Source organism: Kytococcus schroeteri, assembly GCF_042433515.1.
Taxonomy (GTDB): Bacteria; Actinomycetota; Actinomycetes; order Actinomycetales; family Dermatophilaceae; genus Kytococcus; species Kytococcus schroeteri.
This window is the reverse complement of record NZ_JBHLVH010000014.1, coordinates 1-111,449: the sequence shown is the minus strand read 5'-3', so window position 1 is coordinate 111,449 and position 111,449 is coordinate 1. Positions and strand designations below refer to the sequence as shown.

The following is a 111,449-nucleotide window of genomic DNA, read 5'->3' as shown; positions in this document are numbered from 1 at the left end:
GCGGTGTGGTTGGTGAGCACCTGGCGGGCGCCGTGGTCGAACTGGAAGCCGGTCTGCGGGGCGTCGCCCTGCACCGCCAGCAGCTCGACCTCCGGGCCGGTGGGGGTGCTCAGCGGCAGCAGCAGCGGCGATGCCGTGAGCGCACCGGCCGCCGCGAGCGACCCGGCCGCATGCCCCCATCGCGCCCGGGCCGCGGCGAGCACGGCGACGGCCAGCACTCCCCCGGTGGCGGCCACCCAGGCGGAGAGCCCCGCGGCGGTGAGGTACTGCGCCACCGGCAGCGTGGGGGCGTGGGACTGAGAGAAGGCCAGTCGGGCCCAGCTGAAGCCGCCCCACGGCTGGGATCCGCGCAGCCACTCCTGGGAGACCCACAGCGCGGCGGTGAGCACGGGCAGGGCCACGGCCTCGGCGGCCGGCCGCAGCCGGGAGGTCCACCGCTGGGTGGCGGCCAGGGCCCACCCCATCGGCACGAGGTAGACGGCTTGGAAGACCGCGAGGGCGAGCCACGCCTCGACGCCGAGGTAGACGCCGGACCACGGCAGGAGCGGCACGAAGGTGCACAGGCCGGCCAGCAGGCCCAGCAGGGCGCCGGTGCGCAGCCGGGCACCGCGGGTGGCCAGGGTGAGGAGCGCGACCCCCGGGGCGGCGGCCCACCAGAGGTCGGCGTCGGGGTGCGCGAGGTACACGAGCGTGCCGCCCACGGCGGCGGCGAGCACGCGTTGGAGGAGGGCGACCACGCCGGGAGTGTAGGCGCGACGCTGGCTGCGTCGCCCCTCGCCCCCGGTACGTCGCCGGCTGACCGTGCGGTGACCGAGAGGACCACGCCGTTGGGGCCGCGGTCGGGCCGGCTGGGTGCCGACACGTCCACGTTTTCTACTGAGCGTGGTCCTCCCGGTCACCGGGCGCCCCGTGGGGAGCCATCGGTGATGCGCAGAAACTACCTGCTGGCTGGCGCGAGTCAATCCGGCCCTGACCTGCGCAAACGGACGTTTTCGCAGGTCAGGGGCGGGTGCCTCGCGGGTGAACTACATCGTGGGGATTCCGCTGGACTGCGCCAGGTGGCCGTCCACCACGGTGAGCAGGGCCTGCGGCGTGGAGGAGTCCGCCACCCAGTCGTCGAGATCCCGGGCCACGGTGGGCACGCGGGTGTCCCAGAGCACCAGGTCGTCCTCGCCGCCGCGGCGCAGGGTGCCCCCGGCCCGCCCGGCGGCGTGCCACCCGGCCTGCGTGTGCAGGGCCAGGGCACGCGGCGCGGTGAGCAGGCCGCCGGGGTTCTGCGGGCGCACGCACGAGCGCAGGGCGCCCCACGGGTCCCAGGGGGTCACCGGGGAGTCCGACCCGAAGCACACCGGCGCGCCGAGCTCGTCCAGGCGGCGCCACGGGTTGGTCTCCTGCCAGCGGCGGCCCAACCGAGTGGCGTAGAGATCGTCCCCGCCGCCCCACAGGCCCTCGAACATCGGCTGCATGGAGCAGGTGACCCCGAGGCGCGCGAAGGTGCGCATGGCCTGGGGGGAGGGCAGCTCCACGTGCTCGATGCGGTGGTGCGCGGCGCGCACGGCGGCGTCGCCCAGCTGCCGGGCGGCCTCCTCGAGGGCCTCGGCCGCCACCTGCACCGCCGCGTCGCCGATGGCGTGGAACCCGCCCTGCACCCCGGCCCGCGTGCAGGCCACCAGGTGCGTGGCGGCCTCCTCGACGGTGAGGTACAGGTCGCCGGTGGTGTCCGGGGCGTCGCTGTACGGCTCGAGCAGGCCGGCGTTGCGGGCGCCGAAGCTGCCGTCCAGGTAGAGGTCGCCGCCCAGCCCGATGACGCCGAGGGCCTGCCGCAGGTGGGAGGCGCGCACCGGGTCGTCGACCCACTCCCCCCAGTAGGCGTCCGTGCGTACCGTGCCGGCTCCCCCGGCGTCGACCACGTCGCGCACGTCGTCGGGGCTGGTGAGATTGGGCGCGCCCATCTCGTGCACCGTGCCCACCCCGGCGCGGGCCGCGGCATCGAGGGCGAAGGCGATGTTGCGGCGGCGGGCGTCCGGGCCCACGCTCGCCGCCCAGGCGGCCACCACCGCGTCCTGGGCGGCCCGGGTGGCGGTGCCCACGCCGTCCCACCCGTCCTTGCTGGCCACCTGGGCCACGGCCGCCAGGGAGGAGGACACCGTGGCGGCGTGCATGTCCACACGCGGGGCGTAGACCACCCCGCCGCCGGAGGCGCGGTCGAGCTCCGCGGAGGTCATGGCCCGGTTCTCCGCCCAGTGGGTCTCGTCCCAGGAGTGGGCGAACACCGGAGTGCCGGGGCGCTGGCGGGCGGCCTCGGCGATGCGGTCCAGGGCCTCGCCGACGCTCCGGGTGCCCGCCAGGTCCACCCCGCCGAGCACCTCACCGGTGGCCGAGACGTGCGCGTGGGCGTCCACGAACGCCGGCGTGACCAGGCGCCCCTCACCGGCCAGGACGTGGGCGTCGCGCAGCCCGGAGGTGTCCGGCGCCCGGTCGGCCGGACCCAGCCAGGCCACGCGGCCGGCCTCCAGCACCACGGTCTGCCCCGGCACCGGCAGGGTGTCGGGATTCCACAGCGTGACCTGCTCCAGGACGATCGTCTCCATGGCGCCAGTGTGGGCCAGCAGGCCCCGGCGCGCGCCGCGACCCACCCGGCTTGGCAGGATCGGGGCATGAGGATCCCCACCACGCCCGCCACGCTCGCCCTCGACGCCGCCGGCGTCCCGTGGACCGGCCACGCCTTCGGCCACGAGGACGACGTGGAGGGCTACGGGCAGGAGGCTGCCGAGGCCCTCGGGATCCCCGAGGAGCGCATCTTCAAGACGCTCGTGGTGGACTCCGGGGCCAAGGGCCGCCACGAGCTGGCCGTCGCCGTGGTGGCCGTGGCCGACCGCCTGGACACCAAGGCCGTGGCGCGTGAGCTGGGGGTGAAGCGCTGCTCGATGGCGGACGTGGCCGCCGCCGAGCGCGCCACCGGCTACGTGGTGGGCGGCATCTCCCCCTTCGGGCAGAAGACACGCCTTCCGATGCTCGTGGACCAGCGCATCACCGACCACGGGACCGTGTTCGTCAGCGGAGGGCGCCGCGGCTTCGACGTGGAACTCTCCCCCGACGCGCTGCTCACCGCCACCGGTGCACGGCTGGCCGACGTGCGGCAGGCCTGAGGCGCCTCACTCCCCCAGGTGGGCGAAGGCCGTGCGGTTCTCCCACGGCGTGGTGAGCACCATCGTGGTGGTGGTGGAGCACCGTGCGGTGGAACGGATCTCGGCGATGAGCTCCTCCAGCACGCTGGGCCGGCTGACGCGCACCAGCAGCACGTAACTGGCCGACCCGGCCACCGACCAGCACGCCTCGATCTCCGTGAGGTGGTGCAGGCGCTCGGGCACGTCGTCCGGGGCGCCGGGGTCGAAGGGCGTCAGCGAGAGCAGCGCCGTGATCGGCAGACCCGCCGCCTCGGGGTCCACCACCGCCCCGTAGCGGCGGATGACCCCGTTGTCCTCCAGCCGGCGCACGCGCTGGTGGGCCGCGGAGGTGGACAGGTGCACCCGCTGCGCCAGCTCGGTGTAGCTCATGCGGCCGTCCTGCGAGAGGTGGCTGACGATGGAGCGGTCGGTGGCGTCGAGTTCCTGGGGCACGGGGCCAGCGTAGGCGGCCGGCGTCCGCGCCACGCCGCCTACGCTGAGGGTGTGACCGACGCACCACTGATGCTCATCGACGCCGCCAGCCTGTACTACCGGGCCTTCCACGGGGTGCCCGACCGTCGCCGCGACCCGGCCGCCCCGCCCACCAACGCCGTGCGGGGTCTGGTGGACATGACCGCCTCCCTCGTGGCGCACCGCTCCCCCGGCGGCCTGGTGATGTGCTGGGACGACGACTGGCGGCCGGCCTTCCGCGTGGAGGCCATCCCCTCCTACAAGGAGCACCGCCTGGCGCCCGGCGACACCACGGGCACCACCGAGGACACGCCGCCGGACCTCGTGCCGCAGGTGCCCGTCATCGTGGACCTGCTGGCCGCCCTCGGCATCGCCCGGGTGGGGGCGCCGGGGTACGAGGCCGACGACGTCATCGGCACGCTGGTGGAGCGCACCGCCGGGCGCCGCCCCGTGGAGGTGGTGACCGGCGACCGCGACCTCTTCCAGCTCGTGGACGACGCGGCCGGGGTGCGCGTGCTCTACACCGCGCGCGGCGGGGTGCGCGACGCCGACGAGGTGGACGAGTCCTGGCTGGTGCAGAAGTACGGACTGGCCAGCGGGCGCGCCTACGCGGAGATGGCGGTGCTGCGCGGCGACCCCTCGGACGGACTGCCCGGCGTCAAGGGCATCGGCGAGAAGACGGCCGTGCAGCTGCTGGACACCTTCGGGTCGCTCGCCGGCATCACCGAGGCGCTCGACCGCGGCGACGACCGCCTCAAGGGGGCCCGCCGGGCGCGGCTCGAGGAGGGGCGCGACTACCTCGCCGCAGCGCCCCGGGTGGTCGACGTGGCGCGCGACGCCCCGCTGGAGGTCACCGACGAGGCGCTGGCCCTGCCCCGGGAGGTGGCCGACCCCGCGGCGCTCGCCGACCTCGTGGAGCGCTACGACCTGGGCGGGCCCGTCGGGCGCCTGCTGGACGCGCTGGGCCTGCCGCCGCTGGCCTGACCGCGGCGACCCCGCACCGGGGAGGGGCGCAGGGCCGACCCAGCCCGGCTCAGTCCACGCGGTCGGCGGCCACCACGCCGCGCAGCACCTGCTGCATGGCCTTGCGGGCCGTGCCCTGCACCGAGGCGTGGGGAGAGGCCAGCTCCACCTGGCCCAGCAGGTCCACCACCTGCTTGGCGCGGCGCACGAAGTCCCCGGCCGAGAGGTCCGAGTCGCGCAGCACCGTCTCCAGGCGCACCCCGGTGGCCCACCGGTGCACCATCCACGCGATGCCGGCGTCCGGCTGGTCGGTGGTGGGCAGGTGGTGCTCGGCCTCCGCGTCCTCGATGCGGGACCACAGGTCCACCATGCGGTCGTAGGCCTTCTCCACGCGCGGGGTGGGCATCGACGGGGTGATGGAGACCTCCCCGCGGCGCGGCTCGTGCACCACGATCGACACCGCCGCGGCCAGCTCGGCGGCGTCGAGGCCCTGCCACAGCCCGCGCTGCAGGATCTCGGCCACGAGCAGGTCCTTCTCGGTGTACGTCCGCTGCAGGACGCGCCCGGCCTCGGTCACCTCCTGCCCGTCCTCCGAGAGGTAGCCCCACTCGGTGAGCAGCGCGCAGAGGCGGTCGAAGGTGCGGCTCACGGTGTGGGTGCGTCGGGCCACCTTGCGGCGCAGGCCGGCGGTCTCCCGCTCCAGGGTGTGCAGGCGCGTGGCCCAGCGGGCGTGCTCCTCCCGGTCCGGGCAGGCATGGCAGGGGTGGCGCCTCAGCGCGGCCCGCAACTCGTCGATGCGGTCGACCCCCGAGGCGCCCCGTGCACCGGTCGAACCCTCACCCTGCACCTCAGGGTGGGCGGCGGATCCCTCCTCCCGGGCGGTCAGGGGCGGGTCGGCGTCGGGCACCTTGGCCCGCATCGTGGCGGCCAGGTCCTTGCGGTCCTTGGGCTTGCGCGGGTTGAACCGTTGCGGAAGCTGCACGCGCCCCTGCACCACCGGCGGCTCGTCGAGGTCGGCGGCCACCACGGTGCGCAGCCGTCCGGCATCGGTCACCAGGGCCACGTCGTCGTGCTGCTTGCGCACCCCGTGCGTCCCGGTGATGACCACCGCGCGCCCGGCCCGGCGCCCCGAGCCGATACGGATGACGTCACCGGGCACCAGCTCGCCCAGGGCGATCTCCACCTGCGCCCGCCGGGCCGCCCCGCGCTGCTTGGCCGCGTCCTTCTCCGCCTGCGTGAGCTCCTGGCGCAGCGCGGCGTACTCCGAGAAGTCGCCCAGGTGGCACTCCATGGCCTCCCGGTAGCCCTCCATGGCCTCGGTGTTGCGCTCCACGGACCGGGAGTGCCCCGCCATCGCGCGGTCGGCCTGGAACTGGGCGAACGACTCCTCCAGCAGCGTGCGGGCGTCCTGCCGCCCCAGCCGGTCCACGAGGTTGACGGCCATGTTGGGCGAGGGTCGGAAGCTCGAGCGCAGCGGGAAGGTGCGGGTGGAGGCCAGACCGGCCACGTGCGTGGGGTCCACCCGCGGGCCGGCCAGCACCACGGCGTGCCCCTCCACGTCGATGCCGCGGCGCCCCGCCCGGCCCGTCAGTTGGGTGTACTCGGCCGGGGTGAGGTCGGCGTGCGTCTCGCCGTTGAACTTCACCAGCTTCTCGATGACGGTGGTCCGCGCCGGCATGTTGACGCCCAGGGCCAGGGTCTCGGTGGCGAACACACACTGGATGCGCCCGGCGGCGAACAGCTCCTCCACGATCTCGCGGAAGAGCGGCAGCATGCCGGCGTGGTGGGCGGCGTAGCCGTTGGTGAGGCCTTCCACGAAGTCGTGGTAACCCAGCACGCCGAGGTCCTCGGGGGCCACCGAGAGCACGCGCGCCTCCACCTCGTCGTGGATCGCCTCGCCCTCCTCGTCGCTGATGAGGCGGGTGCCGGCCGAGAGCAGCTGGCGCACCGCGGCGTCGCACCCGGCCCGGCTGAAGATGAACACGATGGCCGGCAGCAGGCCGTCCTCGTCCAACGCGCGCACCACCTGCGCCCGCGAAGGGGTGCCGGTGCGCCGGGCGCCGGCCGGCCCGCCCCGGCGGCCGTCGCGCCCGCCGCGGGGCCCACCACGCCGTCCCCGCCCCCGGCGGCCGCTGGGGGCCCCGGCGTCCTCGCGGTGCCAGCCGCCCCGGTCGGCCCCGGCGGTCCGCAGCCGTGCGAGCAGCTCGGGGTTCACCGCCCGCGCCGTGCCGCGCCGGGCGCCCACCCCTCCCTCGGGGAACAGGTCGTAGAGGTCGTCACCCACCATCATGTGCTGCCACAGCGGCACCGGGCGCACCTCGGAGACCACCACCTCTGTGTCGCCACGCACCTGCCGCAGCCAGGCGCCGAACTCCTCGGCGTTGCTCACCGTGGCCGAGAGACTGATGACCTGCACGTCCTGGGGCAGGTGCAGGATCACCTCCTCCCACACCACGCCGCGCATGCGGTCGGCCAGGTAGTGCACCTCGTCCATGACCACGAAGCCCAGGCCGTGCAGGGTGGTGGAGTCGGCGTAGAGCATGTTGCGCAGCACCTCGGTGGTCATGACCACCACGGGCGCGTTGCCGTTGATGCTGGAGTCGCCGGTGAGCAGCCCGACGTTGGCGTCCCCGTACTCCTGCGCCAGGTCGTGGAACTTCTGGTTGCTCAGCGCCTTGATGGGGGTGGTGTAGAAGCACTTGCGCCCGGTGGCCAGGGCCAGGTCCACGGCGAACTCCCCCACCACCGTCTTGCCCGCGCCGGTCGGGGCCGCCACGAGCGCGCCGTGCCCGTCCTCGACGGCCTCGCAAGCGGTCACCTGGAAGGCGTCCAACTCGAACGGCTGCCGCATGAGGAAGTCCTGCAGGTGCGGGTGGCGGGCGCGCCGCTGGGCGGCGGCGAAACGATCCGAGGGACTGGACATGCGTCCACCCTAGGTGGAGCCACCGACAGCCCCACGGTGACCGCCCGGGCACGCGAACGGCCCGCCCCGGAAGGGACGGGCCGACGTGGGACCGGGCGGCGCGGCTCAGAGCGCCGAGGCGGTGTCCGGGTCGAGGTCCAGGTACTCCGGACGGTCGCGCTTGCGCATCTTGTCGCGCAGGATCGCGATGCCGCAGGCGATGACGTACATGAGCATCATCGGGATGGTGAGCGCCACCATCGAGGTGGGCTCCGGTGCCGCCAGGGCCGCGAACACGAGCACACCGATCGTGGCCCAGCGCCAGCCCCGGAGCATGACCCGGCCGCTCAGCAGGCCGGCGTGGTTGACGGCCACCATGATGACCGGCAGCAGGAAGGCCATGCCGAACCAGAGGATGAAGTTGCCGACGAAGGCGAAGTACGGCTCGGCCGCCGTGAGGTTGGTGCCGCCCTCCGGCATGAAGGCCCCGATGAGCGCCTTCACGGCCGACGGCAGGGCCCACAGGGCCAGGGCGCAGCCGAGCAGGAACATCGGCACCGCCGCGAGGAAGTACCCGAAGGCGATCATCTTCTCCCGGCGGTACAGGCCAGGGAGGATGAACGCCCAGAACTGCCACAGCCAGATCGGGCTGGCGATGATGACGCCCACGACCGCCGAGATCTTGGCCTTGATGGTGAACGGCTGGGTCACGCCACCGGCGCCGAAGTTGACCGAGAAGTCGTCCTTGCCGCGTTCCTTGGCCACCTCCACGATGGGGCGCATCAGGAACTCGGCGATGGCCTCGTAGTAGTACCACCCCACGCACATCCCGACGAACACCGCAACCGCGGCGATGAGCATGCGGTTGCGGAGTTCCTTGAAGTGCTCCACGAGGGCCATGCGGCCCTCCGGGTTCGGAGCCTTCCTCGAGAAGGGGTTGCGGGCCACGCGCGTCAGTTCAGGCGGGTGCCGTCGGACGGCTTGTTGGCCTCGGCCGAACGGGTCGGGTCGGCCAGACGGGAGTCCGGACGGGCGGCGTCGTAGTCGGCGGCGTGGGCCTCGGGGGTCCACTTCTCCTCACGCACCGTGGTCTCGGTGACGCGGGTGCCGTCGGGGCGGGCCTCGGCGCGCACCTCGGTGGCCTTTCCGTCGACCGTCTCGTCCTTGCCGTCCTTCTTCATCTCGCCCACCTCGGACTTCAGCACGCGGGCCGAGCGCCCCAGGTTGCGGGCCATGTCCGGCAGCTTGGCCGAGGCGAAGACGAGCACGATGACGATGACGAGGATCAGCAGCGTCCACCAGTTGTCGAACAGCCTTGCGCCCATGGTCTCTCCTAGATCGTTTCGGGTGATGTCACTCTACGGTAGCCGTGCGAGTACCCGACAAGCGCGCCGCGGCCGCCTCGGCCCCGTGGCGCACCTCACCCGCGAGCGCCTCGGGTGCCACCACGCGCACCGCTCCCCCGGTGGTCCAGACCAGCCTGCGCACCCAGGCGGGGTCCGCCACCCGCACGAGCACCCGGCGGCGGTCGGCGGGCGGGTCCGGCAGCGGCCCCGGCACACCCGCCCGGTCCACGGGTCCGGCGTCCGCGAGGTCGGTGGCCCCGTAGTACTCGGCCACCCAGTCGACCTCCGGGCTCAGGTCCAGCACCACCGCCAGGTCGTCGGGCGAGCCGCCGTACGCACCGCCCTCCAGGTCCTTGGGGCGGGCCTGAGGCGGCGGGGTGCCGTCGGCGTCGAGCACCTCGGCCTCGGCGATGCGGTCGAGCCGGAAGAGCCGCACGTCCAGCGCGGTGCGGCACCAGGCCTCCAGGTAGGTCTGGCCGTCCACGGCCACCACCCGCATCGGGTCCACCTCGCGGGTGGTGGCCTCGTCGCGACCGGCGGCCACGTGCACCAGGCGCACCAGCCGGTGGTCCTGCACCGCCCGGCGCAGGCGTGCGGCCAACTCGTCGTCGTGCGCGCCGGGGGTCTCGTGCACCACCGTGCCCTCCACCAGGGCGCGCAGCGGTCCCGCCGCCTCGGCGATGCGGTCGGCCAGCGCGGTGGCGCGCTGCCGGTCCGTCTCGCCCAGCCCCGGCGCCCCGGCCAGGGCCCGCAGGCCGGCCACGAGCGTGACGGCCTCGTCCGGTCCCAGCCGCAGCGGGCGGGAGATGGTGTCGGCGTTGCGCAGGAACACGTGCCCGCCGGCCCACTCGGCCTCGATGAGGTCGTCGGGCATGCGGCCCGGCAGGCCGCACATGAAGACGAGCTGCAGGTCGCGCTCGAGCGACGCGGGGGTGACGCCGAAGGCGCGGGCGGCCTCCTCGATCGCGACGCCCTGGCGCTGCAGCAGCCAGGGCACCATGGCCAGCAGGCGCTCCAGGCGCGCGGTCGCGGACTCGGCGGCCATCAGCCCTCCTCGCTCGTGGGTGCGGACACCTGGCGCAGCCGGTCGACCACCTGGGTGCGCAGGTCCTCCGGCTCCACCCAGAGCAGGTCCGGCCCCAGCTCGGCCAGCTGTCCCACGATGCGGGAGCGGTCGGCCGCGCCGAGGACCAGGACGTCACCCTCGGGGCCCGGGGACACCTCGTCGGCCCAGCGACGCAGGCCCCAGCCACGCCCGGGCGTCACCGTCACCCGGGCGCCGACGGTGTCGGTGGCCCCGCGGGTGGCCGCGGCGATCATGGCCGAGGGGTCGTGGTCGGCGGGCACCTGCACGGCGCCGGCCGGCCCGGTGGCGCGCACCGGCCCGAGGATGCGCGAGAGCCGGAAGACGCGCGGGGCGTCGCGGTCGGCGTCGAAGCCCGTCACGTACCAGCGGCCCCGGCGCAGCAGCAGCGCCCACGGCTGCACGTGCCGCCGCGAGACCGGCGCCCCGCTGCGGCGGTAGTCGAAGGTCACCGCACGTCGCGAGCCGATGGCGTCGCGCAGGCCCGCGAAGGCGGCCTCCGGGGTGCGGATGACCGGCTGCACCCCGAGCACCGCGGCCCCGGGTTCCTCGGCCTCGTCGGCGTCCGGGTCCAGCGCGCTCACCTTGTGCAGCGCCCGCTGGGCGGCCGCCGAGAGCGAGGCCTGGCCCCACACCCGCGCGGCCACGCCCAGCAGCGTCAGCTCCTCGGCGGTGAAGACCAGCTCGGGCAGGGCGTACTCGTCGGGGTCGACGCGGTAGCCCTCCTCGTCGTCGAAGCCGGGGTCCACCGGGGCAGTGGTCACGGGCACGCCCAGGGCGCGCAGGTCGTTCTTGTCCCGCTCGAAGGTGCGGTCGAACGCCTCGGCGCTGCCCTCCTGGTACTCCGGCATGATCCGCCGGATCTCCGCCTTGGTGAGCGGCCGCCGGGTGTGCAGGAGCGCGAGCAGAAGGTTGAGCAGCCGCTCGGTCTTCAGGTTGGGGTCGTGCCCGCGCCCGGCAGCGGCCATCAGCGCTCGGCCACCGCCACGAGGTCCACCACGAAGATGAGGGTCTCACCGGGGGCGATGACGCCACCGGCACCGGCGTCGCCGTAGGCCATGTGCGGCGGGATGACGAGCTTGCGGCGGCCGCCCACACGCATGCCCTGCATGCCCTCGTCCCAGCCGGCGATGACCTGGCCGACGCCCAGCTGGAACTGCAGCGGGGTGCCGCGGTCCCACGAGGCGTCGAACTGCTCGCCGGTGGAGAAGGCCACGCCCACGTAGTGCGCGGCGATGACGTCGCCGGCGCCGGCCTGCGCGCCGTCGCCCTCCCAGAGGTCCTCGACCACCAGCTCGGTGGGGGCCTCGCCCTCGGGGAAGTCGATCTCGGGCTTGGTGGGCTGGTCGCTCATGGTGCCTCCGGGGGTGCGGCGGGAAGGGCGCACGAAAGGGCCCTCACACGGTCGGTGTGAGGGCCCAGTGTGCCTGATGGGCGGGGGCTCAGGCAGCCCCAGGTGTCACTTGCCGGACTGGTCGCCGCCCTGCTGTCCGGAGGACTGGGTGTCGAGGATGTCGACCACGAACACCAGGGTGTCGTCGCCCTTGATGCCGCCGGCGGGCATGCCCTTCTTGCCGTAGCCGTCCTTCGGCGGCACGACCAGCTCCACGCGGGAACCGACCTTCTTGCCCACGAAGACCTCGTCCCAGGCCGGGATGACCTGGCCGACGCCGATCGGGAAGGCCGCCGGCTCGCCACGGTCGTGCGAGGAGTCGAACTTCTCGCCCTCCTTGCCCTTGGCCCACTTCACACCGGTGTAGTGCACGGTGATGGTGTCGCCCTTCTTCACGGTGTCGCCCTCGCCCTCGATGAGGGTGGCCTGCTTGAGCTTCTTGGGGGCCTCGGCGTCGGGGATGGTGATCTTGGCCGGCTTGTCGGTGAACACCTCGGCCTTGGGCAGGTCGGCCGGGGCCTCCTTCTCGGTGCCCTGGGCCTCCTTGAGCGGCTTGGAGCCGTCCTTGATCTTCATGAGGTAGACCACGGTGTCGCCGGGCTCCAGGCCCAGCTGCGGGGCGCCCTGCTTGCCGAAGGCCTTCTCGCCGGGGATGGCCACCGCCACGGTGGAGCCGACCTTCTGGCCCTCCATGGCCTTGCGCAGCTCCTCGATGGTCTGCTCGTCGTTCATCTTCAGCGGCACGGTCTGCTGGCCGAACGCGTTCTGCAGCTCCTTGCCGGAGGTGCCGTTGTAGAGGGCGTACTCGAGCATGGCGGTGTGGTCGGAGGTGAGCTCCTCGCCGTCGCCCTCCTCGACGACTCGGGTCTGGGTGTCCGAGACGGTGAACGGCTTGTCGCCGAAGGTCAGCGACGGCTTGTCGCCACCCTTGGCCTCGAGGTCGTCCAGCTTGCCGGCCTTCTTGGGGTCCGGCTTCTTGCCGTCGGCGTCCTTCTGCTGCTTGGCGTCCTTGCCGCCCTTGCCGTCGGCGTCCTTGCCGCCCTTGCCGGAGGCGGACGGGTCGGCCGGGGACTCGCTGGCACCCGCAGACGAGGCGGCGTCCGAGGAGGCCCCCTCGCTGGAGCCGTCGGAGGAGCCCTCCGACGGCGAGGCCTCGTCGCTCGGCGCGCCGGACTCGGCCGGGGCGCTCGAGGAGCTGCTCGGGGAGTCCGAGGAGTCCCCCTTCGACTCGTCGTTGCCGCAGGCGGTCAGGCTCAGGGCTGCGGTGGACACCAGGGCGATCAGGCGGACGGACGTGCGCTTCACAGGTGGATCCTCATCGGTTGACGGTGGTTTCGCCGCATCGTAGACGCGCCTGCCTGAGCACTGGCTGGGAATCCGCCGTGGTTTTGGTCAGGATCCCGCCGGCCGGGGCAGGGCGACGGAGGCGCAGCCCCCCGGCCCCGTACGGTGGCGCCATGTCCTCCACCCCGCGCCCTGACCGTGCCCCCCGCTCCGCCCGTGCCCTGGCCCGCCGCGTGCCGCTGTGGGCCGCCGCCCTCCTCGATGCCGGGTCGATCGCCCTGTTCGCCGGGCTGGGCCGGCGCAGCCACGAGACGGGCCACGTGCTCACCGGCGTGCCGGAGACCGCCTGGCCGTTCTGGGCCGGGGCGGCCCTGGGCTGGGTGGCCACCGCCGCGGTGCGCCGCCGCGTGCCGGACACGCTGGCCGATGGGGGCGTCGTGCTCGTGGCCACCGTCCTGGTGGGCATGGCCCTGCGCCAGCTCACCGGTCAGGGCACGGCCTGGTCCTTCGTGCTGGTGACCACCCTCGTGCTCGGCGTGCTGCTGCTCGGCTGGCGCGCCGTGGCCGCGCTGCTCGCCCGACGCGGCTGAGGCGGGCCGAGAGCGCCCTCCGGGGCGCCTCAGGCGTCGTCGCCGAGGCGGGTGCTGCCCAGGCGCTCGTGGTGCTCCTGGTCGCGGCGCACGCGGCGCAGCTTCTTGGGGCTGATCCAGCGCTCCCCCAGGTTCTCCCCGGTCCAGTCCTCGGCGTCGAATCGCTCGGTCCAGCCGCCGGCCGAGACGTCGGCGTCCGCTCCGGCCTTGGCAGGGCGCTTGGCCAGCTCCGGGGCGTCGGTGGCCGGGGCCAGGCGCCGCATCGAGATGAGGAAGCCGGTGTGGCCGTGCATGCGGTGCTCCGGGCGGACGGCCAGGCCCTCCAGGTGCCAGCCGCGCACCATCGACTCCCAGGCGCGGGGCTCGGTGAAGCCGCCGTGGTCGCGTGCGGCCTCGGCCACGCGGGAGAGCTGGGTGGCCGTGGCCACGTAGCAGATGAGCACGCCGCCGGGCGCCAGCGCGTCGGCCACCGCCGCCAGGCAGTCCCAGGGGGCCAGCATGTCGAGGACCACGCGGTCCACGCTGCCGGGCTCCAGGGTGCGGGGCAGCTCCTCGGCGAGGTCGCCCAGGTGGATGCTCCACGCCGGGTGGTCACCGCCGAGGAAGGCCCGGGCGTTGGAGCGCGCGATCTCGGCGAACTCCTTGCGCAGCTCGAAGGAGTGCAGGCGGCCGGTCTCCCCCACCGCCCGCAGCAGGCTCATGCTCAGCGCGCCGGAACCGACGCCGGCCTCCACCACCACGGCGCCGGGGAAGATGTCGGCCATGCCCACGATCTGGGCGGAGTCCTTGGGGTAGACCACGGCGGCGCCGCGCGGCATCGACATGACGTGGTCGCTCAGCAGCGGGCGCAGGGCCTGCCACTGCGCGCCCGTGGAGTGTGTGGCCACACTGCCGTCGGGCGCGCCGATGAGGTCGTCGTGGGCGATGTGGCCACGCGTGTTGTGGAAGCGCTTGCCGGGCTCCAGCACGATGGTGTGCATGCGGCCCTTGGGGTCGGTCAGCTGCACCCGCTCCCCCACGCGGAAGGGGCCGCGGCGGCCCTGCTCACCGGTCCACCCGGCATCGGGGGTGGGCTGGGCGGGGGACGGCTGGGGGGAGGTCATGGGCGCCGATTCTAGGTGCACCCCGGGGGCCGGGCTCCCGTCAGCCGCGGGCGTTGGCGCGCATGCCGGCCTCCATGGAGGCATGGTCGGCCAGGCCCACGATGCGCGGCGGAGTGGGCCGGCCGTCGGGGTCGAGCGGGCCGGGCTCGCGGATGGCGGCCACCTGCAGGCGGCGGGAGGTCACCGCCTCGAGCAGGCGGGTGATGTCCTCCTGCGGGGCGGCGTCCACCGTCCAGTCGCCGGGCACGGTGCGGGCCACGGCGGACAGGGGCGTGGAGTCACGCAGCTCGGCGGGCACCTGGGCCAGGGCGGAGGGGTCCACCAGCCCCACGGCGCGGTGCTCGGCATCGGTGGTGACGACGCCCACCGGCACCGGGAAGCCGCGCACTCCCAGCAGCGCCGAGACCGGCGCGTCCTGCGGCAGCCCCACCGCGGGCCGCATGACCGACCCGGTGGAGTGGCGGCCCAGCTCCTGGCGGGCCGCCCCGGCCTGGATGGAGCGCGTGGCCCCGGCCCACAGCACCCACGCGATGAGGCCGCCCCACATGACGGTCACGAGGCTGCGGCCCTGGACCACCATGAGCGCGACGAAGGCGATGACCACCAACGCGATGAGGCGCCCGGTCCAGCCGGCGGCCACCAGGCCCGTCGGGCGGCTGCCGGTGGCCTTCCAGACCAGCGAGTCCACCACGTGCCCGCCGTCCAGCGGCATGCCCGGCAGCAGGTTGAACAGGCCCACCAGGCCGTTCACCCACAGGGCGCTGGCCACCACCATGTGGGGCACGCCGTCGGGCACCACGAACAGGGCCGCGGCCGCGAGCGCCGCGAGCACCAGGTTGGCCAGCGGGCCGGCCACGGCGACGATCGCGTTGCTGCCCGGGGAGGTGTTGTCGGACTGGTGCGCGGTGTGCCCGCCGATGAGGTCGAGCTGCACGCGGGTTACCGTGTAGCCGCGCCACTGGGCGGCCAGCACGTGGCCCACCTCGTGGACGAAGACGCTGAAGACCAGCATCGCGGCGTAGGCCAGGCCCAGGCCGTAGGCGGTCACCGGGCCGAGGGCGTCGGTGAGCTGGCTGCCGTTGAGCACCACCACCAGGACCACGAGCAGCGGCCAGGTGGTCCCCAGGTACACCGGCACGCCGCGCACGCTGCCGATGCGCCATCCGGAGGGCTGGGCCATGGGGACTCCTACGGGTCGTGGGGGCGGCCACCATCGGGCCGGCTGCGGGCGCCCAGCCTACGGGCGGGGCGGCCGGTCGTCCGGGCGGGTGGGTCGCTGGCGGAGGGGATGTCGGTGGCGGCACCTATTGTGGCGCCCATGGTGACCGCAGCCCTCTCCCCCAGCCGCGCCGGCGACTTCATGCAGTGCCCGCTGCTCTACCGGTTCCGGGTGGTGGACCGGCTGCCCGAGCCGCCTTCGGCCGTGGCGGTCCGGGGCACCTTCGTGCACGCGGTGCTCGAGGACGTGTTCGACCTGCCCGCGCACCGGCGCCGCCCGGACGACGCGGTGGGGCTCATGGAGGCCGCCTGGGAGCGGGTGGTGGCCGAGCGCCCCGAGGCCGTGGAGGTGGTCGGCGAGGGGGCCGAGGCGACGCCGGACGAGATGGCCACGTGGATGGCCGAGGCCGAGGCGCTGGTGCGGCGGTGGTTCACCCTCGAGGACCCGAGCGTGCTCGAGCCGGCCGAGCGTGAGCTCTACGTGGAGGTGCCCGTGGAGCGCGAGGGCGAGCAGGGGCAGTTGACCCTGCGCGGGTACGTCGACCGGCTCGACGTGGCCCCGGCCGACGGGGCGCTGCGGGTGGTGGACTACAAGACCGGTCGTGCCCCCTCGGAGCTGTTCCAGGCCAAGGCGCTGTTCCAGATGAAGTTCTACGCGCTGGCCATCTGGCGGCTGCGCGGGAGGGTGCCGGCCCTGCTGCAGCTGGTGTACCTCAAGGACGGCACCATCCTGCGCCACCAGCCCACCGAGGCCGAGCTGGTGGCCACCGAGCGCAAGCTGCTGGCGCTGTACGACGCCATCGAGCGGGCCGCGGCCACCGGGGACTGGCGCCCCAACCGGTCGCGGCTGTGCGACTGGTGCAGCTTCCAGTCCATCTGCCCGGCGTGGGGTGGCACTCCCCCGCCGCTGCCCACCGACGCCGCGGACCGGGCCACCGACGAGGCCGTGAGCGGGGCCGCCTCGCTCAGTGGGTGAAGCGCTCCCACAGGGAGCTGAGGGTCTCCCCCTCGAGGGTGGTGACGGTGACCGTGTTGGGGGTCTCGGGCAGGTCGACCATGAGCGGGATGGCCACCAGGTGCGTGCCGGCGTCCGAGGCCGAGCCGACGCCGGAGGGCGAGTCCTCCAGGGCCAGGCAGGCGGCCGGGTCCACGCCGAGGCGCTCCGCGGCGGTGAGGTAGGGCTCTGGGTGGGGCTTGCCGTGCGTCACGGCGTCGCCGGTGACCACGGTGTCGAAGGTACCGGCCGGCAGGGCGTCGGTGAACGCCTCGGCCAGGGAGGTCCACGACATCGTCACCAGGGCGGTGGGCACGCGCCGCTCGACGCACTCGGCGAGCAGCTCACGGGACCCCGGGCGCCAGGGCATGTGCTGGCGGACGCCGGCGGTCACCTCGGCGAGCAGGCGGTGGATGATCTCGTCGCGCGGCAGGTCCACCGGGGTGCGCTCCAGGATGATCTCGGCCGACACCTCCAACGGGTTGCCCACCATGGCCAGGGCGTCCTCGTGGGTCCACGTGCCGCCGAAGGACTCCACCAGTGCGGTCTCGGCAGCCATCCACAGCGGCTCGGAGTCGATGAGGGTGCCGTCCATGTCGAACAGGACGGCGGCCGGCAGGTCCGGGCGGACGGTGGCTGTGGCGGGTGCGGCCTCGCGGTCGGAGGCGGCGGGCTGGGGGGCGTCGGGCTGGGACACGGTCGAAGTGGGCACGGCGGGATCGGTCACCCGGCCAGTCTCCCAGCCGCGTCCGGCCACGCCCGGACGCCCCTGGCCGGGACGTCCCGGGCACGACTGCGTGGTCGCTTCGTCGCGGTGGCCCCCGTGGGAGGGGTGTCCTATCGGCTGATAGGTCGACCGTTTCCCAGTCACCTGCCCGCGATTCGGTCGACCTATCGCGCGATAGGACACCCTTCCGGGCACACCCTTCCGGGCACACCCTTCCGGGCACACCCTTCCGGGGCACGGTGCGCCAGGCGGGCGGGGGCAGCGGTGCCGTTCGCCGGGCACCTGGGCGGAACGGCGCGGACCCGCGGCACGGGCCCAGCGCGACGGGGGCTCGGGGTTCAGGCACGGGAGAGGTGGCGCGGCACGGGACAGGTGTTGCTGGCACGGGACAGTGCGCGTGCGGGGAGCACGCTTCCCGTGCGCGGTGGGGTTTCGCGTGCGGCCCGGCGTGCCCCGGGCCGGGTCTCCCGCCGGCAGCCCCTCCCATGGCCGGGGCCGCCGCGGCGGCCACCTACCCTGTGCCAATGCTCAACGAGGACCCCGCCCCGCTGCGCGACCCGGTCGTGGTCGCCGCCTTCGAGGGGTGGAACGACGCCGGGGAGGCGGCCACCGCGGCCATCGCCCACCTCATCGAGGTGTGGGGCGCCGAGGAGGTGGCGGCCTTCGACCCCGAGGACTACTACGACTACCAGGTGCACCGCCCACGCATCGTGCGCCGGGGCGGCCGCCGTCAGGTGGAGTGGCCCACCACCAGCTTCCACGTCGCGCAGCCGCCCGGGCTCGACCGCGACGTCCTGCTCGTGCAGGGCCTGGAGCCCTCGATGCGGTGGCGCGCGTTCACCGAGGAGCTGCTCGGTTGGGTGGCCGAGGCCGGCGCCACCGAGTTCGTGACCCTCGGCGCGCTGCTGGCCGACGTGCCCCACACCCGTCCGCTGCCGGTCAGCACCACCACCAGCTCCCTGGCACTCCAGCGCCGGCTCGACGTGCAGCCCGCCGACTACGAGGGCCCCACCGGCATCGTGGGCGTGCTCAACCAGGAGGCCGAGGACGCCGGCCTGGACGCCGTGAGCCTCTGGGTGTCCGTGCCGCACTACGCCGGCGGCGTGCCCTCGCCCCGAGCCACCTGGGGACTGCTCACCGCGCTCGAGGAGGTGCTCGACACCGTCATCGACACCGCGGACCTGGAGGAGCTCTCCCGCGCGTGGACCCGCGGCGTGGAGGAGCTCACGCGCCAGGACGAGAACGTCGCTGAGTACGTGGAGGCGCTCGAGGAGGCCGTGGACGAGCTCACCTCGCCGCAGGCCTCCGGCGACGCGCTGGCCAAGGAGTTCGAGCAGTACCTCAAGCGCCGCGAGGGCGACGGCGGGAGCACCCCGCCGGTCTGAGCCGACCGGGCCTCAGCGCAGGTCGATGCCGAGCAGGGCATCCACCGCCACGAGCAGCGCCGGGCCCTCGGCGAGCGCCCCGGTGCGCGCCTGCTCCGAGCCGTTCAGCACGTGGTCGGCCCAGCGGTCCACCACGGCCAGTGCCCCGGGGGTGTCGAGGTCGTCGGCCACGCGAGCGGCCACGTCGCGGGCCACCGCGTCCCCGCCGGCTTCGCCCGCCACCTGGTCCCCCGCACCACCGCCGGCGGCCACGCGCTCGGTCGCGGCACGCCATCGGGCCAGACGGGTGCGGGCCTGCTCCAGGTGGCCGTCCGTCCAGTCCCACGCGGTGCGGAAGTGCTGGCTGAGCAGCGCCAGGCGGATGGCCGCCGGGTCCTCCCCCGCCGCCCGCAGCCGCGAGACGAGCACCAGGTTGCCCTTGGACTTGCTCATCTTCTCGCCGTCCAGGCCCACCATCGCCTGGTGCACGTAGTGCTGCGCGAACGCCTCCCCGGTGAGGGCGCGGCTCTGCGCGGCGCTCATTTCGTGGTGCGGGAAGACCAGGTCGTCGCCGCCGGCCTGCACCAGGAAGGGCGTGCCCAGGTGGTCGCGGGCGATGGTGGTGCACTCGATGTGCCAGCCCGGCCGCCCGTCGCCCAGCGTGCCTCCCTCCCAGTGCGGCTCGCCCTCCCGGTGGGCGCGCCACAGCAGCGGGTCGAGGGCGTCCTTCTTGCCGGCGCGCTCCGGGTCACCGCCGCGCTCGGCGAAGACCGCCAGCATCTCCTCGCGCGACCACCCGGAGACCTCCCCGAAGGCCGGCGTGCTCGCCAGCTCCAGGTACACGTCCGATGCGGTGCCCGGCGCGTCGTCGGCCGGCAGCCGGTAGGCGTGGCCGGAGTCCAGCATCGACTCCACGGCGGCCACGTCCGAGGGGATCCCCTCCACGGCGCCCACGTAGGCGTCCGGCGCGATGATGCGCAGCGCCTCCATGTCGTCGCGGAACAGCTGGATCTCGCGCTGCGCCAGGTCCTCCCAGTGCACGCCGTCGCGCTCGGCGCGCTCCAGCAGCGGCTCGTCCACGTCGGTGACGTTCTGCACGAAGCGCACCGGGTGCCCGGCGGCCCGCAGCGCGCGGTGCAGGGTGTCCACCGTGAGGTAGGTGGCCGCGTGGCCCATGTGCGTGGCGTCGTACGGCGTGATGCCGCAGACGTACAGGCCGGCCTCGCCCTGCGGGGTCAGCTCCTCCTGCCGCCCGGTGGCCGTGTCGTGCACCCGCAGCGGCGGGGCGGTCAGCGGCAGGGCGGGCACGGTGGGCGAGGTCCAGGATTCCACCCGCACAGGGTAGGCCGTGGCGGGCGTGACGCAGGTGACCGGCCGAGGGGCCCGTCGGCGGGCGGTGCCGCTGCCAGAATGCGCCCCATGATCGTGGACAAGGCGGTGTACGCCGACGGGCGGCGGTACGAGTGCCAGGACGTGGCCGAGGGACTGGCCCGGGCCCAGCAGGCCGACGGGAACGCCTTCCTGTGGGTGGGCCTCTACGAGCCGTCGGCCGAGCAGGTGCAGCACTTCGCGCGCCTGCTGGACCTGCACCCCCTCGTGGTGGAGGACATCGCCACCGGCCGCCAGCGCCCCAAGCTCGACGTCATGGACGACTCCGCGATGCTGGTGTTCCGCACCCTGGCCTACTTCGAGGAGAACAGCGACGTCGAGACCGGCGAGGTGCTCATGGTGTGGGGACCGCACTGGGTGCTCACGGTGCGCCACGGCAAGCACACCCGCCTCACCGGCGTGCGGGCCCGGCTGGAGCGCTCCCCCGAGCTCATGGCCCACGGGCCGGCCTCGGCGGTGTTCGTGGTGGCCGACCACATCGTGGACACCTACACACGGGTGGACCTGGAGCTCAACGACGACCTCGCGCGGGTCGAGCAGGCCACCTTCGGCGGGGAGCAGGACGTGGACGTCACCGAGATCTACCGGCTCAAGCGGGAGATCCTGGAGGCCCGCAGCGCCGTGCACCCGCTGGTGGACCCGGTGCGGCGCCTCGTGCACTCCTCACGCCTGGTGCCCGAGGAGCTGCAGCCCTACCTCAGCGACGTGCAGGACCACCTGCTGCGCGCCGACGACCACGTGCTGGGCTACGACCAGTCCCTCACCGACATCCTCCAGGCGCACCTGTCGATGGTGTCGGTCAAGCAGGGCGAGGACACGCGCAAGATCTCGGCCTGGGCCGCGTTGGCGGCCGTCCCCACCATCGTGGGCGCGGTGTACGGCATGAACTTCGACCACATGCCCGAGCTGCACTGGGTGTGGGGCTACCCGGTGGCGATGCTGCTCACCGTGGTGATCGTGGTGCTGCTGTACCTGCGCTTCCGGCGCTCCGGCTGGCTCTGAGCTCAGCCGCGGACGTCGTCGTCCTCCACCTCGGAGTCGTCGTCGTAGTCGTAGGAGTCCTGGTCGCCGTCGTACTCGTCGTCGTACCGACCGGCGAGGGGACCGTCCTCCTCGTCGTCGTCGAAGTCGTCGTCCTCGAGGTCGTCCTCGTCATCGTCGGAGTACACCTCGAAGGGCGTCACCTCGCCGTGGGCCTCCAGCAGGGCGTCGTCGTAGTCCTCGAAGGCGTCCGCGAGGTCGTTGTAGGCGGCGATCACCCGGGGGTCCTCCTCCCCGGTGCGGGAGGAGCAGGCCTCGAGGTGCCGCTCCAGGGCGGTGACGAGGGTGGTCAGGGCGCTGCGCGGGTCGGTGGCCATGGGGCCACCGTAGCGCGGGAGGCGGGGCGGCGTCAGGAGAATTGCCCGTGCACACTGTGGCGATGCAGCCCAGCCAGCCGCCCCGCCGTCAGCCGACCCGCGCCGTCGCCGCCCACCACCGGGCCCGTGCGGCCGCCGTGTGGGAGTACCGGGTCGTCCAGGCTCCTCGGGAGCTGTCGCGGGCGGACCTGAGGCAGCTGCTCACCGAGCTGGCCGAGTACGAGGGCTGGAACGTGCACACCGTGCGCCTCTACGAGGGCGGGCGACGGAAGGTCCGCCTGCGTCGCAAGGTGATCCGCCAGCGGCGCCCGCAGACGCTGCTGGGCCCGCCCGCCTGAGGCGGCTCCCCTCATCGAGCCCGCGCCCGAGGGACCGGCGTCGAGCGGGCCTGGCGCAGATGTCCGGTTCCGGTCCAGAGGTACGCCTCATGGCCCGTACCTCTGGACCGCAGGCGGACATCTGGGGCCACGGGGCGGGACGGCTCAGGACTCGAGCACGAAGCGGTGCAGCACCCGGGCGCCGAACTCCAGCGCGCTGACCGGCACCCGCTCGTCGACGCCGTGGAACATCGGCGCGAACTCCAGGTCGGCCGGCAGCTGCAGCGGGGCGAAGCCGTAGCCGGTGATGCCCAGCTCGGCCAGGTGCTTGTTGTCCGTGCCGCCGGAGAGGCAGTACGGCAGCACCCGGCAGCCGGGGTCCTCGGCCTCGAGCACGCTGCGCATGACGTCCACCAGCGGGGCGTCGAAGGGGGCCTCCAGCGCGGGCCCCAGGTGGTGCACGGAGACCTCCACGTGCTCCCCGGCCAGCTCGGCGATCGTGTCGAGCACGTGCTGCTGCTGCCCCGGCAGGAAGCGGCAGTCCAGCCCGGCGGTCACGGTCTGCGGCACCACGTTGTGCTTGTACCCGCCGTTCACCATCGTCGGGTTGCTCGTGTTGCGCAGGGTGCCGGCCACGAACTGCGAGGCGCCACCGGTCTGCGCCACCACCTGCTCCAGGGAGGGCGCGTCGTCCACCGACCAGTCGATGCCGGCCTGCTCCCCCACCCCCTCGAGCAGCACCCGCACCGACTCGATGGTCTCGGCCGGCCAGTCGTGGGCGTGGATGGCCGCGAGCGCCGCCCCCATCCGGGCCACGGCGTTCTCGGCGGTGGGGACCGACCCGTGCCCGGCGCGGCCACGGGCGGTCAGCGTGAGCCAGGCGATCCCCTTCTCGGCGGTCTGCACCAGGTAGGTGCGCTGCGCTTCGGCGCCGTCGGCCACCTCCTGGCCGGGCACGGTGATGGAGTACCCGCCCACCTCGCTCACGGCCTCGGTGCAGCCGGCGAACAGCTCGGGGTGGTGCTGCACCAGGTGGCCGGCGCCCTTCACGCCGCCGGCCTCCTCGTCGGCGAAGAAGGCCACCACCAGGTCACGGGCGGGGCGCTGGCCGGTGCGGGCCATGTAGCGCACCACGGCCAGGATCATGGCATCCATGTCCTTCATGTCCACCGCGCCGCGGCCCCACACCATGCCGTCGCGCAGCTCGGCGCCGAAGGGGTCCACGGACCAGTCCTCGGCACGGGCAGGCACCACGTCGAGGTGGCCGTGCAGCACCAGGCCCGGTCGGGAGGAGTCGGTGCCCTCCAGCCGCACCACCACGCTGGTGCGGCCCGGGTCGGACTCGAACACCTGCGGCTCCAGGCCCACCTCGCGCAGCCTGGCCACCACGTAGTCGGCGGCCTCGCGCTCGCCGGGGCCGGAGCCGTCGCCGAAGTTGCTGGAGTCGATGCGGATCAGCTCGCGGCAGAGGTCGGTCACCTCGTCGGTGGGCAGCGGCACGCCCGCCGGGGTGCCGGCGGTGGGGTCGGTGGCCCTGCCGGAGGTGCGGTCCGCGGCGGTCGGGTTCACGGCATCGGAGGACATGGCCTCCACGCTACGGGCCCCGCACCTCGCCGGGAGGTGCGGGGCCCGTGGGCGCGACGGGGTCGGCTCAGGCGCCGGTGGTGCCCCGGCTGGCCAGGTCCGCGTCGATGCGCAGCAGGCCCGGGCCGTCGTCGCCCACGCGCTCCAGGGCGGAGAGCACCTCGCCGACCGTGGCCTCCTCCTCCACCTGCTCGGCGACGAACTCGTTGAGCAGCGGGCGGGAGTCCAGGTCGCCGGCGGCCTCAGTGGCCACGTAGAGCTCGCGGATGGCGGCCGACACCTTCTCCTCGTGGGCGAGCGCGGCGCGGAAGGCCTCCAGCGGGGTGGGGTTGGTGAGCGGCTGCTGGGCCGGCACCTCGCCGATGACGGGGCGCCCGCCGCGGTCGAGCACGTGGTCGATGAAGCGCTGGGCGTGCAGCACCTCCTCGTCGGCCTGCCGGGTGAACCACGCGGCCGTGCCCGGCAGGCTCTGGGCGGCCATCTCGATGGCGAGCTGCCGGTAGGTCAGCGCGGCCCGGAACTCCAGGGTGATCTGCTTCTCGAAGGCGGGCACGAGGCTCTCGGGGATCTTCATGGCGCCGAGCGTAGGTGCGTGCGACCTTCCCGGCACCCTCGCTGAGGCTTGCCTGTGCCCCCGGCGAGGAGTGCCCGGTATGAACGCTGTGGGTCCCGCACCCGGAGACGGGGGCAGGGCCCGCGGGGTGGCCGTCTGGTCAGGTCACGATCCAGACGTCCTGGGGGCTGCCGCAGGCCTCGGGCAGTTCGAACTGGGTCACCTCGTGAGCCTCGTCGGTGGGGAATCCGGCTCCGCCGACGGTCACCTCGGAGTCGAGGGCGAACGCGTCGTCGGGAGTCTTCACGGTGCCGTCCTCCACGGAGCTTCCCCCAGGCAGGACGGCCACGTGGTCGGTCCCCTCCACGGTGACGTGGAGGCACCCCTCGCGGTCGGTGAACGTGCCCGTGTATCCGCGGTCCGAGTGACTCCACGGGGTCGACCAGGTGCCGAACGTCGGGCCGTCCCCCGACGGGGTGCACCCCGCCGTGAGGACTCCGATGCCCAGGGCCAGCGCGGCTTTGAAGACGGTGCGGTGGGTGGTGTTCATGGTCAGCTCCCGGAGAGAGTCGCTCCGTCATGGGAACTGGTACTCCCGCAGTGTGCCGTGCCGGTGATGGCCACCCGGCCGCTGCGTGCGGCCGTGAGACCTGCCGTGCAGAAGGTGCCTCGCCAGGTGCCGCCCGATCCGAACTCCGGGCCGCTGGTGGCGGACGAGGTGGTCACCTGCACGTGCTTGACGCCCGCAGGAAGCGTGATGCCCTCGAGAAGGTGCTGCGCGGTCGCCGCCCGCGCACCGGCATCGGCCGTGGAGGCTGCATCGAACCCGCCCAGCACGATGGTGACGGTCTCCGCGCCCGGGCTGACCTCGGTCGACACGTCGTGGCGTCCCTCGATGAGCGTGGCTGCCTGCTCCACCACCTCGTGCTCGATCTGTGCGCGACGTTCGGCGCTCGGGCGGTCGGAGGCCACCACGTACCTGGCCTGGTTCCCCGCGGCACGGCGCGCCTCGCTCAGGATCGACCGGTGGACCTCGATGAGCGTGGCCCGGGAGTCGGGTCCGTCCCAGACCGCGTCGACGAAGCCGTCTGGATGGGCGCTGGACAAGTCACTGACGACCTGGGCGAAGGTGCCTTGACCGTCGGCGTAGGAGGTGACGTCCTGGGTGGAGCGCCCCATCTGCTGTGCGGTGGTGCTGGCGTCCGCTTCCGACGGAGACCGCTCCGATACGGACGCCGTGGACGTGAGGGTTCCGGCGAGGACCCCTGCGACCGCGAGGCCGAATCGTGACTACACGGCATTCCCCTTCCCCGAGGCGATGGTACCGCTGTGTGTGGTGCATTGAAGATAGCCCCGTCCGGATGACAGGGGAAGGATGCGTGACGATTGTGTTGCGGCAATCCGATTCTGTGAGGCGGGTGAGAGAATCCCGGAGGAAACCTTCGGTGGACATGGCGCCCACGCGACGGGCCCCGCACCTCGGCGTGAGGTGCGGGGCCCCTGCGGTGCGCCAGCCTGTCAGCTCACCCGGAAGGGCATCGTGATGCCCTGGAAGGCCGCGATCTTGCCCGTCCACCCGTTCTTGTGGTGTCCGCGGTGCAGGATGCGGTACTCCCCTGCCGTGACGTCGGCGGGCACGTCCCACTCGATGGTGGCCGTGGAGTACCCGAGCGCACCGTTGGTGCGCTTCCAGCGGTAGCGGGTGTCGAAGTCGGTGTCCACGCGCTCGGTCACCCAGCCGGCGGCCGTGCGGCGCTGCACCTCCAGGAAGGTGCCTCCCAGCAGCAGGCCGTTCTTGGGGTGGCCGGTGACGAACACCGCCGAGACCGTGGCACCGCGCGCGGTGTCCTTCGGCTCGGTGATGACGCCGCCGTACGGCTTGCCGGAGTGGGGGCTGTCGAACACCACGTCGGTCTGGAAGTCCGCCATGCCGGCCGGGTTGGACACCGGGGCGGCCCCGGCATCGACGGTGGCGCCGGTCTTGAGCGCAGTGGCCAGGCGCGAGGTCTCCTGCTGGTAGGCGCACAGCGTCCAGCGGCCGAAGAGCGTGGAACCACCCTCGTACTCCTGGGTGTCGTACTCCTGCGGGGTGGTGACGTACTGGGAGTAGCCGTTGGTGTAGCCCTGCACCACCACGTCGTCCAGGCGCGCGCCCACGGCCTCGGCCACCTGCTGACGCAGGCGCAGGCCGGCCACAATGGTGACCTCGGCCGGGATGCCCACGATCCACAGCTGGCCGATGCGAGCCACGGTGACGGCCAGGCGCGAGGGGGCGGCATCGGCCAGGCCCACCGGCACCAGCCCCACCTTGGGGTACTGCACGTCGGCCACCCAGTCCGGGGTCTCCCCCGGCACCTTCACCGGCCAGTGCACGCCCTCCTTGAAGATGTCCGGGCCCGGGCCGTCCTCGGTGGACCCGGCCAGCATCGACTCGCCGAGCACGGCCGGCGCGGTGCGGGCGGGCTTGCCCTCCGGGGTGAAGCGGGCGTCGATGCGTACCGCATCCATGTCCACGTACCGGGTGCGGGCACCGACCGGGCCGGTGACGACCTCGGTGGCCCCCTCCCAGGCGCGGTGGGCGGCATCGCGCTGGCGGGCGCCGATGATGCGCATGTTCTCGAACTCGTCGTCGGTGGGGCCGGTGCCCGGCTTGAGCGCCAGGTTGGGCGTCATGTCCCCGGAGTTGGACTGCGCGAAGGCCGCGACGAACCGGGGGCGCGGGTCCAGCGGGTCCTGCCCGAGCAGCTCCCGCTCCCACGACCACGCGGCATAGCCCTTGTTGTCCCCGGAGACCAGCGTGTTGGTGTTGGTCAGCGAGGTGCCGTGGGTGGGGTACCAGTTGAGCATGCCGATGTCACGGGTCCCCTGCCGGAAGCGCAGCACCAGCACGGTCGGGTCGATGCCGCCGGGGAAGTGCGCGCGGTCGGCGGCCGGGTTGGCCTCGAACGCCGTCAGGGAGCGGTTGCGGGAGGCGTCGTGCAGCTCGGTGCGCCCGATGTGGATGCTCCCGGCGGCCAGCGAGGCCTGGGCGCGCTCCACGGCGGTGACGATGCCCTCGACCAGCGCCTCGAAGGCCTGCTCCTGGAACCCGTAGGTGGCCAGGTTGTAGATGACGTCGTGCGTGCAGCCGCCGACGCTGGCGTGGGTGTGCGTGCAGGTGACCATGAGGTTCTGCACGTCCCACGTGCCGGGGTGTCGGGCGGCCAGGCGCCGGACGACCTCGCGGTGGGCGGCCACGGAGATCACCCCGTGGTCCACCACCACCCAGCCCAGGCGGCCGCCGGCGGAGTCCACCACCACGAAGGCACGGGCCATCAGGCGCATGTGCAGCCCGGTGGCCTGCTGCTCCAGCGAGGAGTAGCCCATCATCCCGTTCTCGGCCACGGGGCCGGTGACGTCGGCGATGCCGGCGCCCACCTTGTAGGCGCCGTCGGCGCTCGGGGTCGCGGCCGAGGCGGCGGTCGGCGCGGTGCCACCGGCCGCCAGGCCCACGGCGGTGGCGGCGCCGGCGCCCGCCAGGACGGCGCGGCGGGAGGGCTGGGAGGACTGCTGATGCGGTGCTGACATCACTGGCTCCTGTGGGTGGGCCGCCTGCGTCGGCGGCGGTGAGGGGTACGCGGCACAGGGTGACACGGATTTCACCGATGGTGGGTCAAGAATTGCCCAAGATCCCGGGCATGTGACGATGGGCGCATGACCTCCCCCGAGCTGCTCGCGCGGCGGGCGCTCGCGGACCACACGGCCGCCTCGCACGCTGCCGCCGAGCGCGTCATCGCCCACTACTCCACCTCGTTCGGTGCCGCCTCGCGGCTGCTCGGGCACCCTGTGCGGCAGCGCGTGCGGTCCCTGTACGCACTGGTGCGCATGGCCGACGAGGTGGTGGACGGCGCCGCGGCCGGGGCGGGCCTGGGCGTGGATGCGGTGGCCGACGCCCTCGACGAGCACGAGCACCGCACCCTGCGGGCCCTGGGGTGCGGGTACTCCACCGACCCGGTGGTGCACGCCTTCGCCGACGCGGCGCGGGCCACCGGCATCGGGGCCGACCTGGTGCGCCCCTTCTACGCCTCGATGCGGGCGGACCTGCACGTGGCCGCGCACGACGACGCCTCGCTGGCGCAGTACGTGCACGGCTCGGCCGAGGTGGTGGGGCTCATGTGCGTGCGGATCTTCACCACCGACGCCGCGCCCGCCCCGGTGGCGCCGGCGTCGCACCTGGACGAGGGCGCGCGGCGGCTGGGCGCGGCCTTCCAGCAGGTGAACTTCCTGCGCGACCTGGCCGAGGACACCGACGGGCGGGGGCGCACCTACCTGCCGGGGGCCGGGGCCGTGTTCACCGATGCCGACCGGGACGCCGCCGTGGCACGGGTGCGGGCGGACCTCGCGGCGGCCGAGGCCGTCATCGGCGGTCTGCCGGGCTCCAGCCGGGCGGCCGTGCGCGCCTGCCACGACCTGTACGCCGCGCTCACCGACCGCATCGCGGCCACGCCGGCGGCCGAGCTGCGCCGGCGGCGGGTGCGCGTGCCCGATGCGGTGAAGGCCGGCATCGTGGCGCGGGCCGCCCTGCGCGAGCGGGTGCGGCGATGAGCGGGCGGCGCGCGGTCGTCATCGGCGCCGGGGCGGCCGGGCTGGCCACCGCCGGACTGCTGGCCCGCGACGGGTACGAGGTCACCGTGCTGGAGCGCCGCGCCGTGACCGGCGGCCGCGCCGGCTCGTGGGAGGCCACCACCCCGGCGGGCACCTGGCGCTTCGACACCGGCCCGTCCTGGTACCTCATGCCCGAGGTGTTCGAGCACTTCTTCGCGCTCATGGGCACCTCGGTGGCCGACCGGGTGCCGCTGGTGGACCTGGACCCGGCCTACCGGGTGTTCGGCCAGGGCCACGCGGCGGCGCTGGAGGTACGCACCGGGCGCGCGGAGGCCGAGGCGCTGTTCGAGGCGGTGGAGCCCGGCGCGGGCGCCGCGCTGGGGCGCTACCTGGACTCAGCGCGGAGCAGCTACGAGCTGGCGCTGGCGCACTTCCTCTACACGACCTTCCGGCGGGTGCCGCTGGCCACGGTGCGGGCCGTGCTGCCCCGGCTGGGCGTGCTGGCGCGGCTGCTGGGCGAGTCTCTGCACCGGCGGGTCGCGCGGACGGTGCACGACACCCGGCTGCGGCAGGTGCTGGGCTACCCGGCGGTCTTCCTGGCGGCCACGCCACGCACGGCGCCGAGCCTGTACCACCTCATGAGCCACATGGACCTGGCCGACGGTGTCCGCTACCCGATGGGGGGCTTCGCCGCGCTGGTGCGGGCCGTCGAGGACGTGGCGGTGGAGGCCGGCGCGCGGATCCGCACCGGCTGCGAGGTGGTGGAGGTGACCACCGACGAGGCGGGGGCCGGGCGGTCGCGCCGCGGGCCGCTCCCCCGCACGGGCTCCCGGGCCCGTGCCACGGGAGTGCGCCTGGCCTCCGGCGAGGTGGTGCCGGCCGACGTGGTGGTGAGCTGCGCCGACCTGCACCACACGGAGACCGCGCTGCTGCCGCCGCACCTGCGCACGGTGGACCACGCGGCCTGGGCGCGGCGCACCTCCGGGCCGGGGGCGGTGCTCGCGCTGCTGGGCGTCCGCGGGCGGCTGCCGCAGCTGGCTCACCACAACCTGTTCTTCACCGCCGACTGGGACGCCAACTTCGCGGCCATGTTCGGCCCCGACGCGCAGACCTGTCCCGCGGTCCCCCGCCCGGCCAGTGCGTACGTGTGCATGCCCTCGGCCACCGACCCCTCCGTGGCGCCGGCGGGGCACGAGAACCTCTTCGTGCTGGTGCCCGTCTCCCCCGATGCTGCGGACGGCACCTCGGTGGGGCGCGGCGCCATCGGGCCGGACGGGGCGCGCGGCCCCGGTGACGAGGCCGTCGAGCAGGCGGTGGACGACGCCATCGCGCAGGTGGCCGAGTGGGCCGGCATCGACGACCTGGCCCAGCGGGTGGTGGTGCGCCGCACCATCGGACCCGGGGACTTCGCGGACGAGTACAACGCCTGGCGGGGCAACGCGCTGGGCCCTGCGCACACGCTGTGGCAGTCGGCCTTCCTGCGCGGCCCGGTGACCAGCCGCCACGTGGACGGGTTGCTCTACGCCGGGGCCACCACCGCGCCGGGCGTGGGGCTGCCCATGTGCCTCATCAGCGCGCAGAACGTGGTCAAGGCGCTGCGGGGCGACCACTCCGCGGGGCCCATGGACCCCGCCACCTGGGTGGGCGCCAGCGGGCGTGTGGCGGCTGGCCGCGCCACCGGGGGCGGTGCCTGATGCCGGGGCTGTACCTGGCGGCCATCGCCGTCTCTGAGCTGGGGATGCTCCTCATCGACCGCCGGTGGCGGCTGTACCTCTGGGCCGATGCGCGGCGCGCGCTGCGGGTGCAGGTGGTGGGCGTGGGCATGTTCCTGGTCTGGGACGCGGTGTGCATCGCCCTGGGCATCTTCATGCGTGGGCCGGGGCCGTGGCAGACCGGGCTGCTGCTGGCGCCGGAGTTGCCCGTGGAGGAGCTGGCCTTCCTGTGGTTCCTGTGCCACTTCTCGATGGTGGTGTTCACCGGCATCGAGCGGGTGCTGGCCGCGCGGGGCGAGCGTGCAGGGCGGCAGGTGCACCGGTGACCTACCTGTGGGTGAACCTGGCAGTGCTCGCCGTCGTCGGCCTGGTGGCGTGGTGGGCGCTGCGCGGCGTGGCCGGGCCGGTGCGGCGCCGCGGTGTGCTGGCCGCGGGCCTGGCGATGGCGGTGAGCCTGGTGTTCACGGCGGTGTTCGACTCGCTCATCATCGCTGCGGGCATCGTGGGCTACGACCGGGCGCACCTGGTGGGGTGGTTCGTGGGGCGTGCGCCGGTGGAGGACTTCGCGTACGCGGTGGCCGCGCTGGTGCTCCTGCCGGCGTTGTGGCTGGCGTGGCGGCGGGGAGGTGAGCGGTGAGCCTGCTGCGGACGCTGTTCTGGACCGCGCGGCCCGTCTCGTGGGTGAACACGGCCTATCCCTTTGGCGCGGCGTACCTGCTGGCCGGTGGCTCGTGGAGCGACTGGGTGTTCTGGGTGGGCGTGCTGTTCTTCGCGGTGCCCTACAACCTGGCCATGTACGGCATCAACGACGTGTTCGACCACGCCTCGGACCTGCTCAACCCGCGCAAGGGCGGCGTGGAGGGCGCGCTGGCCGATACGGCGCACCACCGGGCCATCCTGGCCGCCTCGGTGCTGGGGTGCGTGCCGTTCGTGGTGGCGCTGCTGGCCGCGGGGACGGTGGCCTCCGGGGTGGCGCTGGCGGTGACGATGTTCGCGGTGGTGGCGTACTCGTGGGCCGGGCTGCGGTTCAAGGAGGTGCCCTTCCTGGACTCGGCCACCTCGGCCACGCACTTCGTGGGGCCCGCGGTGGTGGGCGCGCTGGTGCCGGGCGGGCCCGTGCCGGGCGTGGGCTGGGCGGTGCTGGCGGCGTTCTTCGCGTGGTCCATGGCCAGCCACGCCTTCGGCGCGGTGCAGGACGTGACCGCCGACCGGGCGGCCGGCATCGGGTCCATCGCCACGGTGCTCGGCGCGCGGGCGACGGTGCGCGTCTCGACGGGGCTGTACGTGCTGGCCGCCGGGCTGATGCTGGCCGCTCCACTCCCCTACACGCTGCTGGCCGTGGTGCCCCTGGCCTACGTGGCCAACGTGGCGCCGTTCCGGAACCTGCCCGACCCACGGTGCGAGGAGGCGCACCGCGGGTGGGCGAGGTTCCTGTGGCTCAACTACCTGGCCGGCTTCGTGGTGACGATGGTGCTGCTGGCCGGCACAGTGGGGTCCGGCTGACCGGTCAGCCGCACGCGGGCGTCTCAGGGGTGCCTCCCCCGGAGTTCCCGGACGTTGTGCTGTCGCGCTGGGGCTTGACCGTGCGGGGCATGGGGGCAGGGCTTCCAAGGATGTCCGGGTGGACCTTGAACTGCTTTCGCGGGTCGTAGTACGTGTCGTAGTCGGGCCCCTTGGGAAGCGGGGTCCGGTCGCGCTCGGGGTTCTGGGGACGGGCCATGGCTGTTTCCTTGCTGAGCAGCGGGATGGGCTGGGATTGGTCAGGTGAGTGGGGCGGATGTGTACTGCTGCTGGAGGTCATCGCGCAACTTCTGGGGTGATTCTCCGGTGAGTTCCAGAATCCGGTTCACCGTCAGACGGAGGACGACGTAGAGGTTGAGGATGGTAGTGAACGGCCCGCGGGCCTCCAGGCCCTCGCGATACCGGTGGACGTGCCCCGCTTGCCAGGCCTCCAGCGTCTCCAACCCCTCTGCGAGCGAGGCCAGGTCCAGGGCCTCGTGGTCGTTTCCCTGTTCGGCCATCGCCACCACTTCGTGGAGGCTGGCATGGTGGTGGGCCACCACCGTCGGCAGCGCCAGCGGGTTGTCTGGGGACATCCACAGAGTTTCGTCAGGCAACCACGCCGGGGCGCACGTGCCTTGTCCGCCGCCGGCGAGCACGGCGTTCACCACCGCCTGACCCAGGTGGAGGTCAGCTGCCGTCACCAGGCTGCTCATGGCCATCACCGCGACGTCTGCGCCGTGCCGTTGCATGAGTGCCTCCAGTGCCTGACCGCCGAGCGTGACTCGGGGGTCCTCGCCGAGAAGGAGCGGGACGAGCTCGCCGGCCACGGCGATGATGGTCTCCGGAGTCATGCCTGCCCCCTCCGGTTCGGGGCCGTTCGCGCGTTCCACCGATTCCTCACTGGGCTGTTCGGGGAGGAACACCTCTGCCGCCGGCGTTGCGGTGATCTCCTCCACTCGGTCGGCGCAGAGGCGGAAGACCAGGTACACGTGATCGAGGCTCTTCTCGAAACCGGCCCCGCCGACGTGGAAGAGGAAGTCCTCGGAGTCCCTGCGATCACAGGCGTCCACGAGCTCCAGCCCCGTGTGCAGGCACGACGCGGACTCCCGGAGGCCTTCGTCGTGGTCCTCCCGACCTGTGCGAGCCAGGGCCCACAGCCCCTCCCGGTGCAGCTGGGTGAGCTCCGTGGCGGTGGGGGTCCGGTCCTGTTCGAGCAGCGGTGATCGGGGCAGCCAGTTCGCCATCGGGGGCACCGGCACGCCTGTGCGCTCCAGAAGGGCACGGAGAACACGGCCGAGCGTCTCCTCGGCGTACTGCGTCAGCAGGCACATGGCCAGGAGCACCCGCGTGGTGCCGTGGTCGCGTACCAGTGCGTCGATGCCGGTGCGGTCCATCCACTGCTTGCTGGCCCTGCCGACCACCAGAGGGAGAAGCTCTCGTGCGAGCGCAACGACCTCCTCCTCGTCCACGTCGGAGGGCTGTTCCCTCTCCAACCTGCTGCGGTGGACCACCAGGAGGTACTGCAGGTGGGCGCGTGCGTCCTCGTCGTCGCAGCCACGCTCGGACGCGGACGTGTTGATGATGGCCCTGAGGATGTGCACCAGGGACGCCACGGTGCGGTCGAACCCATGGTGCGTGACCACTCGCGCGACCACGTCGACGTCTCCGGTGCGCCACGCCTCGATGAGCCCCAGGCCTGGCGCAAGGCCGTCGAGGAAGACTTCGTCCCCCACCTGCGGGTTCGTCTGGCACATGGCCACCACGTCCTGCAGGTAGTTCAGGTAGGCCTCGGCCACGTCCTTCGTCTGGCGGGTCGCGTCCTGCGCTCGCTCTTGGTCCCGATCGAGCCACGCCGGGGGAACGTAGTCCACGTTCCGCTCGGGCATCTGGAGCACAACATCGGCCAGCTGGTTCAGGGCCACCTGCACCAGGTTCATGGCTGTCTTCAGGAGCACTCCCTCACCGTGCTCCGCCAAGAATGGCGTCACGTCCGCGGTCTCGGACGGTTCGTTGAGCAGGGCGTACAGCTCCAGGGCCCACTGGATCTCCTCCAGCGGGATCCCCTCGGGTTCGGGGTTCACACGGTTCACGGGGTTCCCTCCCTTGCTGTGGTCGTGTGCCTCCACCTCTACCGGTGACTCCCGACAACCTCCGGCGACGTGACGGTCCCCACCCATGCCGGGACGCCCCACAGAATGAACATGGCGACCACGACCGAGCCCAGGTAGGCCACGAAGAATCCAACCAGCGGCCCAGTGGTCCACGTGAACACCTGGCTCACGGTGTGCATCACGCGGGAGGTTGCGTTGGTGCGACCGCTGCACCACCGCGTGACCATGCGCCGTCGCGCACTGTCGCGCCCTGGTTTGCCGGCACGCACCAGATCCCACCAGAGAGCCAGCGAATGCCAGAGCAGAGAGGACACCACAGCGACTTCCATGACAAATTTCATGTGCTCCGCCACGGCCCGGGTGGGATCAGGCGCCTGCATCCGCAGGGTCATGTCCACCCCCACAGCGGCCGCGAACACCATAATCAGCGCCGCTCGCAAGGAGCGGAACAAGCCGACGAGACGGACGAGCGACGCGGACCGAGGTGAGGGCGCCGGTGGCAGGTACAGGCCGAGCGTGACCAAGCAGGCGTATGCCAGGGCGGGGGCGCCGACGACGAGAATGGACACAGGTGACACGAGTCCTCCTTGACTGGGGGTCCCACCTGTACACCTGACCACCGACACACTGGCCGAACGATCCACGGCCCTCGTCGGGCGGGCCGGTCCACGCCGGCTGTCGGTGCCGGGACATACTGTGGCGGCCTCGAACCTCGTAGAAGGAGCGCCCGGTGAGCCCGAACGTGACCCCGATGCATGAGAACCAGACGGAGTGGGTGGAGGACCCGGCCGCTGCCGTCCGTGAGGCCCTGCAGAAGGTACTCCCCGCCGCGGTGACCGAGGCGGGGCTCGATGTAGAGGCCCTGCGGGCCCTGATGGGGGACGACGGAGGTACCGAGGGGACTGAGCGTTTCGGTCTGTCGTGGCCCGGGAAGGGGGCTGCCCGGAGGTTGGCGCATGTCCCGTCGACCAAGACGCTGGTCCCCTTGGTGGAGGAGTCCAAGGACTGGGAGGACACGAAGAACCTGGTCATCGAGGGCGACAACCTCGAGGTGATGAAGACCATGTTGAAGTCGTACGCGGGCAAGGTCGGCCTCATCACCATTGACCCGCCGTACAACACGGCCCGGGACTTCGTCTACGACGACGACTTCACCCTCTCCAAGGACGAGTACGACGAGGCCACGGGAAGGGTCTCGGAGGCCGGGGTCAAGTTGCGCAGCGTCTCCAACTACGAGGGGCGCCGCCACTCGGCCTGGCTCTCGATGATGTACCCCCGGTTGGTTCTCGCGCGCACACTCCTTGCCGAGAACGGCAGCATCTGGATCACGCTGGACCACACGGAGAACGCCCACTGCCGCATGATCTGTGACGAGATCTTCGGGGAGGAGAACTTCGTCGGGGAGATGTCCTGGCAGAAGACCTACTCGCCGCGGAACGACGCGCAGGGTGTCTCGTCGGTGGTGGACATGGTCATCGTCTATCGGAAGTCGCCGGAGTTTCGCCTCAACCGCCTGCCGCGCACGGAGGAAATGGACGCGCGGTATTCGAGCAGGGATGGGGACTCGGTGCCGTGGAAGGCCGGAGACGCTACGGCGGGAAAGGCTGGGACCAACCAGCCCATGGTTTACGGCATCCAGCACCCGATGACCGGGGAAATCCTCTACCCGAACCAGGGGGCTTGTTGGCGGGTGAGCCCGAATACGGTGTTCGAAGTGCTGAACGAGTGGGCCCCGTACCGTCGCGAAGTGCTCGATGACGCGGCGCGGCGCGCAAAGATTTGCGGTGTGGCGCCAGAGGAGGTCAAAGCGCAGGTTCCGGCGTTCGTCTTGGACGTCTCACTGGAGGAGGCTCGCAAGAGAGCAGCTGCCCGGCGCGAGAAGGGGAACTGGCCTGCTCTGTTTTTCACGAAGGGTGGTGCAGGCGGCTTGGCGCGCAAGCAGCATCTTGACCCCTCCGCGGGGCTCGTGGTGACCGATCTCTGGGAGCACGAGGACGCCGGCCACACCGATGGTGCCAAGAGGTCGTTGAATGCCCTGTTCCCAGAAGGACAGCCGTTCGACACGCCCAAGCCCGTCAAGCTCATTCAGCGCATCGTGCAGGTCGCCACGCAGCCTGACTCGCTGGTGTTGGACTTCTTCGCCGGGTCGGGCACGGCGGCCGAGGCCGTCATGGCCCAGAACAAGCAGGACGGCGGTTCGCGGCGCTTCGTGTTGGTGCAACTGGATGAGGCCACCCAGAGTGAGGAGTTCGCTTCTATCGTGGACGTCACGCGGGAACGCGTGCGGCGTGCCGGTCGTCGTCTGGTGGAGACGGCTGAGCCTGATTCCAGCGGTGACACTGAGGGGGGCATCGATGTACAGACAGCTCCCGCTGACGATGTTGACACGAGGCCGCTGGACGTGGGCTTCCGCGCCTACCGGCTGGAGGACTCCGCCATCCGTCCCTGGACTGGCGACTGGGAGGACCTCAAGGACCAGCTGCGTGCCGCAGCCGACAACCTGGACGCCGGGCGTTCGGAGGAGGACCTGCTCACCGAGATGACCTTGCGTCTGGGGCTGGATCTGACCACGGTGGTCGAGAGCCGCGAGATGAGCGGACGGACGGTGTACTCGCTCGGTGAAGGGGCCATGTACCTCTGCCTCGCCGGAGATGTGGACCGCGCTGCCGGCCAGGAGATTGCAACCGGCATCATCGCATGGAGGACCGAGCAGGGGAGCGCCGAAACCCAGGTGATCTTCCGGGACAACGCGTTCAGGGACGACAGTGCCAAGCTCAACACCGCTGAGGCCCTCGTGCAGGGCGGGTTCCCGTCCATGACCACCGTCTGAGGCAGCCATGAAGTTCACTTTCAAGGACTCGCTTCCCCACCAGCAGGCTGCCATCGACAGCGTGGTGGAGATCTTCGCAGGACAGTCGTTGGGGCAGGGCGCGTTCACCGTGCTCAAGCAATCTCCGGCAGATCTGGTCCCCCTGTCCGACGACGCCTTCAGCGCCGTGACCGGTGCCGAAGGCGTCAGCAACGAGTGTCAGTTGGACCTTCCTGAGCTGCTCCGCAACACCAACCGAGTACAGGCGGCCAACGCCCTCCCCCAGAGCCATGACGTCAGCAGCCGGTCGTTCACGGTCGAGATGGAAACCGGGACGGGCAAGACGTACGTGTACCTGCGTTCAGCATTGGAGCTCAATAGACGTCACGGGTTCACCAAGTTCGTCATCGTGGTTCCGTCTGTCGCGATTCGCGAGGGCGTCATGAAATCTCTCGAGATGCTGCGCGACCACTTCACGCGTCTATACGACGGTGTCGTGTTCGATGCCTTCGCCTACGACTCCTCTCGGATGGGACGCATCAGGACCTTCGCCGTGGCCAGCACCGTGCAGTTCATGGTGGTGACGGTGGGAGCCATCAACAAGGACAGCAACCTGCTCTATCGGCGTGTCGAGTCCCTGGGATACGAGAGCCCTGCCGACTTCATCCGTGCGACCCGGCCGGTGGTGATCGTGGACGAGCCGCAGTCGGTCTACGGCGATTCCGGGCAGGCCAGGGGGGCGCAGAAGGGGCAGGGGCGCAGGGCGGTCGAGGGGCTGGGGGCACTGGCCACCTTCAACTTTTCCGCCACTCCGCCCCGGGGTGACGGTTCTCATCTCATCCACCGTCTGGATGCAGTGGATGCCTACCAGCAGCAGTTGGTCAAGCAGATCGAGGTGGCCGCGCTCCGGGAGACGGGGAGCGGGGCGAACGGCTACGTTCGAGTTGTCTCGGTGAGGGCGACACGAAGGTCTTTGACAGCCCGCTTGGAACTGGATCTCATCCGTGCCGACGGAAGCCTGAGTCGCGTCACCAAGACCGTGCGGGACGGTGACGACCTGCGGGACGTCACCGGCAATGAGATCTACGCCGGAACACTCGTGACGGGGATCGATGCGTCTGAAGGATCTGCTGGCGTCGAACTCAGCACGCACGCCGGACCCATTGCCGAGGGGCAGGCGATCGGCGAGGACCTCAAGGACGACGCGCGGGCGCGGCTGATGATCCGTAAGACCATCCGCGAGCACCTGGAGAAGGAATCCCTCTTCCTGCGCGAGGGGCGTCAGATCAAGGTGCTCTCGCTGTTCTTCATCGATGAGGTGGCCAAATACCGCGCCTACGGGGAGGGCGGTGAGGTCCGGCGAGGCGCCTACCAGAAGATGTTCGAGGAGGAGTACTCCGCCCTCGTCGGTGAGCCTCGATACGCGGACCTCCGTGCTGCGCTGGGGGCCAACGACGCCTCGGCTGCTCACGAGGGGTACTTTTCGGTGGACCGCGCGGGTCGGTCCGTGGACACCACCGAGCGCAACGCGGATGGGCGGGAATATGCCCAAGCAGCCTACGAACTCATCATGCGTGAGAAGGAGCGTCTCACGTCGCCCGACGAACCTTTGCGGTTCATCTTCTCGCACTCCGCTCTGCGCGAAGGGTGGGACAACCCCAACGTCTTCCAGATCTGCTCCCTGCGGAGCATCGGGACCGTTCAGAAGAGGCGCCAGATCCTGGGGCGCGGACTCCGGTTGGCCGTCGACAGCGACGGCGAGCGGACGTCTGGACACCAGATCAACCGCCTGACGGTGATTGCCGACGAGAGCTACCAGGCCTTCGCCGACGGTCTCCAGCGAGAGCTCTCCGAGGATCTGGGGATCGTGTTCGGCCGAATCGAGCGTGGAACGTTCATGCACCTCAGGGTGCGCCGGGAGAGCGAGTCCGGTGAGCCGACCGTGGAGCCGCTCGGCGCAGAAGCATCCGCGGAGCTGTGGGAAGCCCTTCATGCAACGGGATACGTGGATGGCGAGGGCGGCGTGACGGAACGTCTGCGAGAGGATCTGCAGGCTGAAACCGTGGACCTCCCGGAGCAGTTTGAGGATGTGCGGGCCCAGGTCCTGCCTCTGCTGCGGAAGATCGCTGGCCGGCTCGAGGTGAAGGCTGCGGATCACCGCATCGAGATCGGGCGGCCGGAGCCTGGCTTGGTGGACTCCGAACCGTTCCGCGCCTTGTGGGATCGCATCAGTGGCCGGACCGTCTATCGAGTGGATGTGGACAGCGAGGAGTTGGTCGCTGCGTGTGTGGAGAAGGTGCGTGAGGTCCGGACGCTCCCCCGCCAGTTCAGTTGGGACACCGCACGGATTGATCAGGACCGCGGCGGCGTGGAGGCGAATCTCACGCGGCAGGGTGACCGACAGGAGATGCTGCCGCCCGGGCCCCTGCCGGACATCCTCACCGAACTCCAGGGACGCACGGGCCTCACCCGGCGGACGCTTGCGAAGGTCCTCTTGGAGGCCGACTCGCTGGACCAGTTCCGACGCAACCCCATGGACTACGTGGTGGAAGTTGCACAGGTCATCAACACCACCAAGGAAGCGGCCCTCATGTCGGGCATCGTCTACGACCTGCTCGAAGGGGACCCCTACCCGCGGCAGCGGCTCATGGATGAAGAACTCGTGGGCCACCTGCACGGGAACGTGGTGATGGACGATGACAATGCGGGGCCGTTGACGCTCGCCAAGTCCATCTGGCCCCACGCGGTCGTGGACTCTGGCGTCGAGGAGAACTTCGTCAAGGCTCTGGAGGTTGCTGACGAAGTCAAGGTCTACGCCAAGTTGCCAGCATGGTTCACGATCCCGACGCCCCTGGGTTCGTACAACCCGGACTGGGCCGTGGTCGTCGACGAGGGTGGCCGGGAGCGGTTGTTCTTCGTGGTGGAGACGAAGGGCGTGGACGACGTGCGCAAGCTTCCTCCGGTTCAGCGCGCCAAGGTGGAGGCGGCCGAGCGGCACTTCCGGGTCGTGAACACCACGTGGGACGGCAATTCCCCCGTGACATACCTCAAGGCTGTCTCTGACATGAAGCACTTCGAGCGGCAGTGGGGAACGTTGCCCGCTGCTGGCTCGCGGTCACCGCGGTAGCAGCGAGCGGGCAACGTGGCGTGATCGGGATCTCCAGGTTCACGCCTGCTGGGCGGCCATCAGCGCAGCCGTGAGGTCCTGCCGGGTCTGCGCGGGCGTCCACCCGGTCACGTCCATGGTGCGCACCGTGGCCACCTGGAACAGCAGGTGCAGCACGAAGAAGCTGCCTTCCACGTCGCGGGTGCCCAGGTTCTCCAGGAAGCCTGCTCCGTCGCCCTCGTGCCACAGGGTCATGAGCTGCAGGCCCTCGGCCAGTGCGTCACCGAAGGCCGTGTCCTCCTCCTCGCCCGACGCCCGGGCCTCCTCGGACATCCTGTGCAGGTCCGCACGGTGATGTTTAGCCAGCAGCTCGGCGTCCAGCGGCTCACCGGGGCGGAACAGTTCGTCCGGGGCGGGCAGCCAGCCCGGCAGTCGCATGCCGGCCTCGCCGGAGCTCGCCATCATGTGCAGCGATGCCGCGCCCACCTGCGTCTCGGCCTCGGAGACCACGAGGGCCATGGCCATGAGCACGACACCGGGGCCGTGGTCGTCTATGAGGTCGCCCACGCCGTTGGTGTCGACGGAGTCCTGGGCATCGTCCGTGAGCAGCGCCGGTACCAACTCGACGGCCACTGCCTCCACGGCGTGGAAGAACTGCTCCCACGTGGCGGGCGTGCCCTCCTCGGGCGTCGGCTGGGTCGGGTCGGTGTTCATGGTGCGTCCTTCCTGAGAGGTTCGGGGTGTGACTCCACTGGTACCGGCGTCCTCCGACAACATCGGGTTCCCGGTGGTCTGCTCGTGGTGCTCGGCCTCGGCCACAGCCCGGGTGAGCGCACGGGTCTCCATCGCCTGCGCCATGGGCCGCAGGTAGGTCAGCGTCACGAAGGCACACGGCGAGATGGCGTTCATGACGTCGCCGGTGTTCCACGCCACCAGCGGCCCCGCCACGAACCAGATCCAGCGCATGCTCCATGCCCAGTGGACGAGAGGCAGCACGCTGGTGGCCCGTGCCACCGGCCACAGGACCAGCCTCTCGGTGAGCGACCACGGAACGCGCAACGCCGCCCAGACCGGACCGCCCAGCGGGCCCGGGGTGGCGGTGAGGGAGAGACGCACCAGGTGCACCGCCTCGGCCCTGGGCAGCACGCGCTCGTCCAGCACGCACCAGGGCAACACGACCGTTCGGCGCCCCCACCGGTGGATCACCGGGCTCTCCTGGCCGATGCGGACCACAGCATGTCCCGGGGGTGCTCCGGCGGCGGCCAGCAGCTGGTGGGCACCAGCCGCCTCGGTGGGGTGCACACCACGGGTCCCGGTGAGTTCCAGGGCTGCCAAGGGTCCCTCACCCCTGCCGAGCGCGGCGAGGAGCACCCAGAGGCCCCAGCCCGCCATCAAGGCGATGACCGCTGCCCACGGGAGCAGCCCGATGACCACCGAGGTGATGGCGAACCCTCCCAGCGTGGACGGCACGAGGCCGAGTGCGTGCCAGGTGCGGGCACTCATGCTTGGCCTCCCCGGGTGGGGGCGTTCCGGACGCTGCTGTGCATGACGTGCTCCTTGTCAGGGGGGGGCGCTGGTGTGTCCAGTCGTATGCCCACCCTCCGACAACCTCCGCAGTGCGGGGCCGGCGGAGCTCAGCCCCCTGTGGACTTCCAGCGGCTCACGCCACTCGTCCACAGCCCCACCGGCACCCACCCCCGCAGTGGCGCCCTCGATCTCACCCGCGGCGCTTCTCTGTGCCCGCGGCGGGACTCAGGCGCGGCCGTCCACCACCTCGTCCACGTGCTGCTTGGCCTCGGCCAGACCCGCACCGGTCTGCTCCCGGTGCAGCTTGATGGCCGCGATCTGGCGGCCCGACAGGGCCAGCTGGCGCACCTCGTCCGACACCGCCGGCTCCGGCGCCACGAAGCGCAGGTCGGCCCCGGTGGCACGGGCCAACTCCGCCACCTGCGCCTCGAGGGTGGCCACCCTGCGCCGCAGGCGGACCACCTCCCGTTCGGTGTCCACGCCGCCGGTGAGGCCGAGGAAGTTCGCGATGCCCATGCCGTCAGCCTTTCACGTCGCAGGGCCCGGTCGATGGGGTGCCGCCGGCGCGTACGGTGAACACGGCCCCAGCCCATCCCCCCCCCGAGAGGAACCCCGTGCCCCACACGCCTGACCCCGAGCCCACCACTCCCCCGGCCGACTGGCACCCCAGCATCCGCGTGACCGCCATGCCGGCCGACGCCAACCCGTACGGAGACATCTTCGGTGGCTGGCTCATGTCGCAGATGGACCTGGCGGCCGGGTCCCTGGCCTCCCTGCGGGCCAAGGGCCGTGCCGCCACCGTGGCGGTGGACAGCATGTCCTTCGTCCGGCCGGTGACCGTGGGCGCCGAGGTGACGGTCTACACGCACCTGGAGCACGAGGGCCGCACCTCGATGAAGGTCGCCGTGCAGGCATGGGCTCGCGACCGCCATTCTGAGGCCGAGGAGCTCATCACCTGCGGGCTGTTCACCTTCGTGGCCACCGACGACAACGGCCGCCCGCGCCCCCTGCCGCAGGTCGGCTGAGGCCTCAGACCGCCGGGCGCCGCCACAGCGTGAGGTGCGCGCCCGGGGCCGCCGGGTCGTCGAGCTCCCGCTCGGCCACCATCCCGCGCGCCTCCAGGCTGCCCGCCAGGTCGGGCCGCGCGTGCCCCGGGCGGTGCTCGTAGTGGTCGTGGTCCTCGTACAGCAGGTGCCCGTCGGCATCGAGCCAGCGGTAGGTGAACACCCCGTATCCGCTGCCGTCCGGCGCGGTCTCCACGTGCCCGCCGTGCTCGATGGTGTGCTCCCCCAGCCGCGTGCTGCCGCGGTAGTCCTGCACCGCTGCGGCGTCCTCCTCGGCCTCCCCCAGCGACGACTCTGTGAGCAGCGCCCCGCCGGGCACCAGCGCCCCCACCAGGGCGTTCAGCGTGGCCTCCCAGTGGTCCGGCTCCACCATGCCCAGGGCCCAGAACGCGGTCACCAGGTCCACGAAACCGGTGCGCGTGAGCTCGTGCGCCGCCACGGGGTGGACCGTCACCTGCCGCTGCAGGTCCCCCTCCTCGGCGATGCGGGTGAGCAGTGCGATGCGCATGCTCCGCGACGGCTCCACGGCGTGGACCGGCACCCCCGGCCAGGTGCGCGCCATCGCCAGGGTGGGGGTGCCGCTGCCGGCACCCACGTCGAGCACGCCCACCCGCGGCGGGGAGATGTGTGGCAGCAGGCTCTCGACGCGGTGGCGCACCTGGGCGCCGTGGTTGAGCTCGTAGAACTGGGCGCCGACGGCGATGGCGTCGTACGGGTCGGTGTGTCGCATGCGCATCCCCTCGATGTGCGAACGGTTCTCACCCAAGGGTAGGCGAGGCGCCTGCGGTGCTCAGGTGAGCAGAGCGTTGAGCCGCGGGTCGCGGGCCTGCAGCACGAACCAGGGGCTGAAGGCGAACGGTGTTGCACGGAGTGCGGCCACGGCATCGGTCCAGGGCGCCCACGCGGTCTCGGCCACCTCGTCGGGGTTGGGTGAGGGCAGCGTGGCCGGGTCCACCAGCAGGTCGGCCACGTAGACCGGGCACACCTCGTGCTCCACCACCCCGCCGGCATCGACCGCCCGGTAGCGGAAGTCGGGCAGGGCGGGCACCGGCGCGCCCACCGCATCGGCCGGGATGGTGAGCTCCTGGGCCAGGCGGCGGCGGATGGCGCCCTCGTCGGACTCCCCCGGCGCCGGGTGGCCGCAGCAGGTGTTGGTCCACACCCCCGGCCAGGCCACCTTGCCCAGTGCGCGGCGGGTGAGCAGCACGCGGCCGTCGGGCGTGCGCAGGTGCACGGAGAACGCGCGGTGCAGGGGTGTGGCGTCGGTGTGCACCTCGGCCTTGTCCGCGGTGCCGATGACGGAGCCGTCCTCGGCCAGCAGCTCCACCAGCTCGGGGGTCTCGGTCTGCGCGCGCCCGGTCATGGCGCGACCCTAGTCGGCTTGGTCAGGAGCCGGGTGACGGTCGGGCTGTTCGTGTGAGGCTGCCGGGTTGGCGAGGCCTGGCTGTGGGTGGGAGGCGCCCCGAGACCACGCCCCCCCGCCGCCTCGCCGAGCCCCGAGACAGCCCACGGTGGGCAACCGGTTGACCTGGGGACTGTTGCAGGGTCGACCGGTTGCCCACGGTCGCCAGGGGTGTGGCCGCGCGCACCAGGCGCGTCAACGCCCCCCACCACCCCGCGCTGGCCGGCGTCCTCGGCGCTCGTCCGCGGTCTGGAATCGCCGGCCCTGGCATGCGACGAGGGCCGCACCCCTGCTGGGATGCGGCCCTCGATTCTGTGTCCGGAGGGGGACTTGAACCCCCACGCCCTTTACGGGCACTAGCACCTCAAGCTAGCGCGTCTGCCATTCCGCCACCCGGACGAGTGGTGCCACCCACCTCGGTGGGCAACGACAGAGAACTTTAGCACGCGGTTGCCGGTGCTCCGCGCCACTGGGTCGATCATGTGCGCCGGTCCAGAGGGCGACCGTGCCCGCGGCGCGCCACACGTCCCCGACCTGCTGCGCGTAGTCCACGAAGGCGAGCGCCAGGACCACCGAGCTGGCCAGCAGGAGAAGGCCCGCGGCGACGGCCCCTCAGATGTTGTACGGCGACCGAGGACTCACTGGCCGCCCCGGTCGCCCCGGTCGCCGCGGGTTGACGAGGACGGGCATGTGCCCCATGCGCGTGGAGCTGCGGGGCGCCAGGAGGGTGGCCTCGTGGGACTCCCCGTGGAACACGTACCGGCCGGTGACGCGGTGCTTCTCGGTGTCGTCGCTGTCGGCCGCCTCCTCGGCGACCACCCGCGCCATCACCTGGTCCGTGGCGCGCGCCCGCCTGAGGGGCTGCTGCAGGCTACCCCTGCGTACACGCCGCTCAGGAGCACGCCCATCACGCCGTAGGCCGTCAGTTCTCTGGTGTCCATCCCCGGTGTCCCTCCTCGTGCTGCTGGTTGGTCGTGGTCGGCGGGTCAGGCCGTGGCCCAGATGGCGATGCCGGCGAGCGCCCAGACCACGCCACCTGCCAGCAGCACCAGGCCGGCAACGCGCACGACGGCGTGGCGTCGCGGACCGAAGGCCCAGGACCAGCCGGCGCCTGCCAGCGCCGGCCCCGTCGCCATCATCACGACTCCCCCGAAGATGCCGGCCACCAAGGGTGCCGTCGACTCGATGCCGCGCTCGGCGGCCATGGCCCACGCACCACCGAGGAACACCGCCGCACCCGCCGTGAGCCAGAGAAGCGACCTGGCCAGGCCTGCAGGCGTGGGTGGCCGGTGCTCCCCGGCCTCGACGGGGGGCCGGCGCCCTGCGGGGTCAACCCTCAGCAGCACGGGCTGCCCCGCGGAGACCACCCGCACCATGTGCACCCGGGCACTGTGGGGGCGCCCGTCCAGCTCCCACCCCACGAGCGGGTCGGAGGTGCTCCTGCCGTCGGGGTTCCACGCCGGTGGCTCGATGACGCGGCCCAGCACCTCGGCGCGCCGCGAGCGGCGGGGAGTCAGCGTGGCCGTGCTGGCGTTCCAGAGGGTCATGGCCGGGCCGACCATCGCGACGAAGCCGGCCCACATCGCGAGCCACGGCCAGTCCGGGGGCCCTGCTCGTCCGGGTCGGCTGGAGGCGGCGGAGCGGTGGGGGCGCGAGAGGGGGACTCCTGCACCGCCGCCACCAGCAGGGCGACGGAGGCGGCCAGGACCACCAGGCCCAGGATCGTTCGTCCCCGGGCGTCGGGGCGGAGCGAGGGATGGGTCGACCCCTGCCAGTCGGAGGCGCCCCAGATGACCTGGGCGGCGCCGTAAATCATGCCCACCAAGAAGCCTGTGAAGCACAGTGTGAAGAGGCGATCGGATGGAGGTGTGAGAACCCACTGCACGGCCAGGAGCCCCAGCCCCGCCGCGATGAGGAGGAGCACGCGAGCCACGAGGTGGAGAAGTCGCGGGGGCGTGAGGCCGTGGGCGCGGCTCGCGAACTGCGGTGGAGTGGGCCAGTCCGCGTACACCACCAGATCGGTCCACTCCTGCGGGTCCGACGGGAAGGAGGTGGTCTCGAACCGGTGGACGCGGCCGGCGGCCGGGTACTCCAGCACCAGGGGCTGGTAGACCACCTTGTCCCCCTCGTGATCAGCCCGGTACGTGGGTGACTGCACCACCCTTGCCTCGACCCGCAGGCGGGGGATGCGCGCCTCGGTCACGTGCCCGGGCCAGGCCCGCAGGGTGCCGATAGCCAGGAGCACCAGGAGGACTCCGACCAGACCTGCCAGGAAGAGTGCCGGATTGATGGTCGACTCCATGCCGACAAGGTTGGCAGCAGGCTGACGGGGAGCCCTCCTCCCCCGGGGTGATACCCCTTGCGGGTGACGCATCACCTACATCTCCTAGGCTGGCCCCATGGCCACCTCCTCGCTCCCCGTCCTGTACCTCTCCCATGGCGCTCCCCCGCTGGCCGACGACCCCACGTGGACCCGCGAGCTGGCCGACTGGTCGTCCCGCATTGAGCGCCCGCGCAGCATCCTCATGGTGAGCGCGCACTGGGAGAACGACCCGGTGACCGTCTCCTCCACCACCGGGGCGCCCCTGACCTACGACTTCTGGGGATTCCCGCAGAAGTACTACGACGTCAACTACGACGCCCCCGCCGCGCCCGAGCTGGCGCAGTCCGTGGCCCGCGCCCTGGCCGAGGCGGGCCCGGTGCACCAGGACCAGGCCCGCGGCCTGGACCACGGCGCCTACGTGCCCCTGGTGGAGATGTACCCCGAGGCCGACGTGCCCGTGCTGCAGGTCTCGATGCCGACCCTCGACCCCCGCGAGCTGTTCACCATGGGCCAGCGCCTGGCGCCCCTGCGGCAGGAGGGCACGCTCATCGTGGGGTCCGGGTTCACCACCCACAACCTGCGCTGGTTCAACCCCGCCGCCGGGACCGACGGCACCCCGCCGAGTGCGTCGGCGGAGTTCGACCAGTGGGCCGCCGAGACCGTGGCCGCCGGCGACGTGGACGCGCTCATCGACTGGGAGGCCAAGGCCCCGGCAGCGCTCCAGGCGCACCCGCGCAGCGAGCACTGGGCCCCGCTGTTCGTGGCCCTGGGGGCGGCTTCGGCCACCTCCACACCGCGGGGCGAGACCGCTGTGGACGGGTTCTGGTACGGCCTGAGCAAGCGCTCCTGGACCTTCGCCTGAGCGCGGGCCCGATGCGGTGACGCGCCGACCGCCCGGGCCTCACCAGGCGGGCGGGTCGGCCGGGCGCAGGTCTGGGTCGTCGTGGGCGAAGGTGCGCACCGGCCCCGGCTCGGTACGCGGCCCCTCGAAGCGCACCGTCACCCGCCCCAGACCGCTGCCCCACACCCACCCGGCGCCGTGCTCGGCGTGCACCACGTCGGAGCCCGTCGGCCACGCGGTGCGCCCCAACCGGGCGTCGTGCGCGTCCTCCGGCTCGGGCGCGGGGGCCTGCTCCACCACGTCCGAGGTGTGGCTCTCCCCCGCCGTCCCCGCCGGTTCGTGCACCTCGAGCGCCAGTTCGCCCTGGCTGTGCTCCACGAACCCGGAGACGCCCACCCCCAGCAGGCGCACCCCCTCGCCCAGGCCCACCGAGCCCACGAGGCGCACCACCGCATCGCCGATGGTGGTCGCGTCGTCGGTGCCGTGGCGCAGCGTCACCGAGCGCAGGTGGGTGGAGAAGTCGTGCTGCCGCAGCTTGAGCGAGACCGTGCGGCCGAACAGCCCGGCCTTGCGCAGCCGCCCCGAGACGCGCTCGGCCAGCAGGCGCAGCTCGGCCTCCACGGCGCGCACGTCGGTGAGGTCGGTGGCGAAGGTCTCCTCGGCCGAGACACTCTTGGCCTCCCGGTGGGTCACCACTTCGCGGTGGTCGACGCCGCGGGCCAGGGCGTGCAGGCCGTGCCCCCAGGACTCGCCGAGGATGGACACCAGGTCGGCCAGCGAGACGCGCCGCAGGTCCTGCACGGTGGCCACCCCGAAGGTCCGCAACCGGTCCCCCGTCGCCGGGCCCACGCCGGGCAGGGCGCGCACGGGCAGCCCGGCCAGGAAGGCCTCCTCCTCGCCGGGCCAGATGACGCGAAACCCGTCCGGCTTGGCGGCCTCGGAGGCCATCTTGGCCATCATCTTGGAGCTGCCGATGCCCACCGACGCCGTGAGCCCGCCGGTGGCCCCCGCGATGGCGGAGCGCAGCTCGCGCGCCACGGCCTCGGCGTCCTGCCGCGACCAGGTCTCCACCGGGTGCGGCGCGTCCCCTGCGGCCAGGTCGGCGTACGCCTCGTCGATGCTCACCTGCTCCACCACCGGCGCCAGGGCGCGCAGGGCGTCCATGGCCGCGCGGCTGCTGGCCCGGTAGGCCTCGCGCCGCCCGCTGAGGAAGGCCGTTCCCCCGGGCGACAGCGCGCGGGCCTGCCAGCCCGGCATCGCCGACCGGATGCCGTACACACGCGCCTCGTAGCTGGCCGTGGCCACCACGCCGCGCCGTCCGGTGCCACCCACCACCACCGGACGCCCCCGCAGGGAGGGCTTGTCGCGTTGCTCCACCGCCGCGAAGAAGGCGTCGAGGTCCACGTGCAGGACCGAGGCGGTGGGGCGCATGCGCACACCGTAGGTGACCGGCGGGTCCCCCTCCGGCAGACGCATTCCACCGTGGCAGAATCCACGCCGTGGTCCAGCAGAGCGCCACGACTGTTCAGCATGTCTGGAGGCTCTGATGCACCACCACCAGGACGAGACCCCGCGCGGGGCGACGCCGGGATCACCCACCCACGGCGACGCGGAGTCCGTGCGCCGCCGGCTGACCGCCGCCCGTGACCTCCCCGAGGCCGCCCGCCAGGCCGAGCTGGCCGAGGTGGTGGCCGACCACCTGCCCTTCGCCCGCCGTCTTGGCCGCCGTCACGCCCCCACGCCCGCGTGGGTGGACGACTGCGAGCAGGTGGCCTGCATGGGGCTGGTGCTGGCCGTCCAGCGCTGGGACCCCTCCCACGGCACCACCCTCTCGACCTTCGCCGTGCCCACCATCGTGGGTGAGCTGCGCCGCTACCTGCGCGACAGCACGTGGTGGGTCCGCCCGCCGCGGGCCGTCCAGGAGTTGGCCCTGCAGGTCCGGGCCACCGAGGACGAGCTGCGCCAGCAGGTGGGCGGGGAGCCCCCTACGGAGCAGGTGGCGCAGCGGCTCGGCGTGGACGAGGCGCAGGTGCGCGAGGCCCGACGGGCCCTGGCCGGGCGCTCCCCCGAGGGGCCCGACGACCAGGCCGAGCCGCGGTGGGTCACCGCCGCCCCGGCCGGCCACGTGGACGAGTGGCTCTCCCTGCAGCCCCACCTGCAGGCCCTGGACCCGCTGGACCGGACGGTGCTGCTGCGCCGCTACCTGGAGGACGAGACGCAGGGCCGCATCGCCGCGTCGATGGGGATCTCCCAGGCCCAGGTGAGCCGGCGGCTGCAGCGGGCCCTGACCACCCTGCGTGCCCAGGTGCAGCAGCAGCGCGGGCAGGACACCGCCTGAGCCGGCGGCGCCGTCCCCGCCGGCGGGATCAGCGCTTCGGCAGGCGGGGCAGCCCGCGGGGACGTCCCTGCGCCCGCCGGGCGGCGGCCTGCTCGGCCTTCTCCACCCGGCGGCGCCGGCGCTCGGCCACGTCGCGGGCGTCCAGGGCGTCGGCCTCCTCGAGGGTGGGCGCCGTGCCTCCGGAGCGGGCCGGCTCCCAGCGGCGCAGGTGCTCCGGCATCGGGCCGTACTCGCCCTGCACCGCGCGCAGGAGCTCGTCCATGACGTCGCGGAGGTGCTCGGTCGTCTGCAGCGGGTCGGCGTCCGGGGCCACGTGGATCGGCTCCCCCACCGCGATGGTCACCGGCGTGCCGGTGCGCCCCAGGTGACGCGGCAGGCCCTTGGTGGCCAGCACGTGCGAGCCCCAGTTCACCATCGGGACGACCGGCACCCCCGCCTCGGCGGCCATGCGCACCGCGCCGGTCTTGAAGCCCTTGAGTTCGAAGCTGCGGCTGATGGTGGCCTCCGGGAAGACGCCCACCAGCTCGCCGCGGCGCAGGGCGTCCACGCCGTGACGCAGGGCCGACCCGCCGGCGTCGCGGTCCACCTGGATGTGCCGCATGGAGCGCAGCATCGGGCCCAGCACCGGCTGGTCGAAGAGCTCCTTCTTGGCCATGAAGCGCACCTGGCGGCGGCGGTGGCGCACGGCCAGGCCGACGAAGACGTAGTCCAGGTAGCTGATGTGGTTGCACGCGATGACCGCACCGCCGGTGGCCGGTACGTTGTCCTGCCCCTCCACGCGGATGCGCAGGCCCTGCAGGGCGAACAGCGAGTAGGCCGGGGGCAGCAGCAGGTTGTAGAGCGTGCTCATGGGGCGCAGCCTACGTCCGGGGCGGGCCGAGCCGCCCACGTACCGTGGCCCCATGACCAGCCCCTGGGACCCCACCGGCGAGCTGCCCCGCCGCACCGCCGTGCGCTACGTGACCCCGCTGCGCGAGGGCGGCTCGATGCCGGGCGTGGTGGAGGCCGACGACCTGGGCACCTACGTCATGAAGTTCCGCTCCGCCGGACAGGGCGTCAAGGTGTTGGTGGCCGAGGTGGTGGTGGGCGAGCTGGCCCGCGCGCTGGACCTGCCCGTGCCGGAGATGGTGGCCTTGGAGCTGCCCGAGGCCCTCAGCCGCTACGAGCCCGACGAGGAGGTGCAGGACCTGCTGCGCGCCAGCATCGGGCTCAACCTGGGCACCGACTTCCTGCCCGGGGCGCACGGGTACGACGGCTCCGTGCCCCCGGCCCCCGAGGTGGCCGCGCGTCTGCTGTGGCTGGACGCGTTCACCGCCAACGTGGACCGCACCTGGAGCAATCCCAACCTGGTGGTGTGGCACGGGGTGCCGTGGCTCATCGACCACGGGGCGGCGCTGTACTTCCACCACGCCTGGCCGGGCACGGCCGCCGAGCACGCCCCGGACCCCGCGCGCTCCGCCCGGCAGCCCTTCGACGCCTCGCAGCACGTGACGGCCGCGGTGGTGCCCGCCGAGCCCGGCACCATGGCGCGGGTGCACGCCGAGCTTGCACCCCGCATCGGGCAGGCGGTGCGCGAGGCCGTGGCCGCGGTGCCCGGCGAGTGGCTGGAGACCACCGGGGGCCTGCCCACGGCCGATGCGGTGCGCGACGCCTACGTGGACTTCCTCACCGCACGTCTCGCGGGGGCCGAGCACTGGCTGCCGGGCGACGACGCGCTGGCCGCCGCGCGCGCCGGGGCCGAGGCCGGGCGCGCGGAGGCGCAGCGGACGCTCAAGATGCAGGCCCGCCGCGCGGTGGTGCGCCAGGGCGAGGAGCCCCGGTGAGCGGGACGGCGGCCGGGCCCACCGTCATCGGGACGGCCGGTGGCGGCACGCGCGAGCTGCGGCGCCCCACCCGGGTGGAGGGCGCGCCGACCTGGCACGAGTACCAGTACGCGGTCATCCGGTGCGTTCCACGACCGGAGCGCGAGGAGTTCGTGAACGTCGGTGTGGTGGTGCACTCGCGCTCGGCGGCGGTGCTCGACGTGGCCGTGCGGATCGATGCGGCGCGCCTGCAGGCGCTGTGGCCGGACCTGGACGTGGCCGCCGTGGAGCGCTTCTGCGTGACCATGGACCGCGTGGCCCGCAGCGAGCCCGTGCCCGGGGGACCGCCCGCCGACGTCCTGCACACGCTGGCCATGCGCTTCGGGTGGCTCGTGGCGCCGCGGTCCACGGTGGTGCAGACCTCGCCGGTGCACTCGGGGGTGTCCCGCGACCCGGGCCGCGAGACCGCGCGGCTGCTGGAGCGCTACGTGGCCTGACGCCCGCGCCGGCCCGCACCCGCATTGGCCGGCTGCGCCCCTCCCTGCAAAGGTCCGGCTGCGGTCCAGAGGTACGGCGCACGGGGCGTACCTGTGGACCACAGCCGGGCTTCTGCGGACGAGTGCCTCGAGGCGGACGGCTGGGCACGGCACCGGCACCGTGGGCCGGCCTGGCCGGGACCTCAGTCGCGGGGCTGGGTGGCGTAGAGGGCCAGGGCGCTCGCGGCGGCCACGTTGAGGGAGTCCACTCCCCCGGCCATCGGGATGCGCACGGCCAGGTCCGCGGCGGCCACGGTGCGATCGGCCAGCCCGTCGCCCTCGGTGCCCAGCACCAGCGCCAGCCTCGCCGGCAGGTCGGCCTCCAGCTGCCGCATGGTGAGCGCGTCCTCGCGCAGGGCCAGGGCGGCCACGGTGAACCCGGCCTCCTGCAGCTCGGCCATGCCGCCGGGCCACGGGTCGATGCGGGTCCACGGCACCTGGAAGACCGTCCCCATCGAGACGCGGACGCTGCGACGGTAGAGCGGGTCGGCGCAGCGGGGGGTGACGAGCACGGCATCGGCGCCCAGGGCCGCGACGGAGCGGAAGATGGCGCCCACGTTGGTGTGGTCCACCACGTCCTCCACCACCACCACGCGGCGCGCCCCGGCCACCACCTCGGACACCGGGGGCAGCTCCGGGCGGTGCATGGCCGCCAGCGCGCCACGGTGCAGGTGGAAGCCCGTCATCGCCTCGGCCACCGGGGGCTCGGCCACGTAGACCGGGGCGCCGGTGGCCTCCACCTCGGCCACGAGGTCGGCCAGGTCGGTGACCCAGCGCGGGGTGAGCAGCAGGGAGCGTGGGCGGTGGCCGGCGGCCAGCGCGCGGCGGATGACCTTGTCGGACTCGGCCATGTAGAGCCCCCGCTCGGGTTCCAGCTTGCGGCGCAGGTTCACGTCGGTGAGGCCGAAGTAGTCCTCGACGCGCGGGTCACGGGGATCGGTGAGCGGGATGGGCATGGGGCACATTCTCCGGCACCGGCACCGGCACCGGTGCGGAAGCGCCCCTCGACGGCGACAGCGCGGTGACAGGTCGCCCGGGTGAGACTTGCCGCGCCCGGCGGCCGTCGGTGCGCCCCACCGACGTCCTGCCCCGGAGGCCCCATGAAGAAGTCCCCTGCCCTCGTCGCCCTGTGCCTGGTGAGCGCCCTGGGGCTGTCCGCCTGCGGCTCCGACGGCGACGAGGGCGCGACGGACCTGCCCGCGGCCCCGCCGAAGGTCTCCACGACCACGTCCGCCGGCGGGACGACGCCGGCCAGCGGGGCGAGCACGGACGGCCAGGAGTCGCCGGGGACGTCCGCCGGCACGCCCACCTCCCCGACGGCCGATGCGGAGCCGGCGGAGCCCACCGGGGCCTCACCGTCGACGTCGGCCCCGAGCCCCTCCGCGAGCGCGACGCCCACGCAGGGCGCGACGGAGGCTGCCCCCACGGAGTCGGCTGACTCCACCCCTGCCAGGTCGACCACCCCGTCCGCGAGCACGCCCTCGACGACCACGCAGCGCGAGTCCGCGAGCCCGACGCCGAGCACGACGGCCTCGCGCCAGCCCACGACGGACACCGAGTGCGCCGACACCACCGTCGCGCGCGAGGTCGCGCTGCACGGGGACGTCCTCGACGGCATGGAGCCCCAGAGCGTCTACGGCGACGCCTTCGACCCCTGCGCCGACCTCTCGGCCATCGTCGTGTCGACCACGGGAGCGATGACGGGTTCGCACCAGGTGCTCCTGTTCCACCGCGGCGAGTACCTGGGGACCTCCTTCGCGACTCCGACCTACTACCAGCCCGGCGTGCACCTGGAGGACGACCGGACCGTCCGGGCGCACTACCAGTACGCCAAGCCGGGCGAGCCGGCCCACATGCCCACCGGTCAGGAGGTCATCCGGTTCACCTGGGACGGCTCGAAGGTGGTGGCCTCGGGCGTGCCGCACGAGCTGCGCTGAGGCCGGCCGAGCGCCTGTCACCGGGCTGCCCCGCGGCCGTCCCTCCGTGGAGGCGCCATGACAGTGCCATGACAGTGCGGGACGGCAGTGTGGGGCAAGGCCCCACCACCTCACCTGGGGGGAGGTGGTGACGGTGGTCGTCGGCGCAGGAGGGGGCGTCGCCGGCCACCGTCACCGGGGCGTCGGCCCGCGTCGCACCGGGCCGACGCCCGTACGGGTCACCGCAGCAGGTCGATGACGGCCAGCACGCAGATGACCGCCACGCACCCGCGGATGGCCCATGGTGAGAGCCGCTGCCCCACCCGGGCGCCGACCATGCCGCCCACGGCCGAGCCAGCCGCCAGCAGAGCCACCACCAGCCAGTCGACGGCGCTCCAGGCCACCACCACGAACACCAGCGCGCTCATGCCGTTGGACACCAGCGCCAGCAGGTTCTTCAGGGCGTTCTGCTGCTGCACCGTGGCCGCGGTGCCGAGGCCCAGCACGGCCATGTACATGACGCCCTGGGCGGCCCCGAAGTAGCCCGAGTACACGCCCACGGCCCCCAGCCCCAGCAGCAGGCCCCACGGCAGGGCCTCGGGCAGTCCCACGCCACCATCGCCCGGGGCCGCCCCAGCAGCCGGTGCCGTGGCCCGGGATCGCGCCAGACGCGCCTTGATGAACGGCTGGGTGACCACGAGCACCCCGGCCGCGCCGATGAGCACGGGCACCACGGCATCGAAGACCGAGCCGGGCAGGGCGAGCAGCAGCAGCGCCCCGGCCAGCCCGCCGACCGCGCTGCACGTCGCCAGGGTGGCCAGCGCCCGCCCGGCGCGCGGCAGGTGGTGTCGGTAGCCCCACGTGCCCGAGACGCCGCCGGGGATGATGCCCAGCTTGCTGGAGATGTTGGCCTCCACCGGGGTGAGCCCCAGCGCCACGAGCAGCGGGAAGGTCACCAGGGAACCCGACCCCACGATGGTGTTGATGGTGCCGGCGGCCAGCCCGGCGGCCGCCACGAGGGCGAGCTCGAGGGGGGTCATGCTCCGCGGGGGTGCGCGGCGCGGGCGGTCCAGCGCTGGCCGTGGCGCTCCAGCACCACCTCCAGGCCGAAGGTCTCGCTGAGGTTCTCCGCGGTGAGCGTGCTCTCCAGGGGGCCGGCGGCCACCACGCGCCCCTCACGGAGCATGAGCACGTCGGTGAAACCGGGCGGGATCTCCTCCACGTGGTGGGTGACCAGCACCATCGCGGGGGCCTCGAGGTCCTCGGCCAGCGCGCCGAGGCGTCCCACGAGGTCCTCGCGCCCGCCGAGGTCGAGCCCGGCAGCGGGCTCGTCGAGCAGCATGAGCTCCGGGTCGGTCATGAGAGCACGGGCGATCTGCACGCGCTTGCGCTCCCCCTCCGAGAGGGTGCCGAAGCGTCGCTGTGCCAGGTGGGCCACGCCGAGGGTGTCCAGCAGGTCCTGGGCGCGCTGCACGTCCTCGTCGTCGTACTCCTCGCGCCAGCGCCCCACCACGGCCCACGAGGCGGTGACGACCACGTCCAGCACGGTCTCGTCGCGGGGCACCCGGTCGGCCAGGGCGGCCGACGACAGCCCGATGCGGGGGCGCAGGTCGAACACGTCGGTGGTGCCCAGCACCTCCCCGAGGATGCCGACCACACCGCTGGTGGGGTGCATGCGCGCGCTGGCCACCTGCAGCAGCGTGGTCTTGCCGGCACCGTTGGGGCCGACCACCACCCAGCGCTCCCCCTCCTCGACCTCCCAGTCGATGCCGCTCAACAGCTCGCGGTCGCCACGGCGCACGGTCACATCGGCCAGGGCAAGGACGTCGCTCATGGTCAGCGAGTCTACGAGTGCCGGTCGGGGCTGGGAGACTGCCGCCGATGTCCGACGCAAGGCCCCCGCACCAGCAACCGCCCGCCCCGATCGTCCCGCGCCTGGGACCGCCCGGCCTGCCCGTGGTGGTGACCGCCGCCCTGTGGTCCACCGCGATGCTGCGCGGCAAGCTCGACCCCGATGACCTCACCGACCGTGCCGCACAGGCCGTGGAGGCGGTGACGCCCGCGGCCGCGCACTTCCTCGGCACCACCGTGGCCACCTGGCGCGACGTGGGCGAGCAGACGGTGCTGGCCGTGCTGCCCCGCCCCGGCCGGCCCGGGCGCTTCCCGGTGGGGCCGCAGGCGCTCGGGGCCTCCATGGCCGACGACGCCGTGGGGGTGCTGCTGGCCCCGTTGCTGGGCGAGGGCGTGGTGCTGCGCCTCGAGCCGTTCGGCCACGCGCTGGACGGCGGGTGGCTGCTGGACGTCGAGCCCATCGCGTGCACCCCGGTGCCCGCGCCCCGGCTGGAGGCCGTGGACCTGCGCGGCACGCAGCGCGCCCTGGCTGAGGCGACGCGGCGCGGCCTGGAGGTGCTCGAGCCGCTCGGCGACACGCCGGTGTGGGCCGGGCAGCGGGCCGGGGGCCCGGCGGTGAGCACCGCGGGTGACCTGCCGCCCGGCATCGAGCCGGAGGTGCTGGACCTGCTGGAGCGCGCCGCGGTGGTGGCCACCCTGACCACCGAGGGGCGCGACACGCACGCGGTGCACGGCGAGGCCACCCGCGCCCGCCACGAGGCCATGGCGCGGCTGCACCACGCCGCGCTGGACGCCCTCGAGGAGGGAACCCTTGTGGCCGGACGGGGCCTGCGCCGGAAGGCTTCCGGCGGCCCGCGCTGACGGCCCCGCGGGCCGGCACGTGCGGGTCGGGTCACCTAACATTGCTCCATGTCCCCGCAGGTCCCCTCTGTCCCCGTGCCCGCCAAGACCGCCACCGGTCCCGTGCGGCGCCTGCTCATCGTCGGTGGCGCCGAGGACCGGCGGGACATGATGAAGGTGCACCGCCGGTTCGTGGCCCTGGCCGGCGGGCAGGACTCCCGGGTGGCGGTCGTGCCCACCGCCTCCTCCTTCCACCGCGAGGCCGGTGAGACCTACTCCACGCTCTTCGAGCGCCTCGGGGCCGCCGAGACCGAGGTGGTCTCCCCGCGCGACCGGCAGGACGCCCACGAGCAGAAGTGGGTCGACGCCCTGGACCGCGCGACCGGCGTGTTCCTCACCGGCGGCAACCAGCTCAAGCTCAGCCAGTTCCTCGTGGGCACCCCCGTGGGCGATGCCCTCGTCCGTGCCCACGAGCGTGGCGCCGTGGTGGGCGGCACGTCCGCCGGCGCGTCGATCCTCAGCCGGTTCATGATCAGCGACGGCGAGGAGGGCCTGACCCCGCACCAGGGCGCCAGCAAGCTCTCGCAGGGCCTCGACCTCGTGCCGGACATCATCCTCGACCAGCACTTCAGCCAGCGCGGGCGCTACGGACGCCTCATGGCGATGGTGTCGGTCTCCCCCGCGCTCATGGGCATCGGCATCGACGAGGACACCGCCGTGGAGCTGGCCACCGGCACCACCGCCGACGGGCACGAGGTGCGCGAGTTCTCCGTGCACGGTGCCGGCGGGGTCTTCCTCGTGGACGGCTCGCACGCGGTCTCCGACGGCCACGAGGCCGCCCCGGGCGCCCCGCTGCTGCTCTCCGGTGCCGTGGTGCACTCCCTGCCGGCCGGCTCGCTGTTCGACCTCGACGCGCGCCGCCTCGTGCACTTCGTGGAGCAGCACCCCCAGGACGACGCGCGCTACGCCGTGCGCCAGGAGGCCTCCGAGATCTCCCGGCTGGAACACGCCAGCGAACACGCCCACGACGTGGAGGAGGACGCCGAGGCGCTCTCGGCAGCAGCCGACGTGCGCCGCGCCCAGCTCCACCTGACCCGAGCGGAGCAGTGATGAACGCCCAGCAGAACCCGGCCCCGACGGTCGACGAGGGGCCCGCCCCCACCCTGCAGGTGGTGTCCGCCAAGACCTACCGCGGCGCCAACCTGTGGTCCTACCGCCAGGCCATGCACTTCGTGGTGGACCTGGGCGTGCTCGAGCAGTACCCCTCCAGTGCCATCGACGGCTTCACCGACCGCCTCCTGGAGATGGTGCCCGGACTGCACGAGCACGGCTGCTCGCTGGGCCGGAAGGGCGGCTTCGTGGAGCGCCTGCACGACGGCACGTGGATGGGGCACATCGCCGAGCACGTGTCCCTGGAGCTGCAGAACCTGGCCGGCCACCGCGTCACCCGCGGCAAGACCCGCTCGGTGCCCGGCCACCCCGGCCGCTACAACATGATCTTCGCCTACCAGGAGGAGCGCGTCGGCCGCGCCGCCGGTGAGTTCGCGGTGCGCATCGTGAACCACTCGGTGGACCCGCAGGCCGCGCCGCTGGACTTCTCCGCCGAGCTCGACGACTTCCTGCGGCTGGCCCAGCGCACCGCCTTCGGGCCGTCCACGCAGGCCATCATCGAGGAGGCCGAGTCCCGCGACATCCCGTGGATCCGGCTCAACCAGCACAGCTTCGTGCAGCTCGGCCAGGGCGTGCACGCCCAGCGCATCCGGGCCACGATGACCTCGCGCACCTCGGCGCTGGCCGTCGACGTGGCCGGCGACAAGTCCATGACCACCGCGCTGCTCTCCGGGGCCGGCCTGCCGGTGCCCCGGTCGGCCACCACGCGGGACAAGGAGGCCGCCGTCGAGCTCGCCGAGTCCATCGGGTATCCCGTGGTGGTCAAGCCGCTGGACGGCAACCACGGCCGCGGGGTCTGCCTGAACCTGCAGGACGCCGACGAGGTCCGCGAGGGCTTCGACACCGCCCTGGCCCAGTCGCGTCGCGGCATCGTGGTGGTGGAGTCCTACGTGGTGGGCAAGGACTACCGCTTCCTGGTGATCGGCGGCAAGCTCGCCGCCGTGGCCGAGCGCGTACCCGCCCAGGTGGTCGGCGACGGCACGAGCACCGTCCGGGAGCTGGTCGACCTCGCCAACCAGGACCCGCGCCGCGGCGTGGGCCACGAGAAGGTGCTCACCCGCATCGCGCTGGACGCGGCGGCCGAGGCCTACCTGGCCGAGCAGGGCCACTCCCCCGAGTCCGTGCCGGCCGCCGGCGAGGCCGTGCCGCTGGTGCGCACCGGCAACATGTCCACCGGCGGCATCTCCATCGACCGCACCTGGGAGGCGCACCCGGACAACATCGAGATCGCCGAGGAGGCCGCCCGCATCGTCGGGCTGGACATCGCCGGCATCGACTTCATGTGCCCGGACATCACCCAGTCGGTCTCCGAGGTGGGCGGTGCGATCGTGGAGGTCAACGCGGCCCCCGGCTTCCGCATGCACACCCACCCCACCGAGGGCGAGCCGCAGTTCATCGCCAAGCCGGTGCTCGATCTGCTCTTCCCGCCCGGCTCCCCGGCGCGCGTGCCGATCGTGGCCGTCACCGGCACCAACGGCAAGACCACCACCAGCCGCATGGTGGGCCACATCATGCGCGGCAGCGGCCGCCACGTCGGCATGACGAGCACCGACGGTGTGGCCATCAACGAGCGCCTGGTGATCCGCCGCGACGCCTCGGGCCCCAAGTCGGCGCGCACCGTGCTGCAGCACCCGCGCGTGGACTTCGCCGTGATGGAGGTGGCGCGCGGCGGCATCATCCGCGAGGGCCTGGGCTACGACAAGAACGACGTGGCCGTGGTGACCAACGTGACCGCCGACCACCTGGGCCTGGGTGGCGTGGACACCGTGGAGCAGCTGGCCGAGATCAAGAGCGTCATCGTCTCGGCCGTGCCCCGCAGCGGCTACGCCGTGCTCAACGCCGACGACCCGCTGGTGCGGCAGATGCGCAACCGCTGCCGCGGGCAGGTGGTGTGGTTCTCCATGGCCGAGCCGGGCAGCGCTGAGCGCGCGTTCGTGGAGAAGCGCCTCCTGCGCGGCGGCCTCGCGGTGCTGCTGGAACAGACCGAGCGCGGCGAGCGAATCGTGCTGGCCGAGGGCAAGCGGTGGATGCCGCTCACCTGGACGCACACCATCCCGGCCACCTACGGCGGCGCGGCCCGCTTCAACGTGGCCAACGCGATGGCGGCCGCCGGTGCCGCCTGGTGCTCCGGCGCCCCGCTGCACGACATCCGGGCCGGTCTGCGCTCCTTCGCGCCGGACTACTACCTCTCCCCCGGGCGCCTCAACCGCGTGGACGTCAACGGCGCCGAGGTGTACGTGGACTACGCGCACAACCCGGCCGGCATCGAGGCGCTGGGCCAGTTCGTGGTCAACCGGGCCGCGCAGCTGGGCGAGGACGACCAGGCCCCGCAGCGCATCGGCGTGGTGGGCGCCGCCGGCGACCGCCGTGATGACGACATCCGCGAGCTGGGCCGCATCGCGGCGCGCTACTTCGACCACCTGGTGGTCCGCGAGGACAAGAACCTGCGCCGCCGCCCGGCCGGTGAGTCGGCCCGCCTGGTGCTGGAGGGCGCCCGGGAGGTGGCCGAGGCCGAGGGACTGGCCGTCACCCTGCACGAGCAGCCCGACGAGCAGGAGGCCTGCAAGCTGGCGCTCGGCCTGGCCGAGCCCGGCGACGTGGTGGCGCTGGCGGTGGACCAGCACGCCGAGGTCATGCGCGGCCTGGAGGAGTTCACCCACCGCGCCCACCCGGCCCCCAAGGACGCCGGGCTCATGGTGGCCGACCCCGACCTCTCCTGAGGTCCCCCGCACCACCAGGGCGGCCGGTCCCCGGGTGGGGGCCGGCCGCCCTCGTGTACGCGGCGGGAGCGGGCGTCAGTCCGTGGCGGTACCGGTGAGCCGCTCGGAGAACTCCCAGTCACGCGGCGTGGTGCTGCGCCCCACCATCCAGCGGGCGGCGCGGACGGCGGCCTCCTCGGCCTGCCCCGCGTCGGCGCCGCTGAGGACGGCCAGGGCGGCCGCGGCGGTGGAGTCCTCGTAGCGCTCGGAGAGCTCCTGCGCCCAGGTGCGGGCCCGCTCGTGCTGTCCTGCGTCCCGCGCGGCCAGGGCGCGCTCCATGAGGCTCACGAAGCGGTGCGGCTCACGCAGCCCCAGGTCCAGGGCGCGCTCGTGCTCGCCGATGGCATCGTCGGTGCGGCCGGCGGCGTCCAGGGCGCGGGCCAGCTCGAAGTGCACCCGCGGGTCGCCGGCGTGCTCGGCGGTGAGCGCCTCGAGGGTCGCCGCGCGCTGGGCCGGCTCCTGGGCAGCGGCCTCCTCGAAGGCGCCGTCGAGCTCGTGCTGGCCGCGGGCCCGGCGCAGCAGCGAGGAGAGCTGGCGCGGGGTGATCGGCTCGGCACCCATCTCGTCGAGGGTGTCCCACACCTGCTGGCGCATGTCGTGCACGGTGAAGGCCAGCACGTCGCCGTCGCGCAGCGTGGGCAGCAGGCCGCGCATCGCCGAGACCTCGTCCGGGAAGGTGCCCGCGGGGACGGCGCCCACGCTGGCCAGGCCCTGGCGCATGTGGCCGAACACCTCGTCGGCCTCCCGGCCGCGCAGGTAGTGGTCCTTGGTCACAAGGTGGGTGCGGTCGGCCAGGCGACCGGCGATGGCGCCCATCCCCTCGAGGATCTCGCCGGTCCGGTCACCCAGCCCGCCGAGGGTGATGTGCACCTCCGAGCCCGGCAGGCGCAGCCCGTCGGCCACCTCCAGCACGGCCTCCACGCCGGCCTCGTTGTGCGCGAGGTCGCAGACCACCGTGGCCCAGCCGTCCTGCGTGCGCCAGCGGTAGATGTTCATGCGGGCCGGGTTCTGCTCGCGGCTCGCCAGGAAGGTGCGCAGCCCGTCCACCACCGCCTCGCGCGGCAGGCCCAGACCCAGCGCGGCGGCGGCCGCGGCCAGCACGTTGGCGGTGTTCACGCGGCTGATGCCGCCGATCGTCATCGGCACGTCGAGCAGCGAGACCAGGTGCACCGGGTCGCCGTAGCCGGTCACCAGCGCCACGTTGTTGTCGATGACGGTCATGCCCGCCCCGCCGGCCTCCACCGCCTCGCGCAGCGCGGGGCTGCTCGGGTCGAGGCTGAAGCACCAGATGCGGCCCGTGGCGCGGTGGCGCATGGCCCACACGCGCGGGTCGTCGCCGTTGAGCACCACCCAGCCGTCCGGCTTGGTGACGTGCGTGATGATCCCCTTGACCTCCGCCAGCTGGTCGAGGGTGTCGATGCCGTGCGTGCCCAGGTGGTCGGCTGAGACGTTGGTGACCACCGAGACGTCGTTGAAGGGCACCCCCATCCCCTTCTGCAGCAGGCCGCCGCGGGCGGTCTCCAGGATGCCGATCTCCACCCCGCCGGACTGCAGCGCGGTCCGGGCGCCCGAGGGGCCCGAGTAGTCGCCCTTGACCAGCCACTCGCCCTGGCGCAGCACGCCGTCGGTGGACGACCACGCCGTCACCTTGCCGGCCGTCATCGCGATGTGGGCCAGGATCCGCGTGGTGGTGGTCTTGCCGTTGGTGCCGGTGATCGAGGCGACCGGCACGGTCGGGCGCACGGTCTCCGGGCGGCGGCCCGGGTCGGCCTCGCGGACGGTGGTGGCGGCCTCCTCGAAGAGGCGGTCCCGCTCGCCCGGCTCCTCCCACAGGGCCTCCAGCAGAGGGCCCAGGGCCTCCCCCATCGCCCGGCCGGTCCCGGCGCGCCCCCAGCGGAAGGCGACCGTCACGTCGCCCCACTCCTTGCCGTCGCGCCCCCGCGCGGTGATGGCCCCCAGCCCTGCCCGCTGGCCCAGGGTGCGCAGCACGTGGCGCACCAGGCGGATGAGGAAGCGCTGGCGCTGCTCGCCGTGCGGCTGCCCCGGCGCGGTGCGCGTCATGCCCAGCGCGGCAGCCACCTCGAGGCACTGCTCGCGCGGCGCCTCGCTGATCACCGGCGCGGACAGCATCACCTTCACGGCAGCCCGCGTGTAGTACAGGTTGGGACCCTCGAGGAGCCGCACCTCGGACACCCGGACGTGGGGGGAAGTCATTGCGCCAGCCTACGGCCCGCCGCAGCCGCCGGCGACGGCACGAGAGGGCCCGGGCCGCGTGGGTTTCCTCACGCGACCCGGGCCCGGGTGTCAGCGGCTCACTGGCCGGTGGCGTGCACGCCACCGTCGACGTGGACGATCTCGCCGGTGGTGGCCGGGAACCAGTCGGAGAACAGGGCCACGCACGCGCGGGCGGCGGGCTCGGAGAGCTGGATGGACCAGCCGAGCGGGGCGCGGCCGTCCCAGCTCTCCTCGAACTGCGAGAAGCCGGGGATGGACTTGGCGGCCGTGGTGCGGATGGGGCCGGCCGAGACGAGGTTGCAGCGGATGCCGTCCGGGCCCAGGTCGCGGGCCAGGTAGCGGTTGACGGACTCGAAGGCGGCCTTGGCCACGCCCATCCAGTCGTACACCGGCCAAGCGTAGCGGCCGTCGAAGGTCAGGCCCACCACGGCCGAGCCCTCCACCATGAGCGGCTTCGCGGCCAGCGCCAGGGACTTCAGCGAGTAGGAGGAGACGTGCACCGCGGTGGAGACGTCCTCCCAGGTGGCCTCGAGGAAGTTGAAGGCGCCCTCGGGGGCGAAGCCGATGGAGTGCAGCACGCCGTGCAGCTCCGAGGTGTACTCCTTGAGGCGCTCGGCCAGGGAGTCCAGCTGCTCGGGGTCGGTCACGTCGAGCTCCACCACGGGGGCCTCGGCCGGCAGGCGGCGCGACATGGCCTGGGTGAGCTTCAGCCCGCGGCCGAAGCCGGTGAGGATCACGGTGGCGCCCTGCTCCTGGGCCAGGCGGGCCACGTGGAAGGCGATGGAGGACTCCATCAGCACGCCGGTGACCAGCAGCGTCTTGCCCGCCAGCAGGCCGGTGCCGGTGGGCGACTGCTCCATGGCGCCGGTGGTCTTGCGCTCGGGGGTGGTCTCGCTCATCAAGGGGTCCTCTCGCAGGTGGGGGTGGTGCGTGCGTTCGGGGGGGCTCAGTGACCCATGCCCAAGCCGCCGTCCACGGGCACGACGGCGCCCGAGACGTAGCCGGCGGCGTCGGAGGCCAGGAAGCCGACCACCTGGGCCACCTCGTCGGCCTCGGCGAAGCGGCCGGCCGGGATGCTGGCCAGGTAGGCGTCCTGACGCTCCTGCGGCAGGGCGTCGGTCATGTCGGTGCGGACGAAGCCCGGGGCCACCACGTTGGTGGTGATGCCGCGGGAGCCGAGCTCGCGCGTGAGCGCACGGGCAAGACCCACGAGGCCCGCCTTGGACGCGGCGTAGTTGGCCTGCCCGGGCGAGCCGTAGAGGCCCACCACGGAGCCGATGAGCAGCACCCGGCCGAACTTGCCGCGGATCATGCCCTTCTGGGCTGCGCGCACGCAGCGGAAGGCGCCGTGCAGGTTGGTGTCGAGCACCCCGGCGAAGTCCTCGTCCTTCATGCGCATGCTCAGGCCGTCGGCGGTGATGCCGGCGTTGGCCACGAGCACCTCGACGGTGCCGCCGAGGAGCTCCTCGGCCTGCTTGAAGGCGGCGTCCACCGAGGCGGTGTCGGTGACGTCGCAGGCGACGGCGCGCAGCCCCTCGGGGGCCTCGCCGCTGCGGGAGGTGACGACCACCTCGTGCCCCTCCTGCTGGAGGTGGCGGGCGATCGCCTCGCCGATGCCGCGGTTGCCGCCGGTGACCAGGGTGCGTCGTGAGGTGCTCATCGGCTGCACCCTAGACCGTGGCCGGGGCACTGTCCCCTTTCACGGTGCGCTGCGTCACACGTTCTGATGGCGCCGCCCGGCGGTGCCTCCGGTGGCCCCACGCCTACGACGCCCTGTCGTGCTCGCGGGCCCGGTGCGTAGACTCGGAGGCCTCATGGCCACCCCCTCCCAGCACCCGCGCCCCGGTTCCGGCGACCGCCGTCCGGTGGCCTCCGTGACCACCGCCTCGCCCTCGGCCCAGGTCGAGCGAGACCACCGGCTCAAGGTGTACCTGTGGCAGATGGGCCTGCGCATCGTCACCTTCCCCATCGGGGCGTGGCTCATCATCCAGCGCATCAGCGTGCCGGTGGGGGTCCTGCTGCTGGCCTTCGCGGTGCTCATCCCGTACATCGCCGTGGTCAAGGCCAACGCGCGCACCGTGGAGGCGCCCGGCGCCGGGCCGGACCAGGTGGGGCCGCGGGTGCGTCCGCTCGAGGCGCCGACCGAGCAGCCCACCGGGGCCCACCGGGGTCCGGAGGTCGTCGTCGGCGACGTGGTCGATGACTGAGCGGCCCGGCTCCCCTGTCGGCGAGGTGGTGTGCAGCGCCACCGGCTGCCGCGCGGCCGGGGTGCACGCCATCGTGTGGAACAACCCCGCCCTGCACGCTCCCGACCGGCGCAAGGTGTGGACCGCGTGCGACGGACACCTGCAGCACCTGCAGGACTTCGTGGCCGTGCGCGGCTTCCACCGCGAGACCGTGGGCGTGCACGAGCTGACCGGGAAGGACGGATGATGCGCGACTGGCTGCGCATGGCCCTGAGGCCGAAGTGGATCGCTCTGCTGCTCGTGGCGCTGCTGGTGTGCGGCGTCTTCGTGCGCCTGGGGCTGTGGCAGTGGCACCGGCACGAGCACAAGCAGGCGGCCGTGCACCGCATCGAGACCCACCGCGACGCCGCCCCGCGCCCGTACACCGAACTGGTGCGCCCCGACGGGTCCTACGAGTACGACGACGAGTGGACGCCCGTGCGGCTGACCGGCCACTACCTGCCCGAGAAGCAGACGCTCGTGCGCAACCGCCCGCACTTCGGCACGGCCAGCAAGTCCACCTACGGGTACGAGGTGCTCGTGCCCTTCCAGCCCGACGAGGGCCCCGCCGTCGTGGTGAACCGGGGCTGGGTGGCCAACGCCAACGACGCGCAGACACTGCCCGAGGTGCCCGCCCCGCCGAAGGGCACCACCGAGCTCGTGGCCTGGCTGCGGCCCAGCGAGCCCGCCCGCGACCGCGACCTGCCGGCCGGCCAGGTCGACATGGTGAACACCGACGAGGTGGAGCGCTCCACCGGCGTACAGCTGGCCGACCCCTTCCTGCTGCTCAAGGAGGACGGCTCCTCGCAGCGCCCCGAGCCGCTCGACCCGCCGGAGACCGACCTCGGCCCGCACCAGGCGTACGCCTACCAGTGGTGGCTCGCCACGCTCTTCCCGGTGGGGCTGTGGGTGTTCTCGGTGCGCAACGCCGTGTTCACCGAGCTCTCGCCCGAGGAACAGCGCCGCCGCCGGGCCGAGAGGGCCGCGCGGAGGAAGACCCGCATCTGGGACGAGGAGGACGGCTGAGGGGCGCTCCCCCATCGGACCGGGGCGGGGCACCGGCCCCGCGCGGTCAGGCCAGGGTGACGAGCTCCAGGTAGCTGGCGTTCCACAGGTCCTCGATCCCGTCGGGCAGCAGGAGCACGCGCTCGGGGTTGAGCGCCTCCACGGCGCCCTCGTCGTGGCTCACGAGCACCACGGCGCCCTCGTAGTGCGCCAGCGCCTCGAGGATCTCCGCGCGGCTGGCGGGGTCGAGGTTGTTGGTGGGCTCATCCAGCAGCAGCAGGTTGGCGCCGGAGACCACGAGCATCGCCAGCGAGAGGCGCGTCTTCTCCCCACCGGAGAGCACCCCGGCGGGCTTGTCCACGTCATCGCCGCTGAACAGGAACGAGCCGAGCACCTTGCGGACGTTCGTCTCGTCGAGGTCCGGGGCGCTGGACTTCATGTTCTCCAGCACGGTGCGGTCGGTGTCGAGGTTCTCGTGCTCCTGGGCGTAGTAGCCCACGCGCAGGCCGTGGCCGGGGGTGATCTCGCCGGTGTCCGGGGCGTCGACGCCGGCCAGCATCCGCAGCAGCGTGGTCTTGCCGGCGCCGTTGAGGCCCAGGACGACCACCTTGGAGCCGCGGTCGATGGCGAGGTCCACGTCGGTGAAGATCTCCAGCGAGCCGTAGGAGCGGGACAGGCCGCGGGCCATGAGCGGGGTGCGGCCGCAGGGGGCCGGGGTGGGGAAGCGCAGCGAGGCCACCTTGTCGGCCTGCCGCTCCCCCTCGAGGCCCTCCACGAGGCGGTCGGCGCGCTTGAGCATGTTCTGCGCGGCGGTGGCCTTGGTGGCCTTGGCGCGCATCTTGTCGGCCTGGGAGCGCAGCGCCTCGGCCTTCTTGGTGGCGTTGGCCAGCTCCCGCTTCCGGCGGTGCTCGTCGAGCTCGCGCTGCTTGAGGTAGGCCTTCCAGCCCAGCGAGTACTGGTCGAGCACGCTGCGGTTGGCGTCCAGGTGGAAGACCTTGTTCACCACGGCATCGAGCAGGTCCACGTCGTGGCTGATGACGATGAGGCCGCCCGCGTAGTTCCTCAGGTGGTCGCGCAGCCAGGCGATGGAGTCGGCGTCCAGGTGGTTGGTGGGCTCGTCGAGCAGGAGGGTCTCGGCGTCGCTGAACAGGATGCGGGCCAGCTCGATGCGGCGGCGCTGTCCACCGGAGAGGGTGGCGAGCTCCTGGTCGAGGATGCGCCCGGGCAGGCCGAGCGCGCTGGAGATGGTGGCGGCCTCGGACTCCGCGGCGTACCCGCCGGCGGCCTCGAACTCCACGGTGGCACGGTCGTAGCGGCGCATGGCCTTCTCGCGGACGGCCGGGTCGTCGCTGGCCATCTCGGCCTCGGCCTTCTCGCGGCGGCGCACGATGTCCTCCATGCCGCGTGCCGAGAGGATGCGGGCGCGGCCGGTGACCTGCAGGTCGCCGGTGCGGGGGTCCTGGGGCAGGTAGCCCACCGGGGCGGAGCTGTGGATGGTGCCGGCGGCCGGGAGGGTCTCCCCCGCGAGCGCCTTGGTCATGGTGGTCTTGCCCGCACCGTTGCGGCCGACCAGCCCGATGCGGTCCCCGGCGCCCACGCGGAAGTTGGTGGGCTCGAGCAGCAGACGGGGGCCGGCGCGCAGCTCGAGGCCGGACACGGTGATCACGGGGGTGCTCCTGGGGGTGGTGGGCGGTGCGGCAGCGCGCCAGTCTACGGGCCGCGGCGGATGGGGCCGACCGGTTTTCGTGGAGACTGCGGGCTCCTTCGCGGCCGGGGCGACTTCCGCACCGGTGCTGAACTCGGTATGGCACGGGCCGACTTCGGCACCGGTGCTGAACTCGACTGTCGAGAACCGCACCGGTGCGGACCTCACTGCACGTGTCAGTCCGAAACCGGCACCGGTGCTGAACTGGGCTGGGGTGTCAGGTCGAGAACCGCACCGGTGCGGAGGTCGCGGCGGGGACGCCGGGCCCCGGGTGCCTACGATGCGCGCATGGTCGACCTCACCGCATCGGATGCCCGCACCGTCGTGCTGCTCGAGGGGGTGAGCGACGTCGCCGCCGTCCGCGCCCTCATGGAGGCCCAGGGCATCGACGGTGCCGCGGTGCAGCTGGTCTCGCTCGACGGGGCGACCAACTGGAACCGCGTGCTCAAGGAGCTGCGCCTGCTGCGCGGCGACGTGGACGTGCTCGGCCTGGTGGACCAGAACGAGGCCCACCCCGCCGTCCGGGCCCTCACCGACGACGGTCTGCCGGTGCAGGACGCCACCGACCTCCCCGTCTACGGGGTCTTCGTCTGCGAGGCCGACCTGGAGGACGAGCTGATCCGCGCCCTGGGCCCCGAGGGTGCCCGCGCCGCGCTGGAGGCGGCCGGCCTCGGCGGCAAGTTCGAGGCCTTCCAGAGCCAGGGCGACTGGGGCGAGCGCACCCTGGCCGACCAGCTCCACCGCTTCTGCGGCGCCGCCTCGGGGCGCAAGGCCCAGGCGGCCGGGGTGCTGGCAGGCGCACTGGACGCCGACGAGGTGCCCGAGCCGCTGCAGATGCTCCTGGACCGCCTGCGCTGGGCATGAGCGGAGGCCCCGTCCGATGGTGGACGGGGCCTCGCGCCGGAGTGGGCGGTGGTGGCGTTCAGCCGAGGAAGAGCTTGCTCGCCTTCTCCACGGTGAACCACAGCCCATAGGCCAGCGGCAGCACCACCAGCGCCCAGGCCACGGCCACCAGCAGCGGCGAGGTGGTGGTGCGCGCCCCGGCGTCGACGGGGCCGCCCGCCGCCGCACCGGCCTGCTCGGCGGCAGTCCGCTCCCCGTGGCGCGGGCCGGCCACCTCGTCGGCGTGGCGCTCGGCCACCGGGCGCACCAGCAGGTTGGCCACGAAGCCGACGGCGAGCACGCCCACCATCGTGAAGAGGGCCGGGCGGTAGTCCGAGGCGGTCATGGTGCCCGGCTCGCCGGCGCGGTCGAGCACGGAGTTGACGATCAGCGGCCCGGCCACGCCGGCAGCAGCCCACGCGGTGAGCAGACGGCCGTGGATGGCGCCGACCTCGAGGGTGCCGAAGAGGTCCTTGAGGTAGGCCGGGACGGTGGCGAACCCGCCGCCGTAGAAGCTGATGATGAGCGCGGCCAGGGCCACGAACACCACCGGGCTCGTCCCCCCGAAGAGCGCCAGCAGTGCGAACGCCGCGAGGCCCACGCCGAGGTACATCGTGTACGTGGCGCGGCGGCCGATGTGGTCGCTCGTGGTGGACCACACGAACCGCCCGCCCATGTTGGCCAGGGACAGCAGACCCACGAACCCGCCGGCCGCGGCCGCGGTGACGGTGGACGACCCGCCCTCGGTGCGGAAGAAGTCCTGGATCATGGGCGCCGCCTGCTCGAGGATGCCGATGCCGGCGGTCACGTTGGTGAACAGCACCACCCACAGCAGCCAGAACTGCGGCGTGCGGATGGCGGTGCCGGCGCGCACGAGCACGCCGTTGGTGGCCGGCACGTGGTGGGCGGCGTCGTCGTCGCCGAAGCCCTGCGGCAGGCGCATGAGGGCCACGCCCACCATCATGAGCACGAGGTAGCCGGCGCCCAGGGTGAGGAAGGTGGAGCTCAGCGCGTGCCCGCTGGCGAAGGAACCCGGCGTGGTGGGGCTGTAGGCCGGGTCGAAGGCCGAGAGCAGGCGGTTGGACAGCGGCGAGGCGAGCAGCGCACCACCGCCGAAGCCCATGATGGCCATGCCGGTGGCCAGGCCCGGCCGGTCGGGGAACCACTTCATGAGCGTGGACACCGGCGAGATGTACCCGATGCCCAGGCCGATGCCGCCGATGACGCCGTAGCCCAGGTACAGCAGCCACAGCTGGCCGGTGGAGATGCCGAACGACCCGACCACGAAGCCGGTGGCCCAGCACAGCGCCGCCACGAACATGGCGCGGCGTGGGCCGTTGCGCTCCACCCAGGTGCCGAAAGCGGCCGCGGAGAGGCCCAGCACCACGATGGCGATGCTGAACACCCACGCGACGGCCGTCTGGCTGGAGCCGAAGTGGTGCACGAGCGAGGACTTGAAGACCGAGAAGGCGTAGACCTGCCCGATGGACAGGTGCACCGCCAGTGCGGCGGGCGGGATGAGCCACTTGCTGTAGCCGGGTCCGGCGACGGACTCGGCCTTGCCGAGGAAGGCCGAGGGAACTCCTGGGGGCAGAGGGGACGGGCGTGCGACGGCCCGCGAGGGTGGCCCATGGTGACACGGCTCACGCCGTGGGGTCGATGCCGTGGAGCCGGGCGGGTGGGCCGCACCCGGGCTACGCTGAACCGACACCTCACCGGCACACAGGCAGGACCCCCACATGACCTTCAACGACAACGCGAACCTGGACACCTCGCAGGTCTCCGGCGGAGGGGGCGGCGGTGGCTTCGGCCGCGGCGCCGTCATCGGCGGTGGTGGCGGCATCGGCGGTCTCGTCCTGCTGCTGCTGGTGTACTTCCTGGGCGGTGGCGACATGCTCGGTGGCGGCGGTGGGGGTGGCTCCCAGAGCCAGGGTGGCAACTGGAACTTCGGCGGCGGGTCGGTGCAGGCCCAGCAGGACACGGGGTCGTTCGGCAAGGGCACGGGCGACTTCTCGCACTGCAAGACGGGCAAGGACGCCAACGACCACACCGACTGCCGCGTCATCGGCACGGTGAACTCCGTGCAGGACTACTGGTCCAAGGCCCTGCCGCAGGATGTCAACGAGCAATACCGCAAGGCCACCACGGTGATCTACAACGGCCGCACGCAGAGCCAGTGCGGCACCGCCTCCAACGAGGTGGGCCCGTTCTACTGCCCGGTGGACGAGAAGATCTACATCGACCCGGCCTTCTTCTCCGAGCTCGACAAGTTCGGCCTGGAGAACCCGGAGAACAAGAACCTGGCGCAGATGTACATCGTGGCCCACGAGTACGGCCACCACGTGCAGAACATTCTGGGCCTGCTGGGCGAGGCGCAGAAGGATGCGAAGGGTGCCGAGTCCGGAGCCGTGAAGGTGGAGCTCATGGCCGACTGCCTGGCCGGCGTGTGGGTGAAGAACGCCGACAGCACCCAGGACGCCGAGGGCAACACCCTCATCCAGAAGGTGACCCAGGAGCAGATCAACCAGGCCCTGGAGGCGGCGGCGGCCGTGGGTGACGACAACATCCAGCAGCGCAGCGGCCGCGGTGTGAACCCGGAGGGCTTCACGCACGGCACCTCCGAGCAGCGCCAGCGCTGGTTCATGGCCGGCTACGACGGTGGCACGGCCAACTCGTGCAACACCTTCAAGGCCGAGAACCTCTGAGCCACCCCGTATCCGGCGGCCCGTTCCAGAGGGGGGGACGGGCCGCCGTCGTGTGCCCACGGTCACCCGGCTGAAGGCGTTCCCCACCTTTGGTCACTGATAAGATGACGTCATGCCACTCCCCCTGACACGTCGTCTGCACGTGGACCTGGGGCGTTCCCCGGCGTTCCGATGTTGAGCCGCTGAGCTCCGTCGACCCCGCCGGTCCGCCCGGCTCCCCCTGTGCACTCCCCCATCGCCCGTCCCCGTCCGTCGGGGTCCGGGCCGATGCCGTGTGCGCGCCCTCGAAAGGATCCCTCGTGTCCACCTCCTCCCCCGCCGCCACCGCGGCAGCGCCCGCCCGCCGCGGCTGGCGCCCCTCCTTCGGCCAGCAGATCCTGCTCGGCCTGCTCGCCGGCCTGGTGCTCGGCGCCCTCGCCAAGAGCATGGGCGGCACCGCCGAGAACCCCAACTGGCTCACCGAGACCCTCACCATCGTGGGGTCCACCTTCGTGACCCTGCTCAAGACCCTCGTGCCGCCGCTGATCTTCCTGGCCGTCGTCGCCTCGGTGGCCAACCTGCGCGCCGTGGGCAACGCCGCCCGCCTGGCCGGTCAGACCCTGCTGTGGTTCGGCATCACCGCGCTGGCCTCGGTGACCATCGGCATCGTGCTCTCGCTGATCACCCGCCCCGGCGCCCACACCACCGTCTCGCGTGACGCCGCGGCCGCCCCTGACAGCAGCGGCTCGTGGCTGGACTTCCTCACCGGTATCGTGCCCACCAACTTCCTGGGCATCTCCGCCAAGGCGGGCGAGGCCGGCGAGATCACCATGGGCTTCAACGCCCTGCAGATCGTGGTCATCGCGCTGGCCGTCGGCATCGCCGCGGTGAAGGTGGGCGAGGAGGCCGAGCCCTTTCTCGGCTTCGCCCGCTCGGCCCTGGCCATCGTGCAGAAGATCCTCTGGTGGGTCATCCTGCTCGCGCCCATCGGCACCGCCGGCCTCATCGGCAAGGCCGTGGCCACCTACGGCTGGGAGACCATGGGCAGCCTGGGCATCTTCGTGGCCACCCTCTACGTGGGCCTGGCGCTCGTGACCTTCGGCCTGTACCCGCTGCTGCTCAAGGCCCACGGGCTCTCGGTGCGCCAGTGGTTCTCCGGGGCGTGGCCGGCCATCCAGCTCGGCTTCGTCTCCCGCTCCTCGCTGGGCACGATGCCGCTCACCCAGCGCGTCACCGAGCGCAACCTGGGTGTCTCCCCCAGCTACGCCTCGTTCGCCATCCCGTTCGGCGCCACCACCAAGATGGACGGCTGCGCCTCGGTCTACCCGGCGGTCGCGGCGATCTTCGTGGCCCAGTTCTTCGGGGTGGAGCTCGGGCTGACGGACTACCTGCTCATCGTCGTGGTCTCCGTGCTGGGCTCCGCGGCCACCGCGGGCCTCACCGGCGCCACGGTGATGCTCACGCTGACCCTCTCCACCCTGGGCCTGCCGCTGGAGGGCGTGGGCCTGCTGCTGGCCATCGACCCGATCATCGACATGGGCCGCACCGCCACCAACGTGGCCGGCCAGACCGTGGTGGCCGCCATCGTGGCCCTGCGCGAGGGGCTGCTGGACCGCGACCTCTACGACGCCGAGCGCACCGGTGAGGCCTACGTGCCCGAGCACGACGAGGCCGGTGCCGAGGCCGCGCCGGCCGAGGTCCTCTCGGACGGCGGCGCCCGTCGCGCGGACGAGCTCGTGCCCGCCTGAGGCACGACTCCGCCCGCCGCGCCGACGAGCTCGTGCCCGTCTGAGGCCCGCTCCCCTGCGCTGCTGCGCACGTCCTGACGCCCGCGTCCCCACCAGGGGCCGTGGGCGTCGGCGTCTTCAGAGCCCGAGCCGGCGAGGCCGATTCCGGGCGTGGCCCACCCCCGACGGTGTACGTGGGTCGGGCCGGCCAGCCACGCGCGCCCGTTAGGGCATCCACGGCGCGCCCGGCAGGGCCAGCAACGGCGTATGGGGAACAGGGTGCTCGCGGGAGGGGTGTCCTATCACCTGATAGGTCGACCGAATCGCAGTCACCCGCCTGCGTATCGGTCGACCTATCGCGCGATAGGACACCCCTTTCGCCCGCGCCCCTTTCGCCCGCGCCCCTCCCGGGCGGCGCTCCTGCCGGGAGGGCCCTCCGTGGAGAAGCAAGCCGGGCGTCGGGCAGCAGTTCGGGATCTGTCAACACCGCGCCCGGCACTCGGCGCACGGGAAGGGCGGCGCGGCACGGGAAAGGTGTTGGCCGCACTGGATGGGTGGTGGCCGCACGGCAAAGGCGCTCGCCGCACGGGATGGTGCGCGTGCGGAGAGCACGCGTCGCGTGCGCGGCGAGGTTTCGCGTGCGCGCCGCCACGAACGCGCAGGACCCCCGCGCGGGATCAGGACGCCCGTGTCAGAGCACGGGGATGCTGACCTCACGCGGGGGTCCTGCGGCGAGGGTGGCGCGTGCCCACCTGGACGGCCAGGCAGCGCGGCCTCGCGTCCGCCCGGCAGTCCGCCTCAGATGTTGAAGCCCAGGGCGCGCAGCTGCTCGCGGCCGTCGTCGGTGATCTTGTCCGGGCCCCACGGCGGCATCCAGACCCAGTTGATGACGTGCGTGGACACGAGGCCCTCCAGCACGCCGGCCACCTGGTCCTCGATGACGTCGGTCAGCGGGCACGCCGGGGAGGTCAGCGTCATGTCGATGACGGCGTGCGTCTCCTCCACGGTGACCCCGTAGACGAGGCCGAGGTCCACGACGTTGATGCCCAGCTCGGGGTCCACCACGTCGCGCAGCGCCTCGGTGACGTCCTCGGTGCTGGCTGCTGCTGCGGTCTGCTGCTCGGTCATGCCTGTGCTCCGTTCGTCGGTGCGTCGGTGTCGTGCTCGCCGGTCACGTCCACCCCGGCGCGGGCCAGGGCGTCGGTGAGGGCGGTCCAGCCCAGCAGCGCGCACTTCACGCGCGCCGGGTACTGCGAGACGCCGGCGAAGGCCACGCCGTCGCCGATGAGCTCCTCGTCGCCCTCGTACTGGCCGCGCGAGGTGAGCATCTTCTTCATCTCCGCCAGGCTGCCGGCCACCTCGTCGGCGTCGTGGCCGATGGTCTCCTCGGTCATCACCGAGGTGGACGCGGTGGAGATGCTGCACCCCATCGCGTCGTAGGAGACGTCCACGATGCGGGGCGGCTCCACGGAGGTGTCCACGTGCACCCGCACGGTGACCTCGTCGCCGCAGGAGGTGTTCACGTGGTGCACCTCGGCCTCGTACGGCTCCCTCAGCCCGGCGTTCTGCGGGTTCTTGGAGTGGTCGAGGATGATCTCCTGGTACAGGTCCATCAGGCTCCTGCCTCCTGGTCGGTGCGGCCCGCGGGGGTGCCGCCGGTGGGGGTCCCCACGTCGATGCCGAAGACGCCCGGCACGCGGTCCAGCGCCTCGAGGAAGGCGTCCACGTCGGCCCGCGTGGAGTACACCGCGAAGCTGGCCCGCGTGGTGGCGGGCACGCGCAGCGCGCGGTGCAGCGGCCAAGCGCAGTGGTGCCCGGTGCGCACGGCGACGCCGGAGTCGTCCAGCACCTGCCCCACGTCGTGCGGGTGCACGCCCTCGACGGTGAAGGACACCGCCCCCACCCGCTCGGCCACGGGGCCGACGCCGGTGGAGGTGGGCCCGATGACGGTGACCCACGGGCGCTGCACCAGGCCGTCGAGCGCGTACTGCACCAGCTCACGGTCGTGGGCGGCCACCCGCTCCATGCCGATCTCGTCGAGGAACTCCACGGCCGCGCCCAGGCCCACGGCCTGGCTGGTCATGGGCACCCCGGCCTCGAAGCGGGCCGGTGGAGGGGCGTAGGTGGAGCCCTCCATGCGCACCAGCTCGATCATGGAGCCACCGGTGATGAACGGCGGCATCGCGGCCAGCAGCTCGTGGCGGCCCCAGAGCACACCGATGCCGGACGGGCCCAGCACCTTGTGGCCGGTGAAGGCGAGGAAGTCCACGCCCAGGGCAGCGACGTCCACCGGCAGGTGCGGCACGGACTGCGCGCCGTCCACCACGGTGAGCGCACCCACCTCGCGGGCACGGGCCACCAGCGCCGGCACGTCGGCCACGGCCCCGGTCACGTTGGAGACGTGGCTGAAGGCCAGCACCTTGGTGGTGTCGTCCACGACCTCGCCGAGGCCGGAGAGGTCGACCCGGCCGTCGGCCAGCAGCGGCAGCCAGCGCAGCGTGGCGCCGGTGCGGCGGGCCAGCTCCTGCCAGGGCACGAGATTGGCGTGGTGCTCGGCCTCGGTCACCACGATGCTGTCGCCCGGGCCGAGGCGGAAGCGCTCGGCCACCGCGGGGTCGGCCCCGTCCATGGCGCCGGCGGCGCCGGCGTTGGAGAACGCGTAGGCCACGAGGTTGAGCGCCTCGGTGGCGTTCTTGGTGAACACCACCTCCTCGGTGCGCGGCGCCCCGATGAAGCGCGCGATCCGCTCGCGCGCCCCCTCGAAGGCGTCCGTGGCCTCCTCGGCCAGCTGGTGGGCACCCCGGTGCACTGCGGAACGGTGCTGGGTGAGGTACTCCCGCTCGGCCTCCAGCACGGCCAGCGGCTGCTGGCTCGTGGCCCCGGAGTCCAGGTACACCAGCGGCCGCCCGTCACGGACGGTCCGCTGGAGCACCGGGAACTGCGCGCGCAGCTCCTCCAGCTCGGCGTCGGTGAACGCGCTCACGCTCAGACCGCCGCCTGGGTGAAGCGGTCGTAGCCCTCGGCCTCGAGGCGCTCGGCCAGCTCCGGGCCGCCCTCCTCGGCCACGCGGCCGTCCACGAAGACGTGCACGAAGTCGGGCTTGATGTAGTTGAGGATGCGCGTGTAGTGCGTGATGAGCAGCACGCCCATGTCGTTGGCCTCCTTGGCGCGGTTCACGCCCTCGGAGACGATGCGCAGCGCGTCCACGTCGAGGCCGGAGTCGGTCTCGTCGAGCACGGCCACCTTGGGCTGCAGCAGCTCGAGCTGCAGGATCTCGTGGCGCTTCTTCTCACCACCGGAGAAGCCGGCGTTGACGTCGCGCTCGGCGAACTCGGGCTTCATGCGCAGGTCGGCCATGGTGTTCTTGACGTCCTTGACCCAGGTGCGCAGCTTCGGGGCCTCGCCGTCCACGGCGGTCTTGGCGGTGCGCAGGAAGTTGCTCACCGTCACGCCGGGCACCTCGACGGGGTACTGCATCGCCAGGAAGAGACCGGCGCGGGCGCGCTCGTCCACGCTCATCGCCAGCACGTCCTCGCCGTCCAGGGTGATGGAGCCGGAGGTCACCGTGTACTTGGGGTGACCGGCGATGGAGTAGGCCAGCGTGGACTTGCCGGAGCCGTTCGGGCCCATGATGGCGTGGGTCTCGCCGGAGTTGATGGTCAGGGTGACGCCCTTGAGGATCTCCTTGTCCTCGCCGTCGTCCGTGCTGACCGAGACGTGCAGGTCCTTGATCTCCAGGGTGCTCATGTGTCCTCTTTCGTCGCAGGTGGTGCCAGGGGGAACCAGTGGTTCCGGTGTCGGGGGTGCGGCGGCCTTCAGGAGGCGATCGCCACGTAGATCGAGCTGCCGTCGATGCGCACGGTGTGCACGGCCACCGGCTGGGTGGCCGGCAGGCTCAGCGGGTGCCCGTCGTTGAGGTCGAACTCCGAGCCGTGCAGCCAGCACTCGATGGTGTCGCCGTGCACCTCTCCCTCGGCGAGGGAGACGTTGGCGTGGCTGCACGTGTCGTCGATGGCGTGGACGACGCCCTTCGAGTCGCGCACCACGGCCACCCGGCGTCCGCCGAGCTCCACCACGGCGCCGCCGACCTCGGGCAGCTCGTCCAGGGTGCCCACCAGGTACTCCTCGACCTGGCCGACCGGCAGCGCGCCGGTGTGCGGACCCTCGTCGCGGGCGGCCATCAGGCGGTCGCCTCCGCGTCGTCGTCGAGCAGCTCGTCGGCCTCGGTGGGGGCGAACCCGAGCTCCACCTCGATGGCGCGCATGATGCGCTCGGTCACCTCGGGCACACCGATGCGGCCCACGATGTCGGCGAAGAAGCCGCGCACCACCAGGCGGCGGGCCTCGGCCTCGGGGATGCCCCGCGCCATGAGGTAGAAGAGCTGCTCGTCGTCGAAGCGGCCGGTGGCGCTGGCGTGGCCGGCCCCCTCGATCTCGCCGGTCTCGATCTCCAGGTTGGGCACCGAGTCGGCGCGCGCCCCGTCGGTGAGCACCAGGTTGCGGTTCATCTCGTAGGTGTCGGTGCCCTCGGCCTCGGCGCGGATGAGCACGTCACCCACCCACACGGTGCGCGCGGTCTCGCCCTGCAGGGCGCCCTTGTAGAGCACGTCGGAGTGGCACCTCGGGGCGTTGTGGTCCACGAACACGCGGTGCTCCTGGTGCTGGCCGGAGTCGGCGAAGTACACGCCGTACAGGTTGGCCGAGCCGCCGGGGCCCTCGTAGGACACGTTGGTGTTGAGGCGCACCAGGTCGCCGCCCAGGGTCACCACGATGTGGCGGAAGGTGGCGTCGCGACCGATGCGGGCCTCGTGCTGGCCGGTGTGCACGGCCTCGTCGTCCCACTCCTGCAGGCTCACCACGGTGAGCTGCGAGCCGTCGCCGGCCACGACCTCGACGTTCTCGCCGTGCTCGGCCGCACCGGTGTGGTGGAGGATCACCATGGCCTTGCTGTGGCGCCCGGCGTCGATGACGACGTGCCCGTTCGAGCGGTGGCCGGCGCCCTGGCCGGTCACGCGGACCACGATCGGCTCGGTGAGCTCGGTGTCGGCCGGGACGGCCACGTGCAGCGCCTGCTCGCTGCCGGCGGAGGCCACGACCGCGGCGCGGTCCTCGGGCACCAGCACGGTGCCGCGGGGCGCCTGGCCCGGGGCCAGCGGGGAGGCCACGTGGGTCTCGTCGCTGACCTCCCAGGTGGTGGCCGGGGTGCCGTTGGTGTCGGTGGCCTTCTCCTGCAGCAGGGAGCCCAGGCGGTCCAGCGGCGTGAAGCGCCACTCCTCCTCGCGCCCGGTGGGCACCGGGAAGTCCGCCGGCTCGTGCGAGCGGCGGCGCTTGGCGCGCGACTCGTCGGCGGCCGGGGTGCCCAGCTGGGCGGCCGGGTCGGTGTGCGTGGCGGCCGGGGTGAGTCCGCCGGCGGCCTGGTCGTTCTTCGTCTCGCTGAGCAGCGACATCAGCCGACGGCTCCTTCCATCTGCAGCTCGATCAGGCGGTTCAGCTCGAGGGCGTACTCCATCGGCAGCTCACGGGCGATCGGCTCCACGAAGCCGCGCACGATCATGGCCATGGCCTCGGTCTCGGAGACACCGCGGGACATCAGGTAGAACATCTGGTCCTCGGACACCTTGGAGACGGTGGCCTCGTGGCCCATCTGCACGTCGTCCTCGCGGATGTCGACGTAGGGGTAGGTGTCGGACCGGGAGATCTGGTCCACCAGCAGGGCGTCGCAGACCACGGACGACTTCGAGCCGTACGCGCCCTCGGCCACCTGCACCAGGCCGCGGTAGGAGGTGCGGCCACCACCGCGGGCCACCGACTTGCTCACGATGGAGCTGGTGGTGTGCGGGGCGTTGTGCACCATCTTGGCGCCGGCGTCCTGGTGCTGGCCCTCGCCGGCGAAGGCCACGGACAGGGTCTCGCCGTTGGCGTGCTCGCCCATGAGGAAGACGGCCGGGTACTTCATCGTCACCTTGGAGCCGATGTTGCCGTCGATCCACTCCATGGTGGCGCCCTCGGCGCAGGTGGCGCGCTTGGTGACCAGGTTGTACACGTTGTTCGACCAGTTCTGGATGGTCGTGTAGCGCACCTTGGCGTTCTTCTTGACGATGATCTCCACCACCGCGCTGTGCAGCGAGTCGGACTGGTAGATCGGCGCCGTGCAGCCCTCCACGTAGTGCACCGAGGAGCCCTCGTCGGCGATGATCAGCGTCCGCTCGAACTGGCCCATGTTCTCGGTGTTGATGCGGAAGTAGGCCTGCAGCGGGATGTCCACGTGCACGCCCGGCGGCACGTAGATGAAGGAGCCACCGGACCACACGGCGGTGTTCAGCGCGGAGAACTTGTTGTCACCGGCGGGGATGACGCTGGCGAAGTGCTCGCGGAACAGGTCCTCGTGCTCGCGCAGGGCGGTGTCGGTGTCGACGAAGATGACGCCCTTCTCCTCCAGGTCCTCGCGGATCTGGTGGTACACCACCTCGGACTCGTACTGGGCGGCCACACCGGCGATGAGGCGCTGCTTCTCCGCCTCCGGGATGCCGAGCTTGTCGTAGGTCTTCTTGATGTCCTCGGGCAGCTCGTCCCAGGTGGTGGCCTGCTTCTCGGTGGACTTCACGAAGTACTTGATGTTCTGGAAGTCGATGTCCGAGAGGTCCGAGCCCCAGTGCGGCATCGGCTTGCGGTCGAACAGGCGCAGGGCCTTGAGACGCATGGTGCGCATCCACTCCGGCTCACCCTTGCGCGTGGTGATGTCCTCCACCACGGCCTCGGACAGGCCGCGCTGGGCGGCCTCACCGGCGGCGTCGCTGTCGCGCCATCCGTACTCGTAGCGGCCCAGGTCCTTGAGACCGGGGTTCAGCTCCTCGATGTGGGAGGCGCCGCTGGGGGTGCCATCGGCCGTCGTGGTCATCGTGACCTCTCCTCGTGGTGGTGGGTGGTGGACGTGTCGGGACCCGGCCGCACGGTGACCGCGGAGGCCGGGACGAAGGTGGTGCAGACGTGGCCGCCGACCGGCAGCGTCTGCAGGCGCTGGACGTGCACGCCCAGCAGCTCGGAGAACGCCTCGGCCTCGGCCTCGCACAGGGCGGGGAAGGCCTCGGCGGCCTGCTGCACGGGGCAGTGGCCCTGGCAGAGCTGGACGCCGTGGACCTGCGGCACCTGCCGCACCGAGGGGGCGTAGCCGTCCCCGGCGAGCTCGGCCGAGAGGGCATGGGCGCGGTCGACCGGGTCCTCCCCCGCCTCGCGCACGGCATCGGCGTAGCGCGAGACGAGCTGCTCGGCGCGGCGGCGAGCGTACTCGGCCACCGCCTCGGTGCCGCCGGTGGCCTGCAGGAACTCCAGCAGCTCCACGGCCATCTCGTCGTAGGCGGTGGGCAGGGTTGTGTGACCCGCGTCGGAGAGCACCCAGGCGCGGGCGGGGCGTCCGCGGCCACGCGTGCCCGCGGCGGCCAGCTCGTGCTCGTGCTCGGCGATGACGCCCTCGGCGGCCAGTGCGTCGAGGTGGCGGCGCACCGCGGCGGCGGTGAGGTCGAGCTGGTCGGAGAGCTCGCGGGCGGTGATGGGGCCATCCTGGGAGACGGCAGCACGGACCCGCTCACGGGTGCTCGTCGCCGGCTCGCTCATAAACACAACAACAGTGTGCGCTAAATCTTTGTTCCCCTCCAAGAGAGGTGAACCTCACCCGGTGCTCCAGCGCGGCCGCGACGTAGGGTTCTCCCCGTGCCGACCACCTCCCCCGCCGCCGTGCTGTTCGACGACGTCGCCCTCACCCGGGAGGGCGTGCGGGCGCTGGACGGCCTGTCCTTCACCGCCCCCGCGGGCGCGGTGACCTGCGTGCTCGGACGCAACGGTGCGGGCAAGTCCACCATGGTGCAGACCGCCACCGGGCTGCTCCGGGCGGACTCCGGCGTCGTGCGGGTGCTCGGCACCGACCCGTGGGGTGCCACCCCGGAGCACCGCGGTCGGGTCTCGGTGGCCCTGCAGGACGGTGGGCTGCCCACGGGTGTGCGGCCCTCGGTGCTGCTGGCCCACCTCTCGCGCCTCTACCCCGACCCGCGTCCGTGGCAGGACCTGTGGCGCCGACTCGGCATCCACGGCTACGACAGGCGGATCATCCGCCGCCTCTCCGGCGGGCAGCGCCAGCGCGTTGCCCTCGCCGCGGCGCTCGTGGGCCGCCCGCAGGTGACCTTCCTCGACGAGCCGACCGCCGGCCTCGACCCGCACAGCCGGCTCGACGTCTGGGACGTGGTGCGCCGCATCGCCCAGGAGGGGGTGGCCGTGGTGGTGACCACGCACTCCTTCGAGGAGGCCGAGCGCCTGGCCGACCGCGTCGTCGTCATCGACGCCGGGCGGTGCGTGGCGCAGGGACCCGTGGCCGAGGTCGCGGACGGCAGCACGCTGGAGGAGCGCTTCTTCGCGCTCACCGGACGCACGGAGACGGAGGCCGCATGAGCGCCCACGACGCGACGACCCCTGCCGGCGCGACCGGCGGTGAGGCGGCCTCCGCGCGCGCGGTCCCGGCCGCCCGACGCGTGCTGGCGCAGGCCCGCTACGAGGCGGGCGTGCTGCTGCGCAACGGCGAGCAGCTGCTCGTCTCGATCGTGCTGCCGCTGCTGGCCCTGGTGACGCTGCACCTCACGAGCTCCCCCTCCCTCGGCGAGGGGCGCCGCATCGACCTGGCCGTGCCCGGCGTGCTGGCGCTGGCGATCATGTCCACGGCCTTCACCGGGCAGGCCATCGCGCTGGCCTTCGACCGCCGGTACGGGGTGCTGCGCCTCTTCGGCACCACACCGCTGGGGGCCAGCGGGCTGGTGTGGGGACGCATCGTGGCCGTGCTCGGCGTCATCGCGCTGCAGGTGGCGGTGCTCGGTGGAATGGGCCTGGCGCTCGGCTGGCAGCCCACCTGGTCCGGCGTGCCCGCGGCGCTGCTGGTGGGGGTGCTCGGCGCCGCGGCCTTCGTGGTGCTGGCGGTGCTCGTGGGCGGGCGCCTGCGGGCCGAGGCCGTGCTGGCCGTGGCCAACCTGCTGTGGGTGGTCTTCCTCGCGCTGGGCAGCCTGCTCCCCTCGCACCGCTTCGGTGCCCCGTGGGAGACGCTCGTGCGGCTCACCCCGTCGGGTGCCCTCGGTGACGGGCTGCGCGCGGCGCTGGGTGACGGGCACCTGGACGGGGTGGCCGTCCTCGTGCTGCTGGCCTGGACCGTGCTGGGTGGGCTGCTGGCCACGCGCGTGTTCCGCTGGTCGGACTGAGGCGGGCCCCGGTGCCGGGCGCAGTCGCCGGCACCACGCGACGCCTGCCGCGGCGCGATCCACGACGCATCGTAGGATTTGCCCCCGTGAACACCCCCGCACCCGCAGCCCCCCGCACCACTCCTCCGTCGGCCGAGGACTCCCTGGACACCGGCACCCCGGCCCTCACCGGCTGGCGCCGCATCGGACGGTGGGTGCGTCCGCTGCTGTGGCTCAACCTGGCCGTGGAGATCGGCATCGTGCTCACCGGCGGCCTGGTGCGGCTCACCGGGTCCGGGCTGGGCTGCCCCACCTGGCCGCACTGCGACCCCGGCTCGTTCACCCCGGTGATCGAGGAGGCCGACGGCATCCACCCGTACATCGAGTTCGGCAACCGTACGCTCACCGGTGTGGTGGGCATCGTGGCGATGCTGCTCGTGCTGGCCGTGGTGGCCCGGGGCGGGGAGCGTCGCCGCAAGCAGCTGCCATGGGCGCTGGCCGTCGTGGGCGGCATCGTGGCGCAGATCGTGCTCGGGGGCATCACGGTGCGCACCCACCTCAACCCGGTCACTGTGAGCGCGCACTTCCTCGTCTCGATGCTGCTGGTCACCGCCTCGGCCGCCGTGCTGTGGTTCGACCGCTCGGCCGACGAGGTGCAGCACCCGCCGCTCCCCCGCCCCCTGCACCTGGTGGCCGGGCTGGCCGCCGTCACCGCGGCCGTGGTGCTCACCCTCGGCACCGTGGTGACCGGCTCGGGCCCGCACTCCGGTGACGCCGACGCCCCTGCGCGCTACCTGCTCGACGTGAAGACCATGAGCTGGCTCCACGCGGACTCGGTGATGCTCTTCTGCGGCCTGGTCGCTGCCATGCTGCTGGGCCTGCACCTGCTGCCGCAGGCGACCATCCACGCCAAGCGCGTGTGGTGGGCGGTGCTCGCGGTGACCCTGGCCCAGGGCCTGCTGGGCTACGTGCAGTACGCGCTGGCCGTGCCGGCGCCCCTGGTGGCGCTGCACATGCTCGGCGCCTGCCTGCTGGTCTGGGCGCTCACCTGGGGCGTGCTGGCCGTCCGCCGCTGAGCGGGCCGAGCCTCTCCCAGCCGAGGGGGGGTCCGGGCCTCCGCGCACGGGAAAGCCCATGCCGCACGGGAAAGGTGCTGGCGGCACGCGGACCATCGCGTGCGACCAGCACCTTTCCGGTGCTTGGTGACACTGGCCGTGCGGTGGGCCGCCGGGCGCCCTCTGGCCCCTGTTCGGGGCGCCGAGCCTGGGGCTGACCGGGTCCGTGCTGGGCCTGTCAGGCGCCCTCCCATCCTCCTGACCTGCCGACGTGCTTGGTCGACCCACCCTCGGGGGGACGGTCAGGCAGCTGTTGCGTGGGTCAGGAGCAGTTGACCCTGTCAGGAGCCGGGCGGAGCCGTCGTGACGCCCCTCGTCGCGGGGGCCTCTACGAGCGACAGGGGGTCCCGGCCCCCGGGCACGCGGAAAGCCCACGCCGCACGGGAAAGGTGCTGGCCCCACGCGCACCATCGCGGGCGACCAGCACCTTTCGCGTGCCCAGTGACACCTCCCGTGCGGGCCGGCCGCCGAGGCTCGCCCGAGTCAGCCGTGGCCAGTGGACGTCATGGCCCATCGGCGCCTGGGCCGTCACGCGGCCCCGGAGCCAGCTCAGCCCAGGCCGGGCAGCGCCCAGTAGAGGAGCGGGTCCACGGCCACGGCCATGAACAGCACGCTCACGTAGCTGATGGAGTAGTGGAAGAGCCGCATCGGCTTGATCTCGGCCTCGCTCAGACCGGCGCGCGCCCCACGCAGCAGGGTGTGCGACTCCATGAGGAACAGGCCGCCGGAGAGCACCGCCACCACGGTGTAGAGCCACCCCATCGGCGCCACGGGGATGAGCACCAGCGAGGTGAGCACGGTGGCCCAGGCGTAGAGCACGATCTTCTTGCCGACCGCCACGTTGTCCTCGATGACGGGCAGCATGGGCACGCCGGCGTTGGCGTAGTCGTCGCGGAACTTCATGGACAGCGGCCAGTAGTGCGGCGGGGTCCAGAAGAAGACGAACAGGAAGAGCACGAAGGGCGCCCAGGCCAGCGAGTTGGTGACGGCCGACCAGCCGATGAGCACCGGGATGCAGCCGGCCACCCCGCCCCAGACAATGTTCTGGCTGGTCCGGCGCTTGAGCACGATCGTGTAGAACCACGCGTACAGCACGATGGCGGCGAAGGACAGCGCGGCCGAGAGCCAGTTGACCAGCAGCCCCAGCCACAGCACGGACGCGATGCCGAGCACGGCGCCGAACACAAGGGCCGCCCGGGGGCTGATCTGCCCGGTGACCAGCGGCCGGTTGCTGGTGCGGTGCATCTTGGCGTCGATGTCGCGGTCCAGGTAGCAGTTCAGGACGTTCGCGCTCGAGGCCGACAGGGTGCCGCCGATGAGCGTGGCCACCACCAGCCACCAGCTCGGCACGCCCCGCTCGGCCAGGAACATCACCGGGAAGGTGGTGATGAGCAGCAGCTCGATGATGCGGGGCTTGCAGAGGGAGACGTACGCCCGGACGGTGGACCACGCGCCGGAGTCCGACGGGCTGGCGGGGGTCGCCGCCACCTGATCTGCCCCTGAAGTCACGGTGTCCTCTCGAGCGTCGGTGCTGGGTGCACGCACACCGAGCCGTCCCGGCCCGTGAGTGCGGTGGCCCATCGTATCCGTCGCCCCCGACGATCTGCGACGCAGCGTCGTTGACCTCCCGCCGCGCCCTCCCGGCGACGGCCGCCCTTCCGTGGGCGGACCCCGCGGGGTGCCCCCTCCACCCCGGGACGCATAGGGTGGAGACCCGCCCGTCCGTGCGTTTCCCCCATCCCAAGGAGTGCAGCGTGACCGAGTCCAGCAAGCCCACCCGCGACAGCCAGCTCGCCGACCCCGTGGCGCAGCAGGTGGGGTGGACCGACACCGACCTGCGCGCCGTGGACACCGCCCGCCTCCTGGCCGCCGACGCCGTGGAGAAGTGCGGCAGCGGCCACCCGGGCACGGCGATGTCGCTGGCGCCCGCGGCCTACCTGCTGTTCCAGAAGGTCATGCGCCACGACCCGAACGACGCGCACTGGCTGGGCCGTGACCGCTTCGTGCTCTCGGCGGGGCACTCCTGCCTGACGCAGTACGTGCAGCTCTACTACTCCGGCTACGGCCTGGAGATGGACGACCTCAAGGCCCTGCGCACCTGGGGCTCGCAGACCCCCGGCCACCCGGAGGTGCACCACACCACCGGCGTGGAGGCCACCACCGGCCCGCTCGGCTCCGGCCTGGCCACCGCAGTGGGCATGGCGATGGCGCAGCGCCGCCAGCGCGGGCTGCTCGACCCCGATGCCGCCCCCGGGGAGTCCCCCTTCGACCACCACGTGTGGGTCATCGCCTCCGACGGCGACATCATGGAGGGCGTCACCGCCGAGGCCTCCTCGTTGGCCGGGCACCAGGAGCTCGACAACCTCACGGTCATCTACGACGACAACGAGATCTCCATCGAGGACGACACCGACATCTCGTTCTCCGAGGACGTGGCGAAGCGCTACGAGGCCTACGGCTGGAACACCGTGACCGTCGACTGGCGCGCCACCGACCCGTACACCGAGGACGTGGACGCCCTGTGGCGTGCGCTCGAGGAGTCGAAGAAGGCCGACGGGCGCCCCACCCTCATCAAGCTGCGCACTGTCATCGGCTGGCCGGCGCCCACCAAGCGCGACACCGGCTCGGCGCACGGTGCGGCCCTGGGCGCCGAGGAGATCGCCGGCACCAAGGAGCTGCTCGGCTTCGACCCCGAGGTCGCCTTCCCCATGGACGACGAGGTTCTGGCGCACGTCCGCCAGGTGGCCGACCGCGGCGCCGCCGCCCACGCCGAGTGGGACACCCGGCTGGCCGCCTGGCGCGAGGCCAACCCCGAGAACGCGGCCCTGCTGGACCGCCTGGTCGCCCAGCAGCTGCCCGAGGGGTTCGCCGAGGCCTTCCCGACCTGGACCGCCGACGACAAGCCGCTGGCCACGCGTGCCGCCTCCGGCCAGGTGCTCAACGCCCTGGCCGAGGTGATGCCGGAGCTGTGGGGTGGCTCCGCCGACCTCGCCGGCTCCAACAACACCACCATGGACGGCGTGCCGAGCTTCGTGCCGGAGTCCAAGGCCACCACGATGTTCAGCGGCCACCGCTACGGCCGCACCCTGCACTTCGGCATCCGGGAGAACGCCATGGGCATGGCGCTCACTGGCATCGCGCTGGAGGGCCTCACCCGCCCCTACGGCGGCACCTTCCTGACCTTCAGCGACTACATGCGCCCCGCGGTGCGCCTGGCCGCCATCCAGCAGGCACCGGTGACCTACGTGTGGACGCACGACTCCATCGGCCTGGGCGAGGACGGCCCCACGCACCAGCCGGTGGAGCACCTGGCCTCGCTGCGTGCCATCCCCGGCCTGGACGTGGTGCGCCCCGCCGACGCCAACGAGACCGCCGTGGCCTGGCGCACGGTGCTGGGCCACGTGGACCACCCGGCCGCGCTGATCCTGACCCGGCAGGCGGTGCCGCACCTGGACCGCGAGCAGTACGCCTCGGCCGAGGGCGTGGCCAAGGGCGGCTACGTGCTGGCCGACGCCGAGGGCGAGCTCCGGGTGCTCCTCATGGCCACCGGGTCGGAGGTGCAGCTCGCGCTGGAGGCCCGCAGGACGCTGCAGGCCGAGGGCATCGGCACCCGCGTCGTCTCGATGCCGTGCCGCGAGTGGTTCGACGCCCAGGACCAGGCCTACCGCGACGAGGTGCTCCCGCCGTCGGTGCGCGCACGCGTGAGCGTGGAGGCCGGCCTGGCGATGTCCTGGTGGGACCTGCTGGGCGACGCCGGTCAGGCCGTCTCCCTGGAGCACTTCGGGGCCTCCGCCCCCGCCGAGGTGCTGTTCGAGGAGTTCGGCATCACCGCCGCGGCCACCGTGGCCGCGGCCCGGAAGTCCCTGTCGATCGTGGAAGGCCAGTGAGCATGTCGCACACCACCCCCGAGGCCAGCGCCGTCACCCGCCTGGAGTTCCCCGGCGCCCCGCAGCCGGTGCGGGACCTCTCCGCGCAGGGCGTCTCCATCTGGCTGGACGACCTCTCCCGCCCTATGGTCCGCGAGGGCCGGCTGCAGGAGTACGTGGACACCCGCGCCGTCGTCGGCGTGACCACCAACCCGTCCATCTTCGCCAAGGCGCTGGCCGAGGCCGCCGACTACGACGAGCAGGTGCGCGAGATCGCCGCCGAGGGCGTGGACGTGGACGAGGCCGTGTACCGCCTCACCACCACCGACGTGGCCGACGCCTGCGACGTGCTCCTCCCCCTGTACGAACGGACCGGCGGGCAGGACGGCCGCGTCTCCATCGAGGTTGACCCGCGCCTGGCCGCCGACACCCAGGGCACCGTGGAGATGGCCCGCCGCCTGTGGCAGACCATCGACCGGCCGAACCTGCTCATCAAGATCCCGGCCACGGTGGAGGGCCTGCCGGCCATCACCCAGGTGATCGCCGAGGGCATCAGCGTCAACGTGACGCTCATCTTCTCCCTCGACCGCTACCGCGGTGTGATGAACGCCTACCTCACCGGCCTGGAGCAGGCCCGCGAGGCCGGCCGCGACCTGTCCACCATCCACTCGGTGGCGAGCTTCTTCGTCTCCCGCGTGGACGCCGAGGTGGACAAGCGCCTGGCCGCCCTGGGCGACCCGGCCGCGGCCGATCTCAGGGGGAGGGCCGCCCTGGCCAACGCCCGCCTGGCCTACCAGGCCTTCGACGAGGTGTTCTCCACCCCGCGCTGGCAGACCCTCGCCGACGACGGCGCGACCGTGCAGCGCCCGCTGTGGGCCTCCACCTCGGTGAAGGACGAGTCCCTGCCGGACACGCTGTACGTCACCGGCCTGGTGGCCCCCAACACCGTCAACACGATGCCGGCCGCCACCCTGGAGGCCACCGCTGACCACGCGGAGGTCACCGGTGACACGGTGCAGTCCACCTACGCGGAGTCCTCCGCGGTGCTGGACCGCCTCGAGGCCCTGGGCATCCGCTACCAGGAGGTGGTGGACCAGCTGGAGCGCGAGGGCGTGCAGAAGTTCGCCGACGCCTGGGACGAGTTGCTCGGCTCGGTGCAGCAACAGCTCGACGCCGCGACGTCCTGACCCACCTGCAGCCACCCGCCCGAGAAGGGGAACCACCCGTGTTGGAACGCTCCAGCGAGATCATCGTCGACGCCACCGGACCGGCCGCGGACGCCATCGCCGCGCACGTGGAGCGCCTGGTGACCGAGAAGGTGGCCAGCCGCATCGCCGCGAAGGACGCCACCGTGTGGGGCGAGGCCGCGCACGAGGAGGCCCGGAAGCGGCTCGGGTGGGTGGACCTGCACCGCACCAGCCGGTCGCTGGTGGGCGAGGTGGAGACCCTCGCCGACCGCCACCGCGGGCACGACCGGGTGGTGCTGTGCGGCATGGGCGGCTCCTCGCTGGCGCCGGAGGTGGTCACCACCACCGCGGGCCGGGAGCTCGTGGTGTGCGACTCCTCCGACCCGCAGATGGTGCGCACGGCCCTGGGCACGCCGGAGGATCTCGCCCGCACCGTGGTGGTGGTGAGCTCCAAGAGCGGCTCCACCGCCGAGACCGACTCGCAGCGCCGGGCCTTCGTGGCCGCCCTCGAGGCCGCCGGGCTCGACCCCGCCGACCACGTGGTGGTCGTGACCGACCCCGGTTCCCCCCTCGACGAGGAGGCACGGGCCGCGGGATGGGCCGTGGTGAACGCCGACCCCGAGGTGGGTGGTCGCTACAGCGCGCTCACTGCCTTCGGGCTGGTGCCCAGCGGGCTGGCCGGCGTGGACGTGGAGGCCCTGCTCGACGAGGCCGAGGCCGTGGCCGACGTGCTGGCCGAGGACGAGGCAGGCAACCCCGCGCTGCGCCTGGGGGCGGTGCTCGCCGGCCTCGAGGGCACACGCCGGGACGTGCTCGTGGTGAGCGACGCCGGCACGTCCATCCGTGGGCTGGGTGACTGGGCCGAGCAGCTCGTCGCCGAGTCCACCGGCAAGCAGGGCACCGGCGTGCTGCCGGTGGTGGACCTTCTCTCCACGCAGGGTGGCGAGCCCCTCTCCCACCGCCTGGCCGATCTGCCGGACGTGACCGCGGCGCGCGTCATCGGCGAAGAGGTGGACGAGCGCGACGACTGGTTCGCCGGCGACGACCTGCAGCCGGTGGACGCCGAGAACCCCGCCGCCGTGGTGAACGTGGGCGGCTCGCTCGGCGGGCAGTTCCTACTCTGGGAGACCGCCACGGCCGTGGCCGGGTACCTCCTGGGCATCAACCCCTTCGACCAGCCGGACGTGGAGAGTGCCAAGAAGGCCGCCTGCCAGCAGATGTCCGGTGGGGCCGGCGGCTCCTCCGAGCCCGCTCTCGTCGCCTCGGAGGTGGAGGTCCGCGCCGAGGGCGGTTTCCTCGGGGACGCCGCCTCGGTGCAGCAGGCGGTCGACGCCCTGCTGGCACAGGTGGGGCCCTCGGGCTACCTCGCGGTGATGGCCTACGTGGACCGCTGGCAGCACGGGGACGAGGCGGCCGCGGTGCAGGCCGCCCTCACCGCGGCCACGGGGCGTCCGGTGACCGTCGGGTTCGGCCCGCGCTTCCTGCACTCCACCGGCCAGTTCCACAAGGGCGGCCCCGCCGACGGGGTGTACCTGCAGGTCACCCGGGCCGTCCCCGAGGGCGCCGACCTGGAGGTCCCCGGCCGGGACTTCACCTTCGGTGAGCTCATCGCCGCCCAGGCGGCCGGCGACGCACAGGTGCTCGCCGAGCACGGCCGGCCCGTGCTGCGCCTGCACGCCCTGTCCGATGCCGGGTACACCGCCGTGCTGCAGGCCCTCACCGCAGGCTGCGGGCAGGACGGGCGCCGGGGGAACGAGGCATGAGCCCTGCGCGCGTGGCCGCCGACCACAACCCGCTGCGGGTCGACGACGACAAGCGCCTGCCCCGCATCGCCGGGCCGAGCGCGTTGGTGCTCTTCGGCGTCACCGGCGACCTGGCCCGCAAGAAGCTGCTGCCGGCGATCTACGACCTCGCCAACCGCGGCCTGCTCCCCTCGGGCTTCTCCCTGGTGGGCTTCGCCCGCCGCGACTGGGACGGGCAGGACTTCGCCGCCGAGGTGAAGGCCGCGGTCAAGGAGCACTCCCGCACCCCCTTCGACGAGGACGTGTGGAACACCCTGGCCCAGGGCACCCGCTTCGTGGCCGGGACCTTCGACGACCCCGACGCCTACGCCGAGCTGGCCACCGTTCTCGAGGAGCTCGACGCCCTGCGCGGCACCGGGGGCAACCGGGCTTTCTACCTCTCCATCCCGCCCCGCTTCTTCGCCGAGGTGTGCCAGCAGCTGCAGGCCGCCGGGCTCTCCACCCCGCACGAGGGCTCCTGGCGCCGCGTCGTCATCGAGAAGCCCTTCGGCCACGACGAGCAGTCGGCCCGCGAGCTCAACGCGATCGTGGAGGAGGTCTTCCCCGCCGACGCGATCTTCCGCATCGACCACTACCTGGGCAAGGAGACGGTGCAGAACATCCTGGCGCTGCGCTTCGCCAACCAGATGTTCGAGCCGATCTGGAACTCCCACTACGTGGACCACGTGCAGATCACGATGGCCGAGGACATCGGCATCGCCGGACGCGCCGGCTACTACGACGGCGTCGGCGCCGCCCGCGACGTCATCCAGAACCACCTGCTGCAGCTCATGGCCCTCACGGCCATGGAGGAGCCGGTGAGCTTCGAGGCCAAGGACCTGCGCACCGAGAAGGAGAAGGTGCTGGCCTCCACCTCCCTGGCCGGGCCGGTGGAGGAGTCCGCTGTGCGCGGCCAGTACTCCGCGGGCTGGCAGGGCAACGAGAAGGTGGGCGGCTACCTGCAGGAGGAGGGCGTGGCGCGCGGCTCGGTGACCGAGACCTACGCCGCGCTCAAGCTGGCCGTGGACACCCGTCGCTGGGCCGGCGTGCCGTTCTACCTGCGGGCCGGCAAGCGCCTGGGCAAGCGGGTCAGCGAGATCGCCGTGGTGTTCAAGCGGGCCCCGCACCTGCCGTTCACGGACACCGCCACCGAGGAGCTGGGGCAGAACGCCATCGTCGTGCGCGTGCAGCCGGACGAGGGTGTCACCATGCGCTTCGGCTCCAAGGTGCCCGGGCCGCAGATGGAGGTGCGCGACGTGACCATGGACTTCGGCTACGGCAACGCGTTCACCGAGTCCTCCCCCGAGGCCTACGAGCGGCTCATCCTGGACGTGCTGCTCGGCGAGCCGCCGCTCTTCCCCCGCCACGAGGAGGTCGAGCTGTCCTGGCGCATCCTCGACCCCGTGACCGCCCACTGGGACTCCCCCGAGGCCCCGGCCCCCGACCAGTACCCGGCCGGCACCTGGGGTCCCCGGTCCAGCGACGCGATGATGGCCGCCGACGGACGCGCCTGGAGGCTCCCGTGATCCTCGACTACCCCGACGTCTCGGCCCGCACCCTGGCCCGTGAGCTGGTGCGGATCCGCACCGACCAGGGCGCGATGGCGCTGGGCCGCGTGCTCAGCCTGGCCGTCGTGACGCACTCCGACCGGATCGACGAGGTGCTGGAGATCGCCACCGCCGCCACCCGCCAGCACCCGAGCCGCATCATCGTGCTGGTGAAGAGCTCCCCCGAGGGCGCCGCGCGGCTGGACGCCCAGGTGCGCCTGGGCGGCGACGCCGGCGCCAGCGAGATCGTGGTGCTGCACCTGCACGGCGAGCTGGTGGAGCACGAGCACGCGGTGCTGCTGCCGCTGCTGCTGCCGGACTCCCCCGTGGTGGCCTGGTGGCCCGGTGCCCCGCCGGCCTCCTTCCACGACTCCCCCGTGGCCCAGGTGGCCAGCCGGCGCATCACCACCATGGCCGAGGCCGGGGACCCCGGCCCCACGCTGGCCCGCATGGCCGCCAGCTACGCCCCGGGCGACACCGACATCGCGTGGACGCGCATCACCCGGTGGCGGGCGTTGCTGGCCGCCGCGCTGGACGAGCCGCCCTTCGAGCAGGTGACCTCGGTGACGGTCACCGGCGGCTCGGACAGCCCCCGGGTGGACCTGCTGGGCCTGTGGCTCGGCATGAGCCTGGACTGCCCGGTGACGCGCGCCCGCTCCCGCCCCGGTGAGGGCGTGATGTCGGTACGGCTGCAGCGGGAGTCCGGCCCCATCGACCTGGTGCGCGTGGACGGCGACACCGCCGTGCTGCTGGCGCCCGGCAAGCTGCCCCGCCGGGTGACCCTGCCCCACAGCACGATGGCGCAGAGCCTGGCCGCCGAGCTGCACCGCCTGGACGTGGACTCTGTGTACGAGCGCGTGCTGCGCGCCGTGGGCCGGGTGCACGTGGACAGCACCACCGCCAGCGAGGCCTACCGCGCGCGGAAGGCCCTGGACACCGCATCGGCCCTGGCCGCAGAGGCCGCGGCCCTCGCCCCGCAGAAGGAGGACGCATGACCACTCCGCAGCTGACCGTCTCGCAGACCCCCGAGCAGACCGCGTCCGCGCTCGTGGATGCCCTCGTGGCGCTGCTGGCCGAGCGCCCCGCCGCGCACGTGGGCCTCACCGGTGGCTCCATGGGCGTGGCCGTGGCCCAGGAGGTGGGCCGCCGCTGGACCACCGGCGAGGCCGACTTCTCCGGCGTGGACTGGTGGTTCAGCGACGAGCGCTTCCTGCCCGCCGGCGATGCCGAGCGCAATGCCCTGCAGGTGCGCCGCGCCCTGGGTGACGCCCCGGTGGCCGACGACCGCCTGCACGTGGTGGGCGCGGTCGCCCCGGACGCCGAGCCCGACCGCCTGGGGGCCGAGGACGCCGCCCAGGAGTACGCCGTGGCCATGGAGGAGGTGCCCCAGGCCGACGGGTTGCCGGTGTTCGACCTGCTGGTGCTGGGTGTGGGCCCGGACGCCCACGTGGCCTCCCTGTTCCCCGGCCACCCGGACTCCGGCCACACCGACCGGTGGACCACCGCCGTGGAGGACTCCCCCAAGCCCCCGCCGCTGCGTGTGTCGTTCACGATGCCGGTGCTCCGCGCCGCCGACGAGGTGTGGCTCGTGGCCACCGGCGAGGGCAAGGCCGCGGCCCTGGCGAGTGCGTCCGAGGCCTTCGCCGGGCCGGAGGTCCCCCTGCCGGGCGACGGGGCACCGCTGGAGGTGCCGGCCGCGTGGGCCGTGGGGCGGCACGGCACGCGCTGGTTCCTGGACCGCGCGGCGGCCTCCCGACTGGAGGGCTGAGCGCCGGGGCGCGCCCCTCAGGCGGTGCCGCGCTGCTCCCGCAGGCGGGCCAGCGCCTCGTCGAGCAGGGCCGCCCCGGCCTTCTCGTCACGACGCTCCTGCACGTAGGCCAGATGCGTCTTGTACGGCTGGATGCTGGGCGGGGGAGGCGGGTTCTCCGGGTCGCGACCAGCCGGCACGCCGCAGCGCACGCAGTCCCACTCCTCGGGGAGCTCCTCGGCCGCCTCGGCGGAGAAGGGCACGGTCGTGGTGTGCCCGTTGCAGCAGTGGTAGAGCACCTCGGTGGAGGCGGCGTCCTCGCCGCGCTCCATCTCCCCCATCGGCCCCGACCCGACGCGCGTGCCGCGGATCGCCTGTCCTCCGGTGACCATGCCCAGCTCCTGTCGTCCGGCCCGGGCGGTCAGGGCCGCCGGGCGACCTGCCTTACTTGATGACGCCCAGCGCCACGATGGCGGCGAACCACGTGAGCGCCATGCCGATGGTGATGCGGTTGAGGTTGCGCTCGGCCACCGTGGACGACCCACCGGTGGCCGAGACCCCTCCGCCGAACATGTCGGACAGACCGCCGCCCTTGCCCTTGTGCATGAGGATGAGCAGCACCAGGAAGAGGCTCGTCAGCACGAGCACCGCATCGAGGATCCAGCGGATGATGTCCATGGGGCGAAGGGTAACAACCGGTGCCGTCAGCGCCCGTGGTGGGACCGGTAGCGCACGATGGCGGCGAACTCCTCGGCGTCGAGGGAGGCGCCGCCCACCAGGGCGCCGTCCACGTCCGGCTGCTCCATGAGCTCGGCGATGGTGGCGGCCTTCACCGACCCGCCGTAGAGCACCCGCATCGAGGCGGCCAGCGCGTCGCCGTGGGTGGAGGCCACCTGCGCGCGCACCGCGGCGCAGACCTCCTGGGCGTCCTCGCTGGAGGCGACCTCCCCGGTTCCGATGGCCCACACCGGCTCGTAGGCGATGACCGTGGTGGCCAGCTCCTCGGCGGTCAGGCCGTCCAGCGCGGCGGCCACCTGCGCGGTGACGAAGGGCAGGTGCTCCCCGGCCGCACGGACCTCGGAGGACTCCCCCACGCACACCACCGGCGACAGCCCGGCCTCGAGCGCGGCACCGACCTTGGCGCGCACGATCTCGTCGGTCTCGCCGTGGTCGGCGCGGCGCTCGGAGTGGCCCACGATGACGTAGGTGCAGCCGAGCTTGGCCAGCATCGAGCCCGAGACGTCACCGGTGTGCGCGCCCGAGGCGTGCTGGGAGAGGTCCTGGGCGCCCAGGCGCAGGTCCATGCGGTCGGCCTGGATGAGGGTGTCCACGCTGCGCAGGTGGGTGAACGGCGGGAAGAGCGCCACCTCCACGGACTCGTGGTCGTGCCGCGCGTCCTTGAGCACCCAGTCCAGCTTCTGCACCAGGTGGGTGCCCTGCAGGTGGTCGGTGTTCATCTTCCAGTTGCCGGCGATGAACGGCAGGCGGTCGGTCATGCGAGCACCGTGAGGCCCGGGAGCTCCTTGCCCTCCAGGTACTCCAGCGAGGCGCCGCCACCGGTGGAGATGTGGCCGAAGTCCTCGTCGGCGAAGCCCAGCTGGCGCACGGCCGCGGCGGAGTCGCCACCGCCGACGACGGTGAGCGCGCCGTCCTTCGTGATGTCGGCCAGGGCCTGCGCGACGGCCTTCGTGCCGGCGGCGTAGGGCTCCATCTCGAAGGCGCCCATGGGGCCGTTCCAGAACACGGTGCGACAGTCGGCGAGCTTCTCGGCGAACAGGCGCGCGGACTCCGGACCGATGTCCAGGCCCATGCGGTCGGCCGGGATGGCGTCGGCGGCCACGACCTCGTGGTCGGCCTCGGCGGAGAACTCGGTGGCGGCCACCACGTCGGTGGGCAGCACGATCTCCACGCCCTTCTCGCGGGCCTGCTCCAGGTAGCCCTTGCAGGTCTCCACCTGGTCGGCCTCGAGCAGGCTCCTGCCCACCTCGTGGCCCTGGGCCTTGAGGAAGGTGAACACCATGCCGCCACCGATGAGCAGGCGGTCCGCGGTCTTGATGAGGTTGTCGATGACGCCGAGCTTGTCGCTCACCTTGGCGCCACCGAGCACGACGGCGTAGGGACGCTCGGGGTCGGTGGTGAGGCGCTGGGCCACCTCCACCTCGGCCTGCACCAGGCCGCCGGCGGCGGAGGGGAGCTGCTGGGCGATCTCGTGCACGGAGGCCTGGGCACGGTGCACCACCCCAAAACCGTCGGAGACGTAGGCGTCGGCGAACTGGGCCAGCTGGCCGGCGAAGGCCCCACGCTCGGCGACGTCCTTGCTCGTCTCGCCGGCGTTGAAGCGCAGGTTCTCCAGCAGGGCGATGTCGCCCTCGCCTAGGCCGTCGACGGTGGCCTGCGCGGACTCGCCGACCGTGTCGGTGGCGAAGGCGACCTCACGGCCGACCAGCTCCGAGAGGCGGCCGACGACCGGCTGCAGGGAGTACTGCGGGTCCGGCTCGCCCTTGGGGCGGCCCAGGTGCGCCACGACGACGACCCTGGCGCCGGCCTCGGAGAGCTTCTTCAGCGTGGGCGCCGACGCCACCAGGCGACCGTCGTCGGTGATGGTGGTGCCGTCCAGCGGGACGTTGAGGTCGGAGCGGACGAGGACGCGCTTGCCGCGCAGGTCGCCCAGGTCGTCGATGGTGCGCACGATGAGGCCTTTCCGGGGTCGTCGGAGGTCAGCGGTCGGTGCCGCCGCAGGGCACGGTACCCCGTGCGGGTCAGGTCTCGCGGGACGCCTCGGGCCCGGCCGCGGTGGCGGCGGGCGGGTGCTCGGTGAGCAGGGCGTCCACCTCTGCCTCGCTCACCGTCACGCGGGTGTCGTCCACGCCCAGCTCGGCGGCGCGGCGGTCGGCCATCGCCAGCAGGCGCCGGATGCGCCCCGCCACCGCGTCCTTGGTGAGTGGCGGGTCCGCCAGCTGGCCGAGCTCCTCCAGCGAGGCCTGCTTGTGCTGCATGCGCAGCTGGCCGGCCACGCGCAGGTGGTCGGGCACCTCCTCGCCGAGCAGCTCCATCGCCCGGGCCACGCGGGCGCTGGCGGCCACCGCGGCGCGGGCCGAGCGGCGCAGGTTGGCGTCGTCGAAGTTGGCCAGGCGGTTGGCAGTGCCGCGCACCTCGCGGCGCAGGCGGCCCTCCTCCCAGGCCAGCACCGCGTCGTGCGCCCCCATGCGCGTCAGCAGCGCGCTGATGCCGTCGCCGTCGCGCACCACCACCCGGTCCACGCCGCGCACCTCGCGCGACTTGGCCGTGATGTCCAGGCGGCGGGCGGCGCCCACCAGGGCCAGGGCCGCCTCCGGGCCGGGGCAGGTGACCTCGAGGCTGGAGGAACGCCCGGGGCCCACGAGGGAGCCGCGCGCCAGGAAGGCGCCCCGCCAGGCGGCCTCGGCCGAGCTGATGGGGCCACGAACCACCCGGGCCGGCAGGCCGCGCACGGGCCGACCCTGGGTGTCGAGCAGGCCGGTCTGGCGGGCGAGCGACTGGCCCCCCTCGACCACCCGGACCACGTAGCGGTTGGTCTTGCGCAGCCCCCCGGCGGTGAGCACGAGCAGCTCGCTGTCGTGCCCGTAGAGCTCGCTGATGGTGGCGCGCGTGCGCCGGGCGGCGCTGGCGGTGTCGACCTCGGCCTCGATGACGATGCGGCCACCCACCAGGTGCAGGGCACCGGCGAAGCGCAGCAGCGAGGAGACCTCTGCCTTGCGAGCCTCGGCGGTCGGCACGGCGACGCGCGACAGTTCGTCCTTGAGGGATGAGGTCATGGCCATGACCGCCATGATCCCACGCAGCCTGACGTGACCCGTCCCACACCGTGGGTCAGCCCAGGTGCAGCACGTCCTGGTAGGCGGTGGCCAGGCGCATCACGTCGTGCACGCCGGGGCGGGTGCGGCTCACGAGGTCGGCCACGTGGAGGTCGCCGTCGGACTCCCGCACGAGGGCCTCCAGGGCGGACCGGTCCTCGGGGTCGGCCACCTGGTGGTGGTCCACGAGCACCACATTGGGCACGAAGCCCGGGGCGTTCTCCAGCACGGCGGCCAGCTGCTCGGCCGGCGAGCGGCCCTGGTTCTCCCCGGTGCTGTCGATGTTCATGGTGAGCACGCGCCGGGCCGGGGTGGCCACGATGGCGTCGCGCAGGTCCGGCACCAGCAGGTGCGGCATCACCGAGGTGTACCAGGAGCCCGGGCCCAGCACGACCCAGTCGGCGGCCATCACTTCCTGGACAGCCTGCGGCTCGGCGCTGGCGTCCTGCGGGAAGAGGCGCACCTGCTCCACGTAGCCGGCGCTGCGGGCCACCTCCTTCTGGCCCACCACCACGTCCCGACGGTGCGGGTCGGCGGGGTCGGCACCACGGACGGTGGCCTCGATGCCCAGCGGGCGGGAGCACATCGGCAGCACGCGGCCGCGGGCACCGATGAGGCGGCCCAGGGCGGCGAGCCCCTCCACCGGGCCGCCGAGGCGGCTCCACGCGGTGAGGATCATGAGGTTGCCCATGGCGTGGCCCTCGAGCTCGCCGACGAGCTTCTCGGGCCCCACCTCGCCGTCCCCGTGGCGGCGGGAGCGCGGGAAGCGGTGCTGCAGCAGCTCGCGCCAGGCCTGGCCCTTCTCGGTGTCGTCGCACAGGGCCGCCAGCGCCATGCGCAGGTCGCCGGGCGGGATGGTGTCGTAGTCGTCGCGCAGCCGGCCGCTGGAGCCGCCGTTGTCGGCCACCGTGACCACTGCCGTGAGGTCACGGGTCAGGTGGCGCAGGGCGGTGAGGGACGCGTAGAGCCCGTGGCCGCCCCCCATCGCGACGACGCGTGGGGGCAGCTGCAACGACCCGGTGAGGGCCGGCTGGCGTCCGGAGCTGAGTTCGGCCATTCGCTCAGTTTCCCCTGCCGCGGGCCGCCGCACAAACACCCACGGCGCTCAATCGCGCCCCAGGTCCCGGTGCAGGGAGCGCACGGCCACCTCGCGCTCGGCCAGACGCCGCGCCAGCTCCTCGGTGATCGCCACCGAGCGGTGCTTGCCGCCGGTGCAGCCCACGGCCAGCGTGACGAAGCGGCGGTGCTCGCGGCGATAGCCCGCCACCATCGGCTCCAGCATGTCCAGCGCGCGCTCCACGAAGTCCAGCGCACCCTCCTGGGCCAGGACGAAGTCGCGCACCGGGGCCTCGGTGCCGTTGTGGGCGCGCAGCTCGGGCACCCAGTAGGGGTTGGGCAGGAAGCGCAGGTCCAGCACGATGTCGGCGTCCAGTGGCAGGCCGTACTTGAAGCCGAAGCTCATCACCGACACCCGGGGCAGGTCCTCGCCGGGCTCGACCATGCGGCCGATCTGGGCGGAGAGCTGGTGCACGTTGAGGCCGCTGGTGTCCACCACCACGTCGGCGGTGGCGCGCAGGCTGCCCAGCAGGCGGCGCTCGGCGCGGATGCCGTCGAGCAGGCGCCCCTGGCCCTGCAGCGGGTGCGGGCGGCGCACCGCCTCGTAGCGGCGCACGAGCTCGGCCTCGCTGGCGTCCAGGTAGAGCACCCACGGCTTCCAGCCGGCGGCCCGCAGCTCCTTGAGCGCCTCGGCCAGGTCCTCGACCACGGCTTCGGACGGCACCGTGCAGGCCACCGCGAGGCGGGGCGCACGGTCGGCCTCCACGCGAAGGCGGTCGGACATCGCGGCGAGGTTCCCGATGAGGGAGGGCGGCAGGTTGTCCACCACGTACCAGCCGGTGTCCTCCAGCACGTTGGTGACGGTGGTGCGCCCGGCCCCGGAGAGGCCCGTCACCACCGCGATCTCCCCCGCCTCCCCGAGGTGGGGTCCGGAGGGGGACTGCTCGGCCTGGCGCAGGAGCTCGGTCACCACGGCGGTGCGGGGGGCCTGCCACACCCCGCCGGTCGAGGAGGTCGTCATGGGGCCATCCTCGCAGGGTTCAGTCCAGCACCTCGCCGGTGGTGACGTTGACCGCCGGGGCGGCCTGCGACCCGGCCAGGTGCTCGTGCACGGTGCGCGCCAGGGCGGGCCCGATGCCGGGCACCTCCCCCAGCTCCTCGACGGTGGCGGCGCGGATCCCGCGGACGGTGCCGAAGGCCTCCAGGAGCGCCTTGCGGCGGGCCGGGCCGAGGCCGGGGACGGTGTCGAGCTCACTGGCGGTCATGGCCTTGGAGCGGCGCTGGCGGTGGAAGGTGATGGCGAAGCGGTGCGCCTCGTCGCGCAGGCGTTGGAGGAGGAAGAGCGCGTCCCCGCCGCGGGGCAGCACGAGGGGGAACTCGTCGCCCGGCACCCACACCTCCTCGAGGCGCTTGGCCAGCCCCACGACGGCCACGTCCCCGGCCCCCGCGGCGTCCAGGGCCGCCCGGGCCGCGTTCACCTGCGGCAGGCCGCCGTCCACGACGACCAGCTGCGGCGGGTAGGCGAAGCGCTTGGCGGGTCGGCCGGGGCGGCTGGTGCCGGACTGGCTGCCGCTGCTCCGGGCGTCCGGGGAGTCGGCCAGCGCGTCCCCCTCGGGGGTGGCGGTGCCGTGGCGGAAGCGGCGGGTGAGCACCTCCCCCATCGCGCGGGTGTCGTCGGCCGGCTCGCGGACGATGAAGCGGCGGTACTCGGCCTTGCGCGGCAGGCCGTCCTCGAAGACCACCATCGAGCCCACGGAGTTCTCCCCCTGCGTGTGGGAGATGTCGTAGCACTCGATGCGCAGCGGGGCCTCGGGCAGGCCGAGGGCCTCCTCGAGCTCCGCCAGCGCCGCCGACCGGGCCGTGAGGTCCCCGGCGCGGGTCATCTTGTGGCGGGCCAGGGACTCCTCGGCGTTGCGGATGACGGTGCGCAGCAGAGTGGCCTTGTCGCCCCGTTCGGGGGTGCGGATGGTGACCGCGGACCCCCGCATGCCTGACAGCCACTCGGTGAGCACCTCGTGGTCGGTCGGGTCGGTGGAGACGAGCACCTCCCGGGGGATGTCCTCCTCGCCCGTGCCGTAGAACTGGCGCAGCAGGTGCTCGATGGCCTCGGCGGTGGGGTGCTCCTCCTTGTCCACGACCCACCCGCGCTGGCCCCGGATGCGCCCGCCGCGCACGTGGAAGACCTGGACGGCGGCCTCGAGCTCGTCGTCGGCGATGCCGAACAGGTCGGCGTCCACGGACTCGTTGAAGACCACCGCGGACTTCTCGAGCACCTTCTCCAGGGCGCCGAGGTCGTCGCGGAGCCGGGCGGCGTTCTCGAAGTCCAGGTCGGCGGCGGCCTGCTGCATGCGCTCGGTGATCTGCCGGACGAAGCCGGCGGTCTCGCCGTTCATGAAGCGGCAGAAGTCGTCCACGAGGGCACGGTGGTCCTCGGGGCTGATGGCCCCGGTGCACGGCGCCGAGCACTTGTCGATGTAGCCGAGGAGGCAGGGGCGCCCCGACACCTGCGCCCGGTGGTAGACGCCCTTGCTGCAGGTGCGGATGGGGAACACACGGGTGGCCAGGTCCAGCACCTCGCGGATGGCCCAGGCCTGCGCGAACGGGCCGTAGTAGCGGTTGCCCTTCCGCTTGGCGCCGCGCATCACCATGGCGCGCGGCACCTCCTCGGACCAGGTGACCGCCAGGTAGGGGTACGACTTGTCGTCGCGGTACTTGACGTTGAAGCGCGGGTCGAACTCCTTGATCCAGGCGTACTCCAGCTGGAGCGCCTCGACCTCGGTGTTCACCACCGTCCACTCGACCGACGCGCCGGTGCGCACCATCTGCCGGGTGCGGGGGTGGAGCTGGGCTGGGTTCTGGAAGTACGAGCTGAGCCGCGGGCGCAGCGACTTGGCCTTGCCCACGTAGATGACCCGCCCGTGGACGTCGCGGAAGCGGTACACCCCCGGGGAGGTGGGGATCTCCCCGGGGCGGGGACGGTAGCTGGCGGGGTCCGCCATCAGTGCGCGGCGGCCTGCAGGGCCTCGGCGAGGTATCGGCCGGTGTGGCTGGCCTCCACCTGAGCCACCTCCTCGGGGGTGCCGGTGGCCACCACGGTGCCGCCGCCGTCGCCGCCCTCGGGCCCCATGTCGATGACGTGGTCGGCGCTGCGGATGACGTCGAGGTTGTGCTCGATGACCAGCACCGTGTTGCCCTTGTCCGCCAGCGACTGCAGCACCCCCAACAGCTTGCGCACGTCCTCGAAGTGCAGGCCCGTAGTCGGCTCGTCGAGCACGTAGACGGTGCGACCGCTGGAGCGCTTCTGCAGCTCGGCGGCCAGCTTGACGCGCTGGGCCTCACCACCGGAGAGGGTGGTGGCCGGCTGGCCGAGGCGCACGTAGCCCAGGCCCACGTCCACGAGCGTCTGCAGGTGGCGGGAGATGGACCCGATGGCGCCGAAGAACTCCAGCCCCTCCTCGATGGACATCTCCAGCACCTCGGCGATGGTGCGGCCCTTGAACTTCACCTCGAGGGTGTCGCGGTTGTAGCGCTTGCCCTTGCACACCTCGCACGGCACGTAGACGTCCGGCAGGAAGTTCATCTCGATGCGCAGGGTGCCGTCGCCGGAGCAGGCCTCGCAGCGACCGCCTTTGACGTTGAAGCTGAAGCGCCCCGGGCCGTAGCCGCGCACGCGGGCGTCCTCGGTCTCGGCGAAGAGCTTGCGCACCTTGTCGAACACGCCGGTGTAGGTGGCCGGGTTGGACCGGGGCGTGCGCCCGATGGGGCTCTGGTCGACGTGGACCACCTTGTCGAGATGCTCCAGCCCCTTGACGGTGCGGTGGCGGCCCGGGATGCGCCGCGCCCCGTTGAGGCGGTTGGCCAGGGTCGTGTACAGGATGTCGTTGACCAGGGTGGACTTGCCGGAGCCGGAGACGCCGGTGACGCAGGTGAACGTGCCCAGCGGGAAGGTGACGTCCACCTTCTGCAGGTTGTTCTCCGCGGCGCCCTTGACCTCCAGGGCGTTGCCGTTGCCCGGTCGGCGCTCCGTCGGCGTGGGGATGGAGCGGCGACCGGCCAGGTAGTCGCCGGTGATCGAGTCGCTGGACAGCAGGCCGTCGACCTCGCCGGAGTAGACGACCTCTCCCCCGTGCTCGCCGGCCCCGGGGCCGATGTCGATGACCCAGTCGGCGGTGCGGATGGTGTCCTCGTCGTGCTCCACCACCACGAGCGTGTTGCCGAGGTCGCGCAGGCGGGTCAGCGTGTCGATGAGGCGCTGGTTGTCCCGCTGGTGCAGGCCGATGGAGGGCTCGTCGAGCACGTAGAGCACGCCCACCAGGCCCGCACCGATCTGCGTGGCCAGGCGAATGCGCTGCGCCTCTCCACCGGAGAGCGAGCCGGCGGCGCGGTCGAGCGTGAGGTAGTCGAGCCCCACGTCGAGGAGGAAGCCCAGACGGGCCTGGATCTCCTTGAGCACCTGCTGGGCGATGCGTGCCTGCTGGGTGCTGAGCGTCATCCCCTCGAGGAAGGCGGACGCCTCGGCGATGGACAGGCGCGAGAGCTCGGCGATGTTGATGCCGTCGATGCGCACCGCGAGCACCTCCGGGCGCAGGCGGGCGCCCTTGCAGGACGGGCACGGGATCTGTCGCATGAGCTGCTGGTAGCGCTCCCGCATCTGGTCGGACTCGGTGTCGGCGTGCAGGCGCTTGACCTGGGTGACGGCCCCCTCGAACCCGGTGGAGTACGAGCGCTCCCGGCCGAAGCGGTTGCGGTAGCGCACGTGCACCTTGTGCTCGTGGCCGTACAGCACGGCCTTGCGGGCACGCTGCGGCAGCGCGCGCCACGGGGTGTCCATGTCGAAGGACAGCTCCTGGGCGAGGGCCTCCACGAGGCGCCGGTGGTAGTCGGCCATCTTCTTGCCCTGCGCCCACAGGGTCACCGCGCCCTGGTTGAGGCTGAGCTCCTCGTCGGGCACGAGCAGGTCGGGGTCGACCTCGAGCTCGGTGCCGATGCCGTGGCAGGTGGGGCAGGCGCCGAAGGGGGCGTTGAACGAGAAGGTCCGCGGCTCGATCTCCTCGATGCCGATGGGGTGCTCGTTGGGGCACGCGAGGTGCTCGGAGAGCACGCGCTCGGGCGGCAGGCCGCTGGGGTCGCCCTCCTCGGAGACGTCCACGTAGTCGATGACGACGCGTCCCTCGGCCAGGCGGAGCGCGGTCTCCACCGAGTCGGTGAGGCGGGTGACGAAGGAGCGCTCGGGCTCCCCCTCGACGTGCTTGGCGCGCAGTCGGTCCACGACCACCTCGATGGTGTGCTTGCGCGTCTTGGCCAGCTGGGGCGGGCTGCTCAGCTGCACGGTCTCGCCGTCCACGCGGGCGCGGGCGTATCCGCTGGTCTGCAGCTCCTTGAAGAGCTCCACGTGCTCGCCCTTGCGCTCCCGCACCACCGGGGCCAGCACCTGGAAGCGCGTGCCCTCCGGGGCCGCGGCCACCTGGTCGACGATCTGCTGCGGGGTCTGCTGCGAGACCTCCTCGCCGCACACCGGGCAGTGCAGAACGCCGGCTCGGGCGAAGAGCAGGCGCAGGTAGTCGTGCACCTCGGTGATGGTGCCCACCGTGGAGCGCGGGTTGCGGCTGGTGGACTTCTGGTCGATGGCCACGGCCGGGGAGAGACCCTCGATGAACTCCACCTGCGGCTTGTCCATCTGCCCCAGGAACTGGCGGGCGTAGGAGCTGAGGGACTCCATGTAGCGGCGCTGGCCCTCGGCGAAGATCGTGTCGAAGGCCAGGGACGACTTGCCGGAGCCGGACAGGCCGGTGAACGCCACGAGGGCGTCGCGCGGGAAGTCCACGGAGACGTCCTTGAGGTTGTTCTCCTGGGCCCCCCGCACCACGATGCGGTCTCGGGCCGGTGCCTTCTCGGTGCTCACGCGCTGGTCCTCACTCGGTCGACACGGGGTCTGGGGGCGCCGCGCACCGCAGGGGTCGGTGGGGCGCACGACCGGCGCCGCCGGTCACGGCCGCCAGTCTAGGAACGACCACCGACAACCTCCCCACGCGCGCCACCATTCCCCTGGCGCTCCCTAGACTCCCGCCATGTCCCTCCCCCGTACGGCCCGCACCGGGTCCGACCTCGGCCCGGTGGGGATGGTGCTGGCGGCCGTGGTGAGCGTGCAGGTCGGTGGGGCGTTCGCGGCCACCCTGCTGCCCACCGTCGGCGTCGTCGGCACCACCGCCCTGCGGCTCACCCTCGCCGGGTTGCTGCTCGTGGCCGCGGCCCGTCCCACGCTGCGTGGCCGCTCGGCCGCGGACTGGCGGGCCGTGGTCGCCTTCGCCGTGGCCATGACGGCGATGAACCTCTTCTTCTACGCCTCGCTGGACCGCCTGCCCATCGGCGTGGCCGTCACCATCGAGTTCACCGGTCCGCTGGTGATGTCCGCCGTGCTCTCCCGCACCCGCCGGGACCTGCTCGCCGTCGCCGCCGCGGCCACGGGCGTTGTCCTCGTGAGCGGCGCGTGGGCGGCCGTCGCCGGCGGTCAGGGGGTGGACCCCCTCGGTGCCCTGCTGGCGGCGCTCGCCGGCGCCTGCTGGTGCGGCTACATCCTCACCAGCGCGCGCGCGTGGGCCGACACTTCACCGGGCTCGACGGGGTCGCCCTGGCGATGGTGCTGGGCGCCCTGGTGCTCGCCCCGGCCGGCATCGCGACCGCCGGGAGCACCCTGCTCGACCCCCACGTGCTCCTCGTGGGGCTGGGGGTGTCGCTGGCATCCTCGGCCGTCCCCTACAGCCTCGAGCTGGTGGCCCTGCGCCGGTTGGCCCCCGGCGTGTTCGGCGTGCTCCTGAGCCTGGAGCCGGCCGCCGCGGCCGCAGCCGGTGCGGTCGTGCTCGGCCAGGGGCTCCGCGGGCCGCAGCTGCTCGGCATCGCCCTGGTGGTGGCGGCCAGCATCATCGTGATGTCCCGGCCACGACGAGGCGCCCGGCCCGCCGGAGCGGAACCGGGCGCCTGAGGCGACCAGCGGATCAGTTGTCGCGGTTGATCGGCACCTTCTTGCCGTCCAGGATCATGTACTCCTGATCCGGTTCCTCCGCCTTGCGGCGGTCCTTGCTGGACTTGATGAGGCTGGCGATCGTCGTCACGCCGAGGATGAGCACGATGGCGCCCAGCGACACGAGGATCGGGATGTCCGGGGCCCAGGCGATGTGCTCCCCACCGTTGATGAAGGGCAGCTCGTTCTCGTGCATCGCGTGGAGGATGAGCTTGACACCGATGAAGGCCAGCAGCACCGAGAGGCCGATGCCCAGGTAGACCAGGCGCTGCAGCAGGTCACCGAGCAGGAAGAACAGCTGGCGCAGACCCATCAGCGCGAAGATGTTGGCCATGAGCACCAGGTAGGGCTCCTGGGTGAGGCCGAAGATGGCCGGGATGGAGTCCAGCGCGAACAGCAGGTCGGTGGAGCCCAGCGCGATGACGGTGATGAACATCGGCGTGATGAGCTTCTTGCCGTCGATCCTTGCGAGGAAGTGGGTGCCGTGCTCCCACGAGTCGGTGGCCGGGAAACGGTTCTTGACGAAGGTGATGAACGCGTTCTCCTCGAACTCGTCCTCGTCCTCGTCGTTGATCGACTCCAGGAAGAGCTTGACGGCGGTGTAGATGAGGAAGGCACCGAAGAGGTAGAAGATCCACGAGAACGCGTTGATCGCGGTGGCCCCCACGGCGATGAAGATCGCGCGCAGCACCAGGGCGATGATGATGCCCCACAGCAGGGCGTCCTGCTGGTACTTCCGCGGCACCCCGAACTTGCTCATGATGATGAGGAAGATGAAGAGGTTGTCGATGCTCAGCGAGTACTCGGTGAGCCAGCCGGCGAAGAACTCGGTGCCGTACTGGTGGCCGGCGAGCACCCAGACGCCGATGCCGAAGAGGACGGCGGCGCTGACGTAGACGGTCAGGAACCCGGTGGTCTCCTTGCGGGAGGGCACGTGGGGGTTGCGCATCGCCCACCAGACGTCGAAGGCGAGGACGCCCAGGGTGACGACGAGGCTGACGATCCAGACCCAGAGGGGAACTGTCATGGGAGGGGAACCTTCCGTTGCGGCCACCGGGGTGGCACGTGGTCACGGGCCGGAGGTCTCTCCCACCTCGGGTGGGCCGAACTCCCGGAAGCGCCGGTCGTTGGGGCCTGGCGGCCGCACCCGGGCTTCGTGATGACGAGAGCTCACGCGGGGATACTCCCCTCCGTCGAGGGGTCATCCTACGGGGTGGCCGCCTCGGTGGGGGTGGGGTCAGCCGGTGGCGCGCTCCATCTGCCGCAGCTCCTTGCGCAGCTCGGCGATCTCGTCACGCAGCCGCCCTGCCAGCTCGAACTGCAGCTGCTCGGCCGCCGAGTGCATCTGGTCGGTGAGCTGGGCGATGAGTTCGGCCAGCTCGGCCTTGGGCATGTCCGTGGGGCGCTCCCCGGTGGCCACCGAGAGGTCCGCGGCCACGTCGGCGTCGGCCGCGGCACCCCGCCGGCCCGTGGGGCGGCCGGGGTCGGTGACGCCCTCGTAGGTGCTGGCCACGCCCTGCATCTCGGCGAGCATCTCGGTGATGTCGCCGATCTTCTTGCGCAGCGGGGTGGGGTCGATGCCGTGCTCGGTGTTGTGCGCGATCTGCTTGGCGCGGCGCCGGTTGGTCTCGTCGATGGCGTACTGCATCGACTCGGTGATGGTGTCGGCGTACATGTGCACCTGGCCCGACACGTTGCGGGCCGCACGGCCGATGGTCTGGATGAGCGACCGGTTGGACCGCAGGAAGCCCTGTTTGTCCGCATCGAGGATGCTCACGAGAGACACCTCGGGGAGGTCGAGGCCCTCGCGCAGCAGGTTGATACCCACGAGGACGTCGTACTCGCCCAGGCGCAGCTCCTTGAGCAGCTCGATGCGCCGCAGCGTGTCCACTTCGCTGTGCAGGTAGCGCACCCGCACCTGGCGCTCCAGCAGGTAGTCGGTGAGGTCCTCGGCCATCTTCTTGGTGAGGGTCGTGACCAGGACGCGCTCGTCGCGCTCGGCCCGCTCGCGGATCTCGGCCAGCAGGTCGTCGATCTGCCCCTTGGTGGGCTTCACCACGATCTCCGGGTCCACCAGACCGGTGGGGCGGATGATCTGCTCCACGTAGCCGTCGGACTTGGCGAGCTCGTAGTCGCCCGGCGTCGCCGAGAGGTACACCGTCTGCCCGATGCGCTCGAGGAACTCCTCCCACTTCAGCGGGCGGTTGTCCATGGCGCTGGGCAGGCGGAAGCCGTGGTCCACCAGCGTGCGCTTGCGCGACATGTCCCCCTCGAACATGGCGCCGATCTGCGGCACGGTCACGTGGGACTCGTCGAGCACCAGGAGGAAGTCCTCCGGGAAGTAGTCGAGCAGGCAGTTCGGCGCCGATCCGGGCTCGCGGCCGTCGATGTGCAGCGAGTAGTTCTCGATGCCGTTGCAGCTGCCCATCTCGCGCATCATCTCGACGTCGTAGGTGGTGCGCATGCGCAGGCGCTGGGCCTCCAGGAGCTTGCCCTGCTGCTCGAAGCGCGCCAGCTGCCCCTCCAGCTCGTGCTCGATGCCGGAGATGGCCCGCTCCATGCGCTCCGGCCCGGCCACGTAGTGGGTGGCCGGGAAGATGTACATCTCCTCCTCGTCGCGCACCACCTCGCCGGTGAGCGGGTTGAGCGTGGCGATGGCGTCGATCTCGTCACCGAAGAACTCGATGCGCACGGCGAGCTCCTCGTACATCGGGATGATCTCCACCGTGTCCCCCCGCACCCGGAAGGTGCCGCGCTGGAAGGCCATGTCGTTGCGCGAGTACTGCATGGTGACGAACTTGCGCAGCAGCTCCTCGCGGTCCATCTCCTGGCCCACCGTGAGGCGCACCATGCGGTCCACGTACTCCTGCGGCGTGCCCAGGCCGTAGATGCAGGACACCGAGGCCACCACCACCACGTCACGCCGGGTGAGCAGCGAGTTGGTGGCGCTGTGGCGCAGCCGCTCCACCTCCTCGTTGATGGAGGAGTCCTTCTCGATGTAGGTGTCCGTCTGCGGGACGTACGCCTCCGGCTGGTAGTAGTCGTAGTAGGAGACGAAGTACTCCACCGCGTTGTGCGGGAGCAGCTCGCGGAACTCGTTGGCCAGCTGCGCGGCGAGCGTCTTGTTGGGCGCCATCACCAGCGTGGGCCGCTGCAGCTTCTCGATCATCCACGCGGTGGTGGCCGACTTGCCGGTACCGGTGGCACCCAGGAGCACCACGTCCTTCTCCCCCGCCTGGATGCGGCGCGTGAGGTCCGCGATGGCGGTCGGCTGGTCGCCGGCGGGCTGGTACTCCGAGACCACCTCGAAGGGGGCGACGCTGCGTTGGAGGTCCGTGACGGGGCGCATGGTTCAACGGTAGACGGGGCCACCGACAACCTCCCGCCGAGCCGTGAGACCCATCACCCGACGCCCCGAGGATTTGGCTGGTCCATCACCGTGTGTTTCCCTCGAGGGCTGCCGATACGGTCGGGAGCGGCCATGGGCCGGCGTCGAGCCCCGGCCCCGCCCCCCCATCGGCCACCGATCGCACACCCCGTCGAGAGGACACCCATGACCTTCGCACCGCCCGGTGTGAGCGCCGAGAAGCAGCGACGGCGCGAGCACATCAAGACCGCCAGCGACGTCCCCGAGCCCGACGGGTCGATGGACAAGGGCGTGTTCTGGCCCGCCGCCCTGCTCGCCGTCGGCTTCGTGGCCGCCACCGCCCTCTTCCCCGACACCGTCAGCGAGACCATCTCGAAGGCCAACACCTGGGTGACGGGCAGCTTCGGCTGGTTCTACATCCTGTCGGCCACCGCCCTGGTCTTCTTCGCCATCTGGATCAGCGTCTCGCGCCTCGGATCCACCACCCTGGGCCCGGACGACGAGGAGCCCGAGTTCAGCCTCGTCTCCTGGTTCGCGATGCTGTTCAGCGCCGGCATGGGCATCGGCCTGATGTTCTTCGGCGTGGCCGAGCCGCTCTTCCACTTCGCGACCCCGCGCCCCGAGGTGGCCCCGCCGGACCTCGGTGAGCACGGTGGCGCGGTGGCCCCGGAGACCGCCGAGGCCGCCCGTGAGGCCATGACCACGACCTTCCTGCACTGGGGCCTGCACCCCTGGGCCGTCTACGCGGTGATGGGTCTGGGCATCGCCTACGCCATCCACCGCCGCAACCGCCCGGTGTCCGTCCGCTGGGCGCTGGAGCCGCTGCTGGGCGACAAGGTCAAGGGCTCGGCCGGCGACCTCATCGACGTGGTGGCCATCATCGGCACGCTGTTCGGTGTGGCCACCTCGCTGGGTCTGGGCGTGGCGCAGATCGCCGCCGGCATGGAGCACCTGGGCCTGGTGGACGACGCCGACGACAAGGTGCTGCAGGTGACCATCATCGCCGTGGTGACCGCGCTGGCCACCCTGTCGGTGGCCTCCGGCATCGGCAAGGGCATCCGCTACCTGAGCAATCTCAACCTCGGCCTGGCCGTGCTGCTGCTCTTCTGCGTGCTCTTCCTCGGCCCGACGCTGTTCATCATGCGGGACTTCGTGTTCTCCATCGGGCAGTACCTCACCGACTTCTTCCACCTGTCGACGCTGACCATGCCCTTCCGCGGTGAGGCGACCGAGACCTGGCTGGGGTCCTGGACCCTCTTCTACTGGGGCTGGTGGATCAGCTGGTCGCCCTTCGTGGGCATCTTCATCGCCCGCATCTCCCGCGGCCGCACCGTCTCGGAGTTCATGGCCGGCGTGCTGCTCGTCCCGGCCCTGCTGAGCTTCTTCTGGTTCTCGGTCATGGGCGGCACGGCGCTGCACCGCGAGATCTTCGGTGCCGGCGGCCTCATCGGCAAGGAGGGTGCGGTGGACACCAACACCGCGCTCTTCCAGATGCTGGAGGCCCTGCCCGGCGGCGCGATCCTGGCGGGCATCGCCCTGCTCATGGTGGTCATCTTCTTCGTGACCAGCTCTGACTCGGGCTCCTTCGTCATGGACATGCTGGCCACGGGTGGTTCGGCCACCCCGCCGGTGTGGAGCCGCGTGTTCTGGTCGGTGGCCACCGGCGCCATCGCCGCCATCCTCATCCTGTCCACGGCGGTCCCGGCCGACGCGCTGACCGCCTTGCAGACGCTGTCCATCCTCAGCGCCCTGCCGGTGGTCTTCCTGCTCATGGCCATCGCGTGGGCGGTGACCCGGGCCCTCTCGGCCGAATACCACCGCGACCGTCGCCTTGAGCACCAGCTGCTCCACGAGGCGCTGGTGCGCGACTCCGTGGAGGCCACCGTGGAGACCCTGGCCAGCGGCGAGCCGCGGCCGCGCACCGAGGCGTCCCTGGTGGGCCGGGGCGGTCCCCGGCGAGTGACGCGCGAGGAACGCGGGGACGGCGCGACGGGCGCCTGACCTCCCCCGGTCGCACGAGGCCCCCGGCACCTGCTGGTGCCGGGGGCCTCGTCGTGCGCCCGGCATCGGGCAGACGGAGCCGGACGGTCGGTGCCGGGCGCCTCAGCCGCCCTGGACCAGCGGCAGCACGCGCTCGGACCAGGCGCGGTCCACCTGGCCCAGGAGGGCGGCCCGGTCACCGGAGTTGTCCAGGAGCACGTCGGCGACGGCGCGGCGCTGGGCGTCGGTGGCCTGGGCGGCGATGCGGGAGCGGGCCTCCTCGGGAGTCATGCCGCGGTCGCGGACCATGCGCTCGACGCGCAGCTCCTGGGGTGTCTCCACGACGAGGACGAGGTCGAAGTCGTCCGCCTGACCGGTCTCCACGAGGAGCGGGATGTCGTGCACCACTGGGGTGCCGGCGGGGGCCTGCGCCTCGAGCTCGGCGGCGCGGGCGCGGACGCGGGGGTGGATGATCGCCTCGAGGTCGCGGCGGGCGGCGTCGTCGGAGAAGACGACGGCGCCCAGGGCGGGACGATCCAGGGAGCCGTCGGGGGCCAGGACGGACTCGCCGAAGCGGGCGGTGACCTCGGCGAGCCCCGGCGTGCCCGGCTCGACGACCTCGCGGCTCAGCCGGTCGGAGTCGATGACGACCGCGCCCAGCTCCGCGAGGCGGCGGGCGACGGTGGACTTTCCGGCGGCGATTCCCCCGGTGAGCGCAATGCGGTGCATGGCGGCCATGCTAGGAGGCTCGGTCGGGGTGGGCATGGGGCCGGTGTGGTGGGTGTCCACAGGTGGGGTGGGTCGCGGTCGGGCGGGTGTCGTTTCGTCCACATGTTCGATGATGGGGGTTGCGGGGCGGGTGTGGTGCTGCCATGAGTGGAACATGTGAACGACCCGGTGGGTGGGTGTGTTCGATGTCGTGGTGTGCATCCGGGCAGGGGGTGGTGGTCGTGCGGCGGGAGTCCGATGGCCCGGTCGGTGGCGGTGGGGTGGTGCCCACCGCGACGGGCGCGTTGGGTGCGGCGGTGGCCGCCCTGGAGGCGATGCGGGCCGCGGAGGTGGCCTTCCTCGACGCGGTCGGCCGGGTCCACGCCGAGGTCACCCGGGCGTGCGGGCAGGTCACCGATGGCGGGTTGGGGGCCGCGTGGCGCCGTGTGGACGTGGACGCCACGGTGGCTGACGAGCTGGTGTGTGCCACCGGCGAGTGGGGCCTGTTCGTGCGCGCGGTGGTCGACCTGGTCACCAGCGACCCCGCCCGGCTGGACTGCGGCAGGTCA

Annotated in this window: 101 protein-coding genes and 1 tRNA gene (1 of these 102 running past the window's edge); 41 read left to right on the top strand and 61 right to left on the bottom strand. The window is 72.7% G+C overall.

The features are described from left to right. Positions 1-737 carry the 5' end (the start) of an apolipoprotein N-acyltransferase gene (gene lnt, locus ACFFHC_RS07570; RefSeq protein ID WP_070703484.1) on the bottom strand. 871 nt of this gene lie to the left of the window's left edge, so 737 of the gene's 1,608 nt are visible here — the first part of the coding sequence; it begins with the start codon at positions 735-737; the stop codon falls past the left edge of the window. Positions 738-1,025: 288 nt separating this feature from the next. Then, positions 1,026-2,591 (bottom strand): amidohydrolase, encoded by a 1,566-nt coding sequence (locus ACFFHC_RS07565; RefSeq protein WP_379804290.1) that lies wholly within the window; start codon positions 2,589-2,591, stop codon positions 1,026-1,028. 66 nt (positions 2,592-2,657) lie between these two features. On the opposite strand from ACFFHC_RS07565, the gene ACFFHC_RS07560 reads away from it, so the two are divergent. Further along, on the top strand, positions 2,658-3,149 hold the full coding sequence (locus tag ACFFHC_RS07560; protein ID WP_070703486.1) for an aminoacyl-tRNA deacylase: 492 nt from the start codon (positions 2,658-2,660) through the stop codon (positions 3,147-3,149). A gap of 6 nt (positions 3,150-3,155) precedes the next feature. On the opposite strand, the gene ACFFHC_RS07555 is transcribed toward ACFFHC_RS07560, so the two are convergent. Continuing rightward, positions 3,156-3,620, bottom strand: coding sequence for an Lrp/AsnC family transcriptional regulator (locus ACFFHC_RS07555; RefSeq protein WP_070703490.1), 465 nt, complete (start codon positions 3,618-3,620; stop codon positions 3,156-3,158). Positions 3,621-3,689: 69 nt separating this feature from the next. On the opposite strand from ACFFHC_RS07555, the gene ACFFHC_RS07550 reads away from it, so the two are divergent. Then, positions 3,690-4,622: a 5'-3' exonuclease gene (locus ACFFHC_RS07550; RefSeq protein WP_070703487.1), complete on the top strand. Its 933-nt coding sequence runs from the start codon at positions 3,690-3,692 to the stop codon at positions 4,620-4,622. A 49-nt stretch (positions 4,623-4,671) separates the two neighbouring features. Here ACFFHC_RS07550 and ACFFHC_RS07545 read toward each other — a convergent pair whose 3' ends face one another. From ACFFHC_RS07545 to ACFFHC_RS07515, 7 genes are all read right to left on the bottom strand, one after another. Then, positions 4,672-7,524, bottom strand: coding sequence for a DEAD/DEAH box helicase (locus tag ACFFHC_RS07545; protein WP_379804285.1), 2,853 nt, complete (start codon positions 7,522-7,524; stop codon positions 4,672-4,674). A gap of 105 nt (positions 7,525-7,629) precedes the next feature. Then, positions 7,630-8,451 (bottom strand): twin-arginine translocase subunit TatC, encoded by an 822-nt coding sequence (tatC, locus tag ACFFHC_RS07540; protein ID WP_141494654.1) that lies wholly within the window; start codon positions 8,449-8,451, stop codon positions 7,630-7,632. 5 nt (positions 8,452-8,456) lie between these two features. After that, positions 8,457-8,828, bottom strand: coding sequence for a twin-arginine translocase TatA/TatE family subunit (locus tag ACFFHC_RS07535; protein WP_379804280.1), 372 nt, complete (start codon positions 8,826-8,828; stop codon positions 8,457-8,459). A gap of 28 nt (positions 8,829-8,856) precedes the next feature. Then, positions 8,857-9,894 (bottom strand): helix-turn-helix transcriptional regulator, encoded by a 1,038-nt coding sequence (locus ACFFHC_RS07530; protein ID WP_379804277.1) that lies wholly within the window; start codon positions 9,892-9,894, stop codon positions 8,857-8,859. Then, positions 9,894-10,901 (bottom strand): helix-turn-helix transcriptional regulator, encoded by a 1,008-nt coding sequence (locus ACFFHC_RS07525; protein WP_379804274.1) that lies wholly within the window; start codon positions 10,899-10,901, stop codon positions 9,894-9,896. Before ACFFHC_RS07525 ends, ACFFHC_RS07530 begins: the two co-directional genes overlap by 1 nt. Beyond that, complete coding sequence (locus tag ACFFHC_RS07520; protein ID WP_101848943.1) at positions 10,901-11,287, bottom strand: FKBP-type peptidyl-prolyl cis-trans isomerase; 387 nt, start codon at positions 11,285-11,287, stop codon at positions 10,901-10,903. The genes ACFFHC_RS07525 and ACFFHC_RS07520 overlap by 1 nt, the downstream gene beginning before the upstream one ends. A gap of 105 nt (positions 11,288-11,392) precedes the next feature. After that, on the bottom strand, positions 11,393-12,631 hold the full coding sequence (locus tag ACFFHC_RS07515) for an FKBP-type peptidyl-prolyl cis-trans isomerase (protein WP_101848944.1): 1,239 nt from the start codon (positions 12,629-12,631) through the stop codon (positions 11,393-11,395). Between the two features lie 152 nt (positions 12,632-12,783). On the opposite strand from ACFFHC_RS07515, the gene ACFFHC_RS07510 reads away from it, so the two are divergent. Beyond that, positions 12,784-13,200 (top strand): DUF3054 domain-containing protein, encoded by a 417-nt coding sequence (locus tag ACFFHC_RS07510; protein WP_101848945.1) that lies wholly within the window; start codon positions 12,784-12,786, stop codon positions 13,198-13,200. Between the two features lie 29 nt (positions 13,201-13,229). Here the strand turns inward: ACFFHC_RS07510 and ACFFHC_RS07505 are convergent, their stop codons facing one another. After that, positions 13,230-14,303, bottom strand: a complete 1,074-nt coding sequence (locus ACFFHC_RS07505; RefSeq protein WP_269148592.1) for a tRNA (adenine-N1)-methyltransferase — start codon at positions 14,301-14,303, stop codon at positions 13,230-13,232. A gap of 40 nt (positions 14,304-14,343) precedes the next feature. Then, positions 14,344-15,483 carry a M50 family metallopeptidase gene (locus tag ACFFHC_RS07500; RefSeq protein WP_101848946.1) on the bottom strand — a complete coding sequence of 380 codons (1,140 nt, stop codon included), beginning with the start codon at positions 15,481-15,483 and terminating at the stop codon, positions 14,344-14,346. A gap of 138 nt (positions 15,484-15,621) precedes the next feature. Between ACFFHC_RS07500 and ACFFHC_RS07495 the strand changes: the two genes are divergently transcribed. Then, entirely contained in the window at positions 15,622-16,497 is an 876-nt protein-coding gene (locus ACFFHC_RS07495) for a RecB family exonuclease (protein WP_101848947.1), read from the top strand. Here the strand turns inward: ACFFHC_RS07495 and ACFFHC_RS07490 are convergent. Next, on the bottom strand, positions 16,487-17,242 hold the full coding sequence (locus tag ACFFHC_RS07490) for an HAD family hydrolase (RefSeq protein ID WP_379804265.1): 756 nt from the start codon (positions 17,240-17,242) through the stop codon (positions 16,487-16,489). The genes ACFFHC_RS07495 and ACFFHC_RS07490 overlap by 11 nt on opposite strands. A gap of 524 nt (positions 17,243-17,766) precedes the next feature. Between ACFFHC_RS07490 and ACFFHC_RS07485 the strand changes: the two genes are divergently transcribed. Further along, a complete protein-coding gene (locus ACFFHC_RS07485) occupies positions 17,767-18,627 on the top strand; it encodes a PAC2 family protein (RefSeq protein ID WP_379804262.1) in 861 nt (286 codons plus the stop codon). A 12-nt stretch (positions 18,628-18,639) separates the two neighbouring features. Here ACFFHC_RS07485 and mshC read toward each other — a convergent pair whose 3' ends face one another. Then, entirely contained in the window at positions 18,640-19,938 is a 1,299-nt protein-coding gene (gene mshC, locus ACFFHC_RS07480; RefSeq protein WP_379804259.1) for a cysteine--1-D-myo-inosityl 2-amino-2-deoxy-alpha-D-glucopyranoside ligase, read from the bottom strand. Positions 19,939-20,025: 87 nt separating this feature from the next. On the opposite strand from mshC, the gene ACFFHC_RS07475 reads away from it, so the two are divergent. After that, positions 20,026-20,997, top strand: coding sequence for a magnesium and cobalt transport protein CorA (locus tag ACFFHC_RS07475; protein ID WP_070704892.1), 972 nt, complete (start codon positions 20,026-20,028; stop codon positions 20,995-20,997). A 2-nt stretch (positions 20,998-20,999) separates the two neighbouring features. Here the strand turns inward: ACFFHC_RS07475 and ACFFHC_RS07470 are convergent, their stop codons facing one another. Next, positions 21,000-21,353 (bottom strand): hypothetical protein, encoded by a 354-nt coding sequence (locus ACFFHC_RS07470; protein WP_141494718.1) that lies wholly within the window; start codon positions 21,351-21,353, stop codon positions 21,000-21,002. Between the two features lie 62 nt (positions 21,354-21,415). Here ACFFHC_RS07470 and ACFFHC_RS07465 point away from each other — a divergent pair, with 62 nt between their 5' ends. Continuing rightward, positions 21,416-21,691 (top strand): DUF5703 family protein, encoded by a 276-nt coding sequence (locus ACFFHC_RS07465; protein ID WP_237769750.1) that lies wholly within the window; start codon positions 21,416-21,418, stop codon positions 21,689-21,691. A gap of 144 nt (positions 21,692-21,835) precedes the next feature. Here ACFFHC_RS07465 and ACFFHC_RS07460 read toward each other — a convergent pair whose 3' ends face one another. The 5 genes from ACFFHC_RS07460 to ACFFHC_RS07440 form a co-directional block, all read right to left on the bottom strand. After that, positions 21,836-23,254, bottom strand: coding sequence for a M20/M25/M40 family metallo-hydrolase (locus ACFFHC_RS07460; RefSeq protein ID WP_141494719.1), 1,419 nt, complete (start codon positions 23,252-23,254; stop codon positions 21,836-21,838). Positions 23,255-23,321: 67 nt separating this feature from the next. Continuing rightward, complete coding sequence (locus ACFFHC_RS07455) at positions 23,322-23,828, bottom strand: ferritin (RefSeq protein WP_070704896.1); 507 nt, start codon at positions 23,826-23,828, stop codon at positions 23,322-23,324. Between the two features lie 139 nt (positions 23,829-23,967). Then, positions 23,968-24,357 (bottom strand): hypothetical protein, encoded by a 390-nt coding sequence (locus ACFFHC_RS07450; protein ID WP_070704899.1) that lies wholly within the window; start codon positions 24,355-24,357, stop codon positions 23,968-23,970. Between the two features lie 2 nt (positions 24,358-24,359). Continuing rightward, a complete protein-coding gene (locus ACFFHC_RS07445; RefSeq protein ID WP_379804250.1) occupies positions 24,360-24,986 on the bottom strand; it encodes a hypothetical protein in 627 nt (208 codons plus the stop codon). 339 nt (positions 24,987-25,325) lie between these two features. Further along, positions 25,326-27,374, bottom strand: a complete 2,049-nt coding sequence (locus ACFFHC_RS07440; RefSeq protein WP_141494721.1) for a neutral/alkaline ceramidase — start codon at positions 27,372-27,374, stop codon at positions 25,326-25,328. A 126-nt stretch (positions 27,375-27,500) separates the two neighbouring features. Between ACFFHC_RS07440 and ACFFHC_RS07435 the strand changes: the two genes are divergently transcribed. Genes ACFFHC_RS07435 through ACFFHC_RS07415 form a run of 5 tightly spaced genes read left to right on the top strand, consistent with a single transcriptional unit; the run spans position 27,501 to position 31,606 of the window. Further along, positions 27,501-28,391 (top strand): phytoene/squalene synthase family protein, encoded by an 891-nt coding sequence (locus ACFFHC_RS07435; protein ID WP_141494722.1) that lies wholly within the window; start codon positions 27,501-27,503, stop codon positions 28,389-28,391. Next, positions 28,388-30,085 carry a phytoene desaturase family protein gene (crtI, locus tag ACFFHC_RS07430; RefSeq protein ID WP_141494723.1) on the top strand — a complete coding sequence of 566 codons (1,698 nt, stop codon included), beginning with the start codon at positions 28,388-28,390 and terminating at the stop codon, positions 30,083-30,085. The genes ACFFHC_RS07435 and crtI overlap by 4 nt, the downstream gene beginning before the upstream one ends. Then, positions 30,085-30,429, top strand: coding sequence for a C50 carotenoid epsilon cyclase (locus ACFFHC_RS07425; RefSeq protein WP_070706233.1), 345 nt, complete (start codon positions 30,085-30,087; stop codon positions 30,427-30,429). Before crtI ends, ACFFHC_RS07425 begins: the two co-directional genes overlap by 1 nt. Beyond that, positions 30,426-30,740 carry a lycopene cyclase domain-containing protein gene (locus ACFFHC_RS07420; RefSeq protein WP_070706232.1) on the top strand — a complete coding sequence of 105 codons (315 nt, stop codon included), beginning with the start codon at positions 30,426-30,428 and terminating at the stop codon, positions 30,738-30,740. Before ACFFHC_RS07425 ends, ACFFHC_RS07420 begins: the two co-directional genes overlap by 4 nt. A 2-nt stretch (positions 30,741-30,742) precedes the next feature. Next, positions 30,743-31,606, top strand: a complete 864-nt coding sequence (locus tag ACFFHC_RS07415) for a prenyltransferase (protein WP_379804548.1) — start codon at positions 30,743-30,745, stop codon at positions 31,604-31,606. Between the two features lie 257 nt (positions 31,607-31,863). Here ACFFHC_RS07415 and ACFFHC_RS07410 read toward each other — a convergent pair whose 3' ends face one another. Both ACFFHC_RS07410 and ACFFHC_RS07405 read right to left on the bottom strand, forming a co-directional pair. Continuing rightward, positions 31,864-33,696 (bottom strand): hypothetical protein, encoded by a 1,833-nt coding sequence (locus ACFFHC_RS07410; protein ID WP_379804244.1) that lies wholly within the window; start codon positions 33,694-33,696, stop codon positions 31,864-31,866. Positions 33,697-33,734: 38 nt separating this feature from the next. Then, the gene (locus ACFFHC_RS07405) at positions 33,735-34,286 is read right to left on the bottom strand and encodes a hypothetical protein (protein WP_379804241.1); all 552 of its coding nucleotides are present in this window, start codon (positions 34,284-34,286) and stop codon (positions 33,735-33,737) included. A 161-nt stretch (positions 34,287-34,447) separates the two neighbouring features. Between ACFFHC_RS07405 and ACFFHC_RS07400 the strand changes: the two genes are divergently transcribed. Continuing rightward, positions 34,448-36,547, top strand: a complete 2,100-nt coding sequence (locus ACFFHC_RS07400) for a site-specific DNA-methyltransferase (protein ID WP_379804238.1) — start codon at positions 34,448-34,450, stop codon at positions 36,545-36,547. Between the two features lie 7 nt (positions 36,548-36,554). Further along, entirely contained in the window at positions 36,555-39,653 is a 3,099-nt protein-coding gene (locus ACFFHC_RS07395; protein WP_379804235.1) for a restriction endonuclease, read from the top strand. A gap of 39 nt (positions 39,654-39,692) precedes the next feature. On the opposite strand, the gene ACFFHC_RS07390 is transcribed toward ACFFHC_RS07395, so the two are convergent. Beyond that, positions 39,693-41,135, bottom strand: a complete 1,443-nt coding sequence (locus ACFFHC_RS07390) for a hypothetical protein (protein ID WP_379804232.1) — start codon at positions 41,133-41,135, stop codon at positions 39,693-39,695. A 249-nt stretch (positions 41,136-41,384) separates the two neighbouring features. Continuing rightward, positions 41,385-41,675 (bottom strand): hypothetical protein, encoded by a 291-nt coding sequence (locus tag ACFFHC_RS07385; protein ID WP_083323749.1) that lies wholly within the window; start codon positions 41,673-41,675, stop codon positions 41,385-41,387. 98 nt (positions 41,676-41,773) lie between these two features. On the opposite strand from ACFFHC_RS07385, the gene ACFFHC_RS07380 reads away from it, so the two are divergent. Beyond that, positions 41,774-42,184 carry an acyl-CoA thioesterase gene (locus ACFFHC_RS07380; RefSeq protein WP_237769855.1) on the top strand — a complete coding sequence of 137 codons (411 nt, stop codon included), beginning with the start codon at positions 41,774-41,776 and terminating at the stop codon, positions 42,182-42,184. A gap of 4 nt (positions 42,185-42,188) precedes the next feature. Here the strand turns inward: ACFFHC_RS07380 and ACFFHC_RS07375 are convergent, their stop codons facing one another. The 6 genes from ACFFHC_RS07375 to ACFFHC_RS07350 form a co-directional block, all read right to left on the bottom strand. Continuing rightward, a complete protein-coding gene (locus ACFFHC_RS07375) occupies positions 42,189-42,953 on the bottom strand; it encodes a class I SAM-dependent methyltransferase (protein ID WP_379804227.1) in 765 nt (254 codons plus the stop codon). A 60-nt stretch (positions 42,954-43,013) separates the two neighbouring features. Further along, positions 43,014-43,586 (bottom strand): isopentenyl-diphosphate Delta-isomerase, encoded by a 573-nt coding sequence (gene idi, locus ACFFHC_RS07370; RefSeq protein WP_070706230.1) that lies wholly within the window; start codon positions 43,584-43,586, stop codon positions 43,014-43,016. Between the two features lie 354 nt (positions 43,587-43,940). Beyond that, positions 43,941-44,024, bottom strand: a tRNA-Leu gene (locus ACFFHC_RS07365). 213 nt (positions 44,025-44,237) lie between these two features. Beyond that, on the bottom strand, positions 44,238-44,453 hold the full coding sequence (locus ACFFHC_RS07360) for a hypothetical protein (RefSeq protein WP_141494970.1): 216 nt from the start codon (positions 44,451-44,453) through the stop codon (positions 44,238-44,240). Between the two features lie 158 nt (positions 44,454-44,611). Beyond that, positions 44,612-45,172, bottom strand: a complete 561-nt coding sequence (locus ACFFHC_RS07355) for a hypothetical protein (protein WP_379804222.1) — start codon at positions 45,170-45,172, stop codon at positions 44,612-44,614. Then, positions 45,169-45,927 carry a hypothetical protein gene (locus ACFFHC_RS07350; protein WP_379804219.1) on the bottom strand — a complete coding sequence of 253 codons (759 nt, stop codon included), beginning with the start codon at positions 45,925-45,927 and terminating at the stop codon, positions 45,169-45,171. Before ACFFHC_RS07350 ends, ACFFHC_RS07355 begins: the two co-directional genes overlap by 4 nt. Positions 45,928-46,024: 97 nt before the next feature. Here ACFFHC_RS07350 and ACFFHC_RS07345 point away from each other — a divergent pair, with 97 nt between their 5' ends. Further along, entirely contained in the window at positions 46,025-46,810 is a 786-nt protein-coding gene (locus ACFFHC_RS07345) for a dioxygenase family protein (protein ID WP_379804216.1), read from the top strand. Between the two features lie 39 nt (positions 46,811-46,849). Here ACFFHC_RS07345 and ACFFHC_RS07340 read toward each other — a convergent pair whose 3' ends face one another. Beyond that, entirely contained in the window at positions 46,850-48,220 is a 1,371-nt protein-coding gene (locus ACFFHC_RS07340) for a DNA polymerase IV (RefSeq protein ID WP_070706234.1), read from the bottom strand. 115 nt (positions 48,221-48,335) lie between these two features. On the opposite strand from ACFFHC_RS07340, the gene ACFFHC_RS07335 reads away from it, so the two are divergent. Then, positions 48,336-49,127: a sigma factor gene (locus ACFFHC_RS07335; protein ID WP_379804211.1), complete on the top strand. Its 792-nt coding sequence runs from the start codon at positions 48,336-48,338 to the stop codon at positions 49,125-49,127. Between the two features lie 28 nt (positions 49,128-49,155). Here the strand turns inward: ACFFHC_RS07335 and ACFFHC_RS07330 are convergent, their stop codons facing one another. Then, entirely contained in the window at positions 49,156-49,977 is an 822-nt protein-coding gene (locus ACFFHC_RS07330) for a lysophospholipid acyltransferase family protein (RefSeq protein WP_379804208.1), read from the bottom strand. Positions 49,978-50,029: 52 nt separating this feature from the next. On the opposite strand from ACFFHC_RS07330, the gene ACFFHC_RS07325 reads away from it, so the two are divergent. Next, positions 50,030-50,950, top strand: a complete 921-nt coding sequence (locus tag ACFFHC_RS07325; protein WP_101848962.1) for a HipA family kinase — start codon at positions 50,030-50,032, stop codon at positions 50,948-50,950. Beyond that, the gene (locus ACFFHC_RS07320) at positions 50,947-51,426 is read left to right on the top strand and encodes a DUF3037 domain-containing protein (RefSeq protein ID WP_237769761.1); all 480 of its coding nucleotides are present in this window, start codon (positions 50,947-50,949) and stop codon (positions 51,424-51,426) included. The genes ACFFHC_RS07325 and ACFFHC_RS07320 overlap by 4 nt, the downstream gene beginning before the upstream one ends. Positions 51,427-51,608: 182 nt before the next feature. Here the strand turns inward: ACFFHC_RS07320 and ACFFHC_RS07315 are convergent, their stop codons facing one another. Next, positions 51,609-52,421, bottom strand: a complete 813-nt coding sequence (locus ACFFHC_RS07315; protein WP_101848963.1) for a TrmH family RNA methyltransferase — start codon at positions 52,419-52,421, stop codon at positions 51,609-51,611. A 144-nt stretch (positions 52,422-52,565) separates the two neighbouring features. On the opposite strand from ACFFHC_RS07315, the gene ACFFHC_RS07310 reads away from it, so the two are divergent. Continuing rightward, the gene (locus ACFFHC_RS07310) at positions 52,566-53,402 is read left to right on the top strand and encodes an LppP/LprE family lipoprotein (protein ID WP_379804201.1); all 837 of its coding nucleotides are present in this window, start codon (positions 52,566-52,568) and stop codon (positions 53,400-53,402) included. Between the two features lie 218 nt (positions 53,403-53,620). On the opposite strand, the gene ACFFHC_RS07305 is transcribed toward ACFFHC_RS07310, so the two are convergent. Next, entirely contained in the window at positions 53,621-54,421 is an 801-nt protein-coding gene (locus ACFFHC_RS07305) for a sulfite exporter TauE/SafE family protein (protein ID WP_070705099.1), read from the bottom strand. Continuing rightward, positions 54,418-55,215 carry an ABC transporter ATP-binding protein gene (locus tag ACFFHC_RS07300; protein WP_070705100.1) on the bottom strand — a complete coding sequence of 266 codons (798 nt, stop codon included), beginning with the start codon at positions 55,213-55,215 and terminating at the stop codon, positions 54,418-54,420. The genes ACFFHC_RS07305 and ACFFHC_RS07300 overlap by 4 nt, the downstream gene beginning before the upstream one ends. A gap of 47 nt (positions 55,216-55,262) precedes the next feature. On the opposite strand from ACFFHC_RS07300, the gene ACFFHC_RS07295 reads away from it, so the two are divergent. The 3 genes from ACFFHC_RS07295 to cphA are packed head-to-tail and all read left to right on the top strand — an operon-like array spanning position 55,263 to position 59,962. Beyond that, positions 55,263-56,093 carry an Rv1486c family protein gene (locus tag ACFFHC_RS07295; RefSeq protein WP_379804196.1) on the top strand — a complete coding sequence of 277 codons (831 nt, stop codon included), beginning with the start codon at positions 55,263-55,265 and terminating at the stop codon, positions 56,091-56,093. A 48-nt stretch (positions 56,094-56,141) separates the two neighbouring features. Then, the gene (locus ACFFHC_RS07290) at positions 56,142-57,182 is read left to right on the top strand and encodes a cyanophycinase (protein ID WP_238138100.1); all 1,041 of its coding nucleotides are present in this window, start codon (positions 56,142-56,144) and stop codon (positions 57,180-57,182) included. Further along, a complete protein-coding gene (gene cphA, locus ACFFHC_RS07285; protein WP_070704685.1) occupies positions 57,182-59,962 on the top strand; it encodes a cyanophycin synthetase in 2,781 nt (926 codons plus the stop codon). Before ACFFHC_RS07290 ends, cphA begins: the two co-directional genes overlap by 1 nt. A gap of 75 nt (positions 59,963-60,037) precedes the next feature. Here the strand turns inward: cphA and ACFFHC_RS07280 are convergent, their stop codons facing one another. From ACFFHC_RS07280 to fabG, 3 genes are all read right to left on the bottom strand, one after another. Then, positions 60,038-62,215, bottom strand: a complete 2,178-nt coding sequence (locus ACFFHC_RS07280) for a Mur ligase family protein (protein ID WP_141494547.1) — start codon at positions 62,213-62,215, stop codon at positions 60,038-60,040. A 98-nt stretch (positions 62,216-62,313) separates the two neighbouring features. Next, a complete protein-coding gene (gene fabI / locus ACFFHC_RS07275) occupies positions 62,314-63,096 on the bottom strand; it encodes an enoyl-ACP reductase FabI (protein WP_379804545.1) in 783 nt (260 codons plus the stop codon). 86 nt (positions 63,097-63,182) lie between these two features. Next, the gene (fabG, locus tag ACFFHC_RS07270) at positions 63,183-63,896 is read right to left on the bottom strand and encodes a 3-oxoacyl-ACP reductase FabG (RefSeq protein ID WP_070705502.1); all 714 of its coding nucleotides are present in this window, start codon (positions 63,894-63,896) and stop codon (positions 63,183-63,185) included. Positions 63,897-64,050: 154 nt separating this feature from the next. Between fabG and ACFFHC_RS07265 the strand changes: the two genes are divergently transcribed. Genes ACFFHC_RS07265 through ACFFHC_RS07255 form a run of 3 tightly spaced genes read left to right on the top strand, consistent with a single transcriptional unit; the run spans position 64,051 to position 65,487 of the window. Next, positions 64,051-64,443, top strand: coding sequence for a DUF3099 domain-containing protein (locus ACFFHC_RS07265; RefSeq protein ID WP_070705501.1), 393 nt, complete (start codon positions 64,051-64,053; stop codon positions 64,441-64,443). Beyond that, positions 64,436-64,669, top strand: coding sequence for a hypothetical protein (locus ACFFHC_RS07260; protein WP_070705500.1), 234 nt, complete (start codon positions 64,436-64,438; stop codon positions 64,667-64,669). The genes ACFFHC_RS07265 and ACFFHC_RS07260 overlap by 8 nt, the downstream gene beginning before the upstream one ends. After that, entirely contained in the window at positions 64,669-65,487 is an 819-nt protein-coding gene (locus ACFFHC_RS07255) for an SURF1 family cytochrome oxidase biogenesis protein (protein ID WP_070705499.1), read from the top strand. Before ACFFHC_RS07260 ends, ACFFHC_RS07255 begins: the two co-directional genes overlap by 1 nt. Before the next feature lie 46 nt (positions 65,488-65,533). On the opposite strand, the gene ACFFHC_RS07250 is transcribed toward ACFFHC_RS07255, so the two are convergent. Continuing rightward, the gene (locus tag ACFFHC_RS07250; protein WP_070705498.1) at positions 65,534-67,132 is read right to left on the bottom strand and encodes an ABC-F family ATP-binding cassette domain-containing protein; all 1,599 of its coding nucleotides are present in this window, start codon (positions 67,130-67,132) and stop codon (positions 65,534-65,536) included. Between the two features lie 327 nt (positions 67,133-67,459). On the opposite strand from ACFFHC_RS07250, the gene ACFFHC_RS07245 reads away from it, so the two are divergent. Then, complete coding sequence (locus ACFFHC_RS07245) at positions 67,460-68,035, top strand: toprim domain-containing protein (protein WP_070705497.1); 576 nt, start codon at positions 67,460-67,462, stop codon at positions 68,033-68,035. Positions 68,036-68,093: 58 nt separating this feature from the next. On the opposite strand, the gene ACFFHC_RS07240 is transcribed toward ACFFHC_RS07245, so the two are convergent. Continuing rightward, complete coding sequence (locus ACFFHC_RS07240) at positions 68,094-69,647, bottom strand: OFA family MFS transporter (RefSeq protein WP_379804542.1); 1,554 nt, start codon at positions 69,645-69,647, stop codon at positions 68,094-68,096. 145 nt (positions 69,648-69,792) lie between these two features. On the opposite strand from ACFFHC_RS07240, the gene ypfJ reads away from it, so the two are divergent. Both ypfJ and ACFFHC_RS07230 read left to right on the top strand, forming a co-directional pair. Beyond that, complete coding sequence (gene ypfJ, locus ACFFHC_RS07235) at positions 69,793-70,758, top strand: KPN_02809 family neutral zinc metallopeptidase (RefSeq protein WP_070705806.1); 966 nt, start codon at positions 69,793-69,795, stop codon at positions 70,756-70,758. Positions 70,759-71,057: 299 nt separating this feature from the next. Then, complete coding sequence (locus tag ACFFHC_RS07230) at positions 71,058-72,485, top strand: dicarboxylate/amino acid:cation symporter (RefSeq protein ID WP_379804184.1); 1,428 nt, start codon at positions 71,058-71,060, stop codon at positions 72,483-72,485. Positions 72,486-73,262: 777 nt separating this feature from the next. Here ACFFHC_RS07230 and ACFFHC_RS07225 read toward each other — a convergent pair. The 8 genes from ACFFHC_RS07225 to ACFFHC_RS07190 all read right to left on the bottom strand — a co-directional run bounded on the left by ACFFHC_RS07225 (position 73,263) and on the right by ACFFHC_RS07190 (position 80,074). Continuing rightward, positions 73,263-73,592: a metal-sulfur cluster assembly factor gene (locus ACFFHC_RS07225; RefSeq protein ID WP_070705811.1), complete on the bottom strand. Its 330-nt coding sequence runs from the start codon at positions 73,590-73,592 to the stop codon at positions 73,263-73,265. Beyond that, positions 73,589-74,077 carry a Fe-S cluster assembly sulfur transfer protein SufU gene (gene sufU, locus ACFFHC_RS07220; protein WP_141494277.1) on the bottom strand — a complete coding sequence of 163 codons (489 nt, stop codon included), beginning with the start codon at positions 74,075-74,077 and terminating at the stop codon, positions 73,589-73,591. The genes ACFFHC_RS07225 and sufU overlap by 4 nt, the downstream gene beginning before the upstream one ends. Next, positions 74,077-75,453: a cysteine desulfurase gene (locus ACFFHC_RS07215; RefSeq protein WP_379804539.1), complete on the bottom strand. Its 1,377-nt coding sequence runs from the start codon at positions 75,451-75,453 to the stop codon at positions 74,077-74,079. Before ACFFHC_RS07215 ends, sufU begins: the two co-directional genes overlap by 1 nt. Further along, positions 75,450-76,211, bottom strand: coding sequence for a Fe-S cluster assembly ATPase SufC (sufC, locus tag ACFFHC_RS07210; protein ID WP_141494279.1), 762 nt, complete (start codon positions 76,209-76,211; stop codon positions 75,450-75,452). Before sufC ends, ACFFHC_RS07215 begins: the two co-directional genes overlap by 4 nt. A 68-nt stretch (positions 76,212-76,279) precedes the next feature. Continuing rightward, positions 76,280-76,645: a non-heme iron oxygenase ferredoxin subunit gene (locus ACFFHC_RS07205; protein ID WP_070705815.1), complete on the bottom strand. Its 366-nt coding sequence runs from the start codon at positions 76,643-76,645 to the stop codon at positions 76,280-76,282. Further along, the gene (gene sufD, locus ACFFHC_RS07200; protein ID WP_141494280.1) at positions 76,645-77,910 is read right to left on the bottom strand and encodes a Fe-S cluster assembly protein SufD; all 1,266 of its coding nucleotides are present in this window, start codon (positions 77,908-77,910) and stop codon (positions 76,645-76,647) included. Before sufD ends, ACFFHC_RS07205 begins: the two co-directional genes overlap by 1 nt. Continuing rightward, positions 77,910-79,361: a Fe-S cluster assembly protein SufB gene (gene sufB, locus ACFFHC_RS07195; RefSeq protein WP_070705817.1), complete on the bottom strand. Its 1,452-nt coding sequence runs from the start codon at positions 79,359-79,361 to the stop codon at positions 77,910-77,912. The genes sufD and sufB overlap by 1 nt, the downstream gene beginning before the upstream one ends. Next, positions 79,358-80,074, bottom strand: a complete 717-nt coding sequence (locus ACFFHC_RS07190; RefSeq protein WP_070705818.1) for a helix-turn-helix transcriptional regulator — start codon at positions 80,072-80,074, stop codon at positions 79,358-79,360. Before ACFFHC_RS07190 ends, sufB begins: the two co-directional genes overlap by 4 nt. 96 nt (positions 80,075-80,170) lie before the next feature. Here ACFFHC_RS07190 and ACFFHC_RS07185 point away from each other — a divergent pair, with 96 nt between their 5' ends. From ACFFHC_RS07185 to ACFFHC_RS07175, 3 genes are all read left to right on the top strand, one after another. Then, entirely contained in the window at positions 80,171-80,902 is a 732-nt protein-coding gene (locus ACFFHC_RS07185) for an ABC transporter ATP-binding protein (protein ID WP_070705819.1), read from the top strand. Continuing rightward, the gene (locus ACFFHC_RS07180; RefSeq protein WP_379804175.1) at positions 80,899-81,696 is read left to right on the top strand and encodes an ABC-2 transporter permease; all 798 of its coding nucleotides are present in this window, start codon (positions 80,899-80,901) and stop codon (positions 81,694-81,696) included. Before ACFFHC_RS07185 ends, ACFFHC_RS07180 begins: the two co-directional genes overlap by 4 nt. Before the next feature lie 86 nt (positions 81,697-81,782). Then, positions 81,783-82,751, top strand: coding sequence for a COX15/CtaA family protein (locus ACFFHC_RS07175; protein ID WP_379804172.1), 969 nt, complete (start codon positions 81,783-81,785; stop codon positions 82,749-82,751). 588 nt (positions 82,752-83,339) lie between these two features. Here ACFFHC_RS07175 and ACFFHC_RS07170 read toward each other — a convergent pair. Beyond that, positions 83,340-84,278, bottom strand: coding sequence for a heme o synthase (locus ACFFHC_RS07170; RefSeq protein WP_070706217.1), 939 nt, complete (start codon positions 84,276-84,278; stop codon positions 83,340-83,342). A 266-nt stretch (positions 84,279-84,544) separates the two neighbouring features. Here ACFFHC_RS07170 and tkt point away from each other — a divergent pair, with 266 nt between their 5' ends. The 6 genes from tkt to pgl are packed head-to-tail and all read left to right on the top strand — an operon-like array spanning position 84,545 to position 92,939. Then, on the top strand, positions 84,545-86,677 hold the full coding sequence (tkt, locus tag ACFFHC_RS07165; protein ID WP_379804168.1) for a transketolase: 2,133 nt from the start codon (positions 84,545-84,547) through the stop codon (positions 86,675-86,677). Positions 86,678-86,679: 2 nt separating this feature from the next. Next, positions 86,680-87,843 carry a transaldolase gene (gene tal / locus ACFFHC_RS07160; protein ID WP_141494282.1) on the top strand — a complete coding sequence of 388 codons (1,164 nt, stop codon included), beginning with the start codon at positions 86,680-86,682 and terminating at the stop codon, positions 87,841-87,843. A 38-nt stretch (positions 87,844-87,881) separates the two neighbouring features. Then, on the top strand, positions 87,882-89,606 hold the full coding sequence (locus ACFFHC_RS07155; protein ID WP_379804164.1) for a phosphoglucose isomerase-related protein: 1,725 nt from the start codon (positions 87,882-87,884) through the stop codon (positions 89,604-89,606). Beyond that, complete coding sequence (gene zwf / locus ACFFHC_RS07150) at positions 89,603-91,150, top strand: glucose-6-phosphate dehydrogenase (RefSeq protein WP_070706214.1); 1,548 nt, start codon at positions 89,603-89,605, stop codon at positions 91,148-91,150. Before ACFFHC_RS07155 ends, zwf begins: the two co-directional genes overlap by 4 nt. Next, on the top strand, positions 91,147-92,166 hold the full coding sequence (locus tag ACFFHC_RS07145; RefSeq protein ID WP_070706213.1) for a glucose-6-phosphate dehydrogenase assembly protein OpcA: 1,020 nt from the start codon (positions 91,147-91,149) through the stop codon (positions 92,164-92,166). The genes zwf and ACFFHC_RS07145 overlap by 4 nt, the downstream gene beginning before the upstream one ends. Beyond that, positions 92,163-92,939, top strand: coding sequence for a 6-phosphogluconolactonase (pgl, locus tag ACFFHC_RS07140; protein ID WP_379804159.1), 777 nt, complete (start codon positions 92,163-92,165; stop codon positions 92,937-92,939). The genes ACFFHC_RS07145 and pgl overlap by 4 nt, the downstream gene beginning before the upstream one ends. A 17-nt stretch (positions 92,940-92,956) precedes the next feature. Here pgl and ACFFHC_RS07135 read toward each other — a convergent pair whose 3' ends face one another. The 9 genes from ACFFHC_RS07135 to uvrA all read right to left on the bottom strand — a co-directional run bounded on the left by ACFFHC_RS07135 (position 92,957) and on the right by uvrA (position 103,709). Further along, positions 92,957-93,310, bottom strand: a complete 354-nt coding sequence (locus tag ACFFHC_RS07135) for an RNA polymerase-binding protein RbpA (protein ID WP_070706211.1) — start codon at positions 93,308-93,310, stop codon at positions 92,957-92,959. A 52-nt stretch (positions 93,311-93,362) separates the two neighbouring features. Further along, on the bottom strand, positions 93,363-93,596 hold the full coding sequence (secG, locus tag ACFFHC_RS07130; protein WP_070706210.1) for a preprotein translocase subunit SecG: 234 nt from the start codon (positions 93,594-93,596) through the stop codon (positions 93,363-93,365). A 26-nt stretch (positions 93,597-93,622) separates the two neighbouring features. Beyond that, a complete protein-coding gene (gene tpiA / locus ACFFHC_RS07125) occupies positions 93,623-94,414 on the bottom strand; it encodes a triose-phosphate isomerase (RefSeq protein WP_070706209.1) in 792 nt (263 codons plus the stop codon). Further along, positions 94,411-95,607: a phosphoglycerate kinase gene (locus ACFFHC_RS07120; RefSeq protein ID WP_070706208.1), complete on the bottom strand. Its 1,197-nt coding sequence runs from the start codon at positions 95,605-95,607 to the stop codon at positions 94,411-94,413. Before ACFFHC_RS07120 ends, tpiA begins: the two co-directional genes overlap by 4 nt. A 70-nt stretch (positions 95,608-95,677) precedes the next feature. Next, positions 95,678-96,718 carry a DNA-binding protein WhiA gene (gene whiA, locus ACFFHC_RS07115; RefSeq protein ID WP_070706219.1) on the bottom strand — a complete coding sequence of 347 codons (1,041 nt, stop codon included), beginning with the start codon at positions 96,716-96,718 and terminating at the stop codon, positions 95,678-95,680. Between the two features lie 49 nt (positions 96,719-96,767). After that, the gene (locus ACFFHC_RS07110; RefSeq protein WP_070706207.1) at positions 96,768-97,808 is read right to left on the bottom strand and encodes a gluconeogenesis factor YvcK family protein; all 1,041 of its coding nucleotides are present in this window, start codon (positions 97,806-97,808) and stop codon (positions 96,768-96,770) included. A 48-nt stretch (positions 97,809-97,856) separates the two neighbouring features. After that, complete coding sequence (rapZ, locus tag ACFFHC_RS07105) at positions 97,857-98,828, bottom strand: RNase adapter RapZ (RefSeq protein WP_379804150.1); 972 nt, start codon at positions 98,826-98,828, stop codon at positions 97,857-97,859. A gap of 19 nt (positions 98,829-98,847) precedes the next feature. Then, the gene (uvrC, locus tag ACFFHC_RS07100) at positions 98,848-100,806 is read right to left on the bottom strand and encodes an excinuclease ABC subunit UvrC (protein WP_070706206.1); all 1,959 of its coding nucleotides are present in this window, start codon (positions 100,804-100,806) and stop codon (positions 98,848-98,850) included. Next, on the bottom strand, positions 100,806-103,709 hold the full coding sequence (gene uvrA, locus ACFFHC_RS07095; RefSeq protein WP_141494288.1) for an excinuclease ABC subunit UvrA: 2,904 nt from the start codon (positions 103,707-103,709) through the stop codon (positions 100,806-100,808). The genes uvrC and uvrA overlap by 1 nt, the downstream gene beginning before the upstream one ends. A gap of 732 nt (positions 103,710-104,441) precedes the next feature. On the opposite strand from uvrA, the gene ACFFHC_RS07090 reads away from it, so the two are divergent. Next, positions 104,442-104,786, top strand: a complete 345-nt coding sequence (locus ACFFHC_RS07090; RefSeq protein WP_379804535.1) for an EamA family transporter — start codon at positions 104,442-104,444, stop codon at positions 104,784-104,786. 13 nt (positions 104,787-104,799) lie between these two features. On the opposite strand, the gene ACFFHC_RS07085 is transcribed toward ACFFHC_RS07090, so the two are convergent. Then, positions 104,800-105,852 (bottom strand): TerC family protein, encoded by a 1,053-nt coding sequence (locus ACFFHC_RS07085; RefSeq protein WP_083323745.1) that lies wholly within the window; start codon positions 105,850-105,852, stop codon positions 104,800-104,802. A gap of 210 nt (positions 105,853-106,062) precedes the next feature. Continuing rightward, positions 106,063-108,174 (bottom strand): excinuclease ABC subunit UvrB, encoded by a 2,112-nt coding sequence (uvrB, locus tag ACFFHC_RS07080; protein WP_379804144.1) that lies wholly within the window; start codon positions 108,172-108,174, stop codon positions 106,063-106,065. Positions 108,175-108,378: 204 nt separating this feature from the next. Between uvrB and ACFFHC_RS07075 the strand changes: the two genes are divergently transcribed. Continuing rightward, on the top strand, positions 108,379-110,193 hold the full coding sequence (locus tag ACFFHC_RS07075; RefSeq protein WP_379804141.1) for a BCCT family transporter: 1,815 nt from the start codon (positions 108,379-108,381) through the stop codon (positions 110,191-110,193). 102 nt (positions 110,194-110,295) lie between these two features. Here the strand turns inward: ACFFHC_RS07075 and coaE are convergent, their stop codons facing one another. Further along, on the bottom strand, positions 110,296-110,901 hold the full coding sequence (coaE, locus tag ACFFHC_RS07070; RefSeq protein WP_101849001.1) for a dephospho-CoA kinase: 606 nt from the start codon (positions 110,899-110,901) through the stop codon (positions 110,296-110,298). Between the two features lie 185 nt (positions 110,902-111,086). Here coaE and ACFFHC_RS07065 point away from each other — a divergent pair. Beyond that, positions 111,087-111,449 (top strand): hypothetical protein (locus ACFFHC_RS07065; RefSeq protein WP_379804138.1); only part of this gene is annotated, 363 nt, incomplete at its 3' end.

Excerpts from the sequence above, each read along its gene's own strand:
- ACFFHC_RS07565 (WP_379804290.1), bottom strand. The coding sequence starts at position 2,591 with ATGGAGACGATCGTCCTGGAGCAGGTCACGCTGTGGAATCCCGACACC.
- cphA (WP_070704685.1), top strand. The coding sequence starts at position 57,182 with ATGAACGCCCAGCAGAACCCGGCCCCGACGGTCGACGAGGGGCCCGCC.
- ACFFHC_RS07450 (WP_070704899.1), bottom strand. The coding sequence starts at position 24,357 with ATGAACACCACCCACCGCACCGTCTTCAAAGCCGCGCTGGCCCTGGGC.
- ACFFHC_RS07425 (WP_070706233.1), top strand. The coding sequence starts at position 30,085 with ATGCCGGGGCTGTACCTGGCGGCCATCGCCGTCTCTGAGCTGGGGATG.
- ACFFHC_RS07225 (WP_070705811.1), bottom strand. The coding sequence starts at position 73,592 with ATGACCGAGCAGCAGACCGCAGCAGCAGCCAGCACCGAGGACGTCACC.
- whiA (WP_070706219.1), bottom strand. The coding sequence starts at position 96,718 with ATGGCCATGACCTCATCCCTCAAGGACGAACTGTCGCGCGTCGCCGTG.
- ACFFHC_RS07245 (WP_070705497.1), top strand. The coding sequence starts at position 67,460 with ATGGTCGACCTCACCGCATCGGATGCCCGCACCGTCGTGCTGCTCGAG.
- pgl (WP_379804159.1), top strand. The coding sequence starts at position 92,163 with ATGACCACTCCGCAGCTGACCGTCTCGCAGACCCCCGAGCAGACCGCG.
- crtI (WP_141494723.1), top strand. The coding sequence starts at position 28,388 with ATGAGCGGGCGGCGCGCGGTCGTCATCGGCGCCGGGGCGGCCGGGCTG.
- ACFFHC_RS07520 (WP_101848943.1), bottom strand. The coding sequence starts at position 11,287 with ATGAGCGACCAGCCCACCAAGCCCGAGATCGACTTCCCCGAGGGCGAG.
- ACFFHC_RS07110 (WP_070706207.1), bottom strand. The coding sequence starts at position 97,808 with ATGGCCGAACTCAGCTCCGGACGCCAGCCGGCCCTCACCGGGTCGTTG.
- ACFFHC_RS07445 (WP_379804250.1), bottom strand. The coding sequence starts at position 24,986 with ATGGGGCGCTCCACCCAGGACGTCACCTCCTACGCCGACGGTCAAGGC.
- ACFFHC_RS07335 (WP_379804211.1), top strand. The coding sequence starts at position 48,336 with ATGCACCACCACCAGGACGAGACCCCGCGCGGGGCGACGCCGGGATCA.
- ACFFHC_RS07325 (WP_101848962.1), top strand. The coding sequence starts at position 50,030 with ATGACCAGCCCCTGGGACCCCACCGGCGAGCTGCCCCGCCGCACCGCC.
- ACFFHC_RS07395 (WP_379804235.1), top strand. The coding sequence starts at position 36,555 with ATGAAGTTCACTTTCAAGGACTCGCTTCCCCACCAGCAGGCTGCCATC.
- ACFFHC_RS07190 (WP_070705818.1), bottom strand. The coding sequence starts at position 80,074 with ATGAGCGAGCCGGCGACGAGCACCCGTGAGCGGGTCCGTGCTGCCGTC.
- ACFFHC_RS07295 (WP_379804196.1), top strand. The coding sequence starts at position 55,263 with ATGTCCGACGCAAGGCCCCCGCACCAGCAACCGCCCGCCCCGATCGTC.
- ACFFHC_RS07280 (WP_141494547.1), bottom strand. The coding sequence starts at position 62,215 with ATGACTTCCCCCCACGTCCGGGTGTCCGAGGTGCGGCTCCTCGAGGGT.
- ACFFHC_RS07535 (WP_379804280.1), bottom strand. The coding sequence starts at position 8,828 with ATGGGCGCAAGGCTGTTCGACAACTGGTGGACGCTGCTGATCCTCGTC.
- ACFFHC_RS07075 (WP_379804141.1), top strand. The coding sequence starts at position 108,379 with ATGACCTTCGCACCGCCCGGTGTGAGCGCCGAGAAGCAGCGACGGCGC.
- ACFFHC_RS07505 (WP_269148592.1), bottom strand. The coding sequence starts at position 14,303 with ATGACCTCCCCCCAGCCGTCCCCCGCCCAGCCCACCCCCGATGCCGGG.
- fabG (WP_070705502.1), bottom strand. The coding sequence starts at position 63,896 with ATGAGCACCTCACGACGCACCCTGGTCACCGGCGGCAACCGCGGCATC.
- ACFFHC_RS07265 (WP_070705501.1), top strand. The coding sequence starts at position 64,051 with ATGGCCACCCCCTCCCAGCACCCGCGCCCCGGTTCCGGCGACCGCCGT.
- ACFFHC_RS07205 (WP_070705815.1), bottom strand. The coding sequence starts at position 76,645 with ATGGCCGCCCGCGACGAGGGTCCGCACACCGGCGCGCTGCCGGTCGGC.
- rapZ (WP_379804150.1), bottom strand. The coding sequence starts at position 98,828 with ATGACGACCTCCTCGACCGGCGGGGTGTGGCAGGCCCCCCGCACCGCC.
- ACFFHC_RS07545 (WP_379804285.1), bottom strand. The coding sequence starts at position 7,524 with ATGTCCAGTCCCTCGGATCGTTTCGCCGCCGCCCAGCGGCGCGCCCGC.
- ACFFHC_RS07475 (WP_070704892.1), top strand. The coding sequence starts at position 20,026 with ATGATCGTGGACAAGGCGGTGTACGCCGACGGGCGGCGGTACGAGTGC.
- ACFFHC_RS07350 (WP_379804219.1), bottom strand. The coding sequence starts at position 45,927 with ATGGAGTCGACCATCAATCCGGCACTCTTCCTGGCAGGTCTGGTCGGA.
- ACFFHC_RS07340 (WP_070706234.1), bottom strand. The coding sequence starts at position 48,220 with ATGCGCCCCACCGCCTCGGTCCTGCACGTGGACCTCGACGCCTTCTTC.
- ACFFHC_RS07470 (WP_141494718.1), bottom strand. The coding sequence starts at position 21,353 with ATGGCCACCGACCCGCGCAGCGCCCTGACCACCCTCGTCACCGCCCTG.
- ACFFHC_RS07460 (WP_141494719.1), bottom strand. The coding sequence starts at position 23,254 with ATGTCCTCCGATGCCGTGAACCCGACCGCCGCGGACCGCACCTCCGGC.
- ypfJ (WP_070705806.1), top strand. The coding sequence starts at position 69,793 with ATGACCTTCAACGACAACGCGAACCTGGACACCTCGCAGGTCTCCGGC.
- fabI (WP_379804545.1), bottom strand. The coding sequence starts at position 63,096 with ATGGAGCAGTCGCCCACCGGCACCGGCCTGCTGGCGGGCAAGACGCTG.
- ACFFHC_RS07390 (WP_379804232.1), bottom strand. The coding sequence starts at position 41,135 with ATGAGTGCCCGCACCTGGCACGCACTCGGCCTCGTGCCGTCCACGCTG.
- zwf (WP_070706214.1), top strand. The coding sequence starts at position 89,603 with ATGAGCCCTGCGCGCGTGGCCGCCGACCACAACCCGCTGCGGGTCGAC.
- ACFFHC_RS07090 (WP_379804535.1), top strand. The coding sequence starts at position 104,442 with ATGGTGCTGGGCGCCCTGGTGCTCGCCCCGGCCGGCATCGCGACCGCC.
- ACFFHC_RS07550 (WP_070703487.1), top strand. The coding sequence starts at position 3,690 with ATGCTCATCGACGCCGCCAGCCTGTACTACCGGGCCTTCCACGGGGTG.
- ACFFHC_RS07290 (WP_238138100.1), top strand. The coding sequence starts at position 56,142 with ATGTCCCCGCAGGTCCCCTCTGTCCCCGTGCCCGCCAAGACCGCCACC.
- ACFFHC_RS07300 (WP_070705100.1), bottom strand. The coding sequence starts at position 55,215 with ATGAGCGACGTCCTTGCCCTGGCCGATGTGACCGTGCGCCGTGGCGAC.
- ACFFHC_RS07310 (WP_379804201.1), top strand. The coding sequence starts at position 52,566 with ATGAAGAAGTCCCCTGCCCTCGTCGCCCTGTGCCTGGTGAGCGCCCTG.
- ACFFHC_RS07305 (WP_070705099.1), bottom strand. The coding sequence starts at position 54,421 with ATGACCCCCCTCGAGCTCGCCCTCGTGGCGGCCGCCGGGCTGGCCGCC.
- ACFFHC_RS07345 (WP_379804216.1), top strand. The coding sequence starts at position 46,025 with ATGGCCACCTCCTCGCTCCCCGTCCTGTACCTCTCCCATGGCGCTCCC.
- ACFFHC_RS07495 (WP_101848947.1), top strand. The coding sequence starts at position 15,622 with ATGGTGACCGCAGCCCTCTCCCCCAGCCGCGCCGGCGACTTCATGCAG.
- uvrB (WP_379804144.1), bottom strand. The coding sequence starts at position 108,174 with ATGCGCCCCGTCACGGACCTCCAACGCAGCGTCGCCCCCTTCGAGGTG.
- idi (WP_070706230.1), bottom strand. The coding sequence starts at position 43,586 with ATGACCGGGCGCGCGCAGACCGAGACCCCCGAGCTGGTGGAGCTGCTG.
- sufB (WP_070705817.1), bottom strand. The coding sequence starts at position 79,361 with ATGACCACGACGGCCGATGGCACCCCCAGCGGCGCCTCCCACATCGAG.
- tal (WP_141494282.1), top strand. The coding sequence starts at position 86,680 with ATGTCGCACACCACCCCCGAGGCCAGCGCCGTCACCCGCCTGGAGTTC.
- ACFFHC_RS07485 (WP_379804262.1), top strand. The coding sequence starts at position 17,767 with ATGCTCAACGAGGACCCCGCCCCGCTGCGCGACCCGGTCGTGGTCGCC.
- ACFFHC_RS07385 (WP_083323749.1), bottom strand. The coding sequence starts at position 41,675 with ATGGGCATCGCGAACTTCCTCGGCCTCACCGGCGGCGTGGACACCGAA.
- ACFFHC_RS07525 (WP_379804274.1), bottom strand. The coding sequence starts at position 10,901 with ATGGCCGCTGCCGGGCGCGGGCACGACCCCAACCTGAAGACCGAGCGG.
- sufD (WP_141494280.1), bottom strand. The coding sequence starts at position 77,910 with ATGTCGCTGCTCAGCGAGACGAAGAACGACCAGGCCGCCGGCGGACTC.
- ACFFHC_RS07135 (WP_070706211.1), bottom strand. The coding sequence starts at position 93,310 with ATGGTCACCGGAGGACAGGCGATCCGCGGCACGCGCGTCGGGTCGGGG.
- ACFFHC_RS07560 (WP_070703486.1), top strand. The coding sequence starts at position 2,658 with ATGAGGATCCCCACCACGCCCGCCACGCTCGCCCTCGACGCCGCCGGC.
- ACFFHC_RS07500 (WP_101848946.1), bottom strand. The coding sequence starts at position 15,483 with ATGGCCCAGCCCTCCGGATGGCGCATCGGCAGCGTGCGCGGCGTGCCG.
- ACFFHC_RS07260 (WP_070705500.1), top strand. The coding sequence starts at position 64,436 with ATGACTGAGCGGCCCGGCTCCCCTGTCGGCGAGGTGGTGTGCAGCGCC.
- ACFFHC_RS07440 (WP_141494721.1), bottom strand. The coding sequence starts at position 27,374 with ATGTCAGCACCGCATCAGCAGTCCTCCCAGCCCTCCCGCCGCGCCGTC.
- ACFFHC_RS07375 (WP_379804227.1), bottom strand. The coding sequence starts at position 42,953 with ATGCGACACACCGACCCGTACGACGCCATCGCCGTCGGCGCCCAGTTC.
- coaE (WP_101849001.1), bottom strand. The coding sequence starts at position 110,901 with ATGCACCGCATTGCGCTCACCGGGGGAATCGCCGCCGGAAAGTCCACC.
- sufU (WP_141494277.1), bottom strand. The coding sequence starts at position 74,077 with ATGGACCTGTACCAGGAGATCATCCTCGACCACTCCAAGAACCCGCAG.
- ACFFHC_RS07455 (WP_070704896.1), bottom strand. The coding sequence starts at position 23,828 with ATGAAGATCCCCGAGAGCCTCGTGCCCGCCTTCGAGAAGCAGATCACC.
- ACFFHC_RS07530 (WP_379804277.1), bottom strand. The coding sequence starts at position 9,894 with ATGGCCGCCGAGTCCGCGACCGCGCGCCTGGAGCGCCTGCTGGCCATG.
- ACFFHC_RS07315 (WP_101848963.1), bottom strand. The coding sequence starts at position 52,421 with ATGCCCATCCCGCTCACCGATCCCCGTGACCCGCGCGTCGAGGACTAC.
- ACFFHC_RS07255 (WP_070705499.1), top strand. The coding sequence starts at position 64,669 with ATGCGCGACTGGCTGCGCATGGCCCTGAGGCCGAAGTGGATCGCTCTG.
- ACFFHC_RS07510 (WP_101848945.1), top strand. The coding sequence starts at position 12,784 with ATGTCCTCCACCCCGCGCCCTGACCGTGCCCCCCGCTCCGCCCGTGCC.
- ACFFHC_RS07465 (WP_237769750.1), top strand. The coding sequence starts at position 21,416 with ATGCAGCCCAGCCAGCCGCCCCGCCGTCAGCCGACCCGCGCCGTCGCC.
- secG (WP_070706210.1), bottom strand. The coding sequence starts at position 93,596 with ATGGACATCATCCGCTGGATCCTCGATGCGGTGCTCGTGCTGACGAGC.
- ACFFHC_RS07435 (WP_141494722.1), top strand. The coding sequence starts at position 27,501 with ATGACCTCCCCCGAGCTGCTCGCGCGGCGGGCGCTCGCGGACCACACG.
- uvrC (WP_070706206.1), bottom strand. The coding sequence starts at position 100,806 with ATGGCGGACCCCGCCAGCTACCGTCCCCGCCCCGGGGAGATCCCCACC.
- ACFFHC_RS07355 (WP_379804222.1), bottom strand. The coding sequence starts at position 45,172 with ATGACCCTCTGGAACGCCAGCACGGCCACGCTGACTCCCCGCCGCTCG.
- ACFFHC_RS07330 (WP_379804208.1), bottom strand. The coding sequence starts at position 49,977 with ATGAGCACGCTCTACAACCTGCTGCTGCCCCCGGCCTACTCGCTGTTC.
- ACFFHC_RS07180 (WP_379804175.1), top strand. The coding sequence starts at position 80,899 with ATGAGCGCCCACGACGCGACGACCCCTGCCGGCGCGACCGGCGGTGAG.
- sufC (WP_141494279.1), bottom strand. The coding sequence starts at position 76,211 with ATGAGCACCCTGGAGATCAAGGACCTGCACGTCTCGGTCAGCACGGAC.
- tpiA (WP_070706209.1), bottom strand. The coding sequence starts at position 94,414 with ATGACCGACCGCCTGCCGTTCATCGCCGGCAACTGGAAGATGAACACC.
- ACFFHC_RS07085 (WP_083323745.1), bottom strand. The coding sequence starts at position 105,852 with ATGACAGTTCCCCTCTGGGTCTGGATCGTCAGCCTCGTCGTCACCCTG.
- ACFFHC_RS07360 (WP_141494970.1), bottom strand. The coding sequence starts at position 44,453 with ATGGCGCGGGTGGTCGCCGAGGAGGCGGCCGACAGCGACGACACCGAG.